Annotated in this window: 122 protein-coding genes, 2 tRNA genes, 1 rRNA gene and 8 pseudogenes (2 of these 133 cut by a window edge); 60 read left to right on the plus strand and 73 right to left on the minus strand. The window is 34.8% G+C overall.

Features of this window, described 5'->3' with window-relative positions:
- The 14 genes from OPR48_RS06125 to OPR48_RS06190 all read right to left on the minus strand — a co-directional run.
- Positions 1 to 499 carry the start of a DEAD/DEAH box helicase gene (locus tag OPR48_RS06125; protein ID WP_265025864.1) on the minus strand. 728 nt of this gene lie to the left of the window's left edge, so the window shows 499 of its 1,227 coding nt (coding positions 1–499); the start codon lies at positions 497 to 499; the stop codon falls past the left edge of the window.
- A 35-nt stretch (positions 500 to 534) separates the two neighbouring features.
- Complete coding sequence (locus tag OPR48_RS06130; protein ID WP_064124857.1) at positions 535 to 786, minus strand: cold-shock protein; 252 nt, start codon at positions 784 to 786, stop codon at positions 535 to 537.
- A gap of 174 nt (positions 787 to 960) precedes the next feature.
- Positions 961 to 2,295 (minus strand): TldD/PmbA family protein, encoded by a 1,335-nt coding sequence (locus OPR48_RS06135; protein WP_265025865.1) that lies wholly within the window; start codon positions 2,293 to 2,295, stop codon positions 961 to 963.
- An 18-nt stretch (positions 2,296 to 2,313) separates the two neighbouring features.
- The gene (gene atpG, locus OPR48_RS06140) at positions 2,314 to 3,177 is read right to left on the minus strand and encodes an ATP synthase F1 subunit gamma (RefSeq protein WP_265025866.1); all 864 of its coding nucleotides are present in this window, start codon (positions 3,175 to 3,177) and stop codon (positions 2,314 to 2,316) included.
- Between the two features lie 206 nt (positions 3,178 to 3,383).
- Entirely contained in the window at positions 3,384 to 4,604 is a 1,221-nt protein-coding gene (locus tag OPR48_RS06145) for a heme biosynthesis protein HemY (RefSeq protein WP_265025867.1), read from the minus strand.
- Entirely contained in the window at positions 4,601 to 5,332 is a 732-nt protein-coding gene (locus OPR48_RS06150; RefSeq protein ID WP_265025868.1) for a hypothetical protein, read from the minus strand. The genes OPR48_RS06145 and OPR48_RS06150 overlap by 4 nt, the downstream gene beginning before the upstream one ends.
- Positions 5,325 to 6,554 carry a lipoprotein-releasing ABC transporter permease subunit gene (locus OPR48_RS06155; protein WP_265025869.1) on the minus strand — a complete coding sequence of 410 codons (1,230 nt, stop codon included), beginning with the start codon at positions 6,552 to 6,554 and terminating at the stop codon, positions 5,325 to 5,327. Before OPR48_RS06155 ends, OPR48_RS06150 begins: the two co-directional genes overlap by 8 nt.
- 24 nt (positions 6,555 to 6,578) lie before the next feature.
- Positions 6,579 to 6,701: a hypothetical protein gene (locus OPR48_RS06160; RefSeq protein ID WP_265025870.1), complete on the minus strand. Its 123-nt coding sequence runs from the start codon at positions 6,699 to 6,701 to the stop codon at positions 6,579 to 6,581.
- 133 nt (positions 6,702 to 6,834) lie between these two features.
- Positions 6,835 to 8,043, minus strand: a complete 1,209-nt coding sequence (locus OPR48_RS06165; RefSeq protein WP_265025871.1) for a hypothetical protein — start codon at positions 8,041 to 8,043, stop codon at positions 6,835 to 6,837.
- Between the two features lie 128 nt (positions 8,044 to 8,171).
- Positions 8,172 to 9,485 (minus strand): sugar phosphate nucleotidyltransferase, encoded by a 1,314-nt coding sequence (locus OPR48_RS06170; protein ID WP_265025872.1) that lies wholly within the window; start codon positions 9,483 to 9,485, stop codon positions 8,172 to 8,174.
- Positions 9,486 to 9,600: 115 nt separating this feature from the next.
- Positions 9,601 to 10,869 (minus strand): hypothetical protein, encoded by a 1,269-nt coding sequence (locus OPR48_RS06175; protein WP_265025873.1) that lies wholly within the window; start codon positions 10,867 to 10,869, stop codon positions 9,601 to 9,603.
- Between the two features lie 76 nt (positions 10,870 to 10,945).
- On the minus strand, positions 10,946 to 11,302 hold the full coding sequence (sdhD, locus tag OPR48_RS06180; protein WP_265025874.1) for a succinate dehydrogenase, hydrophobic membrane anchor protein: 357 nt from the start codon (positions 11,300 to 11,302) through the stop codon (positions 10,946 to 10,948).
- Positions 11,299 to 11,676: a succinate dehydrogenase, cytochrome b556 subunit gene (gene sdhC, locus OPR48_RS06185; RefSeq protein WP_010963112.1), complete on the minus strand. Its 378-nt coding sequence runs from the start codon at positions 11,674 to 11,676 to the stop codon at positions 11,299 to 11,301. The genes sdhD and sdhC overlap by 4 nt, the downstream gene beginning before the upstream one ends.
- Positions 11,677 to 11,776: 100 nt before the next feature.
- A 16S ribosomal RNA gene (locus OPR48_RS06190) occupies positions 11,777 to 13,280 on the minus strand.
- A 153-nt stretch (positions 13,281 to 13,433) separates the two neighbouring features.
- On the opposite strand from OPR48_RS06190, the gene OPR48_RS06195 reads away from it, so the two are divergent.
- The 4 genes from OPR48_RS06195 to OPR48_RS06210 all read left to right on the plus strand — a co-directional run bounded on the left by OPR48_RS06195 (position 13,434) and on the right by OPR48_RS06210 (position 16,427).
- Positions 13,434 to 14,048 carry a hypothetical protein gene (locus OPR48_RS06195; protein ID WP_265025875.1) on the plus strand — a complete coding sequence of 205 codons (615 nt, stop codon included), beginning with the start codon at positions 13,434 to 13,436 and terminating at the stop codon, positions 14,046 to 14,048.
- A gap of 1,087 nt (positions 14,049 to 15,135) precedes the next feature.
- Complete coding sequence (locus OPR48_RS06200; protein WP_265025876.1) at positions 15,136 to 15,276, plus strand: hypothetical protein; 141 nt, start codon at positions 15,136 to 15,138, stop codon at positions 15,274 to 15,276.
- Positions 15,277 to 15,319: 43 nt separating this feature from the next.
- A complete protein-coding gene (locus OPR48_RS06205; RefSeq protein ID WP_265025877.1) occupies positions 15,320 to 15,469 on the plus strand; it encodes a hypothetical protein in 150 nt (49 codons plus the stop codon).
- Between the two features lie 103 nt (positions 15,470 to 15,572).
- On the plus strand, positions 15,573 to 16,427 hold the full coding sequence (locus tag OPR48_RS06210) for a reverse transcriptase/maturase family protein (protein WP_265026652.1): 855 nt from the start codon (positions 15,573 to 15,575) through the stop codon (positions 16,425 to 16,427).
- Between the two features lie 485 nt (positions 16,428 to 16,912).
- Here OPR48_RS06210 and OPR48_RS06215 read toward each other — a convergent pair whose 3' ends face one another.
- From OPR48_RS06215 to OPR48_RS06225, 3 genes are all read right to left on the minus strand, one after another.
- Positions 16,913 to 17,527, minus strand: coding sequence for an RlmE family RNA methyltransferase (locus tag OPR48_RS06215; protein ID WP_265025878.1), 615 nt, complete (start codon positions 17,525 to 17,527; stop codon positions 16,913 to 16,915).
- 76 nt (positions 17,528 to 17,603) lie between these two features.
- Positions 17,604 to 18,179: a PopZ family protein gene (locus OPR48_RS06220; protein WP_265025879.1), complete on the minus strand. Its 576-nt coding sequence runs from the start codon at positions 18,177 to 18,179 to the stop codon at positions 17,604 to 17,606.
- A 19-nt stretch (positions 18,180 to 18,198) separates the two neighbouring features.
- The gene (locus tag OPR48_RS06225) at positions 18,199 to 19,434 is read right to left on the minus strand and encodes a TolC family protein (protein ID WP_265025880.1); all 1,236 of its coding nucleotides are present in this window, start codon (positions 19,432 to 19,434) and stop codon (positions 18,199 to 18,201) included.
- A gap of 132 nt (positions 19,435 to 19,566) precedes the next feature.
- Between OPR48_RS06225 and rplM the strand changes: the two genes are divergently transcribed.
- The 3 genes from rplM (at position 19,567) to OPR48_RS06240 (ending at position 20,949) form a co-directional block, all read left to right on the plus strand.
- Complete coding sequence (gene rplM, locus OPR48_RS06230; protein ID WP_265025881.1) at positions 19,567 to 20,025, plus strand: 50S ribosomal protein L13; 459 nt, start codon at positions 19,567 to 19,569, stop codon at positions 20,023 to 20,025.
- A gap of 10 nt (positions 20,026 to 20,035) precedes the next feature.
- Complete coding sequence (rpsI, locus tag OPR48_RS06235; RefSeq protein ID WP_265025882.1) at positions 20,036 to 20,491, plus strand: 30S ribosomal protein S9; 456 nt, start codon at positions 20,036 to 20,038, stop codon at positions 20,489 to 20,491.
- Positions 20,492 to 20,637: 146 nt separating this feature from the next.
- The gene (locus OPR48_RS06240) at positions 20,638 to 20,949 is read left to right on the plus strand and encodes an HU family DNA-binding protein (RefSeq protein ID WP_265025883.1); all 312 of its coding nucleotides are present in this window, start codon (positions 20,638 to 20,640) and stop codon (positions 20,947 to 20,949) included.
- Here OPR48_RS06240 and OPR48_RS06245 read toward each other — a convergent pair.
- Positions 20,942 to 21,649 (minus strand): pyridoxine 5'-phosphate synthase, encoded by a 708-nt coding sequence (locus OPR48_RS06245; RefSeq protein WP_265025884.1) that lies wholly within the window; start codon positions 21,647 to 21,649, stop codon positions 20,942 to 20,944. The genes OPR48_RS06240 and OPR48_RS06245 overlap by 8 nt on opposite strands.
- Positions 21,650 to 21,911: 262 nt before the next feature.
- Here OPR48_RS06245 and odhB point away from each other — a divergent pair, with 262 nt between their 5' ends.
- A complete protein-coding gene (gene odhB, locus OPR48_RS06250; RefSeq protein ID WP_265025885.1) occupies positions 21,912 to 23,093 on the plus strand; it encodes a 2-oxoglutarate dehydrogenase complex dihydrolipoyllysine-residue succinyltransferase in 1,182 nt (393 codons plus the stop codon).
- Positions 23,094 to 23,131: 38 nt separating this feature from the next.
- Here odhB and OPR48_RS06255 read toward each other — a convergent pair whose 3' ends face one another.
- Genes OPR48_RS06255 through OPR48_RS06265 form a run of 3 tightly spaced genes read right to left on the minus strand, consistent with a single transcriptional unit; the run spans position 23,132 to position 26,557 of the window.
- Positions 23,132 to 25,342: a tetratricopeptide repeat protein gene (locus tag OPR48_RS06255; RefSeq protein WP_265025886.1), complete on the minus strand. Its 2,211-nt coding sequence runs from the start codon at positions 25,340 to 25,342 to the stop codon at positions 23,132 to 23,134.
- Positions 25,329 to 25,799: a hypothetical protein gene (locus tag OPR48_RS06260; protein WP_265025887.1), complete on the minus strand. Its 471-nt coding sequence runs from the start codon at positions 25,797 to 25,799 to the stop codon at positions 25,329 to 25,331. The genes OPR48_RS06255 and OPR48_RS06260 overlap by 14 nt, the downstream gene beginning before the upstream one ends.
- On the minus strand, positions 25,769 to 26,557 hold the full coding sequence (locus tag OPR48_RS06265) for a hypothetical protein (protein ID WP_265025888.1): 789 nt from the start codon (positions 26,555 to 26,557) through the stop codon (positions 25,769 to 25,771). Before OPR48_RS06265 ends, OPR48_RS06260 begins: the two co-directional genes overlap by 31 nt.
- Before the next feature lie 238 nt (positions 26,558 to 26,795).
- Between OPR48_RS06265 and secA the strand changes: the two genes are divergently transcribed.
- On the plus strand, positions 26,796 to 29,456 hold the full coding sequence (gene secA / locus OPR48_RS06270) for a preprotein translocase subunit SecA (RefSeq protein ID WP_265025889.1): 2,661 nt from the start codon (positions 26,796 to 26,798) through the stop codon (positions 29,454 to 29,456).
- On the opposite strand, the gene OPR48_RS06275 is transcribed toward secA, so the two are convergent.
- Complete coding sequence (locus tag OPR48_RS06275; RefSeq protein ID WP_265025890.1) at positions 29,440 to 29,988, minus strand: hypothetical protein; 549 nt, start codon at positions 29,986 to 29,988, stop codon at positions 29,440 to 29,442. The genes secA and OPR48_RS06275 overlap by 17 nt on opposite strands.
- Positions 29,989 to 30,205: 217 nt before the next feature.
- On the minus strand, positions 30,206 to 30,916 hold the full coding sequence (locus OPR48_RS06280; RefSeq protein WP_265025891.1) for a class II aldolase/adducin family protein: 711 nt from the start codon (positions 30,914 to 30,916) through the stop codon (positions 30,206 to 30,208).
- A 282-nt stretch (positions 30,917 to 31,198) separates the two neighbouring features.
- Between OPR48_RS06280 and OPR48_RS06285 the strand changes: the two genes are divergently transcribed.
- A complete protein-coding gene (locus OPR48_RS06285) occupies positions 31,199 to 31,801 on the plus strand; it encodes an AAA family ATPase (RefSeq protein WP_265025892.1) in 603 nt (200 codons plus the stop codon).
- A 1-nt stretch (position 31,802) separates the two neighbouring features.
- On the opposite strand, the gene tsaB is transcribed toward OPR48_RS06285, so the two are convergent.
- From tsaB to OPR48_RS06305, 4 genes are all read right to left on the minus strand, one after another.
- Positions 31,803 to 32,405, minus strand: coding sequence for a tRNA (adenosine(37)-N6)-threonylcarbamoyltransferase complex dimerization subunit type 1 TsaB (tsaB, locus tag OPR48_RS06290; RefSeq protein WP_265025893.1), 603 nt, complete (start codon positions 32,403 to 32,405; stop codon positions 31,803 to 31,805).
- Positions 32,405 to 33,535 (minus strand): dicarboxylate/amino acid:cation symporter, encoded by a 1,131-nt coding sequence (locus tag OPR48_RS06295; protein WP_265026653.1) that lies wholly within the window; start codon positions 33,533 to 33,535, stop codon positions 32,405 to 32,407. The genes tsaB and OPR48_RS06295 overlap by 1 nt, the downstream gene beginning before the upstream one ends.
- A gap of 85 nt (positions 33,536 to 33,620) precedes the next feature.
- Entirely contained in the window at positions 33,621 to 33,749 is a 129-nt protein-coding gene (locus tag OPR48_RS06300) for a hypothetical protein (RefSeq protein WP_265025894.1), read from the minus strand.
- Positions 33,750 to 34,739, minus strand: coding sequence for a ribonucleotide-diphosphate reductase subunit beta (locus OPR48_RS06305; RefSeq protein WP_265025895.1), 990 nt, complete (start codon positions 34,737 to 34,739; stop codon positions 33,750 to 33,752).
- A gap of 130 nt (positions 34,740 to 34,869) precedes the next feature.
- Between OPR48_RS06305 and OPR48_RS06310 the strand changes: the two genes are divergently transcribed.
- Positions 34,870 to 35,208: an outer membrane protein assembly factor BamE gene (locus tag OPR48_RS06310; protein WP_265025896.1), complete on the plus strand. Its 339-nt coding sequence runs from the start codon at positions 34,870 to 34,872 to the stop codon at positions 35,206 to 35,208.
- 70 nt (positions 35,209 to 35,278) lie between these two features.
- On the opposite strand, the gene OPR48_RS06315 is transcribed toward OPR48_RS06310, so the two are convergent.
- The 5 genes from OPR48_RS06315 to OPR48_RS06335 all read right to left on the minus strand — a co-directional run bounded on the left by OPR48_RS06315 (position 35,279) and on the right by OPR48_RS06335 (position 37,648).
- Positions 35,279 to 35,407, minus strand: coding sequence for a hypothetical protein (locus OPR48_RS06315; protein WP_265025897.1), 129 nt, complete (start codon positions 35,405 to 35,407; stop codon positions 35,279 to 35,281).
- Positions 35,404 to 36,360, minus strand: coding sequence for an IS5 family transposase (locus OPR48_RS06320; RefSeq protein WP_265025723.1), 957 nt, complete (start codon positions 36,358 to 36,360; stop codon positions 35,404 to 35,406). The genes OPR48_RS06315 and OPR48_RS06320 overlap by 4 nt, the downstream gene beginning before the upstream one ends.
- On the minus strand, positions 36,345 to 36,482 hold the full coding sequence (locus OPR48_RS06325) for a hypothetical protein (RefSeq protein ID WP_265025519.1): 138 nt from the start codon (positions 36,480 to 36,482) through the stop codon (positions 36,345 to 36,347). Before OPR48_RS06325 ends, OPR48_RS06320 begins: the two co-directional genes overlap by 16 nt.
- 321 nt (positions 36,483 to 36,803) lie before the next feature.
- Positions 36,804 to 36,938: a hypothetical protein gene (locus tag OPR48_RS06330; protein WP_265025898.1), complete on the minus strand. Its 135-nt coding sequence runs from the start codon at positions 36,936 to 36,938 to the stop codon at positions 36,804 to 36,806.
- A 74-nt stretch (positions 36,939 to 37,012) separates the two neighbouring features.
- The gene (locus OPR48_RS06335; protein WP_265025899.1) at positions 37,013 to 37,648 is read right to left on the minus strand and encodes a hypothetical protein; all 636 of its coding nucleotides are present in this window, start codon (positions 37,646 to 37,648) and stop codon (positions 37,013 to 37,015) included.
- 172 nt (positions 37,649 to 37,820) lie between these two features.
- On the opposite strand from OPR48_RS06335, the pseudogene OPR48_RS07385 reads away from it, so the two are divergent.
- From OPR48_RS07385 to recO, 3 genes and pseudogenes are all read left to right on the plus strand, one after another.
- Positions 37,821 to 38,844 (plus strand): annotated as a pseudogene (locus tag OPR48_RS07385) (PDDEXK nuclease domain-containing protein).
- A 75-nt stretch (positions 38,845 to 38,919) separates the two neighbouring features.
- Entirely contained in the window at positions 38,920 to 39,054 is a 135-nt protein-coding gene (locus tag OPR48_RS06350; RefSeq protein ID WP_265025900.1) for a hypothetical protein, read from the plus strand.
- Positions 39,051 to 39,773 (plus strand): DNA repair protein RecO, encoded by a 723-nt coding sequence (gene recO / locus OPR48_RS06355; protein ID WP_265025901.1) that lies wholly within the window; start codon positions 39,051 to 39,053, stop codon positions 39,771 to 39,773. The genes OPR48_RS06350 and recO overlap by 4 nt, the downstream gene beginning before the upstream one ends.
- Positions 39,774 to 39,808: 35 nt before the next feature.
- Here the strand turns inward: recO and OPR48_RS06360 are convergent, their stop codons facing one another.
- From OPR48_RS06360 to OPR48_RS06415, 13 genes and pseudogenes are all read right to left on the minus strand, one after another.
- A complete protein-coding gene (locus tag OPR48_RS06360; protein ID WP_265025902.1) occupies positions 39,809 to 41,185 on the minus strand; it encodes a PleD family two-component system response regulator in 1,377 nt (458 codons plus the stop codon).
- Positions 41,157 to 41,453, minus strand: coding sequence for a Sec-independent protein translocase subunit TatB (gene tatB / locus OPR48_RS06365; protein ID WP_265025903.1), 297 nt, complete (start codon positions 41,451 to 41,453; stop codon positions 41,157 to 41,159). Before tatB ends, OPR48_RS06360 begins: the two co-directional genes overlap by 29 nt.
- Before the next feature lie 5 nt (positions 41,454 to 41,458).
- Positions 41,459 to 46,210: an NAD-glutamate dehydrogenase gene (locus OPR48_RS06370; RefSeq protein ID WP_265026655.1), complete on the minus strand. Its 4,752-nt coding sequence runs from the start codon at positions 46,208 to 46,210 to the stop codon at positions 41,459 to 41,461.
- Positions 46,211 to 46,237: 27 nt separating this feature from the next.
- Positions 46,238 to 48,798 (minus strand): annotated as a pseudogene (gene clpB / locus OPR48_RS06375) (ATP-dependent chaperone ClpB).
- 167 nt (positions 48,799 to 48,965) lie between these two features.
- Positions 48,966 to 49,751 (minus strand): hypothetical protein, encoded by a 786-nt coding sequence (locus tag OPR48_RS06380; protein WP_265025904.1) that lies wholly within the window; start codon positions 49,749 to 49,751, stop codon positions 48,966 to 48,968.
- A gap of 65 nt (positions 49,752 to 49,816) precedes the next feature.
- The gene (locus tag OPR48_RS06385; RefSeq protein WP_265025905.1) at positions 49,817 to 50,206 is read right to left on the minus strand and encodes a phage tail protein; all 390 of its coding nucleotides are present in this window, start codon (positions 50,204 to 50,206) and stop codon (positions 49,817 to 49,819) included.
- Entirely contained in the window at positions 50,181 to 50,591 is a 411-nt protein-coding gene (gene gp17, locus OPR48_RS06390; protein ID WP_265025906.1) for a tail completion protein gp17, read from the minus strand. Before gp17 ends, OPR48_RS06385 begins: the two co-directional genes overlap by 26 nt.
- A gap of 25 nt (positions 50,592 to 50,616) precedes the next feature.
- Positions 50,617 to 50,697: pseudogene (locus tag OPR48_RS07540) on the minus strand (WPE palindromic element domain-containing protein); the annotation flags it as partial.
- Between the two features lie 114 nt (positions 50,698 to 50,811).
- Complete coding sequence (locus tag OPR48_RS06395) at positions 50,812 to 51,360, minus strand: head-tail connector protein (RefSeq protein ID WP_265025907.1); 549 nt, start codon at positions 51,358 to 51,360, stop codon at positions 50,812 to 50,814.
- A 136-nt stretch (positions 51,361 to 51,496) separates the two neighbouring features.
- On the minus strand, positions 51,497 to 51,808 hold the full coding sequence (locus OPR48_RS06400) for an ECH_0659 family protein (protein ID WP_265025908.1): 312 nt from the start codon (positions 51,806 to 51,808) through the stop codon (positions 51,497 to 51,499).
- 115 nt (positions 51,809 to 51,923) lie between these two features.
- Positions 51,924 to 52,046: a hypothetical protein gene (locus OPR48_RS06405; protein ID WP_265025909.1), complete on the minus strand. Its 123-nt coding sequence runs from the start codon at positions 52,044 to 52,046 to the stop codon at positions 51,924 to 51,926.
- Positions 52,043 to 52,999, minus strand: a complete 957-nt coding sequence (locus OPR48_RS06410) for an IS5 family transposase (protein ID WP_265025723.1) — start codon at positions 52,997 to 52,999, stop codon at positions 52,043 to 52,045. Before OPR48_RS06410 ends, OPR48_RS06405 begins: the two co-directional genes overlap by 4 nt.
- Positions 52,984 to 53,115 (minus strand): hypothetical protein, encoded by a 132-nt coding sequence (locus OPR48_RS06415; protein ID WP_265025910.1) that lies wholly within the window; start codon positions 53,113 to 53,115, stop codon positions 52,984 to 52,986. Before OPR48_RS06415 ends, OPR48_RS06410 begins: the two co-directional genes overlap by 16 nt.
- On the opposite strand from OPR48_RS06415, the gene OPR48_RS06420 reads away from it, so the two are divergent.
- On the plus strand, positions 53,114 to 53,272 hold the full coding sequence (locus OPR48_RS06420; protein WP_265025911.1) for a hypothetical protein: 159 nt from the start codon (positions 53,114 to 53,116) through the stop codon (positions 53,270 to 53,272). The genes OPR48_RS06415 and OPR48_RS06420 overlap by 2 nt on opposite strands.
- Positions 53,273 to 53,352: 80 nt before the next feature.
- On the opposite strand, the gene OPR48_RS06425 is transcribed toward OPR48_RS06420, so the two are convergent.
- Together OPR48_RS06425 and OPR48_RS06430 are read right to left on the minus strand one after the other, a co-directional pair.
- Positions 53,353 to 54,558 (minus strand): hypothetical protein, encoded by a 1,206-nt coding sequence (locus OPR48_RS06425; RefSeq protein ID WP_265025912.1) that lies wholly within the window; start codon positions 54,556 to 54,558, stop codon positions 53,353 to 53,355.
- A gap of 161 nt (positions 54,559 to 54,719) precedes the next feature.
- Positions 54,720 to 54,872: a hypothetical protein gene (locus tag OPR48_RS06430; RefSeq protein ID WP_265025913.1), complete on the minus strand. Its 153-nt coding sequence runs from the start codon at positions 54,870 to 54,872 to the stop codon at positions 54,720 to 54,722.
- Between the two features lie 40 nt (positions 54,873 to 54,912).
- Here OPR48_RS06430 and OPR48_RS06435 point away from each other — a divergent pair, with 40 nt between their 5' ends.
- Positions 54,913 to 55,869 carry an IS5 family transposase gene (locus OPR48_RS06435; protein WP_265025723.1) on the plus strand — a complete coding sequence of 319 codons (957 nt, stop codon included), beginning with the start codon at positions 54,913 to 54,915 and terminating at the stop codon, positions 55,867 to 55,869.
- 3 nt (positions 55,870 to 55,872) lie between these two features.
- On the opposite strand, the gene OPR48_RS06440 is transcribed toward OPR48_RS06435, so the two are convergent.
- The gene (locus tag OPR48_RS06440; protein ID WP_265025914.1) at positions 55,873 to 56,100 is read right to left on the minus strand and encodes a hypothetical protein; all 228 of its coding nucleotides are present in this window, start codon (positions 56,098 to 56,100) and stop codon (positions 55,873 to 55,875) included.
- 594 nt (positions 56,101 to 56,694) lie between these two features.
- Between OPR48_RS06440 and dnaG the strand changes: the two genes are divergently transcribed.
- The 18 genes from dnaG to OPR48_RS06525 all read left to right on the plus strand — a co-directional run bounded on the left by dnaG (position 56,695) and on the right by OPR48_RS06525 (position 70,638).
- Positions 56,695 to 58,443, plus strand: a complete 1,749-nt coding sequence (dnaG, locus tag OPR48_RS06445) for a DNA primase (protein ID WP_265025915.1) — start codon at positions 56,695 to 56,697, stop codon at positions 58,441 to 58,443.
- Positions 58,444 to 58,635: 192 nt separating this feature from the next.
- Positions 58,636 to 59,718: an efflux RND transporter periplasmic adaptor subunit gene (locus OPR48_RS06450; RefSeq protein ID WP_265025916.1), complete on the plus strand. Its 1,083-nt coding sequence runs from the start codon at positions 58,636 to 58,638 to the stop codon at positions 59,716 to 59,718.
- 221 nt (positions 59,719 to 59,939) lie between these two features.
- Positions 59,940 to 60,212: a transposase gene (locus OPR48_RS06455; RefSeq protein ID WP_265025917.1), complete on the plus strand. Its 273-nt coding sequence runs from the start codon at positions 59,940 to 59,942 to the stop codon at positions 60,210 to 60,212.
- 319 nt (positions 60,213 to 60,531) lie between these two features.
- Positions 60,532 to 60,648: a hypothetical protein gene (locus tag OPR48_RS07390; protein WP_406831131.1), complete on the plus strand. Its 117-nt coding sequence runs from the start codon at positions 60,532 to 60,534 to the stop codon at positions 60,646 to 60,648.
- A 32-nt stretch (positions 60,649 to 60,680) separates the two neighbouring features.
- Positions 60,681 to 60,842: a transposase DNA-binding-containing protein gene (locus OPR48_RS06460; protein ID WP_182319418.1), complete on the plus strand. Its 162-nt coding sequence runs from the start codon at positions 60,681 to 60,683 to the stop codon at positions 60,840 to 60,842.
- Entirely contained in the window at positions 60,842 to 61,075 is a 234-nt protein-coding gene (locus OPR48_RS06465) for a hypothetical protein (protein WP_265025918.1), read from the plus strand. The genes OPR48_RS06460 and OPR48_RS06465 overlap by 1 nt, the downstream gene beginning before the upstream one ends.
- Positions 61,068 to 61,682, plus strand: coding sequence for a hypothetical protein (locus OPR48_RS06470; RefSeq protein WP_265025919.1), 615 nt, complete (start codon positions 61,068 to 61,070; stop codon positions 61,680 to 61,682). The genes OPR48_RS06465 and OPR48_RS06470 overlap by 8 nt, the downstream gene beginning before the upstream one ends.
- Positions 61,639 to 62,097 carry a transposase gene (locus OPR48_RS06475; protein ID WP_265025920.1) on the plus strand — a complete coding sequence of 153 codons (459 nt, stop codon included), beginning with the start codon at positions 61,639 to 61,641 and terminating at the stop codon, positions 62,095 to 62,097. The genes OPR48_RS06470 and OPR48_RS06475 overlap by 44 nt, the downstream gene beginning before the upstream one ends.
- A 379-nt stretch (positions 62,098 to 62,476) precedes the next feature.
- A complete protein-coding gene (locus OPR48_RS06480; protein WP_265025921.1) occupies positions 62,477 to 62,689 on the plus strand; it encodes a hypothetical protein in 213 nt (70 codons plus the stop codon).
- Positions 62,686 to 62,976 (plus strand): hypothetical protein, encoded by a 291-nt coding sequence (locus tag OPR48_RS06485; RefSeq protein WP_265025922.1) that lies wholly within the window; start codon positions 62,686 to 62,688, stop codon positions 62,974 to 62,976. The genes OPR48_RS06480 and OPR48_RS06485 overlap by 4 nt, the downstream gene beginning before the upstream one ends.
- 134 nt (positions 62,977 to 63,110) lie before the next feature.
- Positions 63,111 to 63,995, plus strand: a complete 885-nt coding sequence (locus tag OPR48_RS06490; protein ID WP_265025923.1) for a type 1 periplasmic-binding domain-containing protein — start codon at positions 63,111 to 63,113, stop codon at positions 63,993 to 63,995.
- A 78-nt stretch (positions 63,996 to 64,073) separates the two neighbouring features.
- Positions 64,074 to 64,349: a YggT family protein gene (locus OPR48_RS06495; protein WP_265025924.1), complete on the plus strand. Its 276-nt coding sequence runs from the start codon at positions 64,074 to 64,076 to the stop codon at positions 64,347 to 64,349.
- 4 nt (positions 64,350 to 64,353) lie between these two features.
- Positions 64,354 to 66,459 (plus strand): FtsK/SpoIIIE family DNA translocase, encoded by a 2,106-nt coding sequence (locus OPR48_RS06500; RefSeq protein WP_265025925.1) that lies wholly within the window; start codon positions 64,354 to 64,356, stop codon positions 66,457 to 66,459.
- 172 nt (positions 66,460 to 66,631) lie between these two features.
- Positions 66,632 to 67,117: a hypothetical protein gene (locus tag OPR48_RS06505; RefSeq protein WP_265025926.1), complete on the plus strand. Its 486-nt coding sequence runs from the start codon at positions 66,632 to 66,634 to the stop codon at positions 67,115 to 67,117.
- Between the two features lie 204 nt (positions 67,118 to 67,321).
- Positions 67,322 to 67,954, plus strand: coding sequence for a TRP75-related protein (locus tag OPR48_RS06510; protein WP_265025927.1), 633 nt, complete (start codon positions 67,322 to 67,324; stop codon positions 67,952 to 67,954).
- 16 nt (positions 67,955 to 67,970) lie between these two features.
- The gene (gene ispG / locus OPR48_RS06515; RefSeq protein WP_265025928.1) at positions 67,971 to 69,251 is read left to right on the plus strand and encodes a flavodoxin-dependent (E)-4-hydroxy-3-methylbut-2-enyl-diphosphate synthase; all 1,281 of its coding nucleotides are present in this window, start codon (positions 67,971 to 67,973) and stop codon (positions 69,249 to 69,251) included.
- A gap of 144 nt (positions 69,252 to 69,395) precedes the next feature.
- The gene (locus OPR48_RS06520; protein WP_265025929.1) at positions 69,396 to 69,596 is read left to right on the plus strand and encodes a hypothetical protein; all 201 of its coding nucleotides are present in this window, start codon (positions 69,396 to 69,398) and stop codon (positions 69,594 to 69,596) included.
- A gap of 160 nt (positions 69,597 to 69,756) precedes the next feature.
- Entirely contained in the window at positions 69,757 to 70,638 is an 882-nt protein-coding gene (locus OPR48_RS06525) for an Rpn family recombination-promoting nuclease/putative transposase (RefSeq protein ID WP_265025930.1), read from the plus strand.
- A 4-nt stretch (positions 70,639 to 70,642) separates the two neighbouring features.
- On the opposite strand, the gene fumC is transcribed toward OPR48_RS06525, so the two are convergent.
- The 3 genes from fumC to eno form a co-directional block, all read right to left on the minus strand.
- On the minus strand, positions 70,643 to 72,028 hold the full coding sequence (gene fumC / locus OPR48_RS06530) for a class II fumarate hydratase (RefSeq protein ID WP_265025931.1): 1,386 nt from the start codon (positions 72,026 to 72,028) through the stop codon (positions 70,643 to 70,645).
- Between the two features lie 462 nt (positions 72,029 to 72,490).
- Positions 72,491 to 73,513 (minus strand): Obg family GTPase CgtA, encoded by a 1,023-nt coding sequence (gene cgtA / locus OPR48_RS06535; RefSeq protein WP_265025933.1) that lies wholly within the window; start codon positions 73,511 to 73,513, stop codon positions 72,491 to 72,493.
- Positions 73,501 to 74,775, minus strand: coding sequence for a phosphopyruvate hydratase (gene eno, locus OPR48_RS06540; RefSeq protein ID WP_265025934.1), 1,275 nt, complete (start codon positions 74,773 to 74,775; stop codon positions 73,501 to 73,503). The genes cgtA and eno overlap by 13 nt, the downstream gene beginning before the upstream one ends.
- Before the next feature lie 173 nt (positions 74,776 to 74,948).
- Between eno and OPR48_RS06545 the strand changes: the two genes are divergently transcribed.
- Positions 74,949 to 75,905, plus strand: coding sequence for an IS5 family transposase (locus OPR48_RS06545; protein ID WP_265025723.1), 957 nt, complete (start codon positions 74,949 to 74,951; stop codon positions 75,903 to 75,905).
- 65 nt (positions 75,906 to 75,970) lie between these two features.
- Here OPR48_RS06545 and OPR48_RS06550 read toward each other — a convergent pair whose 3' ends face one another.
- Positions 75,971 to 76,312 (minus strand): GIY-YIG nuclease family protein, encoded by a 342-nt coding sequence (locus OPR48_RS06550; RefSeq protein WP_406830905.1) that lies wholly within the window; start codon positions 76,310 to 76,312, stop codon positions 75,971 to 75,973.
- A gap of 12 nt (positions 76,313 to 76,324) precedes the next feature.
- Positions 76,325 to 77,839 (minus strand): UDP-N-acetylmuramate--L-alanine ligase, encoded by a 1,515-nt coding sequence (gene murC / locus OPR48_RS06555; RefSeq protein WP_265026657.1) that lies wholly within the window; start codon positions 77,837 to 77,839, stop codon positions 76,325 to 76,327.
- 26 nt (positions 77,840 to 77,865) lie between these two features.
- Here murC and OPR48_RS06560 point away from each other — a divergent pair, with 26 nt between their 5' ends.
- Positions 77,866 to 78,540 (plus strand): septal ring lytic transglycosylase RlpA family protein, encoded by a 675-nt coding sequence (locus OPR48_RS06560; protein ID WP_320109921.1) that lies wholly within the window; start codon positions 77,866 to 77,868, stop codon positions 78,538 to 78,540.
- A gap of 176 nt (positions 78,541 to 78,716) precedes the next feature.
- On the opposite strand, the gene OPR48_RS06565 is transcribed toward OPR48_RS06560, so the two are convergent.
- Positions 78,717 to 78,842 carry a hypothetical protein gene (locus tag OPR48_RS06565; RefSeq protein WP_265025936.1) on the minus strand — a complete coding sequence of 42 codons (126 nt, stop codon included), beginning with the start codon at positions 78,840 to 78,842 and terminating at the stop codon, positions 78,717 to 78,719.
- Positions 78,839 to 79,795: an IS5 family transposase gene (locus OPR48_RS06570; protein ID WP_265025723.1), complete on the minus strand. Its 957-nt coding sequence runs from the start codon at positions 79,793 to 79,795 to the stop codon at positions 78,839 to 78,841. The genes OPR48_RS06565 and OPR48_RS06570 overlap by 4 nt, the downstream gene beginning before the upstream one ends.
- Before the next feature lie 146 nt (positions 79,796 to 79,941).
- Between OPR48_RS06570 and OPR48_RS06575 the strand changes: the two genes are divergently transcribed.
- On the plus strand, positions 79,942 to 80,070 hold the full coding sequence (locus OPR48_RS06575) for a hypothetical protein (protein WP_265025937.1): 129 nt from the start codon (positions 79,942 to 79,944) through the stop codon (positions 80,068 to 80,070).
- A 142-nt stretch (positions 80,071 to 80,212) separates the two neighbouring features.
- Here OPR48_RS06575 and OPR48_RS06580 read toward each other — a convergent pair whose 3' ends face one another.
- On the minus strand, positions 80,213 to 80,350 hold the full coding sequence (locus OPR48_RS06580) for a hypothetical protein (protein WP_265025938.1): 138 nt from the start codon (positions 80,348 to 80,350) through the stop codon (positions 80,213 to 80,215).
- Between the two features lie 496 nt (positions 80,351 to 80,846).
- Here OPR48_RS06580 and OPR48_RS06585 point away from each other — a divergent pair, with 496 nt between their 5' ends.
- The 3 genes from OPR48_RS06585 (at position 80,847) to OPR48_RS06595 (ending at position 81,952) form a co-directional block, all read left to right on the plus strand.
- Positions 80,847 to 80,996: a hypothetical protein gene (locus OPR48_RS06585; protein ID WP_265025939.1), complete on the plus strand. Its 150-nt coding sequence runs from the start codon at positions 80,847 to 80,849 to the stop codon at positions 80,994 to 80,996.
- Between the two features lie 173 nt (positions 80,997 to 81,169).
- Entirely contained in the window at positions 81,170 to 81,568 is a 399-nt protein-coding gene (locus OPR48_RS06590; protein ID WP_265025940.1) for an ATP-binding protein, read from the plus strand.
- A gap of 150 nt (positions 81,569 to 81,718) precedes the next feature.
- Complete coding sequence (locus OPR48_RS06595; protein ID WP_265025941.1) at positions 81,719 to 81,952, plus strand: hypothetical protein; 234 nt, start codon at positions 81,719 to 81,721, stop codon at positions 81,950 to 81,952.
- Positions 81,953 to 82,711: 759 nt separating this feature from the next.
- On the opposite strand, the gene OPR48_RS06600 is transcribed toward OPR48_RS06595, so the two are convergent.
- A tRNA-Met gene (locus tag OPR48_RS06600) sits at positions 82,712 to 82,788 on the minus strand.
- 98 nt (positions 82,789 to 82,886) lie between these two features.
- Between OPR48_RS06600 and OPR48_RS06605 the strand changes: the two genes are divergently transcribed.
- From OPR48_RS06605 to OPR48_RS06620, 4 genes and pseudogenes are all read left to right on the plus strand, one after another.
- Positions 82,887 to 84,998: a ComEC/Rec2 family competence protein gene (locus tag OPR48_RS06605; RefSeq protein ID WP_265026658.1), complete on the plus strand. Its 2,112-nt coding sequence runs from the start codon at positions 82,887 to 82,889 to the stop codon at positions 84,996 to 84,998.
- A gap of 61 nt (positions 84,999 to 85,059) precedes the next feature.
- A complete protein-coding gene (locus OPR48_RS06610) occupies positions 85,060 to 85,338 on the plus strand; it encodes a hypothetical protein (RefSeq protein ID WP_265025942.1) in 279 nt (92 codons plus the stop codon).
- An 8-nt stretch (positions 85,339 to 85,346) separates the two neighbouring features.
- On the plus strand, positions 85,347 to 85,508 hold the full coding sequence (locus tag OPR48_RS06615) for a hypothetical protein (RefSeq protein ID WP_265025943.1): 162 nt from the start codon (positions 85,347 to 85,349) through the stop codon (positions 85,506 to 85,508).
- 26 nt (positions 85,509 to 85,534) lie between these two features.
- Positions 85,535 to 85,762 (plus strand): annotated as a pseudogene (locus tag OPR48_RS06620) (transposase); the annotation flags it as partial.
- On the opposite strand, the pseudogene OPR48_RS06625 reads toward OPR48_RS06620, so the two are convergent.
- Both OPR48_RS06625 and OPR48_RS06630 read right to left on the minus strand, forming a co-directional pair.
- A pseudogene (locus OPR48_RS06625) lies at positions 85,750 to 86,280 on the minus strand (complex I NDUFA9 subunit family protein); the annotation flags it as partial. The pseudogenes OPR48_RS06620 and OPR48_RS06625 overlap by 13 nt on opposite strands.
- A 50-nt stretch (positions 86,281 to 86,330) precedes the next feature.
- Positions 86,331 to 87,698, minus strand: a complete 1,368-nt coding sequence (locus tag OPR48_RS06630; RefSeq protein ID WP_265025945.1) for a UDP-N-acetylmuramoyl-tripeptide--D-alanyl-D-alanine ligase — start codon at positions 87,696 to 87,698, stop codon at positions 86,331 to 86,333.
- 192 nt (positions 87,699 to 87,890) lie between these two features.
- On the opposite strand from OPR48_RS06630, the gene OPR48_RS06635 reads away from it, so the two are divergent.
- Genes OPR48_RS06635 through mdh form a run of 7 tightly spaced genes read left to right on the plus strand, consistent with a single transcriptional unit; the run spans position 87,891 to position 91,795 of the window.
- Positions 87,891 to 88,733, plus strand: a complete 843-nt coding sequence (locus OPR48_RS06635; protein WP_265025946.1) for a hypothetical protein — start codon at positions 87,891 to 87,893, stop codon at positions 88,731 to 88,733.
- A gap of 25 nt (positions 88,734 to 88,758) precedes the next feature.
- Positions 88,759 to 89,013, plus strand: coding sequence for a hypothetical protein (locus tag OPR48_RS06640; RefSeq protein ID WP_265025947.1), 255 nt, complete (start codon positions 88,759 to 88,761; stop codon positions 89,011 to 89,013).
- Positions 89,014 to 89,016: 3 nt separating this feature from the next.
- Positions 89,017 to 89,385: an HIT domain-containing protein gene (locus OPR48_RS06645; RefSeq protein ID WP_265025948.1), complete on the plus strand. Its 369-nt coding sequence runs from the start codon at positions 89,017 to 89,019 to the stop codon at positions 89,383 to 89,385.
- An 18-nt stretch (positions 89,386 to 89,403) separates the two neighbouring features.
- A complete protein-coding gene (locus OPR48_RS06650; protein ID WP_006279576.1) occupies positions 89,404 to 89,757 on the plus strand; it encodes an NADH-quinone oxidoreductase subunit A in 354 nt (117 codons plus the stop codon).
- A gap of 3 nt (positions 89,758 to 89,760) precedes the next feature.
- A complete protein-coding gene (locus OPR48_RS06655) occupies positions 89,761 to 90,276 on the plus strand; it encodes a NuoB/complex I 20 kDa subunit family protein (protein WP_164224545.1) in 516 nt (171 codons plus the stop codon).
- Entirely contained in the window at positions 90,269 to 90,841 is a 573-nt protein-coding gene (locus OPR48_RS06660; RefSeq protein WP_265025949.1) for an NADH-quinone oxidoreductase subunit C, read from the plus strand. Before OPR48_RS06655 ends, OPR48_RS06660 begins: the two co-directional genes overlap by 8 nt.
- A 3-nt stretch (positions 90,842 to 90,844) precedes the next feature.
- Positions 90,845 to 91,795 (plus strand): malate dehydrogenase, encoded by a 951-nt coding sequence (gene mdh / locus OPR48_RS06665; protein WP_265025950.1) that lies wholly within the window; start codon positions 90,845 to 90,847, stop codon positions 91,793 to 91,795.
- Positions 91,796 to 91,809: 14 nt separating this feature from the next.
- Here mdh and OPR48_RS06670 read toward each other — a convergent pair whose 3' ends face one another.
- The 4 genes and pseudogenes from OPR48_RS06670 to OPR48_RS06685 form a co-directional block, all read right to left on the minus strand.
- Positions 91,810 to 92,598: a TatD family hydrolase gene (locus OPR48_RS06670; RefSeq protein ID WP_265025951.1), complete on the minus strand. Its 789-nt coding sequence runs from the start codon at positions 92,596 to 92,598 to the stop codon at positions 91,810 to 91,812.
- Positions 92,595 to 93,041 (minus strand): RNA pyrophosphohydrolase, encoded by a 447-nt coding sequence (locus OPR48_RS06675; protein WP_406831134.1) that lies wholly within the window; start codon positions 93,039 to 93,041, stop codon positions 92,595 to 92,597. The genes OPR48_RS06670 and OPR48_RS06675 overlap by 4 nt, the downstream gene beginning before the upstream one ends.
- Positions 93,042 to 93,075: 34 nt before the next feature.
- A complete protein-coding gene (locus tag OPR48_RS06680) occupies positions 93,076 to 93,693 on the minus strand; it encodes an ATP-binding protein (RefSeq protein WP_265025953.1) in 618 nt (205 codons plus the stop codon).
- A gap of 433 nt (positions 93,694 to 94,126) precedes the next feature.
- Positions 94,127 to 94,910 (minus strand): annotated as a pseudogene (locus OPR48_RS06685) (IS110 family transposase); the annotation flags it as partial.
- 217 nt (positions 94,911 to 95,127) lie between these two features.
- Here OPR48_RS06685 and OPR48_RS06690 point away from each other — a divergent pair.
- The 5 genes and pseudogenes from OPR48_RS06690 to prmC all read left to right on the plus strand — a co-directional run.
- A pseudogene (locus OPR48_RS06690) lies at positions 95,128 to 95,752 on the plus strand (toprim domain-containing protein); the annotation flags it as partial.
- A 146-nt stretch (positions 95,753 to 95,898) separates the two neighbouring features.
- Entirely contained in the window at positions 95,899 to 96,075 is a 177-nt protein-coding gene (locus OPR48_RS06695) for a hypothetical protein (protein WP_265025955.1), read from the plus strand.
- Positions 96,069 to 97,145, plus strand: coding sequence for a recombinase family protein (locus OPR48_RS06700; RefSeq protein WP_265025956.1), 1,077 nt, complete (start codon positions 96,069 to 96,071; stop codon positions 97,143 to 97,145). Before OPR48_RS06695 ends, OPR48_RS06700 begins: the two co-directional genes overlap by 7 nt.
- A 149-nt stretch (positions 97,146 to 97,294) precedes the next feature.
- On the plus strand, positions 97,295 to 97,900 hold the full coding sequence (locus OPR48_RS06705; RefSeq protein WP_265025957.1) for a hypothetical protein: 606 nt from the start codon (positions 97,295 to 97,297) through the stop codon (positions 97,898 to 97,900).
- Positions 97,901 to 98,087: 187 nt separating this feature from the next.
- The gene (prmC, locus tag OPR48_RS06710) at positions 98,088 to 98,927 is read left to right on the plus strand and encodes a peptide chain release factor N(5)-glutamine methyltransferase (protein ID WP_265025958.1); all 840 of its coding nucleotides are present in this window, start codon (positions 98,088 to 98,090) and stop codon (positions 98,925 to 98,927) included.
- A gap of 178 nt (positions 98,928 to 99,105) precedes the next feature.
- On the opposite strand, the gene OPR48_RS06715 is transcribed toward prmC, so the two are convergent.
- From OPR48_RS06715 to OPR48_RS06750, 8 genes are all read right to left on the minus strand, one after another.
- Positions 99,106 to 99,948, minus strand: a complete 843-nt coding sequence (locus OPR48_RS06715; protein ID WP_265025959.1) for a P44/Msp2 family outer membrane protein — start codon at positions 99,946 to 99,948, stop codon at positions 99,106 to 99,108.
- A gap of 116 nt (positions 99,949 to 100,064) precedes the next feature.
- On the minus strand, positions 100,065 to 102,092 hold the full coding sequence (locus tag OPR48_RS06720; protein ID WP_265025960.1) for a type IV secretory system conjugative DNA transfer family protein: 2,028 nt from the start codon (positions 102,090 to 102,092) through the stop codon (positions 100,065 to 100,067).
- Between the two features lie 30 nt (positions 102,093 to 102,122).
- A complete protein-coding gene (gene virB11 / locus OPR48_RS06725) occupies positions 102,123 to 103,115 on the minus strand; it encodes a P-type DNA transfer ATPase VirB11 (protein WP_265025961.1) in 993 nt (330 codons plus the stop codon).
- A gap of 1 nt (position 103,116) precedes the next feature.
- Positions 103,117 to 104,553, minus strand: a complete 1,437-nt coding sequence (locus tag OPR48_RS06730; protein WP_265025962.1) for a TrbI/VirB10 family protein — start codon at positions 104,551 to 104,553, stop codon at positions 103,117 to 103,119.
- Between the two features lie 16 nt (positions 104,554 to 104,569).
- On the minus strand, positions 104,570 to 105,370 hold the full coding sequence (virB9, locus tag OPR48_RS06735; protein ID WP_265026659.1) for a P-type conjugative transfer protein VirB9: 801 nt from the start codon (positions 105,368 to 105,370) through the stop codon (positions 104,570 to 104,572).
- Positions 105,357 to 106,037, minus strand: coding sequence for a VirB8 family type IV secretion system protein (locus tag OPR48_RS06740; RefSeq protein ID WP_265025963.1), 681 nt, complete (start codon positions 106,035 to 106,037; stop codon positions 105,357 to 105,359). Before OPR48_RS06740 ends, virB9 begins: the two co-directional genes overlap by 14 nt.
- Positions 106,038 to 106,109: 72 nt before the next feature.
- The gene (locus OPR48_RS06745) at positions 106,110 to 107,192 is read right to left on the minus strand and encodes a GTP cyclohydrolase II (protein ID WP_265025964.1); all 1,083 of its coding nucleotides are present in this window, start codon (positions 107,190 to 107,192) and stop codon (positions 106,110 to 106,112) included.
- Between the two features lie 29 nt (positions 107,193 to 107,221).
- Positions 107,222 to 107,309 (minus strand) — tRNA-Leu (locus tag OPR48_RS06750).
- Between the two features lie 190 nt (positions 107,310 to 107,499).
- Here OPR48_RS06750 and OPR48_RS06755 point away from each other — a divergent pair.
- Positions 107,500 to 108,765, plus strand: coding sequence for a metallophosphoesterase family protein (locus OPR48_RS06755; protein ID WP_265025965.1), 1,266 nt, complete (start codon positions 107,500 to 107,502; stop codon positions 108,763 to 108,765).
- Positions 108,766 to 108,792: 27 nt separating this feature from the next.
- Here OPR48_RS06755 and dnaA read toward each other — a convergent pair whose 3' ends face one another.
- A complete protein-coding gene (gene dnaA / locus OPR48_RS06760; protein ID WP_265025966.1) occupies positions 108,793 to 110,175 on the minus strand; it encodes a chromosomal replication initiator protein DnaA in 1,383 nt (460 codons plus the stop codon).
- Positions 110,176 to 110,500: 325 nt separating this feature from the next.
- Here dnaA and OPR48_RS06765 point away from each other — a divergent pair, with 325 nt between their 5' ends.
- Positions 110,501 to 111,238, plus strand: coding sequence for a type I glutamate--ammonia ligase (locus OPR48_RS06765; protein WP_265025967.1), 738 nt, complete (start codon positions 110,501 to 110,503; stop codon positions 111,236 to 111,238).
- 3 nt (positions 111,239 to 111,241) lie between these two features.
- On the opposite strand, the gene OPR48_RS06770 is transcribed toward OPR48_RS06765, so the two are convergent.
- Positions 111,242 to 111,826, minus strand: a complete 585-nt coding sequence (locus OPR48_RS06770) for a hypothetical protein (RefSeq protein WP_265025968.1) — start codon at positions 111,824 to 111,826, stop codon at positions 111,242 to 111,244.
- 175 nt (positions 111,827 to 112,001) lie between these two features.
- On the opposite strand from OPR48_RS06770, the pseudogene OPR48_RS06775 reads away from it, so the two are divergent.
- Together OPR48_RS06775 and nusA are read left to right on the plus strand one after the other, a co-directional pair.
- A pseudogene (locus OPR48_RS06775) lies at positions 112,002 to 115,075 on the plus strand (efflux RND transporter permease subunit).
- 88 nt (positions 115,076 to 115,163) lie between these two features.
- Positions 115,164 to 115,343: the 5' portion of a transcription termination factor NusA gene (gene nusA, locus OPR48_RS06780; protein WP_265025969.1), read on the plus strand. Its footprint extends 1,383 nt past the window's final position; the window shows 180 of its 1,563 coding nt (coding positions 1–180); the start codon lies at positions 115,164 to 115,166; its stop codon lies off the right edge, out of view.

Consider the following 115,343-nt stretch of genomic DNA (forward strand, 5'->3'; position numbering starts at 1 on the left):
CAATTTGAATTCCAAAGCCCATATCAAACATACGATCCGTTTCATCAAGCACAAGAACGCTAACATTGCGAGTAATCAAAGTTTTACGCTCAATATGGTCTATAATACGACCAGGAGTACCTATTACAATTTGTGGTTTTTTCTGAAGCTGATTTAGCTGCTTAAAAATAGGCTCACCACCTATCAGCAAAGCGACCCTTAGTGCAGAATTTTGAAATAAGAGTTTTTTTATCTCATTTGTTACCTGATGCGCAAGCTCCCTGGTTGGCACAATGACTAAAGCTGAACCAGCGTTAGGCTCATTCAGCAACTTAGCAACCAACGGAATAGCAAATGCCAAAGTTTTTCCAGTTCCCGTTTGAGCAGATCCGAGAATATCTTTACCTTGTAGCGCTAAGGGAATCGCTTGTATTTGAATCGGAGTTGGGACGAAAAGATTATTTTTATCTAGAGCTTGTGTAAGCGAAGCTGGTAGACCCATCTCATGAAAATTATTCACAATACGTTAATCCTGTTAAAAGATTTCATAATAGATTAATCTTCCAATCTTAAATTTATTGCAGATTTTTTATCTTCTCCGTTTCTACCGCGCTCCTCTTTAACCTCATAACTCACCCTTTCTCCTTTTATTCCCTTCTCTTTATTCTCTCCTTTAAGTGTCTCAGGCCTTATTCCTGAACGTTCCAATGTGCTAATATGTACAAAAACATCACCCCCTTTACCTTCTGGCTTGATGAAACCATAGCCTTTTTCGGCATTAAACCATTTTACATTACCAAATTCCATTTAAACAACTCCTAAATTATTAACTAACATTACTAATGTGATGAAAAACTTTGAAATTACGATTGAGAATGCTTTAAGCTTAGCTATTGAAACTAAACCTTTATACTCCATAGTCTATTCTTAACATTACATGACAATAATACACAATTGTTGTACTTGATGCAAATAAATTTTTTAATCGTTAAGCGAACCTGCAACCGTCATTTCGCTAACTTTAATTGTCGGTGAATTAAATTGCCCACAAAAAGTTAGATCATCTGCAACGACTAAATTGCTAAACATATCCTTCAAATTGCTAGCAATGGTAATCTCATGTATTGGATACGTTATTTTTCCATCTTCTATAAAAAATCCGGAAGCGCCTTGGCTGTAATCACCATTGATTAAATTGATACCAAAACCAAATAAATCAGTTACATATACTCCCTTTTTCACTTCCTGAATTAATTCTTCAAACGATACATTACCATTCTCAATATAGAAGTTACTAGCTGCAGGAATAACTGCAGCATTACTTGCACGAGTTGCACTTCCGGTTGTTTCTGAGTTTAATTTTTTAGCCGAGTATAAGTCTAAAATCCAATTTTGTAATATTCCGTTTTTTACAAATATATTTTTTTTGCTAATTATCCCTTCTCCATCAAATGGTCTCGATGCTATGCCTCTTGGCAACAATGGATCATCGATAATATTAATTCTATCGTTGAAAATCTGAGCGTTTAAACTACCCCTCAAGAAAGAACTGTTGCTTATAATACTGCTCCCATTTATAGCAGAAGCAAAACTTTTTACTAGCCCTTTTGCTGCTCTTTTTTCAAAAATAACTGGAAATTTACCAGTTTTAATTGTACGTGAATTCAATTGATCAACTGCTCTTTTTGCTGCTTCTTTTCCTATTAACTCTGGCAACTTTAAATCACTAAAATTACATGCTATATCATAATCGTAACCAACCTTCATTTCACTTTCTCTTCCAGCAACAACAGAGACCTGATTAGCAAAGGTTGATTTACTAAACGAGCCAATAAAACCAGAAACAGTCGATAATACTGTATTCACTAAAGCGTATGAAGAAGAGGCTCCTTCAGAATTAGTGATACTCTTATGTGCAAGGGCTGAATTTTCTGCAGCTTCAGCAATTTCTTTTAGGTTATCAACGGTTACAACATTATTATCTGAGATACTTAAATCTGCAGAAGAGATATAATTACTACCATTTACAGCAAAATTAATGCAAGGATCTTCTGGCGCATTCTTTGCCATTTCTACCACTTGGCTTACCGTATCACTAAGATTATTCAAATCGTTTGTAGAAATATACGCAGCTTTGTTTTTACCTGCTATAGCTCTGATTCCTACAGTGCAATTTTTAGATTGTGATATTTGCTCAATTTTTGATAGACGCTGAGAAACTGAAGTTTTATTAGTCTCATATATTGTAACTTCCGCGTCTTGATTCTGCTTTTTTATTAATTTAGTGATATCTGCTGCAATATTTAATATATTCATTTTCTATTCCTTAGATTTTTATAAAGACTCTGCACCACCTATAACTTCAATTAAATCAGTTGTAATTGCTGCTTGACGAGAACGATTATAAAGCAATGCTAGTTTGTTCAGCATCTCTTTAGTGTTTCTGTTTGCTGATTCCATAGCAACCATTCTAGCACTATTCTCACTTGTTGCACTTTCAAGCAAAGCAGAGTAAAGAGCAATTACAACGTAATCTTGAACCAAAGATTTTAAAATAAATTCAATATTTTGTGGTTCATACTCATAGCCGTAATCTATTGTTGGATCAGCCAGAGAGTTGTCAATCAAGGATGAGTCTTCACTCCATGGTTTTATTGTTTCCAACATTGGTTTTTGCGTGAAGGTATTATAGAATTTACTATAAAAAACTTTAACTTTATCGTATTTACTTAAATCTATACCATCAACCAAAGCTTCTACGTGCTTTAACGTGATTCCCTTACTATTTTCAATTTTTAAGATACTTTTAGAGTCAAATCTATTTTTACCTACATCAAAAGCTTTTTTACCAAGAAATACAATATCTACTTTTTTGCCATTTGCGATTAACTTATTTTGACTAAATTTGACAATAGAAGAGTTAAAGTTGCCGCATAAGCCACGATCAGACGCAACAATGAATACTAGATAAGAATTGTCGTTACTGACATTTAGAATTTTTGCCAGTAATTTTTGATCAACTGATAGCATTAATGAAGAAATAATGCTATGCAGCTTAGATATATATAATTTTGAATTTGATAATTTCTTTTGGCTTTGTAATAACTTTGCTGCAGAAACCATTTGCATTATTTTCGTGGTTTTCTGGACAGACCTAATATTCTTAATTCTTAAGGATAATTCCTTTAAGCTCTTCATTTTGTATACAACTCTATTTATTAAAAATATATAACTGTTAGTGTCTAAAAGCAAGTTTTTTTGACATTAAAACCAAGTCTAACTAAGAAACTTGCAGGTTTATTGTTTGAAGATAAGGATTATATTAAGAAAGTGTTCTAACTTCAGCAATATCAATGTGAAAGTAGCCTAATGGTAATTTCTATACCATCACACTTTGTGGAATCTTATAATACATAATAAATACAATTAAAACTATTACAACTTGAACACTTATAATCCCATTGCTTTAGTTCTCTGTTACAATTTTTACACTTCCAGCCTGGATCAGGCAAAGCTTCTGAGCCCATCTTGTTTAGCCAATAAATTACCTTGTCGTGTTCTTGCAATGTAACCTTGAGCTGTATTACAATAAAGTAGATTGACATGTAATTAGCTTTTTTGATAGCAGTGTCTAAATATTGACTTGCAAGATCATATTTACCTGAACTCATTGAGGACAAAGCAAGTAAACAGTAACTAAAATAATAATCAGGGCGTAAGTTGTATAGTCTTTCAGCACCTTTACTATTTAAATTGATGTACATTCTAGCTGACTGAGGAGTAGGATTTACTGCATATTCTATCTCTAGCACTGCAGAAGCTTTTCTGATTTTTCCAAGTTTAATATATAATTCTGCCTTTAAATAATTGATGGGCCGAAAAGTTGCATAATAACTTTGTGCTCTGAATAAAGACTTTATAGCCCCTTTAAAATCCCCTTTACTTTCATATTGTTTTGCCAAAGCACAATAAAAAACTGCAAACATTTCTTTATGGTCAAAGGGAAGAAAAATATTGAACTTAACTGCTTCCTTTAATCTCAAAATTGCATTAATCCAATCTTCTTTCAATATGCAATGCTCTATTTGAAAGGGAATAGATAGCATTTTATCGTTGATTGAGCTAGAGCAATATTCTATAAATTTTTGAAAGACTACCTTTTCTTGTTTGAGGTAAACAATTAGCTTATTGGCTAGAAGTAGAGCTAAGTTACGATTTTTATTTGCAATGTCTGTTAAACCATTACTGAAAAAGCTGTAATTTCCCGTCTTACCTGAGTTAAAGAGCTTTATTAAAGACAACCTATCGCTCTTCTCATTTAGACTTTTAACTACCTTTTGGGCGTTCTCTATATTGTCTAAGTCTATGCTAAAGAAAGCTTCAAAGAGAAGCAATTCTTCCCTATCCCTTCTTCTATTTCTTATGTTGGCAAATGTTGATGAAATGGAGGAAAAAAAGCATACAAGTGTAATTAATAAAAATAACAAAACTACACAAGTAAAAATAATGAAATATAGATCAATACTTATAGTGTAATTGCCTAATTCTAATTTTATTACTTCACCACTTACCTTGACCCATATGCCAAATAAAAACGAAAAAGCGAAAATTATAAAATAAATCATGAGATATATTGTAATAAGTGATGATATATTGTTGAAATATTCTTAGAAGCTACAATAAGACCATTCAATTTATTCAGCCATGGCTTGAATTCTGGGTGTGCTAAATCTCCTATTGTAGTAGCTATGCTCTGCCAATCATTATCGTTTATTGACTCCTCAATTTCCGCAAATTTTACTCTTAATGGATCATTCCGGTCGTCTACCTTTATCCAGTTTGAAATGATTTTTTTTAATAATGTACTTTTATTGTAGTTAATAACAGCAATGGTTTTTTCAAAAGATAATTTTAATTCATGTAAAGTATTTATCTCTTTCACATTTTCTAATTCATTCATTGCATTTTCTATCTCTGGATCGTCAAGCTCTGATATCAAAGGCTTTATTGAATTTATATGATTATCAAATTTTGCTTCTCGCAATAACGAATCCTTCATTTTAACCACAAGTAATAGCAATTTTGCAAGGTTCTTACATCTTGAGTTATTATCACCTTGCTCACACTGAGTATGCTGACTTCTCTTTAAGTCAAATATCCTTTTTTCCGTTCTAGATTGATTAACTTCAAGCAACATTCTAAGCTCATCCACGCCTTCCATTAAAATTTTCACATTATTTTCACTCTCTTGCTGATTTATTTTAAAAAAGATTATGTTATTTATTGCGATGTAACCGGTAAATAACAATACAATTAAGAACCAACCTATGTACTTTTGCTGAGTATCATTCATAACGTAGTATCTCCGCAGGATCTTGTGCAGCTGCCTGCAATGCAGGAGCAATTGTCGCTAAAAATGATAAGAATAACGCAAGTGCAGAAATATTTACTACGTCTTGGGGTACTAATATCACTGGCAAACTTGAAAAAAAGTATATCATAGGATCAAACAGCTTGACGTTAGTAACGTTTTCTAAAAATACTCTAATACTTTCGATATTGAGAGAAAAAACGACACCTATAATACAGCCAAGACAAGTTCCCGTAAAACCGATTAATAGACCACAAGCACAAAATATGCGCATAATGCTTCCACTTGTTGCACCAAATGTACGCATAATTGCAATCGCGGATTTCTTTTCTTGCACTATCATCATTAAATTTGAGATAATATTAAACGCTGCTACAACTATAATCAAAGTAAGAATTAAAAACATCACATTTCTTTCAGTTTCTAAAGCACTAAAATAATGGCTTTGCTGTGATTGCCAACTTTCAGCTTCCATTCCTATTTCTTTTTCTATAGCATCTGCTAGCTTATTAGCTCTAGTAACGTCGTCTACAAGTACTTCTATATTTTTTATACTATTTTCATAATTAAAAAAGGCTTGTGCTGATTTTAGAGGCATATATATCAAGGTATTATCATACTCAAACATACCCATATCAAATATTGCTATAACTTTATATTTTTTCATTCGCGGCATTTCACCAAGTAATGCATCAAATTCTTCAGATGATATAAACGTAATTTCGTCGCCATAGTCAACGTTCAAAGCTTCTGCCAATCGTGCTCCTATTATTATCCCTTCATCAAATTTTTTTACATCACCTATAATTACATTATTTGTAACGGCAGTACTATCAAGCAAATCTTTAGTTGACATACCTCGCACTACGCTACCTGCAATTTTACCATTTGCTACAATAATAACTTGATCATTGGTCATAGGAGTAGCTTTTAATATACCAGGAATTTTCTCAATAGATTTCGAAACTGTGCAGTAATCTGAATTTATGTTCCTATCAAAATAAACATTAATATGGCCATCAATGCCAAGTATTGAGTCAAGCAACTTTGCTCTGAATCCGTTCATCACAGACATCACCACTATTAGCGTTGCAACTCCAAGGGCAATGCCGATAATAGAGAACAAAGTCATTATAGAGCAAAATCTGGCATTTTTCGCTCGCAAATAGCAAGCAGCCATAGTAATTTCAAAGGCAATGGACATTACAAAATATTTTGAGGTTAAACATTATATTTTTGAAACTTCGTATAATTGTAGACTTTTCTTTATTTGAAAACTAGAGATTTTTGCTTCCTTAAATTTAGCAGACTTATAGAGTATCTTTAACATTAGAATTTCAAAATCTTCCATATACATCATCCAACCTCACTATATCATTATCAGATAAATGCTCTCCTATCTGAAATTCAACTATTTCAAGTGGAGAGCTTGTGCTTCTATAACATAAAAGAAATCAAGAATATTATTGGCTTTATTCAATAAGTTATGATACTTTCCTTCCATAATTTTCAAATTGTACAACTAGTTGCTTTACATTTACATCTGTGAGAAGAGCATTTTTGCTAACATGAGGTCTCGGATCAGATTTTGCTGATAAGGGATTCATCTGAGATATTTCATCCCTCATTGGAAATAAGCAAGATTGGAAAGCAACTTTTGGTGATGGCCTAGTTTTTTTCTCCACATCTATATTCACTTGCGCAACAGGAGTAGTCCTGCTTTCAATAGTTTGCGCATTAGGATTTTCTTTTGCTTGATTTTGTTTGAATTTTTTTCTTATCTCTTGTACTTTAATATCGATATTATAATTAATTTCTTTTTCCATAGAAGATACTACCATTCCTAGCTTTGTGCTTGATTTTTGATCAGCATGACCTAAATTTTTAAGTTTTGGTGGTAATTCAGGTTTATCTTTAGTTGATTTAGGAACAGTTTCTACTACTTTTGGTTTTTGTCTAACTTCTTGACCAGCAGCAAACATTTTTTTTGGCAATGGGGGTGCTATTGATGGTTTTGGCAATATTGGAGGTTTAGATTGTTGTTTTTGTTTAAGTTCTCTTTTTGCTTCTATATGTTTTTTAGGAACTGTTGCACAAATTGGCTCTTCTTTAGACGATTTTGAACTTTGTGAATTTTCTGTTAAAATTTTACTCTTCTTCTCTTGATAATTTGATATCTCTTTGTATCCAGGCTTTGCATCTAATGAATTTCCATGGCCTGAATCATTATAATTAACATCCACTTGTCTATCTTCTTTTAGAAAACTGCGTTCTGGCTTTTCTGGAGCTATTGCAATATTTCCTCTTTCAACTTGCTCCAAACCTGAAATTTTACGACAAGCCTCTAGATATTCAAAGATTGTCATTGAAGTAGGAGGAGGTAATTTATCAATAAAACTACTTATATTCTTAACTGGAACATTTCTTCCGAAGATTCTATTCAATATTCCCTTTAATATCTTAAGAATTGATGACCTTCCATTTATCGATTTTACATAATCAATTGAGTCACCACGTATAACAAACTTAGCTACATCTTCTGCCTTATCTGTAAAACGCTTTAATGCCTGAGATAAATCCCTTACCGTTTTATTATAATGTCTAATAGTTACTAACTCATCTCTTGCTTTTATAGCTTCTTTAAGGAAACCGAGATTTTCTCTATAATTGTCACTTTTAAATGGATCCTTCATATTAATTACAACTCATTATTTATTAAAATATGGGTATAGGTTTAAAATATTAAGATTTAGTAAATATTATTTTTTACATAAAGAAGCTATACCCATATTATAAATTGCCAACAAATGCATTTATGGCGTTACCATATTCTTCCATATACATCATCCAATCTCACTATATCATTATCAGATAAATGCTCTCCTATCTGAAATTCAACTATTTCAAGTGGAGAGCTTGTGCTTCTATTTTCAATCCTATGGGAAACTTCCCTTGGGATTTCTATCATATGGTCTTTTGCTATAGCATATTCTTTGTCTTCTAAACTAACATACCCAACTCCTGATAGCACTATATGGCATTCATCTCTATAGTGATGAAATTGCTTAGAAGTGCAGCTTAATGGATTTATAAAAAGATATTTTATAAGAAAATTTTCGCTCATTAAAATTATACTACAAAATCCCCATGGTTTAACTTCTTTCCTTATCGCCTTTACTTTCTTAACTTTATGAATAAATGAAATTAGGCTTTTGTTTAGTTGCTTACAAGCTCCACTTAATAAATTCTTTGCATTACTTTCTGCCACCCAAGTAACTGACACTGGTTCTTTTTTTCTGGTTACTTGCTGAAATGATGCCGGTTCTTTACTAAACTTCTCACTCAATTCTAAAACTGAATTCCAAGTTCCAACATCCAACCAATCGAAATTAGCTTCTATCATTGCAACGTTTTTTGCTTTTTCCATTACCAAGTAATCAATAGATATGCCTTCAATTCCTGCAAAATCTCGTTGTTTTAAATATAGAAATCTCTCTTGCGGTGTGAAATGTTTCACACTTGCAAAACATGAATTGTAAAGATTCGGGGCAGATTTTTTGATCTCATCTATGTAGCGTTTTGCTTTAAATACAAATATTCCAGAGTTCCAATAATGATCGTTACTTAACTTACGCTCGGGTTTTTCTGTAAAATCTTTCACTATATGACATTTTTCTTTCTGATCATATACTGCATTTATATAGCCGTATTCAGAATTGAATTCATGAGGCTTAACCCCAAAAGTTACTATAGAGTTAGTTTCAGAGGCTAACTTAGACGCTTTCTCAATAGAAGCATAAAAATTATTTAAATCGCCTATGAAATGATCTGAAGGCAGAATTAACATTGTCTCGTTTTCATTGCAGAGAAGTGCAGCAATTAATATCGCCGCTGCTGTTCCAATTTTCACTGGTTCGAAAATCACTTTATATTCTCGCAGCGCATGCAACTCCTTCTTCACTAACGACTCGTACTGTATATTTGTGGTAATTATGGGTGGCATATAACTACTTTTTAGCCTCAACAAAGTGTTGTGAAACATAGTGTTCTGACTAAATATTTTCTGAAATTGCTTTGGCTTAGATAAAGGCCAAAGTCTACTGCCACTACCACCACACAATATTACAGGACGCATTTAGTTAAGATATTAATTAAATAATTAATATCTTATACCGAGGATAAAATGCATGCAAGTTTTTGTTGTGGAATAGTTAAGATAGAGAGTAGATATTCAGCAGAGTAATGGCTAACTAGCGAGAAGATGCTTGAATTCTTTCATCTTGCAATGAATTTCGTTTGCTTAGTACTTTATCAGCATGGTTGCTCAATTTCTCCTGAGCAATAGCCTTTTTTCTAGACTCAGCTATGCTTTCATTATTTAAGCTTTTTCCAACACCTGGTTCTCTAGATTTATCTATACTTTCACTACTTTTATTTGACGGCTTCTCCAAGCCTTTTTCAATACCTGGTCTTCTAGCGTCAAGCTCATCCCACGTACCTATAATTGTATCGAGATTAGGGCACTTTTCTTTTTGTTCTGCTTCTCTTTCTCCACCTTTAATAACATTAAAGTCACTTTTTGCTTCTTCCCAACATCCTTTCAATTGGTGTTTCCACATAGTAAAGTAAGCATCACCATATTTTTTCTCATTTGCTACAAACAATAAAATTGGAGCCTTAAGTATTGTAGCTACCATATTTACTGAATTCTTCACTGCCATCGCAGGGGTGAACAAAAGATAGCCAAAAGACTTTGCAATTGGGTTTTGTTTGCTTATTAAATGCTCCCCTAATTTTATAGGAAGAGAAGTCAACAATTTAGTACAAACTTTAGCCAAGCTTGCAACGAAAATAATAGGAACAGATATAAGACTTTTATCTAGCTCCAAGTTATTATTCTGATCTCTAATTTCTGAAAAATGGGTGCTTAGCTTCTTGTAATCACTAGTGTATAGTAATTTTCCATTTCTTCCTTTTTCATCAACAACTTCCTGAACTTTACCTTCTTTATTTTTTACCTCTTTAGTTAGCACAGAAGAGTTAGTTAATTCAAACGGATATTGAGAATCCTTAGTTTTTTCAGCTTCAAAAATTGGAATATGTTTTTCAAGATCGATTTTTAAAAACCCAAATGGTTTATAATATTTACTATAATAACTACGATTGCTACTGCGAAACTCGCGTGCATCTTTATCTGGGTCAACTAAAAAGTTAATAGTGAAGTAGTGAAATTTTACACTTTTCTCTTTACTTCCAGTGCTTTCAACAGGAGCTAAATCAAAACTTGGTTGTCTTCCATCTTTGTCTTCCTCGCCATATAAAAGTTTATATATAGTCTCATCCTTGCTATTCTTAGCTTCTATAATTTTCCCAGATTTTGCAATTTCATCGTAATTTTTTGGGTACTGACATTTCCTTCTATCATACGTAATTACCTTTCTAAGGTCTTTTACATAAGTTGTGCTAGGCTCAGATGAAGTAAATAGGCTCCTTACTCCTAGCGTAAGACTTGCAAGCATATTGTTAAACCAGAATCACTATAACTTAATAATAAAATGAGTATGTTAATAATATGTTAACACAGAACCGGTGATTTTACAAAAAAATATGCCTGTAGAAGATAAAGATTGTAAAAGCAAGAACTATATAAGTAATGCTTGATAAGTACTTTATGCATGTAATTGTAAAAATCCTTAGAGATACGCTGTGTATATAATCTTCACACACTACCTGCATTCCAAGAACTGCGTGCCAAAAAATGCAATACAACAATACAACAAAAAATAAAAGCTCTAAAGGGTGATTAATAAATTTTTCACTAAAAGACAAAGAGCTATCAGTATAAAATGCGCAAGAAAATGAATAGATAAACCAAGGAAACAGGAATAGTAAAATTACCGCAGAAACACGCTGGACCCACCAATGATGTACTGAATTTCCAGATTGACTCATATAAACATAAATAAAAAAGCCATAGTAGAAAGAAGTAGCGTTACTGTCAGCAGTATAGCACTCCTTGAAACGCCAGTAATTTCTAAATTAAGCCCAACATCCCACAATAAATGACGAATACCATTAAGAAAATGATATACAAAACTTATAAAACATAAGACATAAGCTAATTTAGCAACAGGAGTGAATAATAATGCATTTAAGTACCTTACTATAAGTAACTCAGGAAAGTAAACATGTAATATGAAATACCAAGAAAGTATCATTAATAAAAGGAATAGCAAGATACCAGTCAATCTGTGCATAATAGAGAAAAAACTAGTAACTTGTACTTTATATATTTGTAAATGTGGAGAAAGAGGTCTATCACTCATAAAATTCCGTTATCGGGAAATTAAAATAAAGTAGAAGTAAAGACAGCAGTATAGCACATAACAACACCATCATTAAAAATGGTAAGTTATGTGCAAAGCCTAAGGAGGTAATCCAGCTGCAGATTCCCCTACTGCTACCTTGTTACGACTTCACCCCAGTCACCGATCCCACTTTAAATAACTCCCTCCTTGCGGTTAGGTCGTTAGCTTCGAGTGAAACCAATTCCCATGGCGTGACGGGCAGTGTGTACAAGACCCGAGAACGTATTCACCGTGGCGTGCTGATCCACGATTACTAGCGATTCCAACTTCATGCACTCGAGTTGCAGAGTACAATTCGAACTGAGATGGCTTTTAAGGGATTGGCTTAGCCTCGCGACTTTGCAGCCCATTGTAGCCACCATTGTAGCACGTGTGTAGCCCACTCCATAAGGGCCATGATGACTTGACATCATCCCCACCTTCCTCCAGTTTATCACTGGCAGTTTCCTTAAAGTCCCCAGCATTACCTGATGGTAACTAAGGATGAGGGTTGCGCTCGTTGCGGGACTTAACCCAACATCTCACGACACGAGCTGACGACAGCCATGCAACACCTGTGTGAAACCCGGCCGAACCGACCCTATCCCTTCGAATAGGTATAATTTCCATGTCAAGGAGTGGTAAGGTTTTTCGCGTTGCATCGAATTAAACCACATGCTCCACCGCTTGTGCGGGTCCCCGTCAATTCCTTTGAGTTTTAATCTTGCGACCGTAGTCCCCAGGCGGAATGTTTAACGCGTTAGCTGTAATACAGAAAGTAAACTTCCCATATTTAACATTCATCGTTTACAGCGTGGACTACCAGGGTATCTAATCCTGTTTGCTCCCCACGCCTTCGCGCATCAGCGTCAGATTTGAACCAGATAGACGCCTTCGCCACTGGTGTTCCTCCTAATATTTACGAATTTCACCTCTACACTAGGAATTCCTCTATCCTCTTTCAATCTCTAGACTAGCAGTTTTAAAAGCAATTCCAAGGTTGAGCCTTGGGATTTCACTTTTAACTTACTAATCCGCCTACGCGCCCTTTACGCCCAATGATTCCGAATAACGCTAGCCCTCTCCGTATTACCGCGGCTGCTGGCACGGAGTTAGCCAGGACTTCTTCTGTGAGTACCGTCATTATCTTCCTCACTAAAAGAGCTTTACAACCCAAAGGCCTTCTTCACTCATGCGGCATGGCTGGATCAGGCTTTCGCCCATTGTCCAATATTCCCCACTGCTGCCTCCCGTAGGAGTCTGGACCGTATCTCAGTTCCAGTGTGGCTGATCATCCTCTCAGATCAGCTATAGATCATTGCCTTGGTAGGCTATTACTCCACCAACTAGCTAATCTAATATAGGCTCATCTAATAGCAATAAATTTTTCCCCCGTAGGGCGTATACGGTATTAGTTGCCGTTTCCAACAATTATTCCGTACTACTAGGTAGATTCCTATACATTACTCACCCGTCTGCCACTAAGTTATATCATAGCAAGCTACAATATAACTCCGTTCGACTTGCATGTGTTAGGCCTGCCGCCAGCGTTCATTCTGAGCCAGGATCAAACTCTCAAATTTAGACTTCAACCTATAAAAGGTTGAGGGTACATCGGATAAATCCGATAAAAAACAATTTAGCTTAATACTGCTGTCTTTATTTCTACTTTAGAAATATTTTAATCTCCAACTATTCAAACAACTTTGAGAATATTATTATGTGATATAATCACTATGTCAATATGTTTTTGCAAATCAAAAGCATTAATGTATAAATATATAACTATTTGGAATACTACCATGAAAAAATACATCTTTCTGCTTGCACTCGCACCAATGTTAATTGGCATCACATTATACTTATTGCGCAACATTGATAACACAAAACAATCTATAACTGCGGGTGACAAGTTTTACGAAGTATTATTCTTTAAAAAAGATAATAAGCCGCTGCTAGAAGAAATAGATTCAAATTGGGAGTATTTAGCAAATTTTGAACGCGCATTCAATCATATCTCAGATTCAATGCCAACAGACACAGCATCTATTTATAATGATTTGGCAGATAATAAAGATGCTCCTAATGTTTTGCGTGAGTTAGCACAATACTTAGAAGTAATGAGCTTACTTCACTCCAACGGTGAGAAAATAAATAAAGATAAAATTGATAATTTAGAATCAAGCACAGTGTATCCTTATTCAAGCCAAGAAGCTATCGCTGTAGTAAAGATACATAATAACGACATTAAAGGTGCAACTGAAATATTGCGTTCCCTATTAAATGACAGAAAATGCCCTATCCTAATCAAAGCTAATGCACAAGAGCTACTCAGGATATATGGGAGTTAACTCATTAGACTTTTTGCATAGCTTTTGGCAGCGTGTTGAGAAACGAAAAACTTGCTTGACAAGCTTCGCCAGCCCCCTTATCATGAAACTGAAGTTATTTATTTATCTTCTCTGTACAGATTAAATGACAAAAAAACTCAACGTATTTGGCGTCTCATGTTTAATTTTTTGCACTATGTGCACCTTATGTCTTTATCAAATTTCTGGGTTTTTACCTACACAAGCTGAAATACGCTTATAAAGCATTTAAAACATCAAAAAACGCCAACTTAAAAAATGGATAGTGAATAACTAGCTACCCTAGGGTTTCTTTTGCCTTTTTTTCTGTTTAGTAAATTTCTTAACGTTTATAATTTAGATTAGTTGCGGTTTAAAAGCAGCTGAATCGCGGTTATTAAGCGTTTAGAATAAAAAAACGCCATACTTGAAAGTATAATGTAAGTAATTAGCCAACCACGGGGCTTCTTTTGCCTTTTTTTTCGTTTGGTAAATTTCTTAAACATTTATAGCTAAACGACAACCGTCATCCCGCTACGTGTTAGCGGGATCTCTTGTTAGCGGCTGAGATACCGCGGCGGTATGACGGTTCGCGGCGGTATAGTAACTCGTCATCCCGCTACGTATTAGCGGCTGAGATACCGCGGCGGTATGACGGTCTGCGGCAGTATGACGTAGGACTGCTGTCATTCCAGTCTGGAATCTAGTTCTTATTGTACATTTACTTGGTGTAGAGTTAAGTTTCCTGGATCTAAGTAGTCAAGGTACTGGGATGACAGTGCGCCGTAGAAACACGGGAAGTGTTGAAGCTATGCAATAGATGAAGGTAGGTCCTTCAAAGCCGGTTTGCAAGAGCAGGCTTTAAACTACCATAAGCTGCTTTGGCAAGGTGGTGAGCGTTATGGAAAAGGCGCAATTATGCGTCATGTGTGAAATAGAGAGATGAACGTAAGTGAACCACTGATGAAGTGTCGAAACCTGTTGTATGGCGTCAAAACCAGGGGTTTGTTGTAACCTGGTATCGGGAGCTTGCTTACTGGGTAGATAACGTCCGGCATAAAGGTGGCATGAATCTATTTTAGGCTATTGTGTGGAACTACGGGAACCTGTCGTTTCGATGATAAGGGAGAAGTCCAAGGAGCTGATCTCTGAGGATGAGAGTACCGATGCGGAAAACAGAGCTCGTAGTAGTGAAGAAGTTTCTGTAATGGAAATGGAGCAAAGGAGCTGAGTTATTCAGTTTTAATTATTTGTCAACTGAAAGGGAGGAGTAAATGAATAAAACAAAGTCTTTTGATATACCGAAGCAACTTATTTGGAGAGCTTATAAACAAGTATCGAAAAATAAAGGTGCTGCTGGTGTGGATGAGGTTTCGATAACAAAGTTTGAAGAAAATCTAAAAGATAATCTGTACAAGCTATGAAATCGGATGTCATCCGGAACCAGAGCCAGTAAAAGCTGTAGCAATACCGAAAGATACGGGAGGAGGACAAAGAATTTTAGGTGTTCCTTCAGTATTCGACAGGATAGGGCAAACGGCTGCTTCTATGTATCTTGAGCCGCTAGTAGAGCCAAAATTCCACGAAGATTCATATGATTATAGACTAAATAAATCAGCACTGGATGCGGTAGATACAGCACGCAAAAGATGCTGGAAGTACGATTGGACGATAGATCTTGATATATCCGGATTTTTCGACAATCTGGATCACGAATTAGTTTTGCAAGCTATCAAGAAACATACAAACTGCAAATGGGTCACACTGTACATTGAAAGGTGGATGAAAGCCCCTATTCAACAAGCAGATGGCACTAGGGAAGTGAGGGATAAGGGAGTTCCGCAAGGAGGTTCTGTAAGCCCAATCATTTCTAACATATTTATGCATCATGCATTTGATATGTGGATGAGGCAAAACTACCCCACAATACCATTTGAGAGGTATGTAGATGATGCGATAGTGCACTGCAAAACTAGGAGACAGGCAGACTTTATGAGAGTAACGATCGAAGAAAGATTGGCACAATGTAAGCTAAAACTGCATCTTGAAAAGACACAAATTGTGTACTGCAAGGATGACAATAGGAGAGATGAGTTTCCAATACAAAGTTTTGATTTCCTGGGTTACACATTTAGACCCAGGTTAGCAAGAAATAAAATAGGAAAGCATTTTGTTTCATTTCTTCCTGCGATTAGCAACAAGGCCAAGAAAAATATCACTACAACCATAAGGTCATGGAAAATACTACGCAATACACACAAAACATTAGAGGAAATATCAAAGATAGTGAATCCAATAGGGCTTTGTTGCATCGCTAGCTATGATGGATTAAAGATAAAAAAGATAGAGAATATCAGTAGCTTATTATTCTGGTATTTATAACAAGAACGGTCAGTGAATACCTAAATTTGAGTAAAAGAAATTTCACTACCACTCACTAATCCGGCTAAAATTTAAGAATTTCAATGCTTTAGCTATTTTCAATAGAATTAAATTTATTAATATAAATAATAAATTACTATTCTTAAATTTGATCAGATTGATTGCAAAAAAACAAGATTTTCAATAAGTTGCTTATAATCCTAACTATAGTTAGCCTTTCATAAGTAGCGATGCAACAAAGCCATCCAATAGTCAGAGGCTGGCTATGGCAAATTCTATAAAATTGAGATATACAAACCTCTAAAGAACATAGAGCGGCATCTAGAAAAGTGGGTCAAAAAGAAATATAAGAGACTCAAGAGTCACGGAAGACTAGCAAGAAAATTTCTAGGAAAGGTGAGAAAGAGGTCACGAATATTTTCTATCACTGGACACTAGGGTTAGGTCAAAAGGCTGAATAATGGAAGCTGTATAAATCGAGAGATTTATGTACAGTTTTGCAAGGGACTGGTGGGGAAGTTCTGCCGGTCTACTCTCCTGCCAATAAAGCCTAAACTTACCAAATACATTTCTGTAGATTCAGATCTACTTGACTTTGGTTTAAAGTATTTTACTGTTTTAAACATTTTTTTTAGCTCGTTACAAAAATCTTTATCAGATTCCCCTTGGAAAATTTTTACTACAAACGTGCCACCATGGCTCAAGAAATGCTTTGCAAAATTGAGCGCTGCTTCGCATAAAAGCATAATTCTGATATGATCCAACGATTTCAAACCACAAGATTCGGGGGCCATATCAGATAAAATTACATCAAATTTTTGATCCTTGAATTTTTCTCTTAAAATTTCAAGCTCATTGATAATATCGCATTGTATAAACTCTACTCCATTAATTGCATTCATTGGTTTTACGTCAAGAGCAACTACATTTGCACCTTTCTGAGATGTAACTTGTGACCATCCACCAGGAGAAGCACCAAGATCAATAATTTTTTGCCCTTCTTGGAATAATTTAAATTTATTATCCATTTCTACCAGCTTATATGCTGAGCGTGACCTATAACCATCCTTGCTAGTTTTTCGCACATACTGATCATTCAAATGACGATGTAGCCACCTTGTTGAAGATAATTTTCTACCCCTTGCCGTCTTTACTCTAATTTTTATTGCTAATACCCTACTTATTATTGATTATATCTTTGAGCTCTTTTTCAACTACTTCTTTTACCAGTGCATGTAGATATTTATTTAGCCATTCTGAGAGCTGAGGTTTTAAAAGAGATGTAACTAATTCTTCAACAGTAAGGTTGGCTCTTTTTTGTTGTTTATGCTGCAATTCGTTTTGCATTTTTCCAAGCAACGCTTTGATCTCTTCCATATTCTCTTTTAAAATTAGATGATCGTTATTTTGCACTTGTAAGCCGCTATTACTCGCTTTGTTATTACTCATTTGGATATCATCGTACAAATAAATATCTTTTTTTTCTTCTGAATTGTAGCTATGGCCATTAAATTGGTTATTGTTGCAAGCCATTTCCTCACTTTGGTCATCATTATCAATGTCCTCTTTTTCACTATTTTCTTTTTTGCCATCTTCTTCCATGTCTTCTGGATACTCTTCCTCAAGATATAGCACATCATCACTTTCATCCTTTATTTCTGCTTTATCGTTACTTGCGTTTTTACCCGATATAGCTTTTTTTATATCTTCTAGGATATCTTTTACAGATTGATTGCCTTGTTCATCATACATAGTGCTAATACCATTAAATTTAGAGATTTATACTATTTATCATAAAAAGCAAATGATAAATACTCGTTACATAATTGCTTTTTGCTTCAACTAAGTCTGAACGTGCTTTAAATAATGCATCTTCAGTGTCCAAAAGGTCAGATGTACTCTTTAAATTTAAGTTTACCTCTTGCTCAACCCCTTCCAATGCTAGAGCTGCTGCTTTTTCCGCTTCTTGACTTGCTTTGATAATGGCCTTTGCTGTCAGCACATTATTCCAAGCATTTACAACTGCTTGTTCTATATTTTTTACCGTTTCATAATAATCATAGGTAGATTTTTTTGCATCCATTTTAGCTTTACTGACACCAAAAGCATTAACTCCTCTTTTAAAGATTGGAACATCAAGAGTAAAAACTACATGAACATTTTCTAATAGCTTGTCTAATTTTGTACCATCCTCCCCAAAATTTTTGCTTGCGCTTAGATTTAAAGAAGGAAGCCACTTGGAGCTTTCAGCAATCACTTCCATTCCGGCTGCTCTTTTTTGATAAACTGCTGCTTTTAGAGATAAATTATTGGTTTTTGCTAACTGTAAACATTCATTTAGCTCTGGAACAGAAGGTAGTTTATCATTAGCTTCAGAAAGGTCATCAGCATCTTCGCCAATCAAATGATAATAAGCAATATTTGCCAACTTTAATTTACCTTCAGCATCAACTCTTTCGGATATAGAAGACGAAAATTTTGCTTTTGCTAACAAAACTTCAGCATTGGTTACCTCTCCAAGAGAAAAGCGTTTTTTCATAGCTGACAAATGTTCCAAAGAAACGCGTTCTTTATGTTCTCTGAGCTTTAATATTTCTGTCTTTTGTAAAACACTAACATATGCTTTCACAGCATTAAGTGCAAGCTCTTGTTTTGATTGCTGAAATCGTATTTTTTCTGCTTTGAGAAGATGACTTGATCGACTAAATGTGGCAAAGGTGCCGCCGCCATCTATTATCTTTTGGGTTAATATCAGGCGTTTTCCAGATAAATTAGGTTGATTATAAAGATTAAAATTACTATCAAAATTGTACTGCAAACTAATGTCAGGTAAAAATCCAGCTAACCCAGAGGATTTATAGTGTTTTTCTGCGCTTTTATATTGGTAAAATTGAGACTTTATTTTTGAGCTATTTTTGATGGCTTTGCTTATAACTTCTCCCACATCGGTTGCATAGCAACTTATAGTACTAAAAATGATCGCAAGTGTGATAATCAATCGAAACATTCTACTTCCTATGCATATTGGTTGCGCAGCTCAATTACTAACATAAATTACTTTAATAATCAATAACTAATATTGTTGACACTATTGAGAAATTAAGTATATCATAGCTTACTATTGTTTAGTTAAATTACAATGAAGACTTTTTTCTTAAAAGAGAAACAAATCGACAAAAAGTGGTTTGTCATAGATGCAGAAGGATTAGTAGTAGGAAGGCTTGCAGCATTTGTAGCGACACTATTACGTGGAAAGCATAAACCTGAGTATACACCTCATATGGATTGTGGCGATAATGTAATTATTATCAACGCAGAAAAGGTGCATTTTACCGGGAAGAAACTGAAAGATAAAATTTACTATAAGCATACAGGTTATTCTGGTGGTTTGAAAGAAACTACTCCAGATAACATTTTAAATGGCAAATTTCCTGAGCGTGTAATAGAAATGGCAGTGAAAAGGATGCTTGATGATGGCCCTATGGCACGTAGACGCTTTGAAAATTTGTATGTTTATTCTGGTTCAGAGCATAAGCATCAAGGGCAGCAACCTGAAAAGATAGATTTTGCCTCTTTGAATCGTAAAAATAAAAAGTAATGGAGTAAAAATGAAGAGTTCTACAATAAATAACAATGATTGGTCAGAAGAGACAATTAAATCAGCAGTTGATTCGCTTGGTCGTTTATATGCTACAGGCCGAAGAAAAGAATCTGTAGCAAGAGTATGGATAAAGCCAGGAAGTGGAAAATTTAGTGTTAATAAAAAAGGCGATCTAATTTCTTATTTTAAAAGAGAGTCGGTGTGCCAAATAGTGAAAATGCCATTTATAGCAACTTCTATGTTAGACAAATATGATGTATTTGCAACTGTAAAAGGTGGAGGGCTATCTGGTCAAGCAGGTGCTCTAGCTCATGGAATAAGCAGAGCTTTAAGTAGCGTAAGCCAAGATTTGCATTCTATATTACGTAATGGTGAGTTCTTAACTAGAGATTCACGTGTTGTTGAACGTAAGAAATATGGTCAACATAAAGCTCGGAAAAAGTGTCAATTTTCTAAGAGATAGTTATTTCATAGTGGTGTTTTTTTGTAAGTATTATACAAATATTTGCAAAAGTGTATGATATCCTCTATTTTTGTGATGAATTTAGTTGACTATCGGTGTCAACATAATATGCTATTTGTGTGATTTTTTCAATATTAAGGTAATTTATGAGTAAAGAAGATATAATAAAACAATTAAAGGAAGATTGTTCTGGTCAGAATATAGATATAACAAAATCTGATTTGAGCAAGATTCATGATGCGTTTATTAAAATAATAAAGGATGAGCTGCATGGGAAAGGTGAAATACGTTTGCATGGAATAGGAACATTTTCTACTGCTATAAGTCAGGAGAAACAATGTCGCAACCCCCAAAATGGTGAGATCATGACTGTTCCTAAAAAGACAAGGGTAAAATTTAAAGCAAGCCAAACTCTTTTAAGTATTTTAAATGAGAAGGAAAAAGCAGCAGTTAGTTAGACATTATCATTTTCATTGTTTTTACTACGCTGTGTAAGCCATAAAATACAGCTTCGCTAATTAAATAGTGGCCTATGTTAAAAGCTGAGATGTGAGGTATTCTTGTCATCTTCTTAGCGTGTTTATAAGTTATGCCATGTCCTGCGTGGCATTCTATTCCTAATTTATTGACGTACTCTGCAGCATTAGTAATTAACTGTAACTTTTTCTCTGATGGATTATCACAATAATCCCCTGTGTGAATTTCTATTATGTCAGGTTTTATCTCTAGCTTCTCAAGATATTTTAGTTGATTAATATTTGGATCGATAAACAGTGAGACTTTTATGCTAGAGCTATGCATTTTCTCTATTATATTAGAAAGTTTACTGTGCATATTCACGATATCCAGGCCACCTTCGGTTGTTAATTCTTCTCTTTTTTCTGGTACTATACTAATCGAATAGGGTTTTACCTTTTTTGCTATTTCAAGCATTTCTTCCGTGGCTGCAATTTCAAGATTTAGCTCAGTGCTAATGCTTTTTTTTAGGTTAAATACATCTTCATCTCTAATATGCCTTCTATCTTCTCGTAAGTGTACAGTAATAAAGTCTGCTCCAGCGTCAATGGCTATTTCTGCTGCTTTCAATGGATCTGGGTAGGAAGTTCCGCGTGCGTTGCGGAGGGTTGCAACGTGATCGATATTAACACCTAGTTTCACAATCTACCTCAAAAATTATTTATGGATTATACATGTTATTAGGTCTTTTGCATAGTCATTGTTTGATTAGCAATACCATAGCCGAGAGAAGGGGCTGGCGAAATTTGTCAAGATGGCCTAGCGTCACGCGCTGGAATGACATTTGGGAGTATGTTATCCGTTTGTCACTTCTAAATGATAAGAGCCTCAATGAATTTATTAGTTTATTATATGTCTCTTTTCATGTATAAATCTATAGAAAGTTTTATACGGAAGTTGTTTTATGAGCAAAATTATAGAAATCAGAGCGCCAAAAACTCTTGGTGGTGAGTCAGTTACGGAAGGTATAGTAAAAATAAAGAAAAATATTGGCGAGGCAGTAAAAGTAGATGATCTGATTTTTGAAATTGAAACTGACAAAACAGCACTCGAATTAACTGCAGAAACTTCGGGGCAAATAACTGAATTTCTTGTAAAGGAAGATGATGTGATAAGTCCTGATCAATTATTAGCGAAGCTTTCCGTGGGAGAAGTAAAAGAGGAAGCGAGAAAAGAAGATAAAAGCGAAAGTTCTGCTAAAAAAGATGCTCCATCAGCTCGTAAAATTATGGAAGAAAATGCAATTAATGCAGAAAGTGTCAAAGGAACTGGCATGGGAGACAGGATAACCAAAGCAGATGTGATAGGCCATATAAACAAAGATGTAAACGTTGCACAACCCTCAACAAGACAATACGAATTGCCAAAAAGTATAGCAAGTGGAGAGCAAAGAGAGGAACGAGTAAAAATGAGTAAAATAAGGCAAGTAATTGCCGCTCGTTTGAAAGCATCACAAAATACTGCCGCAATACTGACCACGTTCAATGAAATCGACATGAAAAATGTCATGGATCTAAGAGCAAAATATAAGGACGCCTTTGAAAAAAAATATGGAATAAAACTTGGTTTTATGTCGTTTTTTATAAAGGCAGCGGTGCAAGCACTGAAAGAAATTCCTGAAATTAATGCTGAAATCTCAGGCGATGAAATCATATATAAACATTACTATGACATAGGTGTTGCTGTTGGCACTGACAAAGGCCTTGTTGTACCAGTTATTCGGAGTGCCGATCAGATGTCATTTGCAGAAATCGAGTTGACTTTAGTTGCTCTTGGCAAAAAAGCTCGCGAGGGTAAATTACAAGTATCAGAAATGGAAGGTGCAACATTTACCATCTCAAACGGCGGAGTATACGGTTCGCTTCTTTCTACTCCCATAATAAACCCTCCGCAATCTGGAATACTGGGAATGCATTCAATACAAAACAGGCCAGTTGCTGTGGGCAACTCAATTGAAATTAGACCTATGATGTATATTGCTCTCTCTTACGACCACAGAATAGTAGATGGCAAAGGAGCAGTGACTTTCCTTGTTAAAATAAAAAATTATATAGAAGATCCAAGCAGATTAGTTTTGGAAGTGTAGCTCAAATGAGTTGCTGTTAGCCTAGTATTGCTAAAAACCTAAATATCATCTAGTTCTGCCAGTAGTTTAGCAACTTCTGGATGATCAGGGCCGTAATGTTTCGTAAAGATAGATGAAGCCCGTTCAAACAACTCCTTTTGTTTCTTATGGTTACCTAGAGCACCATAGGCGTCGCTTAGGTTTATCAGTAGTGTAGCAACTTCAGGGTGATCAGGGCCATAATGTTTCTCAACAATAGGCAAGGCCTGTTCAAACAGCTCCTTTTGTTTCTCGTGGTCACCTAAGTCCCCATGAGAGATGCCGAGGCTTATTAGTATAATAGCAATTTCTGGATGATCAGGGCCATAATGTTTCTTAAAAACAGGTAAAGCCCGTTTAAGCAACTCTTGATTTTTCTGATGGTTACTTAAAACACCATAAGTAATGCCAAGGGTTACCAGTAGTTTAGCAACTTCAGGATGGTCATAACCATAATGTTTCTCAAAAATAGATAAAGCCCGTTCGAACAACTCTTTTGCTTTTTGAGGATTATCTAAAGCATTATGAGCAATACCAAGATTTACCAGCAGTATAGCAACTTCGAAATGGTCAGACCTGTAATGTTTCCTTTTGATTGCTAAAGCCCGTTCAAGTAACCTCTTTCTTTTCTTATGATAACCTAGACCCCCATAAATGACACCTAAGTTTGACAACAGTTTAGCAAATTCAAGATGGTCAGGACCGTAATGTTTCTCAAAAATAGGTAAAGCCCGTTCAGACAGCTCCTTTGCTTTCTGAAGATCACCCAAAGCATAACAAACAAGACCGAGGTTTGCCCGTAGTTTAGCAACTTCGAAATGATCAAGTCCATAATGTTTCTCTTGAATTGCTAAAGCTTGCTCAAACAACTTTTTTGCTCTCCGGGGATTATCTAAATTCTCATAAGCGTGGCCAAGGTTTGTCAGTATGACAGCAACTTTAGGATGATCAGAGCCATAATGTTTCTCAAAAATAGGTAAAGCCCATTCAAACAACTTTTTTGCTTTCTGAGGATTACCCGAATCCTCATAAGCGTTACCAAGGTTTGTCAGTATGACAGCAACTTTAGGATGATCAGAGCCATAATGTTTCTCAAAAATAGGTAAAGCCCATTCAAACAACTCTTTTGCGTTCCGAGGATTGTCTAAAGCATTATAAGCAATACCAAGACTTACCAGCAGTGTAGCAATTTCATAATCAGGGCTAAAATGCTTCTGAAGAATAGGTAAAATCCGTTTGATCAACTCCTTTTGTCTTTTAGGGTTACCTAAATCAGAGTATCCATCATTCATCCACATTAACAAATCTAAAAGATAATCCTTTTCTATTGTTTGCTTTTCTGAAGAATTTTTTTCTAGTAAATTATCCATGTGTGATAAAAATGCTTCTAAATGTGGTAATAATTGTCGTTTTTTAGCATAATCTTCTAATTTATTACTGTCGTAAGGAAAACCCTTTTGTAGTAGTTGAAAAACAATTTTTATGTCTTCTTTAGTTTTTCCACTTTTCTCTGACTTTAGCCTTGTCACCTCCTGAACCAAGTTGTGCACTAACATGCTATGATCTTTTTTGACAGTTAACATAGAATAACTTATTAATATTCCAAACGCTTCATGGAAAGTTTCTAAGGAAGGATTATTCTCTTGATTATCAGCAAAGACTTCTAGTAGAAATTTAGGAATAGAGCTACCGCCTAAGTAAGCACAAGCAGTAAGCCAGTTAGCCGCCAATGAAGATTCTCTTTTGATTGCTTCTACTGTAATGTCCCATGTAACATACACTATTGCTGCAGTCTCTCTATTAGCACCAGGTGGAAATGTTTCGAGCAATGTTTTATCAGATAATAAAGTTCGTTTTCTATCATTATATAATTTCAAATAGTCTGAAATACTTATAACTGTTTTCTTTATATAAGTGCTTGCTTGGGCTAAAGCTAAAGGTAAATGACCTAATGTCTTTGCTAATGCATCCACTTGAGTTATATCTAGCTTTGTTCCTTCCACTTCTAGTATCTTACGAATGTAGCTCCTTGATTCTCCAGATTCAAAAATATCAACAGAAATAGTGTTCTGTGGTTGTGGCCAGCCAAATGTATAACGAGAAGTTAATAATATCTTTCCTCCTTTTATAGGAAGTAAATCTGCTATATCTTTGTAGTTAGGAGCGTTATCGCATATCAGTAGCCACCCAGCACGTTTAGGGTGTTCTAGCCAATACTTAACATTTAACATGCTTGGCGTGATCTTCTTCACGAACGTTTTCTCTGTAACCATGAATAACGTTTAGTCCACGTCCTAACTTGATGTACTCGTTAATTAAAGTATTTCTATCTCGTGTATCAAGCCAAATTATCCATCTATATTTTTGGAGCTTACTCCAAATAAATTCTAATGCTAATTGTGTTTTACCTATTCCACCTATTCCACCTAGTCCATGACAAGCAACTAGTGTTGCTGTATCATTAGCTTTCAGGCATTCTTCTATTTTATCTAGCAGCGCTTCTCTGCCGACAAAGTTATAATTTCGAAGAGGGACTTGCCAAAATTCAGGTAGATCTTCCTTAAGTTTGAGACTATAAAGATGTTCTATAGCTTTCTTAAAATAATCGTCTTTTCTTGTTAGGTAAGGAACTTTGCTACCTTTTGCCAAGCGTTTCTTTACATCTTGATATACAGAACCAAAAACCATATTAGCGCCTTTTTTTCTGATGTTTTGTATTTTTTTTCTATTTCTACTTCTATTTCTCTCTTAATAATACTCTCTAGTTTTGGTTGACTAGGTTGATTAACTACAAACCTTAATCTAAGTAAAAAATCTTCTATTTCATCGTCACTACCACAACTGAAGTATTTTTTCAGTTCAGTATGATTTTTTATTTTGTAGCACGTTCCTCTGTGACCTTCATAAATACTTAAAATGTTATCATCTGTTAACCTTGACTCTTCCAGATACTTCTCTAATGTTTCTACTTTGCCTTGCTTTTCTGTACCTTTTTTTAAGTTCACATTAACATTAGCATGAATGACAAGTGTAATATCACTGTTCTTATACTCAGGGTTTTGCTTAATCTTGAGATAAGATTCAACAAAGTATTTGTTTAATCCGAAATTCTTTTTTTGTCGCTTTTTATCGTTTCCATCAACAAACAAATCTCCAAATGTAATATTTTTTGAAAGTCTAGGCTTATTGCAATGCTTAACTTGAACCAAGATAATTCTCGATTTGTTCTTCTGATCTTTATACTCAAAAAAAATATCATCAAAGGCTCCAAAACCTTCTATATTTGATGCTAACCAAAAGTCACTTTCACCTCTTAACCCATGAAGTAGGTACAACATTGATAATGTTATTTCGTAATCATAGCCATAAATGCCTTCTGATGCACCATCTCTCTTCTTAAATGTACGATTACTAAGTACTTCAGATTGTTTGTTTTCTACATTCACGGCTCACCACCTCATCAAACACCACCAACAACTTCATTCGATAAAAGTCACCAAGTGCCTAAGATAATGCAACAGATTCTTTAATATTTCAATAACAGTGCCTGCAAGAACAGGGTTGGAAGTGTTCCTTTGTTTATTACCTTAGTATATGAATAAGGATTCCCCGAATCTAATATGTAATTGCCGCAGGCTGCATTTAGTAATATAATCTCATATTAAATAGACGTTACTTAAGTTTATGTTAGATTCTCCGCTAATTTTGACAGCCATTCTTATATTCTCCATTTTGACATTGTCGCTCTTTTTTATAAGAAAGATATTTGGTTCTACAAACAAGAGGATAATAAAATCCTTTAGGAAAATTGTTCAGCAAATAAATGCATTAGAAACAGAAATGCAGAGCTTATCTGATGAGGAGCTTGCTGGTAAAACTGAAGAATTCAAACGAGAATTGAAAAATGGGAAAACGTTAAATGATCTTCTCGTACCTGCATTTGCAGTTGTGCGTGAAGTCTCCCGAAGATTTCTTAACATGAGGCACTTTGATGTTCAGCTGATCGGTGGAATGGTGCTCCACAATGGTATGATATCAGAAATGAAAACAGGAGAGGGAAAGACACTCGTTGCAACTTTAGCAGCATATCTAAATTCCTTAGAAGGGAAAGGCGTACACGTTGTAACTGTTAATGATTATCTTGCAAAACGAGACACAGAGTGGATGAGCAAGTTATATAATTCTCTCGGAGTTTCTGTTGCATTTATTACGAATAATTTGACAGATGAAGAGAGAAAAGAGGCTTACAGTGCAGATATCGTGTATTCCACAAATAACGAGCTTGCCTTTGATTACCTGCGAGACAATATGAAATTTTCTCAAGAAGACATGGTTCAGAGAGGCTTTCACTACGGAATAGTTGATGAAGTGGACTCAATACTCATTGATGAAGCTCGCACTCCGCTCATTATTTCTGGCCCGGTTGAGGAAAACAATCAGATATATAAGCACATCAATAAAATAGTGACCAAATTAGTTGACTCTGATTATGAAGTAGATGAAAAAGGTAGAACGGTATTCTTGACTGAAGATGGTATTTCACGAGTGGAGGAACTACTCAGGTCATACAATCTCATTCCTGAAAATTCCTCGCTCTATGATACTGACAGCATGATAATGACTCATTATATAGACCAAGCATTACGTGCACATAAGCTGTTCACTGCTGATAAAGATTATATAGTGAAAGATGGAAAGGTAGTGATTATTGATGAATTTACTGGGCGTATGATGGAGGGCAGGAGATATTCCGATGGTCTTCATCAGGCACTTGAAGCGAAGGAGAATCTTGAAATTCAGCATGAAAACCAAACTTTAGCATCGGTCACATTTCAGAATTACTTTCGTATGTACAATAAACTTTCTGGAATGACTGGAACAGCAGCAACAGAGGCAGAAGAGTTTCATGATATATACAGACTAAATGTAGTAAAAATTCCAACCAATGTACCTGTAAAAAGAGTTGATATTGATGATGAAATTTACGGTACAGAAAAGGAAAAGTTTAATGCTGTGTTGAAGTTTATAGAAGAATGCCACAAACGCCTTCAACCGGTCCTTGTTGGCACGGTAAGCATCGAAAACTCTGAGAAGCTTTCTGCGCTTTTGCAAAGCCATTCTCTTAAGCATTCAGTATTGAATGCTCGTTATCATGAACAAGAGGCGTACATAATAGCACAAGCTGGAGTGCCAGGTAGTATCACTATAGCAACTAACATGGCAGGACGTGGAACTGACATTCAACTCGGTGGAAACGCTGAAATGATCGCAAAGGTAGAGCTAAAGAAGATAAAAAATGCTGATGAAAGAGAAAAAAAATACCAAGAAATAGTCGAAAGAGTAAAAAAAGATAAGGAAATTGCTATAAAAGCTGGTGGTTTATGTGTGGTTGGAACCGAAAGACATGAAAGCAGGAGAATAGATGATCAATTACGCGGCCGTTCTGGCCGTCAGGGTGATCCTGGACTTTCTAAGTTCTTTTTATCACTTGAAGATGACCTAATGAGAATATTTGGTTCTGATAGAATGAGAAGCTTTTTACAAAAAGTAGGGTTAAAGAATAACGAAGCTATTCATCATCCATGGATCAATAAGGCACTCGAGAAAGCGCAAAAGAAAGTTGAAGCTAGAAATTATGATGTGCGGAAGTCTTTGCTTAAGTTTGATGACGTAATCAATAACCAACGTAAAGTTATTTTTAAGCAGAGAAACAATATCTTAGGCAATGAAATCAATGATTTGTTTGAAGTGTATAGCGAAGTAAATGAGAGCGTAGTAGAAGGTATAATCCAAAGTGGCTATTATGAGGATTATATTGAAGATATAGCCAAAGAATTTCATACAAGGTATGGAATAACACTTGATAAAGAAGATTTAGCAAAGTTTTTAAACAAACAAGAAGCTTTGAATTATATAAATGATAAGATACAAGAATTTTTTACTGAGAAAGAAAAATATTTCAACAGTCAGCACACTACAGATTTGTGGAATACGATCGTGAAGCAAATGATGATAATGACACTTGATCATTTATGGAGGGAACACCTTTCAACTTTAGAAAGCTTAAGACAGAGCATAAGCTTACGTGCCATGGGGCAGAAAGATCCACTGAATGAATTTAAACGCGAAGCTTTCTTGATGTTTGAGTCAATGCTTGAAAAGTGGAAAGAGCTTACCATTCACCGCCTAGCACACTTTAAGTTGGCAGACAACCAAGAGATAGGCAATAGGTTACATTCTGCTAGAAATAGCAGACTTCCCAAAGTCTCAAGAAACGATAAGTGCCCTTGTAATTCTGGGAAGAAGTACAAACACTGCCACGGCGCGGTTACTGTGGTGAATTAGCTGTGGTCTTACGTACTTTATTACAGCTAATCTCTTTTAACTCGTTCGATAAATTCTGTAACTCCTCTTCTGTTAGTCGAGAAGGCTCTTTCTCTGATGACTTCATTAGTCTTTTAATTTTATCCAATGCAATAGCTATTCCAATTGCAGCTACAATTGGCAGTACTGGTGCTGTCACTCCTATCATCAGTAAAGAATTCATCGTAGTTGATAAAGACGATAAAGAATTTACTTTAACTATTGGAGCAACACTACCAAGGCCAACTCCAACTGCAACACTCCCAATAAACAAACCAGCTAGACATGCAATTTCTTTTAATGTTAAATCACTTACACGACGATCATTGTCGGATAAGGGCGCTTTTATGAAAGTTACAATTAATGGCGCTACAGAAATAGCACCAACAATTCCACCTATCATCAGAGGTGAAAGACTAGTCAAGGTACTGAGTGCAAGACCTGTTAAAATACTTACTATAGCCCCTATTACTACAGCTATTCCCAGAATTGCTAAATAAATTATCCCTAGCATTTTGCTCCTTTTTATACTTGCAGTCTTTCCAGACTTCAGAATTTTATCATGGCGTATGAAGTGGATTATGTCAATGAAGAACTAAGAAACTGGTTCTTCTTTTTTTCTATAGCTTTAGGTTTACCTACAATTTGAAAAACAACAAATTCGTCATTCCGCTACTTGTTAGCGACGCGGTGGTATCTACTTGGATGACAGATAGTAGTGCGAAAGCCTCTTATAGCTTACTTTTAATTAGTCTAACCCATGCGTGCCAATCTCTCTCACCAAGATTGCTTTCAAAAGATAGGAGATCCTTTACAGCTTTTGAGCAAATTTCTTCACTTGGAATTGATAACTCCTTATTCATTGCTAACGTTAAACATTGAGTTTTGCACGCTCGTTCTAAATGATACGTGTAAAACATTGCTTCTTGTATAGTCCGACCACACGTTATGGATCCATGATTACGCATTAACATCACAAAATTCTCTTTCAGGTCAGCCATTAACCTCTTTCCTTCTGTATCGCTAAGTGCTAGGGAATTATAATTATGGTAAGAGATTTTATTGTAAAAGTGCAGTGCCCATTGACTTATAGGAAGCAGCCCATCCTTGAGAGAAGAAACCGCTACAATAGAGGGTGTATGCAGATGAAAAATTGCTTGAATGTCTTTTCTTGCTTGATAAATAAAACCGTGGATTATATAGCCAGTTTTATTATATTGATATTCTGTACCCTCAATCACATTTCCATCAAGTGATACTCTCATCAATGAATTTTCATTCACTTTGTCAAAGCGTATACCAAATGGGTAAATATAAAACGACTTTTGATCTTCAGAACGTACCGAGAGGTGAGTGTATGTATGGTCATCCAGCTTAAGGTAGGACAAAATTTGATAGGCGTAAACCAGATCCCTTTTTACTCTGCTCTTTGTTAACAACACAATCCTCCGTTAGAATATCTTCTGAAGGTTTATACGCGAAAAGAGGCTTGTAGTAAACTAATAAGTTTATGCCACTCTGTCTTGCTTTCTGAATACCAAACACTTTTGTGTTGTAGCTTGCTTAAAAATAGTTATCATTATTATAGAGTTTATATACAGAATTTATGTTTCTAAATTACATAATATCTTAACTATAAAAATAATTTTCTATATAATATTTCATATGTTTTAAAGCTTTATTTTTATGTTATTATAAATGTAGGTTTTAAGATTGAAAATAATATGGTAAATATTAACACAAAAAAGCAGCCAGCAGGATTTTTCATATATCTCTCTGGTCTTTCAGGAAGTGGTAAACTTTCCACAGCAATAGAATTATCCTATATGATAAACGCATTAATTGTAAATAGTAAGTTCTATAACAATATTCAAGTTTGCTCTATATACAATGGTGTCTTTGAACGTGATCAAATACCTAAAGAAGTTCAAGATAGAATATATGGCATTATGCAAATTATGCTTCAGGTAATAGAAAATTATCCAATTCACTCAAAAAATTACATATTTATTGATGAGTTGATGGAAAATAATGACCAGAACATGAGGATGTATGATTCAATAGTAAGGCTTAGTAAAAAAATGAACACAGAAATCCTTCCTGTGGTACTTAGGTGTGATCTGCCGACATTACAAAAGCGTATTGCATTAAAAAGGCAAAGAAAAAATAGGAAGGCGATTAATGTAAATAGCATGATAGAGCAATGTAGAATTAACAATTTATTTATACCACCGAGTGCCATAGAGATAGAAAATTCAGATATGAGTATAAAAGAAGTAGCTCAAGAGATAGTAAACCAGATGCACAGGCTTTACGCAAAAGAATAGTCTATAGCAATTTCATATACTGAGGCTCATTTAAATATAGAGCTTCAACTTCTTTTAATTTTTGCTTGTTCTTCAGTCTATAATGAACTAATAGTCCTGCATGGCTAGCATTTAAATTGTAGTCCATATATGTAATGCAGTCACTGCTTGTAGCGTGACACTGGGATCCAGGGTCACGTGCTGCAGTTGGACCAGATAGCGGCAATAAATTGAAATCAAATAATTGCGTATAAAACCCTTGAGCATTTTTGATTATAGCTCTGATATTTTTTTTGCTATTCGTACAAAGCAAAGATATTGTGTAAGCTTGAACTTCCAGCGCATTAACTCCGTATAATGGCTTATCTGTAGCAAGATTTATACCTTGTGCAGCTGATATACCAACTCTAATTCCAGTGAAACTTCCTGGTCCAACTACTACCGCCAAATGATCTATTTTATCATAATTATAGTTGTGCTTATCAAACAAAGTATTCAGTATTTGAAAAAATGATTCTGCATGACTATTGCTGGCGGAATTGCGCTCTACAAAACAGTTACCATCATAATCAACTATTGCTATTGAACTACCAATACCTACAGTATCAATCGCCAAAATAGACATTACTTAAGCTCATCATGGAGTTTTGAAAATATTATAGCAAAGGCACCATTACCCATAACATTTGCTGAAGTGATTATTGGATCAAACACTATATACAATGCTGTGATTAACGAAAGCATTTCTGGAGAGAATTTAAGATATTTCTCAAGAATAGGTAGCATTACCATAATTCCTCCTGCCGGCACTGCAACAATAGCAAACTTAAATAACAAAAAATAGAGAAGGAAAGTCACATAGTCTGTTGTGCACAATGAATAACCGGAGGCAATTATCATCGATAATATTATGATAAAAAAGCAATCACCTACTAAATGAAAGCTAGCAGTTATTGGTACAACAGACGATGCTATGTCAGGTTGCTTTACATTTTTTTTGCTTCCTTCAAGAGTAAGCGGCATAGTTGCATTACTAGACATTGTGCTCATTGCAGTAATAAATGCCGGTATCATATTGCCTATACTAGCTATCCAGCTTGTGATCTTGAATGAATTTGCTGCTCCATATAAGAGAAAAACATAAAGGTAGGTTGCAGATGCTATAATAATGAAAATTATTGAGTAATCCTTAAATATTATAGATAAAACTTGATCATGCTGCATTTTTAAAGCAAGCCCAAGTACGAATATTGGAATAATCGGCGTCAAAAACGTCTTCAAAATAAAGAGAGTTAAATCTAACGTTTTGTTCGAAAGCTCTTTGCTTTTCTTAGGTAGCAGTATAGACACTACTATGCTGGACACAAATCCACAAGCAAGGGCATAAAAATTAGAAAGGAGTAGCGGCAGCCTAAATGACCATAAAGGAACAATTGTTTCTTCATACGTTATATCTTGTATTGAATAAGTGTTTTGTATGATAAAATGCCCAACAGAATAAGCTATTAAACTTGAAGCCAGATTCGATAAGAAGATCATTATAATAAGTAACAATATAAACTTTATAGCTGACTGCTTAAGATTGTTAACACTGCTAAAGATTAACGCAAAAACAATAAAAGGCATTATAAATAGCAAAACCTCTTTTATACTCAGGCTCGTTGAGTACAAAAAGGTTTTTACTTCCATTGGAACTAAATGACCAAAGAATGCAACTGAAGTGATGACCGTGAGTAAGATTAATAGTTGTAGCACGTTCTTATATACCAATGTCCTATGGACATATATATGGTAAGTTAGTTGTTAAGTAAAGCACAACTGTCTAAACTGCTGTGGAACACTATGAAAAACCAGCTGCTTTTGTTGCTCCCGCGCGTACTGTACGAATATTGTCTATCAGATCCCAGTGCCCTCTTCTTGTCATTCCAGTGCTTGACACTGGAATGACAAAGAAGAGTGAAATTAGCACTCACTTATTATTCGTGTCGTTTTCAGTAAAAGCCTCCTCCCATGTGCCTTGAGTTGCTGCACGGCTATACTCTGTTACTCTATTTTCAAAGAAATTCGTATGTTCCACGCCATTTAGTATTTCATCGAGCCATGGAATAGGATTATCATTGACATCATATATGGATTCAAGACCTAATTGCATTAACCGTCTGTTTGCTACGTAGCGTATGTAATTGCGCACTTCTTCTGCGGATAGTCCTTCAACATCTCCGAAATCAAAAGCAAGCTTTATAAATTCATCTTCAAGTTCAACGATAGTGCGGCATGCAGAGTATAATTCCTCTTTAAATTCTTCGTCCCAAATTTCATTATTCTCTTTAATAAATGTATTAAATAACATAATAATTGAATTGGTGTGCAAAGTTTCATCACGGGCTGACCAGGCGATTATCTGCCCCATGCCTTTCATTTTTCCAAAGCGTTGGAAATTGAGCAAAATTGCAAACGATGCGAATAACTGCAACCCCTCGGTAAATGCACCAAACACTGCTAGAGTTTTAGCTACATGTTTTTTATCGTGTTTTTTGCTTTCCTCAAATTCTAGCATGTACTCATACTTCTTTCTCATAGCATCATACTTTAAAAATGCTTGATACTCGCTTTCTTGCATGCCAATTGTGTCTAAAAGATAAGAATAAGCTGCAATATGTATAGTTTCCATATTGGAAAAGCTTGCAAGCATCATGCATATTTCTGTTGGCTTAAATATATTTGAATAATGCCTCATGTAGCAGTTATTTACTTCAATGTCCGCTTGAGTAAAGAATCTAAAAATCTGAGTTAGTAGATTTTTCTCTACGTTTGAAAGTTTAGTTTTCCAATCTTTCACGTCATCAGCAAGCGGAACTTCTTCAGGTATCCAATGGATTCTTTGTTGCTGCAGCCACGCATCATACGCCCAAGGGTAATTAAAAGGTTTGTATATTGGATCTGCTTCTAACAATGACATAAGACACCTATTATTTTCTAAAGTAAATATTATATTAAGTGATATTGAGAACTAGTCAATTTAACTTTTTGAAATTTGACGTCAGGTAGTTTATTAGTGTATTATAGCTTCAAGTAATTTATCAACAGAAATGCGAGTATTAATATCTTTTATTTTATTATTTACAGTGAGCTGCACTCACACTATTCACAATCACGGAGCTCCTGGCATTAGTGTTGAATTGTGGAGCAAGATAAAAGTAGGTGACGATAAAGAAAAAGTGGTTCACACTTTAGGATCACCAACATTAGTATCAAAGTTCGATGGTAACGTTTGGTACTATGTCTCATATAAAATTAAACAAGCTAACTTCTTAGGAAAAAGGAAGTATAGCAGTAAGTCTCTGCAAATTTCATTCGATCAGAACAGTAAAGTTGCAGATACAAAAGAAACTGACATCTTAGAGAGATCTTTGGCTGTTCCTGATTGAAAATCTGCTCAGATCTTCCTACGTCATACCGCGGTTCATTCCATAACTGTACGAACATTGCGATTTGGGCCTACCAGAAGGGTGTCATGAAAGTAGCTGACACTGGTTCCTTTATGACGGTGTCATCCCAGTGCCCAGACACTGGGATGGCTTTGTTGCATCGCACCTTATACTGGTAGTAATTTACGATAAATATCATGTAGCCATTTCAAATTTAGCCATACCAATTTCAGTAAATTGATTAAGCAAATAGCACTTAATCAGCAATTCTTTTTCGCGATTTACTTCGGATTTATTCCTAAAGCTGAATCCAAATATTTGCTTTAATCTTGAGAAAAACCCTTCAATATAAGATCTTTTCCCATAATTTACTTCTTTTTTCCATTCTTTCACGCCATCTTCACCGTATAATTTTATTAACCTAATAGCAGCATTTCTGTCAGACATATAATCTATTTCTGGATGTTCTGCCGCATTGTTTATTGGTGGAATTTTTGCCTTTATATCATATTCGTGACACAATTTGTAAAACTTGTGCCTATCATATGCCCTATCTGCATATAGTGCTTTTATGACATGCTGAAAATTAACTTCTTTAAGCAAATCGCAAGCTCCATAGTGATCAGAGTAGACACCGTTACTGTATTTTACAGCTATGGCTTTTTTGCTGTTTATATTCAACATTACATGCAATTTTCTTGTCTGTTCATAGCCACGATATTTTCTGTTAGCGCTATTTTCCTTGCTGTGACCAGGGGTATTGTTGTAAATGCTGATACCTGTACTATCTATAGCAATTTCGATGTCTTCCATATTATTTTTATCAATTCTGCAATCATTGATCTTAATATTAAGTTTCTTAAACCTTCTTGATGCTTGTGAATAGCTGATAACTGCTAAATCTCTTCCTATTTGTTGCATATATCCTTTTATAAACCCCACCGTTTGTCTTAAACCAATTCTAAAAAGATTGACAATTATATGCACCAAAATCACAACTTTATCACTGTAAATATAGTTGCCGCCTTGCATTTTTGGACTATTTTCATACCAATTTTCTATGGCTTCATTGATATAATGAAAAATATTTCCTCTTTCCTGGAGAAATTTGTTATATTCATTTTGGTTACTGACTTTCATTTTCTGTGGCATATTTTTTCTTCAACAGTTAAATGGTTATTTATAATGAATTTTGTCAGTAGCCACCAGATTTTTTCGGTTGCTATGCAACAAAGCCCACTGGGATCCAGGAAACTTAATTGCAAGTAATGCATTGGGTTTGGTGAGTATGGGTTTTGCGTTATAGAATGAAGCACTTTTGGTGAATTTGTAAAGAAAACTGGATTCCAGTGGGCTTTGTTGCATCGCTACTTATGAAAGGCTAACTATAGCTAGGATTATAAGCAACCTATTGAAAATCTTGTTTTTTTGCAATCAATCTGATCAAATTTAAGAATAGTAATTTATTATTTATATTAATAAACTTAATTCTATTGAAAATAGCTAAAGCATTGAAATTCTTGAATTTTAGCCGGATTAGTGAGTGGTAGTGAAATTTCTTTTACTCAAATTTAGGTATTCACTGACCGTTCTTGTCATAAATACCAGAATAATAAGCTACTGATATTCTCCATCTTTTTTATCTTTAATCCATCATAGCTAGCGATGCAACAAAGCCATTCCAGTGTCAAGCACTGGAATGACACCTTCCTAGTGGAAATTGCTCTCAAATCACAATGTTCGTACAGTTGTGGTCTGGACATTAGGATGACAGGAGGTAATATAAGAGGTCTATTGTAAGATTTTACCCATTTAGAATAAAGTCTAGTGTTACTTCACGCCAAATGTGGTGGTGCTGAGTAGGCAAGCCAGTCAATGGGCTACATTTATATACTGCACGCATTGCGTTATCTGCTATCGACCTGAAAAGTGGATTATTTCGATAGGAATCACTGTCTGCTACATCGGCCATAATTATCTCGCCTTGACTGGACAATAATAAGTTAATTTTTATATTAAAATTTTCTTTGTAAGCTATGCTTTCAGGAATGCTCCAGCATTTTGTAAGTTTGTCTCTTATAGAGTTAATAATTTCTGTTACAACTAATTCATCCTTTTTACTCTCAACGCTTTTTTCATTTCCTATTTCATTTTTTGCCTCTCTAACATCCCTTCTTAGTTTTTTCTCTACACTTTTTTTTCTTTTTGGAATTGGAATGAACTCTTTACCCTCGTTAATAATGACTTCTTCTTGCATTTCGATAATTTGCCTCGGTTGTGCTGTTTTTTTCACAACAGTGTGCTCAACTATTTCTTTTTTCCTTTGTGGTATAGGAACAGCTGACGTATCATTCGTTTGGGCTTTTGTTGAAGATAACGAAAAAAGCAAAAAACAACATAAAGACAAAAAAAGAATATAATTAGAATAGAAAAAACGCATATGTTAAGCAGCTTGTTTTACTGGTTTAAAGCTAATATTGCACGTAAAGTCAATATATTTTAGTTGATGGACGAGTTTGAAGTAAATAAGGAATCCCTTCAAAGCTGAAGGCAAGCGAAAGATTGCCTTCTCGACAGACAAAGGAATTGTATAATGGATTAAAAGGAACCGTATGACAAAAATTATAGCAAAAGAATATACAGAACTTTTAGAGCAGTTGAAGGATCGTATTGCAACAAGCCGTTATAAGGCAGCAAGAACAGTAAATAAAGAACTGCTACTGCTTTATCATTATATTGGAACGCGGATTCTAGAAAAACAAAAGAGTCAGGGTTGGGGATCTAAAGTAATTGAGCAGTTAAGTAGAGACTTAAAGGCTGGATTCCCTGAAATGAAAGGTTTTAGCACGAGAATATATGCGCCAATTTGCAGTGGAGTATCAAGATATTGAATTTGTGCAACAACTTGTTGCCCAATTGCCGTGGGGACATAATGTATTTCTAATGGACTTAGTTCAGGACAAAGAAGCGAGGCTATTCTACATAAAAGAAGCTATTGAACATGGCTGGTCACGTAACATTATGGTGATGCAGATAGAGCTTGGTCTACATAAACGTCAAGGGAAAGCTATTACTAACTTTGAAGAAAAATTACCATCTCCACAATCCGATCTAGCACATTACACATTAAAAGATCCATATATTTTTGATTTTTTAAGTATAGGTAAGGATGCTCACGAAAGAGAAGTAGAAAAGGGACTTGTAGGGCATATGGAAAAATTTCTGTTAGAACTCGGTGAGGGATTTGCATTTGTTGGTAGACAATTTCATTTAGATGTTGGTAATAAAGACTTTTATATTGATTTATTATTCTATCATTTAAAGTTACGTTGCTTCATAGTAATTGAACTAAAAGATAAAGATTTTAAACCAGAGTATGCAGGTAAAATGAATTTTTATCTTTCCGCAGTTGACGATTTACTGAAGCACTCGACAGATCAACCTTCTATAGGGTTAATCTTATGTAAATCTAAAGACGATGTACTTGCTAAATATACACTCAAAGACATAAATAAACCAATAGGATTAGCGGAATATCGAATAACTGAAAATCTACCAGAAGAGGTAAAAACAGCTCTGCCAACAATAGAAGAATTAGAAGCTGAATTATCCAAAATTTCAGATAAGAAAAAGTAATGTTACTAAAATCATTCAAACAATTATTTAGCAGACCAAAAACCAAAAGCTCAGCATGGAGGCTCAGGAAGAAGAGTGGCAGCCAATAACTTACTCTCTCATAGCCTTGAAACTTTGGAAGCAGACAGTGACGGAGTAAGTAATTTTTATGGATTACAAGCTCTAGGTGCACTATCCTATAATATCATACGGTCAATATACTCTAAATGAGATGGAAAGATGAAGGCATCATTATAGCTGCTAAAAAATACGGCGATAAAAACTTAATTCTTTCTCTGTTTACAAAAAATCATGGAAAGCGCAGGGGATTAACTAAGCTAACAAACAATAGCAATTATAAGTTTCAGATAAGTAATCTATTACATGCAGAATGGAGTGCTAAATTACCTGAAAATCTAGGTTTTTTTAAGTGCGAATTAATCGAATCTCCATTCCATCATTTCTTTCAAGATAGGTTAAAAAGCATTACTATTGTTTCTTTCTCCTCTATTTTAGAAAAAGTGCTTCCAGAGAGTGAACCTTGTGTTGTACTGTATGATAACTTTCGATATTTCATCGACATAATTAAGCACAATAATGAACTTTGGCAAGGCCATTACCTCAACTTAGAGCTTCTGCTTCTTACGCAATTGGGATTCAAGTTAGACTTATCCAAATGCGCTGTAACAGGTGTTAAGGAAAATCTACAATTTATTTCTCCAAAAACTGGCAGAGCAGTGTCAAAAAAAGCAGGAGATTATTATGCAGATAAACTCCTACCTTTTCCACCAATGTTGCATGATGTATACAATAATAACCTACAAAACAGCTACTCATTCCAAGAATTTCAGTTAGGACTGAAAGTCACAGGATATTTCTTAAATAAGTATCTATTTTTGCAACTAAATATGGAATTTCCAGAGCTAAGAAATCTCATGCTTTCGCTTTAATCTTAGTTATCATTTTTTTGAAAGAATTTTAGAATTCAGCCAGTAATCACTCTATTTCTACCACTGTTTTTTGCCTTATATAAATATTTGTCAGCACGTACTATAAATTTTTTAATATCGTCAAGGTCAGATTCTTGCATTTCTGCAATTCCAATGCTCACAGTTACATTGTGGGTTGTATTTTTATCCGCAAGTATAAAAGGTTTTTTAGCAATAATTTTGCGTATTCTTTCCGCAATAGTATACGCATCTGATGTATCGGTATCTGGCATTACAACAACAAATTCCTCACCACCAAATCTAGCTAACAAATCTGTCACTCTAATATTTTCAGAAATTCTTCTCTGTATTTGCTTTAAAAGTTCATCTCCAGCACTATGTCCAAAATTGTCATTCACCATCTTAAAATAGTCTATATCAAGTATCATAAGAGACAACCTTCTATCTTTTTCTACAGAGTCCTTAACAATGTTTCTTAAGTGTGCATCAAAATATCTTCTATTATAACAGTTAGTTAATGGGTCCTTTATAGACATTTCCGCATTATTAAATAAATTCATTCTCAAGGCATCTTGATATCTTTTGCGTTTCACTTGCGAATTAACCCTTGCTATTAACTCACCCTCATCCAAAGGTACTGTTAAATAATCATTAGCACCTACATCAAGTGCTTTTACTAAATTGTTTTTATCATAATCCTCAGAAAGAATTAGAATTGGTGTATAACGTGTTTCCGCCTTACTACGAAACCCAGAACACAAACGCAAGCCGTCAGTTTTTGAAAACTGCATATCAGAAATGATCAGGTCGTAATTATCCTTAATACCAACCTTTAATGCCTCTACTGGATCACTCAGTATTTTAATTGACCTAAAGCGGTGCTTTAGTACATTATATATCTGCTCTGCTTGAAAGACATCTTCATCTACAACAAGTATGTTAGCATCAAAAATCTGATTAGAATAATCCATAATACTGTTTCCTGCTACTCCGCCAATCTCAACGTTGGTTTCTCCTCTTAAACGCAATTCATCTATAATCATTTTTAAGCGCGTGAGAGACTTGATCCTTGCAGATAAAGCAGTTTCGTCTATTGGTTTAGTCAGAAAATCATCTGCACCAGCATTAATGCCCTGTACTCTATCATGAGCGTCATGCAGCGCAGTTACCATAATTATTGGAATATGAGTCGTTAAGGGATCACTCTTTAGCTTCTTACAGACTTCAAAGCCATTCATTTTTGGCATCATGATATCGAGCAATATAATATCAGGCTGCTGCTTTGCTACTAAATCCATAGCTTCCTCACCATCATAGGCTACGATAACCGTATAGTACTCTGCTTTTAGTCGAGCTTCTAAAAGCTTGACATTAGATAGTACATCATCTACTACCAGAATCTTCGCTGTCATTATCTTTAGATGTATTATCTATATCGTAAGTAGGATAAAGCTTACCATTTTTACCAACTATGTAATTTACTTTCTCAGTATTACACTCTTTATATAAGTCTTCAATTCCGGCATCCTTCAATAACCTTTTGGCTTTTGACTTTGCAATTATAAAATACCTATATATAGTCTTAATAAAATCAATAAATACAGGTACCTTATTTTTATCAAGAACAATTATGCTCACTAAAGCTACAACTAAAATTTCTGAAAAACCTATATTAAACATTTTCCCTATGAAGCAAGTACTTTAGTTCTCCTGATTATAAATATTAATTTGCTTAAATCAAGTTTAGAAGCAACCATCTCATCTAAAAAACTATTATAACGTTCTATGTAGTCCTTATCATTACAAGCCCAGGTTTGAACCTTATCTTCGGGGTTATCAGTAGCTTTTATGACTTTAACAGCTAGCTTGTGATGGTAATTGCTTAAATCGTCCAATAAATCATTAACTAAGCTGCGATCCCAATAAGAGGAGCGGCTTTTCATCTTGATGGCAATTGTTCTAATCAGATCGAATCTTAACAGCGACTTTAACTCAAAGTATATTTTACCAGCATCAAGAATGGACAAAGATGTCTGTTCAGCAACAGATATAATGTCCAGTGCATAAGCAAGAACGCATAGATCAGCAACTTTTTTTGCTAGATCTTTATTTATATTAAGTTCTACTAAAGAAGTTGATCCATGGCTATAGACCTTTAATAGGTGTTCATCTAAAACATCAGTTAAGTTCTGGCCTAAAGTTTCAATTGCATCTTTAAATTTTGTAACATCATCCAATTCTACAAAGCTAAGCTTGCCAAGATTTTTCACTAACCAAAATGATACCCTACCAATAAATTTCTGCACGTTCCTCACTATTTGTAAGTATGAGTTAACATCAATTTTTCCATCCAATTCATCAATTTTCTGCCACATACTATTTAAATCATATAGGTGGTTAACAACAATATATATGTTAACCGCTTCTTGTATCTTAATTCCAGTGTTCTCAGCCAAATTATTGATGAATATACAGCCCATTCTATTCACTACATCATTTGCAATGCAAGTAGAGATAATTTCTCTACGAAGTTGGTGTTTTAATATGAAATCCTTAAATTTTGTTACCATCTTTTTAGGAAAATAACCTAGCAAGTAGTCATTAGATATAAGATCTTTTTCAGGCAGATCGGAATGTATAATTTCATTTTTTATTGCCGTTCTAGCATAAGACATTAGAACAGAGAGCTGAGGAGAACTGAAACCTTCTGCACCAGTTAACATCCTTGCTATCTCTTCTTCAGTTGGAAGAAATTCTACGCTTCGGTTTAACAGTCCAGATTTTTCTAAACTGAGCAGTAACCTGTGGTGCTGCTCCAATCTCTCTTTAGCTTGCAAACACTCAAGAAGTAATGCTTTTGTTTCAATTTTGTTGTGGTTCTCAAGCACTTTGGATGCAACTTCATCCACCATACTTGCCAGTATTTCATTCCTTTTTTCTAAAGAAATACCCCCTGCTTTCATAGCTGAAACAAATGCAATCTTGATGTTGACTTCAAGGTCCGAACATATCACTCCGGCTGAATTATCAACAAAATCTGCATTGATATATCCACCTCTTTCAGCATATTCTATTCTTCCAAGCTGTGTGCATCCCAAATTTCCGCCTTCTATAAACATAGAAGCTCTAATATCTTTACCATTTATTCTTAACTCATCGTTTGCTTTGTCACCGACCATGCTATGATTTTCACTCTTTGCCTTAACAAACGTGCCGATTCCTCCATTCCATATGAAGTCCACTTTTGCTTTCAACAGATATCTAATCAAATCACTTGGAGGTAGCATATCTTCTGTTATATCAAAGCATTTTTTTATTTCTTGAGAAATGTTTACTTGCTTGCTGCTACGCTCAAATACTCCTCCACCCTTAGAAATCAAATCTTTGTTATAATCCATCCAAGTTGAAAATGGTAACTCAAAGAGGCGTTTACGCTCTGTGAAACTCTTTTCTGCATCAGGGTTTGGGTCAACAAAAATATGCATATGGTTAAATGCGCCGATTAAATGTATATTTTTTGAAAGCAGCATACCATTTCCAAATAAGTCGCCAGCCATATCCCCAATTCCAATAACAGTTGCATCCTGGTAAATATCCTTATTCATTTTCCAAAAATGCCTCTGCGCTGCAATCCATGCACCTCTGGCTGTAATACCCATCTTTTTGTGGTCATAACCTACTGATCCACCAGATGCAAATGCATCACCAAGCCAAAAATTGTATTCAGAGGCTATTTGGTTGGCATAATCAGAAAATGAAGCAGTGCCTTTATCAGCAGCAACCACGAGATATGGATCATCTTCATCATACCTAATCACATTCTCTGGTGGAATTATTTTGCCATTAACTACATTATCAGTAATGTCAAGCATTCCCCTGATAAAACTCTTATAGCATTCAACACCTTTCTCTCTTAAAGTATCTTTGTCTTTATAAACTTGCTTAATTACAAACCCACCCTTTGCGCCAACAGGTACAATAACCGCATTTTTTGTCATCTGAGCTTTTATGAGCCCCAAAACTTCAGTGCGAAAATCTTCCGTCCTATCCGACCACCTTAAGCCACCACGGGCTAATTTCCCTCCTCTTAGATGTATTCCCTCAAAAAGGTTTGAATAAATATATAATTCACGATACGGGCAAGGATCAGGCAAACCATTTATTTTACTTGAGTCAAATTTTGTAGATAAATATGGTTTATCGTCTTGATAATAACTGGTCCTTAAAATAGCCATTATCAAGTAAAATATCGAGCGCAAAACGTAATCATGTGAAACATTGCTGATCTCTTTTAGAAGTTCCTCAATTTTTTCTATGAAAATGTCCGTGGTTTCTGCTCTATCAATGTCTATGTTAGGATCAAATCTTGCATGAAATAGTTGTATCAAATACTTTACTATTTTTGGATACTCTGAGACTACCTTTTGGATATATTCTGGGTTGTAGTTAAATGACGTCTGCTTTAGGTAAGCACTTAACGCTCTAACCAGAAGCACTTCTTTCCACTCCAGCCCAGCAATAATGACCAAACTATTGAAATAATCATTTTTAATTTCCTTTCTAAACACTTTCGCAAGTGTTATTTCAAATTGCTCTTTTAGAGTAATGTTGTCTATTAATTCATCGACTCTTGACAACACAAAATGGTGTATCCATATTCCGCCGTTGATTTTTATGTAATAACCATTATGAGATAGGATCTTCGCTCCCAAATTCTTAGTAATTCTTAATATCTTCGATAATTCAAGACCTCCATTGCTCGAAGTGTAAACCTTTAATTGATAATTAAGATTGTCACGAGTAAGTCTTAAATCGACCTCGCTAACTCCTTTTTTCCTCACTATCTCCAATTTTTTCATATCGTAATATGCGTCATGAGGTTCGAAACTCTCTTGATAGCTTATTGGAAATGCCTTGCAATAACGGATGAATATATCCTCAACAGTGCTAAAAGTATTATATAAATTGTCTATAAAACGATCTTCCCATTTTTCCGTAATGTTCCTTAATTTGTTTTCGATACGCAAAACTTCATCATCAGGAACACTAGCGTTTTTAGCCTTTAGCACCACGTGCAATTTCATTAAGTCATATTCGTTTATAATGTGGTGGTTATAAATATCTGAACTTTCTGCATTTATCTCATCCTTCAATATATTGCTTATCTTGAGCATTAGCCTGGAGCTAGCATAACGCATCGGTATCAGCACTATACAACTAGTAAACACTCCCTTACTTCTTAAGCATAACTTGACTCTTGGTCTTATTGCAAGGGACATAATAGAAGTACAAATTTGAAATAATTCTTCCTCATTAGACTGGAACAATTCATCACATGAGAATGCTTGTAAAATATAAATTAGAGCTTTGTTATTGTGGCCCCCGGTTACAAACTCTGCATTTTTTTCTATAACTTTAACTTTATCTCTTATTATTGGAATAGTTCGAATATCTTGGACCTCCGCTATAGAAGTAAATAATCCAAAAAAACGCCGTTCCTTTACCACATTACCCTGGTCATCAAATTCTTTTACTCCTATACAATTCATGTATGTATGCCGATGGACTATTGAGATTAGATCTGATCTCAATATGTATAGGGAATCAAGGTTTACAGAAGGAATCAACGTACTTTGACCTACTCTCATCAGGCCAAGGTCCTTTTTGCTATCACAGATGAGTTTTTCATCTTTACCAGCAATATATTCTTGATAACCTAGAAATACGAAGTTATTATTCTTTAACCAAACTAGAAAATCTTTTTGCTCTTGATTTCGGTCTGGTGTCACTCCAGTGCGTGACACTGGAATCCACGTGTCCTTTTCCTGGATCCCAGTATCAAGTACTGGGATGACAGAAAGACTTGCCTCATCAAGTTTCTTGAGCATTAAGTGCCAATCTTTCACAACGCAATTAACCGCTTTCAGCGTTTTCTGTAGAGATTCTTTTAATGTATCAACAAAACTGTCACTTATACCTTTGATAATTACATATATAACTGACTCTTTGATTCCATTGCTTTCTTCCAAAGGGTAAATCTCGTCTATTAGGCCATCTTTTCTTTTAATGTTAATTATGCTGTTGCTGTAATAGCATATGGTTAAATCGTGCGACTTAATAGTTGCAATAACGGAGTCAACCAAAAATGGCATATCATCGTTTGTTATCTTAATCGTGGTAAAATCGCCTTTTATTTCTGGTATATCATCTATATTGCTTACTACTAACTTACTTTCATCTTTCTCTTTTTGAGAAACAAAATTGTAAGCATCGTTTACAATATATAGCAAGAACTTATCGTTGGCTTTTAGGTCGCTTTTATAAACAAAACTATAAAAATACTTAATAAATTTTTTAATTTTTTCTTTATCTTGCTGATTTTCTTGATCAGCTAACTTAAATAAAGACTCAGTGTCAACATTATGATCTATACACATTTTTTTTAACAAAAATACACAGTGAACTTAAACCTTTTTAACTAAGATTTCATTATCAAGAGCGTACACTATTAGTTCATCATTTTCTACTACTTCCCCTGATAAAACTAATTTAGCTAAATTATTTTGAATACACTCTTGTATAACCCTTTTTAGGGGCCTTGCTCCATATTCAGGGTCATAGCCAGTTTGTGCTATTAGTTCTTTAGCTTCCTGTGACAAACTTATACTTAGTTTACACTTAGCAAGTGTTTTTTGTAAATAAGAAAATTGAACATCTATAATTTTATAGATGTCATCTCTGGTTAAACTGTGAAATATAATAATTTCATCCAGTCTGTTTAAAAATTCTGGACGAAATGTTGATTTAATTATTTGCATTACCTCATCTTTTACAGACTCAGCAATCTCCTTTAGCATTATCTCAGCGCCAAGGTTAGAAGTTAAAATCAGTATGGTGTTGCGAAAATCAATTAATTTGCCATGACTATCAGTGAGTCTCCCCTCATCCAAGATTTGCAACAATAGATTAAATATATCTGGATTTGCCTTCTCTATTTCATCAAACAGAATAACCTGATATGGCCTTCTTCTTACTGCTTCGGTTAATCTGCCACCTTGCTCGTAGCCAACATACCCTGGAGGCGAGCCAATTAGCTTTGAAACAGAATGTTTTCCATATATTCTGACATATCAAAACGCAGAAGCGCTGATTGATCGTCAAACAGAAATTCAGCTAAGGCTTTCGCAAGTTCGGTTTTACCAACTCCAGTTGGACCTAAAAATAAAAATGAACCAAAAGGCCTGTTGGTATCTTGCACCCCAGAGCGGGAGCGCCTAACTGCATTACTTATCGCTTCTATTGCATCTTTCTGCCCTATTACTCTTCTTCCTATTTCATTCTCCATGTTAAGGAGTTTTTCCTTTTCACTGTGCATCATATTATCAACTGGAATTCCCGTCCACTTTGAAACAATGTTTGCAATGTCATCTCCAGTCACTTCTTTCTTTAAGAAACTATCAGTAACCTTTTCCTGATTTTTTAATTCATTCTCAAACTGAGGAATCACACCATACATCAATTCCCCTGCCCTTCCTAAATTTCCACTCCGCTGAGTTAATTCCAACTCTTTTCTAGCATTATCTAATTTTTCGGCTGTTTCTTGTATTCTAGCTATTTTATTCTTTTCCATCTGCCATTTGCTGTTCAAGTCAGCAAATTTACTGTTTAGGTTTTCAATCTCTTCATTTATCTTTCTTAAACGCTGTTTAGAATTTTCATCACTTTCTTTTTTTAGAGCCTCTGCTTCAATCTTTAGCTGTATAACCTTTCTCTCAAGTTCATCAATAACTTCAGGCTTGCTATCCATTTCAATTCTCACCCTGCTTGCTGCTTCATCAATCAAATCAATTGCTTTATCAGGTAAAAACCTATCTGTTATATATCTATTGGACAACGTTGCAGCAGCAATTATTGCACCGTCTGTAATTCTTATACCATGATGCACCTCATATCTTTCCTTCAAATCCCTGAGTATTGAAATGGTATCAGTTTCAGTTGGTTGAGAGATAAACACAGGCTGAAAACGCCTTGCAAGTGCAGGATCTTTTTCTATATGCTGACGATATTCATCTAAAGTTGTGGCTCCTATACAGCGAATTTCTCCACGCGCAAGAGCAGGCTTTAGCAAATTTGAAGCATCCATTGCACCACTTGTTGCTCCTGCTCCAACTAAAGTATGAAGCTCATCTATAAACAAGATAACTTTTCCCTCCGCTTTCGAAAGCTCATTAATAACTGCTTTTAACCTTTCTTCAAATTCTCCTCTAAATTTTGTTCCAGCAATTAATGCGCCAAGATCGAGGGCTAAAACTTTTGCATCACGCAAACCAAGTGGCACGTCATTTGCAACGATTCTATTTGCAAGCCCCTCAACTATTGCAGTTTTTCCAACACCAGGTTCACCGATCAGCACTGGATTATTTTTTGTCCGCCTCAGTGACACCTGCATAGTTCTTCTGATCTCTTCATCACGACCAATTACAGGATCAAGCTTTCCTTGCATAGCAAGCTCTGTAACATCTTTTGTATATTTCTTTGCCGCGTTTAATTTTTCCTCACTGTTTGGCGAGTTCGCACTGCTGCCTTTTCTCATTTCTGCAATAACTGAGTTCAGTTTTTGTGGAGTAACACCATTCTCCGCCAGAATTTTGCCTACAGTATCATCTTTTTGTGCAGTGAGGCCCTGCAGTCAACGCTCAACGGCAACAAACGAATCTTTATTCCTCCGAGCAATACCAATTGAATCTTCAAAAACTTTTGCTATTTCTCTTGAAAGTTGAAGGCTCCCACTTCCTGGACCTTCAATTACTGGCAACTTTTTTATTGCGCTATCCACAGCATCGGAAATACTTTGCACATTTCCACCACAAGCGTTTATCAAATCCTGAACTAAACCTAATTCATCCTCAAGCATTACTTTTAGTAAATGCTCAGGCATAAAAATCTGATGCCCAGCTCCCAACGCTTTCATCTGAGCACTTTGAATTAGACTTTTTGCTTTTTCGGTAAATTTATTTAAGTCCATAACACCAGTTAAATCCGTATTTGCTGATGTATATAACAACTGATTTCATAAATTTAAACCTAAAGTTGTTTATTGTTAGGTATGAAATTTAAAACTTTTTTTTAAAAGAAACTATTATAGTAATTATAGCCCTACCCTTTACTTCATTAGACCATCTTATGGATAGTCTATACAGATCGACCCTTTTGTGAATCTGCGTTTCTGCTTTCTTCAACTTGTTTTGCAAAAGATGTTTCCTGTTTCTGAAGTGGTTTAGCAATTTCGCGTACAACGGCAGTAACTGCTGTTAAAAACGTTTTTAACAATGCACCTAAAACTCCACCAACTGCTTCCCTGCCATGTATATGAGCTTGCTTTTCGTTGTCGTCAGCAGTTTCCCCTGCCCTCCTTCTTGGATCCATCCTATGAGCAATCACCGAAAACAACACTCCCCTGATTGAAGACTTCACTTTTTCCTTTGCTTCGTGGACATCCCCATCTTTTGCTGTTTCATGTCCATGGCTTAAGTGTTTAGCGTTCATTAGCTCCTTTTGTTGCTGGGCAAACATGCCACTTAATACTTCTTCTATCACTTGCTTTCTTCTCTTCTCTCTAACTCTTTTCATAGATTCTGATTTATCGCGAGTGTGTTTGGTAGTTTCAAATTCTGCATCAATATCTTCAGACGCAGCCTGACTATATAAAGTCTCTATGAGCCTGTCTATACTTCGCTTTATTTGCATAGTCCTTTCGTAACTATCCGAATTATCGATTCCTTCGTCGATCTGATTTAGAATATCCTCAAAAACTTTTAAATAGTCTTGAGTATATTGTATTATATATTGTTTATCTTCCTCTTTGTGTTGTTCTTCTTGATTCAACTGATTTTCATTTTCCAAATTTCTCTCTCTTTTATCATCGTTATTTTCTTCAATATTATCACCGTCTTCCTCGAAAAGGTTTTCGTCGTTCATGATTTTTTTTAATTTAGTTAAAATTCTCACCAGTTATTATTGTATATGAAAAAATTAAATTAACATTAATGAAAAGCGTTTACAACTTCAGCACTAGTTAAAACTACAGTAAAGCTGTCAAAAGTAACAGGATCATAATATCTCTCATACAATTCAACTGAACACCTAAGCCTTATCTTTTCCTTAGCATTAAAACTAATTTCATAATCATTATTAGAGTTTAGCATAGCAGAATTACGTAATAATTCATCAGCTAATACAGAGTCTAAAATTCCATTAATTTTTATCGTAATGTGTCTGCTTCCAGCACAATCGAGCACTTTCCTCCAGCCAAAAGAAGAAATATCTTTCACCTCTTCTCTGTTATTACGCAAAGTAAACCTTAGGTTTCTTATATTATTTAACACAATAAAATTATTGTCATGACCTTTAATTTTTAGCTGTAATTTGCTCATTATCACCTCCTTTTATTAAAATATCAAAATTAATTGTTGAATGTAAAATTTCATCGTGCTGATCCATAGCACAATTACTTTCTAAAATGACCTCACTACTAAAACCTTCAATGCTCTTAAGTATCAAGTTAATATGCCTTATAATGGCAAACATACTGTCTATATGATAAGTATATATGTCGCATGAAAATCTTGCCTTTGTAGCAAAATTGGACAGCATATGCAGGTTATTATAATTCACTACACGCAATCTCAGGTAAGGAATGGTGACCTGTTTAGGTAAGTAGTCATAAATGTTAGTAACATATTTCCTTAAATCAGAGTTTGCTTTTAGTGCTGCATAAATACTATTGTACAACTCGTTTATAGCTTGAATTTTTTCCATGATTAATCCTCAGATTTACTCAGACGCGGCTGTACGGACATTGCAATTTGCAGGCAATTTGCGTGGCAAATGGTGTCATTCCAGTGCTTGACACTGGAATCCAGCTTTTATGTTGTATAGTGCACAATCAATTTTTCTGGATCCAAGTAGTCAAGGCACTGGGATGACACCCTTCTGGTGGACAATGTTTATACAGAGCTACTTGGATGACAAGAAAGAGCTACAAAACAACCTTTGGTTCGCGAAATGGAGAATAAACCTTCTTCACTTCAGATAAATGGCTACTTACCCCCGATTCACGATCTTTGTAAATAGCAGAAACATGCCGCATAATACCGAGTTTTATCTGCTCAGGAACATTGTCATAGCCAGCCTCGTATACAACATCAACTCTTATTGCATTCAAATAATTGAAAAACTCAACGTAGCCCCCTACATCGCTAAAATAATACTTAAGTGTTCTCTTCTCTTGATTTTTAGACATCATTGCAGTAGCCAATACTATCTTACTCACAGGGCCATAGCTTAAATAGATCCTACGAGGTACATAATCTTCATATGAAACTTGCCATGTTTGCTTTACTAGTGACTTTTCCATATGCCATTCAGCGTAATCAGTTGCCATAAAAATTAAACTTGAAATCAATTTATCATCCTGGTCGTTCTCAATGCGTAAAAAAGATTTAACCTCTTCTAAAGTAACTGGAAAAGATTCAGGCTTAGATTTACGTTGCACAGATATTCTTGGTGAAGTAGATCTTATTGACATAATAACCCTCCTTTTTGATATAGCTAGAATAAGTAAGGTTTACCTCGTGACAGCGTGGGGCAAATCTTACTTACTTTAGCTATGCAGCTTGCATGCAACATTAAGTTAAATTGGCGCAGCAACAACTCTGAGTGCTTTATCGTATGAATATATTAAGAAGAGAACGTATTAAAGCTGTTTCTCCTTTTTTGTTGATAAAATTTGAACTTATAGCATATTCAACTAGGCTAGATTTTAGTAGATTAACATTTTGAGAATGAATATTATTGAAGACGGAGTTTAACTCTTTAGCAAGCAGACTGCGAAATTTTTGTACACTGTCATATGCGATATTTTCAAGTTCATGTGCAAATTTATCTTGAGCTATAGTTGTTATATTTTCAATTTCCTTATTAAACTCCTCTAGCTTTTTTTCGTTATTTTTAAAATTTTTCGTAAAAGTTTTCATATCAATTAAACTCAACTACTATTATGATTATAACTGTAATAAAAAAACTACCGAAGTAAAAAATTCACACTACTGTGTAACTTGCAAATACTTTTACGCGCTAGGGCTATAGGTGTCATCCAAGTACCCCCTTCCCGTCATCTGAGTAGCCTCCTTTTCCTGTCATCCCAGTGCTTGACACTGGGATGGCTTTGTTGCATCGCACCTTATACTGGTAGTAATTTACGATAAATATCATGTAGCCATTTCAAATTTAGCCATACCAATTTCAGTAAATTGATTAAGCAAATAGCACTTAATCAGCAATTCTTTTTCGCGATTTACTTCGGATTTATTCCTAAAGCTGAATCCAAATATTTGCTTTAATCTTGAGAAAAACCCTTCAATATAAGATCTTTTCCCATAATTTACTTCTTTTTTCCATTCTTTCACGCCATCTTCACCGTATAATTTTATTAACCTAATAGCAGCATTTCTGTCAGACATATAATCTATTTCTGGATGTTCTGCCGCATTGTTTATTGGTGGAATTTTTGCCTTTATATCATATTCGTGACACAATTTGTAAAACTTGTGCCTATCATATGCCCTATCTGCATATAGTGCTTTTATGACATGCTGAAAATTAACTTCTTTAAGCAAATCGCAAGCTCCATAGTGATCAGAGTAGACACCGTTACTGTATTTTACAGCTATGGCTTTTTTGCTGTTTATATTCAACATTACATGCAATTTTCTTGTCTGTTCATAGCCACGATATTTTCTGTTAGCGCTATTTTCCTTGCTGTGACCAGGGGTATTGTTGTAAATGCTGATACCTGTACTATCTATAGCAATTTCGATGTCTTCCATATTATTTTTATCAATTCTGCAATCATTGATCTTAATATTAAGTTTCTTAAACCTTCTTGATGCTTGTGAATAGCTGATAACTGCTAAATCTCTTCCTATTTGTTGCATATATCCTTTTATAAACCCCACCGTTTGTCTTAAACCAATTCTAAAAAGATTGACAATTATATGCACCAAAATCACAACTTTATCACTGTAAATATAGTTGCCGCCTTGCATTTTTGGACTATTTTCATACCAATTTTCTATGGCTTCATTGATATAATGAAAAATATTTCCTCTTTCCTGGAGAAATTTGTTATATTCATTTTGGTTACTGACTTTCATTTTCTGTGGCATATTTTTTCTTCAACAGTTAAATGGTTATTTATAATGAATTTTGTCAGTAGCCACCAGATTTTTTCGGTTGCTATGCAACAAAGCCCACTGGGATCCAGGAAAAAGAATGGTGTCATGAAAGTAGCTGACACTGATTTCCATCCAAAAGGGTGTCATCCCAGTGCCCAGAAACTTGGATCCAGAAAACTTAACTCTACACTAAGTAAATGTACAATAAGAACTAGATCCCAGTGTCTGGGCACTGGGATGACAAAAAAAGGAGCACTGGGATGACATCATCCTTTTTTTGGGATTCCAGTGCAGCTACTTGCATCTGCCACCTGCAAACTGCAATGTTCGTACAGATGTAGGTGCTAAGTTTTACAAACACCATGTTGTGCTAAACCTTGAATATCCACTTCTTTCAATTCAGTGGTAGGCTTTGTTGATATTGCGTATGTAACGCCACTAGCTATCAAAGCAGCAGATGTTACAAAAACTACAATTATTGGTAGAACAGACAAGTCGAAAGCAATACTGAGAGTAGCACCTACTGTTAACATAGTTACAAGATTCACAGAAGCAACTTTTAAGAAACTCATTTGTCTTTTTCCTGCTTTTTCTAGCAACACTTCATTTGTTTTAGTTTTTGTTTTGCCTAGTTCACCCTTAAGTGTTGTGTTTTCATTTTTCAGATTTGCTATTTCTTGTCTTAGTGATTCATTCTCTTTATTGAATTCTTTCAACTTAGTCTCATGTCTAGCTATACAACTTTTTGATTCTTCTAGTTCCTTTTGCGTTTTTTCTAACAACGCTTCTGCTTTAGAATACTGACTTTCTGTTTTGTCTAATTTATCCTTAAGCTTTGTGTTTTCATTTCCTGGCTCTTGTATTTCTTGTTCTAGTGCTTCCAGCCTAGCTTCTTGCCCAGCTATGTCATTCTTTAGTTCCTTTTGCTTTTTTTTTAGTAATACCTCTTTAGTTTTTGTTTTGTCTAATTTATCCTTAAGCGTTGCTTTTTCACTTTCTAGATCTTGTATTTTTCGTTTTAGTGATTGATTCTCTTCCTTTAGTTGAGCACGTAATTCTTTTGACTTAACTTTACTTTTTTTAACCTTTTCTGCTTCTTCTGGAGTTTCCGTTGCGTTGGAAGAGGTGCTAGGTACGGCCTCTTTTGCAGCAGCATGGTGCAAAGGAGTCAATCCATTTTCATCTTGTGCATCAATGCCTTTTCCATCCTCTAATATAGATTGGCCTAAAGCTTTAGATTCATCTGCATATATTCCACTGTCGTTTGGTGTAGTTCTACTATTCTCTTTCTGATGTTTTGCACCCCATGCTTGCGCTCTTTGTTTTACTGATATGAACTTTTCTTCTTCAGTTTCACTACTATGCTGCAACAGAATGCCAACATTAGCTTTTATTTTAACACTTTCATTTTCAAGCCCATTTGTAGTACTCGGTACAGCATCTTTTGAATCTTTTACATAACCATATTTATTAGATGACTCAAGTTTTTTTGCTCTATCCTTAACACTAACAGGTGTATATTCCTCTATTGCAATAACCTTTCCTCTCAATTTATTTATTATTGCTGAACCATCTCACAAAAAAGTTAAGTTTGTCGAAATTCCATGTTTGATCTAAAAATTAGTCATAAACATTTTCTATGCAAGTAGCTAACACTGGTTCACTCTATAATGGTGTCACAGCAGTCCTACGTCATACCGCCGCGGTATCTCTAGATCCCGCTAACACGTAGCGGAATGACGATTGTCAGGCTAGCTGTCATCCCAGTTTGGAATCCAGGAAAAAGAATGGTGTCATCCCAGTGCCCAGACACTGGGATGGCTTTGTTGCATAGCAACCGAAAAAATCTGGTGGCTACTGACAAAATTCATTATAAATAACCATTTAACTGTTGAAGAAAAAATATGCCACAGAAAATGAAAGTCAGTAACCAAAATGAATATAACAAATTTCTCCAGGAAAGAGGAAATATTTTTCATTATATCAATGAAGCCATAGAAAATTGGTATGAAAATAGTCCAAAAATGCAAGGCGGCAACTATATTTACAGTGATAAAGTTGTGATTTTGGTGCATATAATTGTCAATCTTTTTAGAATTGGTTTAAGACAAACGGTGGGGTTTATAAAAGGATATATGCAACAAATAGGAAGAGATTTAGCAGTTATCAGCTATTCACAAGCATCAAGAAGGTTTAAGAAACTTAATATTAAGATCAATGATTGCAGAATTGATAAAAATAATATGGAAGACATCGAAATTGCTATAGATAGTACAGGTATCAGCATTTACAACAATACCCCTGGTCACAGCAAGGAAAATAGCGCTAACAGAAAATATCGTGGCTATGAACAGACAAGAAAATTGCATGTAATGTTGAATATAAACAGCAAAAAAGCCATAGCTGTAAAATACAGTAACGGTGTCTACTCTGATCACTATGGAGCTTGCGATTTGCTTAAAGAAGTTAATTTTCAGCATGTCATAAAAGCACTATATGCAGATAGGGCATATGATAGGCACAAGTTTTACAAATTGTGTCACGAATATGATATAAAGGCAAAAATTCCACCAATAAACAATGCGGCAGAACATCCAGAAATAGATTATATGTCTGACAGAAATGCTGCTATTAGGTTAATAAAATTATACGGTGAAGATGGCGTGAAAGAATGGAAAAAAGAAGTAAATTATGGGAAAAGATCTTATATTGAAGGGTTTTTCTCAAGATTAAAGCAAATATTTGGATTCAGCTTTAGGAATAAATCCGAAGTAAATCGCGAAAAAGAATTGCTGATTAAGTGCTATTTGCTTAATCAATTTACTGAAATTGGTATGGCTAAATTTGAAATGGCTACATGATATTTATCGTAAATTACTACCAGTATAAGGTGCGATGCAACAAAGCCCACTGGGATCCAGGAAAGTTTGCTTGTTTACAAGCAAACTAGCATAGAAAGTGGTTACAACGTTTTCGATGAGATTATATGGAAAATTGGATTCCAGTGTCAAGCACTGGAATGACATCACAGGGGCACTGGAATGACACCTCTCTTGGGCTCTTTTAGCTATAAACATTAAGAAATTTACCAAATGAAAAAAAAGGCAAAAGAAGCCCTGGGGTTATTATCCGCTTTAAAATATTGGCGTTTTTTATGTTTTAAACGCTTGACAAGCGAAATTCAGCTGCTTTTAATTGCAACTAACTTACGCTGCAAATGTTTAAGAAATTTACCAAGCAGAAAAAAAGACAAAGAATCCCCGAGTTAGCTAGTCTTTTACTATCTCTGTCGAGTATTGGCATTTTTTGATGTCTTGTAACGCTTTATAAGCGCGTTCAGCTTATTTAGATAAAAATCTAGATGTAGATGAAGTTTTGTAAAGACATACAGTATCTATATACTGCAAAAAATTGAACATAAGACGCCGATACATTAAGTAATCCTTACCTTTTAATCTACAGATTGGCAAAAGCAAATACAATAGCTTCAGTTTCATGATAAGGGGGCTGGTGAAGGGTGTCAAGTAAGTTTTTTGTTTCTGTGGGCTACCTGGATGACAGGATTGCTCTTGAATTTGTATAGCTACATTGTCGGTAAATCTAAATTGCTTTAGTTATAGAAATAAATTTCGAGTCAGATGTGTATAAATTCTATATAATTTTTATCCTACTACTAATTTAATAAGATGGATCACATAGATATTATAAAATCAAAATTATTATTATCTGAAATAGTAGGTAAAAAAGTCAGGCTAATAAAAAGAGGAGATAGTTTTGTTGGGCTCTGTCCATTTCATAACGAAAAAACCCCATCTTTTTCGGTAAGTAATACTAAAGGATTGTATTACTGTTTTGGTTGCTTAGCTAGTGGTGACGCATTTGAATTTATTTCACAAACTGAAGGATTAAGCTTTAAAGAAGCATTGGAAAGATTAGCACAAGTTACAGGTGTTGAGTTACCTAAAAACCTTAATGTTACCAAAGAAGACAATAAACTATTTTCAACACTAAGCTTAGCTGCAAATTGGTTTGCACAAAAAAATCAGGGCGTTGTAGATTATTTAAAGCAGCGCAAGATTTTACCTGAAATCATAGATAAATTTAAGATAGGTTATGCACCAAGCTCTGGTTTGAAAGAGTATTTAAACTCTTCAGGTATTGAAGACAAAATTTTAATTGATATTGGATTAGTAAACAAAAATTTTCATGATTATTTTTATGACCGGCTGATATTTCCTATATACAACATTGCAGGAAGAGTTATTGGTTTTGGCGGACGTGCGCTGAGTTCTGAGCAACAGCCGAAATATTTAAATAGCCCAGAGAGTCAGCTCTTCAAGAAGAGGGAGAATTTATACGGATTAAACTTTGCTTTAAGCGAAATACGTAAAAAACAGCACATATTTGTTGTTGAAGGATATATGGACACTATAGCGCTACATCAAGCGGGAATTAGTAATGCAGTTGCTCCACTTGGTACCGCAATTTCTGCAGAACAGATAAAAAATCTATGGAGATTTGCTAAAGAAATCTCCATCTGTATGGATGGCGATAGTGCTGGACGTCATGCTGCTACCCGAGTTGCAGAACTTGCTCTGCCAATATTAGAGCCTGGATACACGTTAAAGTTTGTGATTTTGCCGAGTAATAAAGATCCATACGATATATGTAACGAACTGGAATACAAGAAAGAAGACGTATTGACTGCTCTTGACCATTCAACAAAACTGCATTCTGAATATTTATGGCATCACATAATCGATAGCAATTTGCAAAATTATGAAAAACTTGCTCCGGAAAAATATTCAATTCTTGAGCACAAGTTCATGGAATATGTAAATACTATTAGCAACAGCAGTATTAGAAGGTATTACAGAGATTATTTTTACAATAAGGCTAGTGAACTAAGAAGTAGCTTCAAAAAACAGATTTTTAATAGTAAAGCTAGAGCAACAAAAGGTGAGTATCTTCATAGCAAATCTCCAGAGCTAATTGAAGCAGAGCAAAATCAGGCCGTAATTTTACGTATAGCCGTAGAATTTCCTGAAATCTTGAACCGTCCTATATTTTTTGAGCAATTTTCTCATTTTGAATTTACTAATGAGATGAAAAGATTACAACAGCGTATAATTGATGTAATAAGTAACAAAAGCAAACTTGGTAAAGAGGCTTTGTTACAAGAATTGAAACAGTTTAACGTTATAAAGTATGTATTTGAAAAAACTAGCATACTAAGTAGCCAACTGAACGAGAGAAAATCTGCAGAAATTGTGTGGAATAATATAGTGTTACTAAAAGAATTAAATGCATTACGAAAAGAAAGAACCGAAGCGAGGCTGAGCGGTAATCTTGACTTAGAAGAAAGGTTGATAGAACAAATAAAGCAAATAGAAAGTAGTATACAAGAAATGCAAATGAAGTTTATTGAAAAGTAGACTGCTACAGTTAATTATTTTTAGATTGTTTGTCATTCTGCTGCTTTTTAACGGAATTTATACTGCCTCTTAGCAATAAAAAACTTACTTATAGTAGGAAAATGACATATTCTTGTGTTTGTTCTCACATAAAACTATTTATGGAGTGACAATGGTGCATGTATTATACTTACGTTTCTGATTCGAAAATTTATGCAGTTGTTTCTAACAAGATTGGTCAACAAATTCTATTATTTAAAGGTGAGAAACAAAGCAATCATCCTTTCTAGTATTGCTTTTATTCTACTGTTTTTTATCAGCAGTGCATTTTTAAAAAAAGATCAGGCGGTTCATAGTGATAATGCAACTAGTAGCTTTTCAGTAAAAACTCAAGAATGTGCGCCGCAAAACCGCACTATATATTTAAATTTTTCTGGTACAGTAAATCCCTTACATAGAGCTAGCCTTGTCTCAAAAATAAGTGGTAAGATTATTGCTATTTATTTACCTGATGGTGAAAAGGTAAAAAGAGATGATGTAGTGTTAAAGATAGAAAATTATGACAGGATTGAGCAAGCTCAGAAAGCTAAAGCTTTATTAAAGCAGCGTGAAATTGAGTATGATTCCTCTCACAAACTGAATAAAAAAGGCTATGGAGCACAAATAAAAGTAGAAGCAGCTTTTACTGCGTTACAAAGTGCAAAAGCTGACCTAAAAAGGCTAGAATTGGATTTAGAAAACACTGCAGTCAAATCTCCTATAGATGGTTATATTGATAAAATCAATGCAAATGAAGGGGATTTTGTTAATGTTGGGCAAAAAATAGCTGACGTGGTTGATTTCGATCAAATTCTTGTAGTGTTATATGTTTCGGAAAATGAAGTAAGTAAAATAGAGCTAGGCAGCACAGCTCAAATTAATTTACTGGACGGAAAAGAATTGGCAGGTGAAGTAAGTTTTATTAGTAAAATTGCTGAGCCTAAAACTGGGTCTTATAGGGTAGAGGTAAAGGTAACTGATAATAAAATGATATCCTTGCAGGGACTAACTGCCAACGTAAGACTACCTTCAGGCGAAAGATTTGCATATAAAGTTCCTTCTTCAGCCCTGAGCTTAAGTGACGAGGGTGCTCTTGGAATAAAGATTATTGATGACAATAATTATGTAATATTTGCACCAATAGAAATTGTTGATCATGAGAGCGATGGGGTTTGGATAGTAGCAAATAACGAAGATAAACCCATAAAGTTAATAGTATTGGGCCACCTATTTGTTAAGTCTGGTGATAAGGTTTAAGACATAAGATACCGTCTTTATTGTCAACAAATTATTTAGCTACAAAGAATAAAAAATAATAAAAAGTTTTAATTTAGACTGATATCTTCTATAAATTAGTAACTCTGGATAAGTACTTTCAGTTTGTGTGGGCGTACTTATCCAGAGTTACACTAACTATAGTATTTCCCAAAACAAATGATAAAGGTATAATATGGAATTAATGAAATATGAGGTAAGTAATGGCATACAGTGTGGACTTAAGGGAGAAAGCTATCTCTTTGGTGGAAAGAGGGAAGTCAAAATCTGAAGTAGCAGATCTTCTAGAAATAGGAATTGCAACCTTGTACAGATGGCTGAAAAAGAAAGGAAATGGTGAAAGCCTGGAGGCAGGAAAGAATGGAAGTTTTATTCGAAAAATAGATCCAGAAGTACTCAAAGGATATGTCAAAAAACACCCAGCTAGCAGAAATGAAACAAAATCTAGGATTTGGAATAAATTCAATTTGGTATAGGTTAAAACAGCTAAAAATAACCTTAAAAAAAAGTCACAGAACGTAGTCAAGAAGATAGGCAGCGCTTTACCGATAAAATCTCAAAAATAGACCACTCTAGCATTTTATATATAGATGAAGCAGGAGTTGATAATAGATTATACCGAGAATATGGACGAGCTCCAAAAGGAGAAAAAATATATGCTCTGGAAAAAAGCGAGAGAGAGTAAGTATAATAGGCGGATGAGAAGTTCATTGCACCAATAACTTTCACGGGAGAAAGAAGTATTTAATGCGTGAGATATTACTGCCACAGTTAAAGCGTGGTACAACTATAGTTATGGATAATGCTATATTTCATAAGACTCCTAAAACAAAGTCATTAATAGAGTCTTTTGGCTGTCATTTGTTGTACCTTCCAGCATATTTACCAGCTCACTTTTACCCACAAATATAAAAAGTGAGTAAGCTAAATAATTTAGGATCAAAATGATAGAAACAAGTACAAGCGTGCAATATACAGATGGCTTAGGGGATAAATGGCTGGAAAGAGAGTTAAAACACATTAATTTGGGAGATATAAGGCTTAATAAAAGACTTATAAAAACAAGTTATTGCATAGAGGGTAAGGCATCTGAATCAAAGCTGTAGTGGGTGGAAAGAAGCTAAGGGTGCATATAAGCAATGAAAAGCTTGAAGATAAGGAAATTTATTCTTCCCATTATAAAGAAACTAAGGAAAGGATAAAAGGAAACCAGTTGGTATTTTCAGTTCAAGATACAAGTTATTTGGATTTTGACTCTCATATAAAGACCAAGAGACTAGGCAGTATTTCTAAAGCTTATACAAAGCATAAAATGGGTTTACTGTTGCATAGTGCCTAGCAAAGACGGATTACCTTTAGGTCTATCTTCCCAACAATGTTGGGCGCGTTCTATTAGGGAAGAAGAAACGGCACAAGAAAAAGCAAACAGAAAATACCGTACCTCCATAGAAGAAAAAGAAAGTTATAAGTGGATAACAGCTCTCAAAGAAACTATAAACAACCTTCCTCCAAATGTACAACTTGTTACCCTTGGTGATAGGGAAGCAGACATCTTCAAATTTTTATGGGTGGCTGAGACGTTAGGTAGTTTTTATGTAATCCGCAATCGAGCTAATAGAAGATTTATCTGTACTGAAGTCGGAAAAACAGATTTGCAAACACGCATCACTCAACTGCCAGTAAAAAAGAAAATTTCTCTAGAAGTTACTAAAGGTGGAAACCAGAGATCAAGGAAAGCTAATATTGAAGTTAAGTATATGAAAGGCTATATACCTATCAGATCTTCTTCCATTTATGGGTCAAAAGATACAATACATAAAATAAGTGATAAAATCCCTGTATATGTGGTAAGTGCAAAAGCTCCTGATGGATTGGAAGCTGTCGACTGGACTCTACTAACTAATGTACCATACTTTAGATGCCATAGAAAAGATAAATTGGTATAAGCTAAGATGGAAAATTGAAGAGTATTTTAGGATTTTAAAATCAGGATGTAAGATAGAAAGCTCTCGCTTAGCTACAAAAGAAAGATTACAGAAGTTAATTGCTATAAAAAGTATAATCGCGTTTAAAATTTTATATTTGACAAAAGTGGCTTTATCAAATCCCATGGAAACTTGTACTAAAATTTTAAGCAACGAAGAGTGGAAGGTCCTTTACATGCGTGAGTATCGGGTAGCAACATTACCCGAAGAACCTCCAAACATAAAACAAGCTATTATTTGGTTAGGAAAATTGGATGGATTTATGAATAGAAAAAGTGATAATTTACCAGGGTCTATGACTCTATGGCGGGGCTATGAAAACCTTAAGGAGAGCATTGTTATGCTTCACATCATAACCTCTCAAAATTGTGGGTAAAAGTAAGATTTGAATCCTATAGAACACTATTGGCATATCATCAAAAGTCGCCTCAGACCTCTAATGCACCACTATACAGACTTGCAGCTTTTAGTTGGTAGTACCATAATGGAATTTTATCATTCATTTTAGAAACTACTATAGTTAGCGGAATCTATGCCAAGATACCGCGGCGGTATGACATGGGGAAACCTTGCTTGGGTCAGCTATAGTAAAAAGATTACTAAACATTTCTCCTTAATTAATTTTATTAAATATTAGCATAATAAATTAAGTTTAATACTTTTTTATTAAAATACTAAATTAAAATATTGATTACTTAAACAGTATGAATTATGATATTATTAATTTATATAGTTGAAATTTTAGGAATATGTTTATGCCAAAATATGTTAAGGAGTATATTAAGGAATATGTTAGTAATATTGCTGAGTCTAATATATTAAAGGTTTATACTTTCAAAAATGAATCTCAAATTCAGGTATTTTTCAAAATTGAAAATGAAGAAATTGATAGAATTTTTTCAGGACAAGAAATAGTAACATTTTTAAATTACACTACCAAAAAGAACTTAAACCTGAAAAAAATATGATAGATCGTAAAAATAACTTTACCATTAGTAAAAACGTAAAACAAGGCATTATTAAAGATGTAGAAGGTATACGTAGAAAAAATGGTAAATATTCATATAAAGTACCAGTTTTATCACCTGAAGAACAATACGAGGAATTGTTTGAAAGCAAGCAAGCTATCCGATTTGATTTGAATCATTTTATGTCAAGCAACATATCAAAAAGCATGAACTTGAAGAATAGATTTGAAGAAACTTTGGGTTTTGATCCCATAAGTGTTGAAAGTGCAATCACACAAGGTGATTAATGGTATGTAAATCTCCTCTTGATATCAACCTTCGTTGTTGGGAAAGCAGATAAACCACGTCGAAAATTCGCTTAAACCTTCTAACCACAGGCAAAAAGGCGCTTTTTTAATTTATTTTATTACCATTGAAATTTATGCCGTTAACCACCTTATATAATGCCACTTATAGCACTTTCAACACTTATGGTTTTGACCCCGAAGAAGGGCTATGTCATCCGTTAAATTATTTTATTACTGCTATAGGACTAAAGAATAAAGAAGATTTTGCTAAGCTTCTCAAGCATGAATATGTTGTATCTGAGCAAGATTTTATAGCTTATGTTGATACAGGACAAGGACAAACGACTAAGTTATTAGCAATACAGGTTTTAGCGCAATGCTTACCTGTTCTTGATGTTCAGAGCATTGACAGGCGTGAAGGAGAATCATTTTATGATGAAATGATATACGATCAACTATGTAAAGATTCATTCTTGATGAGAAGACAAGTTAACATTGATCAAGAACAAGTCAAACGTGCTTTAAAGGATGTAGGAACAGAACGCTACTTAGAATTTATCTTTGCTTGTGGTACTTACTGTAAAAAGAATGGTACTGATAATTCCTATTACACCTCCAATAGTGATAGCGATTACCCCATAGATAATAATGATTATAACGTAAGCTCTGCACATTCCATGTTGGTGTATAAAGCAGAAAATAGTAAATATATATTTTTTGATCCTAATGAAGGGGCAGTTGGCTTTTGCCCCGATACAGGAGTTGCTAATTTAACCTCTGAAGAAATTTGTAAGACACTAGAGTTGGCTGTAAACCTTTATTCATACGATCAATATATTGAAGATTTTTTGATTGTTCCAGACAGTTTTTACACTTATGTTATGCTTGCAGATGCAACATTAATGTTAAAAAAAGCTGAACAATTTTACGAAACAGCAAAAGATCCAAGCTCAAAAATTGTAGATATATCTGTTAATAAAAATACTGGTAATTTATCATTTATACCTGTAATACCATAAAAGTGTATAATTGCTACAAGACTTGATTTTTAACCTTTCATGTAATACAAGTGCAATATAGTCAATTAAAGCAAAGCTATGCATCCAATCATATATCTACTCAACACGTTACTTGATTTTTATAGCTTCATTCTAATATGTTGGATTATCCTAGATTTGCTGATTAGGCTTAATATAGTGAACGTGTATAATGATACTGTCAATCGCATAATGCGCACCTTGAATCAGTTGACTTATCCACTACTAAAAATTATCAGAAGATACATACCACCGTTCAACGGATTAGATTTATCTATAATGATATTGCTAATAGCAATTCGCTTTGTACAATATACAATGAATTACTACTTTTAAGTAGATGCTAAAAAGATATCTAAAAGCAGCAGTATATCTATCACTCTTAATATATATATATATATCAGTTTTTAGCTACAACTATAAAGATCCTTCCTTAAACACAGCTACAAATGAGGAAGTGACAAATTTAGGTGGAATAGTAAGTTCATATTTAGCTGATATATTGGTTCAATTTCTTGGATTAACTAGTGTTACAATAGCTACAACCATAGTTTACTTGTTGATCTTCAGGCCATCAAAAAGGCTGCTAAAAATTCTCTATTTAATATTAATCAATTTAGGGATATGTGCTATACTACCACAACTTTCGCTAGGCATCACTGCAAGGTACAGACACAGTGGAATAATAGGGAATGCACTAATTAATAACTGCCCGTTTTATGTATTTGTGATAGTAACATCAATAGGTCTTATAGGATCGGTTGGTTGGAAGAGAACAATTTACTCTCTATTCTTCTTATGTAAAAAAATAGCTTGCTTATTTGTAAATGTTCCATTCTTCAGATCACATAAAACTGCTGAATATTCAGTTGCACCATTAGTAGTAGAAGAAAAACATAGAATTACTAAACAACAACCAAGAAAAAGACAGACCGAAGAAATTTTTAAACCTTCCAGTGAGTTCGAGTTTCCAAGCATTCATTTACTTTCTAAAGCAGAGGAGTCTTTGCAGAGAAAGCAGCTGAATAAAATGGAGAGCAATAAAAATTTATCTCTGCTGGAACAAGTCCTGAGTGATTTTGGCGTGCAAGGAAAAATTATCAGTGTATGCTATGGGCCGGTTGTGACTTTATACAAACTTGAACCACAAGCTGGCACGAAATCTGCAAGAGTGATTGGCCTTGCAGATGATATTGCACGTTCAATGAGTGCACTCTCTGCACGTATTTCAATAATTCGTGGGCAAAATGCTATGGGAATAGAGTTGCCGAACAAGGAACGAGAAATTGTAATGCTGCGTGATTTGCTTGAATCCCCAGAATACCAGAATGCAAACTTAAATCTTCCAATTGCGCTTGGCAAGGAAATAAGCGGAAAACCAGTTATTGCAGATCTGACTAAAATGCCCCACTTGCTTGTTGCTGGAACCACAGGGTCGGGTAAATCAGTTGCGATTAACACTATGATTCTTTCACTCGTTTATCGATTAAGTCCTGATGAATGTAAGATGATAATGATCGACCCCAAAATGCTTGAGCTTTCGATATATGATGCAATACCGCATCTAATAACGCCAGTGGTAACAGAGCCAAAAAAGGCTGTAGTCGCTCTTAAGTGGATAGTGAAAGAAATGGAAAATCGTTATCGCATGATGTCGTATTTGAATGTGCGCAACGTAATAAACTATAATCAGAAAATCACAGAAGCGATGAATAGTGGAATAGAATTGGAGCGCGTTGTGCAGATTGGCTTTAATTCAACAACAGGCAAACCTTTGTTTGAAAAAATACCAATCAAGATGGAGACATTTCCATATATTGTAGTGATCGTGGATGAAATGGCAGATCTAATGCTTGTTGCCGGTAAAGAAATAGAGTGCTCTATTCAACGTTTAGCTCAGATGGCTCGTGCTGCAGGAATACACATCATAATGGCAACACAACGTCCATCCGTGGATGTGATAACAGGTGTGATAAAGGCAAACTTTCCAACAAGAATCAGTTTTGCTGTTACTTCTAAGATAGATAGCCGCACAATACTTGGCGAACAAGGGGCTGAACAATTGCTCGGCATGGGTGATATGCTCTATATGGCCTCTGGTGGTAAGATCATTCGAGTTCACGGCCCATTTATAAGTGATAATGAGGTGCAAGATATAGTTGATCATCTGAAAATGCAAGGTGAGCCGAATTACATGGAGGAAATCACCAAAGAAGATGAAAATTCTTCTGTGGAATCAGAAGGTGAAACAGAGGATGAAGAAAACGACCTTTACAACCAAGCAGTGGCCATCATTCAAAGAGATCAAAAAGTTTCAACCAGTTACATTCAACGACAACTTAGAGTAGGCTATAACAGAGCTGCAAACATCGTTGAAAGAATGGAAAAGGAAGGTATTATCAGCGCTCCAAATTACTCAGGGAAAAGAGAGATATTGGTTGAATAACAGGGCTTCTTTTTTTGCAACCTTGTAAATACCTTAATTTAAGTTTCCGCACTTTCAAAAAGCAAGTCAAACAAAATTATTAAAAGGTCAATACATAATGACAGTTAATTTAATAATAATTTAAACATTGGGAATGTAAAATTATAATATATTAATTAACTAGGGGGTAAAAATGAGTGTAACTAAATGGGTACTTGGCTTTGATAAGTCAGATATAACAGCATTGCAGGGAAGTCAACAGATTGATGCTGAGCAGTTTCAAAAGGTATTTAGTGCATTAAAAGAATGGCAAGAAGCTCAAAAGATTGATGCTAAACAGTTTGAAGAGGTATTTAGTGCATTAAAAGAAAAGATTGGTACTGAGCTGTTTCAAGGTATGCAAGAGCACTTAAACGGCCTGCAAGAAAAAGTGGAAACACTTACAGAAGCAGTAGGAGAACAAGAAAAAACACTACTAATTTGTACCATAGCCACTGCTGTTGCTGTAACAGCGATAACTTGTTTTGTTGCATTCTGCATCTATCAGGGAGTTAAGCTTGAGAGGGAGAAAGAAAAGAACTCGCTTGATCAAGATACACCAAAAGCAAAACTTAGTAATGTAGATACTACCGATGGTACTGAAAAACTACAGAATAACTTAAAAGTGCAAACTATATAGCTGCATAACACTCTTCTTAAGAAGGTGTTACATAGCTTGTAACACCTTACTCTTCTCTTAGCCTATGTAGGTTTTTTGATAGCAAACATATCACTTTTTAGAAAAATATTTGTGACATATTATTGTAAAGTTAGTAAAGATTCTGGTTTACTTAAAGTTTGTTAATTGCTATCTTTTAAAACACGATATTTACTATAGCACCATATGCTTAGGATTTTTTCTAAAGTTTTGTTTATATTAATGTTTTTGGTTTCTAGCTTTTTTACTGTGCATAGTGCTGAAGCTAAGTCTAAGGTAAAGCTCAGTAAGAAATACATACCTCCTGGTAACCCTGGTGGTGCAAACTTTCATACAGATGAGGATTTTGCTGAGTCATATAAACTGTATGAGAAGCGTAGGGAATTGCTCAAGAAAAAAAAGTCACAAGATCGAGCTATAAATAAAGAAGATCTAATCAAAAAATTAAAAGAGAAAAAAATTGCTAGTCTTGATAATGAGCCAAATGACATGGAAGCTTGCATAGTCGACGATGAAGAGAGCGCTATGATAAATCAGCATGGTATTAATATCGCGCGTTTAAGGGGTGCTGTATTTATAGATCAAGAGCCAGTTTCCCAGTATGAAAATAAGCAGTATGAAAGTGAGCAGCATGAACAAGAAGGAAAAAAAATTACTTCAACACGAGAAAAAAAAGTTTCTCCTATGAATATCACTATAAAAAAAACTCCATCAAAAAGAACATGTTCACATGATTCTATTGCTAATTTGGATAACGTAGATGCTTATAGTTTGAATGGTTCGAGTTCATTTGGCAGTGTAGCTGACACAGTAAAATAGTATCACAATTAATAATATGTTAGATAAAGACCTAATATTGAATGATGATGCATATGAATTATCGCCGATTTCCAGGCACAAAACTCATGTTGTAGAAGTTGGAAAAGTAAAGATAGGTGGAAATAATCCTGTAGTTGTACAATCTATGGCGCTTGGCGTGCATATAGATTCTGATAATATAAAAAGTAGCGCAAAACATTATGCAAAAGAGATAACAGAACTAGCGCGTACAGGTTCAGAATTGGTGCGAATTGCCTTGAACTCAGAGGAGGTAGCAAGAGCAATACCTTATATAGTAGAAGAGATAAATAAAGAAGGTTTTGACGGTAAAATATTGGTAGGCTGCGGTCAATATGAGCTAGATAAATTAGTTCAAGATTATCCAGACAACATCAAAATGCTGGGTAAAATTAGAATCAATCCAGGCAATATAGGCTTTGGCCACAAACGTGATGAGAAGTTTGAAAGGGTTATAGAGTATGCAATAATGCATAATCTTCCGGTTAGAATTGGAGTAAATTGGGGTAGTCTTGATAAATACCTTTTACAAAAACTGATGGATGAAAACTCTTCGCTTAGTAATTCAAGGCCTTCTGATGTTATACTGCGCAAAGCACTTGTAATGTCTGCTCTTGATAGTGCAAAAAAAGCTGAAGAAATTGGTCTAAGTTCAAACAAAATAATCATTTCATGTAAAGTTAGCAAAGTACAAGATTTAATTTTAGTTTATACGGCACTTGCAAAATCTTCCAATTATGCACTGCATTTGGGTTTAACTGAGGCTGGTATGGGCAATAAAGGTGTGGTAAATACCGCAGCAGGGCTTACTTATTTATTGCAAAATGGCATTGGAGATACCATACGGGCTTCTTTGACTCAACGTCCTGGTGAATCGCGTACTAATGAAGTGGTGGTGTGTCAGGAAATATTGCAGTCTATAGGCTTGCGACACTTTAACCCTCAGGTTAATTCATGTCCTGGTTGTGGGCGCACGAGTAGCGATCGTTTTCGTATATTAACTGAAGAGGTGAATGGCTATATAAAAACTCATATGCCGATGTGGAAGAAAAAAAATCCAGGTGTAGAGCATATGAGCATTGCTGTTATGGGATGCATAGTAAATGGTCCTGGAGAAAGCAAACACGCAAATTTGGGAATCAGCTTGCCTGGATATGGAGAAAAACCTGTTTCAGCAGTCTACAAAAACGGCAAATATTTCAAAACTTTACAAGGTGATAATGTCTCTGAAGAATTTAAGGCAATTATTGATAATTATGTGAAGGAGCATTACACGTAACCTTTCACGGTTAATTAATAGATAAATCGCAAATAAAAAAGAAAATTAAACCTTGTTTTTCTTTTTTCGCTATTAATATATTTATAACACAATTGAGTTTAAATAATTGATATGAAAAGCTTTTTACTTATTTTACTATTAGTTTTGTCTCCATTTTTAGCATCATCTATAAGCATTGAGAACATCGAAGAAAATTGCAATTACGAATATTACCCTAAATTAGATTCTTCTTCTGCTGATGAGTTATACGTTATAAAGCGAAATTATTATAGATATGGTGAGAAATTAAAAATATTAGCAGATGAGAGGATAAAGGAGATCACTTTAGGCACTAGTGATAAATAATTGTAACCAGACTGCATTCTGTGATTTTTAGCAAAACACGATCTTTCATTTGAGCTTTCTTCAATTTAAAGTAAATACAGAAACTAGCTATTTTCAAAAATATGGTTGAATAATTGTTAATAACAGTGTATAATTATTAATAATTTCAAGCATTTTTGCCATGGCTCTTTCAAAATTTCTCGATCCTCGCAATGATTTGTGTTTCAAAAAAATCTTTGGAACGGAAAAAAATAAGAATATTCTTATCCACTTTTTGAACGATATTTTAGGGTTTACTGAGATAAATGCAATACAAGAAGTTGAGTTTCTTAGCACTATTATGGATCCCGAAGTTGCCTCTGATAAACAAAGTATTGTTGATGTTCTCTGCAAGGATTCTCACGGAAATAGATATATAGCAGAAATGCAGCTTGCTAGAGACAAGGGCTTTGAGAAACGTGCCCAACTGTATGCTGCTAAGGCTTATTCAAGACAATTAGATAAATCTGGCAACTACATTGATTTAAAGAAAGTCTTCTTTATTGCTATATCAAATTGTAACTTACTTCCTGAAGAAGTTGGTTATATCTCTACTCATAATATACGTGATATAAAAACCAACGGCCACTACTTAAAAGATTTTCAATTTATCTTTATAGAATTGCCCAAATTTTCAAAAAGTAAAGTAGAGCAGTTAGAAAGTATAGTAGAAAGGTGGTGTTTCTTTTTTAAATACGCAGAAGAAACAACAGAAGAGGACTTAAAAGAGATAGCAGAAAAAGCACCAATAATAAAGCTAGCATATGATGAGTTAGATAAGTTTCGTTGGAACGAAAAAGATTTAGTAGCTTACGAAGAAAGGATAATGGATCTACGCAAAGAAGAAGCTATTCTTGAATACAGACTTGATCTTGCTACTGAAAAAGGCAAAAAAATTGGTAAAGAGGAAGGGAAAATTGAAGTCGCAAAAGCAATGCTGGCTAATAATGTTGATGTCAACACTATTGTCAAGTTTACTGGCCTTTCTATTAGTGAGATTGAAGAATTAAGTGGAAATTTGTGAGCGGTTACAAATAATTTACCATTTCTTCTGGTTTCACTATCCTTTCAAACTCCTCCTCAGTGAGCAGTTGAAGTTTTGCTGCTGCTTCTTTTAGAGTGATATTTTCTTTATAAGCAAGCTTCGCTATTTTTGCTGCATTGTCGTACCCTATATGCGTATTTAATATAGTGACCAACATCAACGACTGATTCAGTAAATCTTTTATCCTCTCTTCATTTGCTTTAATACCAACTACACATTTTTCTGTAAAATTTAAACTTGCATCAGCTAAAAGTCTTATAGACTGCAAAACATTGTAAATTATCACTGGCTTAAACACGTTCAGTTCAAAATGACCACTTGAGCCACCAATTGTTACAGCAACATGATTTCCCATAACTTGAGTGCATACCATAGTCACCGCTTCACACTGAGTTGGATTCACTTTACCTGGCATAATTGAAGAACCAGGCTCATTTTCCGGTAACATTATTTCCCCAATTCCGCATCTTGGACCAGAACCAAGCAACCTTATATCATTTGCAATTTTCATTAAACTGACTGCTACTGTATTGAGTGTTCCACTGAGCTCAACTAAAGCATCATTTGCTGCTAGCGCTTCAAATTTATTGCCTGCTGAAGTAAATGGAAGGTTAGTAATTTCTGCAACTTGGCTTGAAAAATCTTCAGCAAAACCCTTTTTAGTATTGAGTCCCGTGCCAACTGCAGTGCCACCTTGTGCAAGCTCATATATATCACTTAAAGTTGATTTTACTCTCTCTATCCCCTTTTTAATCTGGGCTGCATAGCCAGAGAACTCCTGTCCCAGTGTTAGGGGCGTTGCATCTTGCAGATGAGTACGTCCTACTTTTATTATATCTTTAAATTCCTGAACCTTATTATCCAGCACCTTATGCAATTTTTCAAGATTTGGAATAAGCAAGCAGTTTATTTGCTCTGCTGCTGCTATATGCATTGCTGTTGGAAAGGTGTCATTTGACGACTGACCATAATTCACATGATCGTTTGGATGTATTGGAGATTTACTACCCAAATTACCACCTAAAATCTCTATTGCGCGATTGCTGATCACTTCATTCATATTCATATTAGTCTGCGTTCCGGATCCGGTTTGCCAAACAACAAGCGGAAATTCATTATTAAATTTGCCATCTATTACTTCCCTTGTGGCTGCGCAGATTGCGTCCCCTACCTTATTATCTATGCTACCCTGCTTCATGTTAACACGTGCTGCTGCAAGTTTTACTATTGCTAATGCTTTAATCAGAGGCTCTGGCATTTTTTCTGTGCCAATCTTAAAATTTTCTAAAGAACGCTGAGTCTGCGCTCCCCAGTAATGTTCACTTGGTACTTTTACTTCCCCTAAGCTGTCTGATTCTATTCTTACCATACTTTCTCCTTTGCATTAGAATTCTGTTACTCTACTACTTATAGCTGACCTAAGCAACATGTCATACCGCGAATGAATCGCGGTACCTCGGCATAGATTCCGCTAACTAGTAGCGGAATGACGAATTTGTCATTTTCCAAATTGTCGGTAAATCTAAGTCAGTTTAGCTATACTACATTTCTTGGTTAATTAAATCATATTGGATTTTAGTGTCAAGTGTACAAACATTGCAATATGGTACAATGTTACAACGATGTCATGCAAGTAGCCAACACTGGCATCCCAGTACCTTCATCCTGTCACTCCAGTGACCATGTAAGGAGGGCGTTATTCCAGTGCCAGCTACTCGTATGACAAGAAAGTAGCACTGGGATCTGGTAGACTCAAATCACAATATTTGCACAATTGTACGCTTAGTTCTGGTCGCACGCTACCATTCTTGTACAGCCACAGATAGAAAATTTACGCTTTAAAAGGATCATATACATCGATTTCCTTAGAATTACTCTTTTTCAATTTTTTACTTAATAATCTCAAAATAGGCTGTAAATCACCATTAATTGATAAGCACAGCACTTCTTTATTAAGATAATTGGCTAGGTGATTCTTCTTTTCCAGAATTTCTGCTTCCCTCAATAAGTCGCATTTGTTCAGTACTACAATTTCTTCTTTTTTAACAAGATCGCTATCGTAAAGCTCCAGCTCATTATGTGTACAATTATAAGCTGAAATAACATCATCGTGAGTTGCATCAATTAAATGAAGTAAAATTTGACACCTTTCTATGTGCTTTAAAAATTTATGTCCGAGCCCAACTCCAAGGTGAGCATCAGTAATTATTCCAGGAATATCTGCTATTACAACTTCGCTATCATCCACTTTTGCCACACCTAAGTGGGGTCTTACGGTGGTAAATGGATAATCGCCTACTTTTGTATCGGAATTTGAGCAGCGAGTCAAAAATTTTGATTTACCTGCGTTTGGCATGCCAATAATTCCAACATCTGATAAAACTTTTAGTTTTAACAATACATGTTTTTCTTCGCCAGGCTGACCGTAAGTAAAATGTCTTGGTGCCTTATTAGTAGAAGATTTAAAATTAGTATTTCCAAGTCCACCTTTTCCACCCTGTGCTATTAAAAATTCCATATCAGGCTTGTCAAGATCGACTATTATCTCTTCACTTTCTTCATCAATTATTTGTGCACCGACTGGAACTCGAAGTATAACGTCTTTCCCTGCTGTGCCAGATCTATCCCTGCCTGCACCATTTTTCCCACTATCTGCTTTAATGTGTCTTCTATAACGAAAATGAAGCAAAGTGTTGAGATTAGCGTCGCTGATGAAAACTATGTTTCCACCCTTTCCTCCATTACCACCATTTGGACCACCAAATTCAACGAACTTTTCTCGACGAAAACTTGCACAGCCGTCACCACCGTCACCGGCTTTTAAACACAATTTTACTTCGTCTATAAAACCCATGCTAACCCACGATAATATTTAGCATCCTTTCCTAATGCGCTTTCTATTCTCATTAGCTCGTTATACTTCGCGAGTCTATCAGAACGCGATAGCGACCCGGTTTTTATCTGCCCGCAATTTGATGCAACTGCTATATGAGATATTGTTGTGTCTTCTGTTTCACCTGAGCGATGAGAAATAACAGCTTTATAGCCATTTGATTTTGCCATTTCAATAGCAGCAAAAGTTTCTGTTAACGTCCCTATTTGATTTGGCTTGATCAGTACAGCATTTGCCATTTTTTCCTCTATTCCTTTGCATATCAGTTCACAATTTGTAACAAACAAATCATCCCCTACTAATTGAACTTTACTCCCCAATTTTGCAGTAAGTAATTTCCAACCTTCGTAATCGTCTTCACTCATTGCATCTTCTATAGAAATTATTGGATATTTTTCCACAAGGTCACAATAGTATTCAGCCAATTTCTCTGAAGTAAGATCTCTGTTTTCAAATTTGTAAATTCCATCTTCATAAAAAGTAGATGAAGCAACATCAAGGCCTAGTGCAAAGTGATTTTGTGCTGAATAACCTGCTGATTCTATAGCGTATATGATCAAATCAAGTGCTTCTTCAGTACTTTCAATATTTGGTGCAAAACCACCTTCATCTCCTACGTTTGTGCTATAACCTTTTTTCTTAAGAATGCTACGTAAGTTGTGGAACACCTCCGCAGATATTCTGATTGCTTCACTGAAAGTCTCAGCACCGACTGGAAGAATCATGAATTCTTGGAAATTGAGCTTATTGTCTGCATGTACTCCACCATTAATTATGTTAATGAATGGAACCGGCATAACACTCATCTGCTCTCCTCCCAAATATCTATACAACGGTATTTTGAAACTGTTTGCTGCTGCTTTTGCAACCGCAAGAGACACACCCAAAGTTGCATTTGCTCCAAGTTTAGATTTATTTTTTGTTCCATCTAGTTCAATTAATGCTTTATCAATTGCATTTTGATCTGTTGCATCCATGCCGATAATTTTATTCGCTATCACTCCATTTACAGCTTGAACAGCTTTCAGCACTCCTTTACCACAATACCTTTTCTCATCTTGGTCCCTGAGTTCCAAGGCTTCTAATTTACCGGTTGAAGCTCCAGAAGGTACAGATGCTCTGCCTATTGCTCCATCACAGAGCTCAATCTCTACCTCAACAGTGGGGTAACCCCTGCTATCTAAAATTTCTCTTGCAAATACGTTATTGATTATCTTATTCATTGCATTAAATCCCTACTGTAAACTTTCTGTACAAACGTGTGATCTGAAGATAATTCTAGTTGTCATCCCAGTGCTCCGACACTGGGATGGCTTTGTTGCATAGCAACCGAAAAAATCTGGTGGCTACTGACAAAATTCATTATAAATAACCATTTAACTGTTGAAGAAAAAATATGCCACAGAAAATGAAAGTCAGTAACCAAAATGAATATAACAAATTTCTCCAGGAAAGAGGAAATATTTTTCATTATATCAATGAAGCCATAGAAAATTGGTATGAAAATAGTCCAAAAATGCAAGGCGGCAACTATATTTACAGTGATAAAGTTGTGATTTTGGTGCATATAATTGTCAATCTTTTTAGAATTGGTTTAAGACAAACGGTGGGGTTTATAAAAGGATATATGCAACAAATAGGAAGAGATTTAGCAGTTATCAGCTATTCACAAGCATCAAGAAGGTTTAAGAAACTTAATATTAAGATCAATGATTGCAGAATTGATAAAAATAATATGGAAGACATCGAAATTGCTATAGATAGTACAGGTATCAGCATTTACAACAATACCCCTGGTCACAGCAAGGAAAATAGCGCTAACAGAAAATATCGTGGCTATGAACAGACAAGAAAATTGCATGTAATGTTGAATATAAACAGCAAAAAAGCCATAGCTGTAAAATACAGTAACGGTGTCTACTCTGATCACTATGGAGCTTGCGATTTGCTTAAAGAAGTTAATTTTCAGCATGTCATAAAAGCACTATATGCAGATAGGGCATATGATAGGCACAAGTTTTACAAATTGTGTCACGAATATGATATAAAGGCAAAAATTCCACCAATAAACAATGCGGCAGAACATCCAGAAATAGATTATATGTCTGACAGAAATGCTGCTATTAGGTTAATAAAATTATACGGTGAAGATGGCGTGAAAGAATGGAAAAAAGAAGTAAATTATGGGAAAAGATCTTATATTGAAGGGTTTTTCTCAAGATTAAAGCAAATATTTGGATTCAGCTTTAGGAATAAATCCGAAGTAAATCGCGAAAAAGAATTGCTGATTAAGTGCTATTTGCTTAATCAATTTACTGAAATTGGTATGGCTAAATTTGAAATGGCTACATGATATTTATCGTAAATTACTACCAGTATAAGGTGCGATGCAACAAAGCCCACTGGGATCCAGTTTTACTACACAATTTTATCATATAAATCCTCCCAGTCTGGATTCTCTTTCTCGATTAAATTCATTTTCCATTTTCTTTGCCAACTTTTTAAAAGCTTTTCTCTAGTAATAGCTAAATTTATGTCTTGGAACTCTTCGAAATAAACCAATCTATAAACACCGTATTTTGACGTAAAACTAGAAACAGTTTCACTTTTATGTTCATAAATTCGTTTTATCAAATTTGATGTCACACCTACGTATAAAGTTCCGTTGCGTTCACTTGCAAGTATATAAACATAATAACTCTTCATATATAGTTGACTGGATTCCAGTGTCAAGCACTGGAATGACACCGGTACTTGCATTTATTCTATCGTTTAACTAGATGTTTGTATAGTTTCTGCTATGAGCTTCGCAGCTTCCTTTGCCAATTTAGCTATATTACTACCAGCACCAATAAATAATACTATATCACCTGGACTTGTCGAATCACTAATAAAATGTGAAATGAGTAGAGAATCATTCATGATTTTTACGCTATCAAATCCATTACTGATTAAAGCTTCTTGTATATCATTAATCCCACAACCAGGAATAGGCTTGTCTTCTGGGGGATGAACAGGGGTGAGGATGACATAATCAAATATCATGAAAATTCGTATGAATTCATCAAAAAAATTACGAATGCGAGCAAAACGAAGTGGTTCGATAATTCCTATTACTTTTCCTTTAGTAATCGAACGTGCAGCCGTTAAAGTTGCATATATTTCATTTGGATGATGGGCATAATCCTCAATTAACTTAACACCTTTAATATCGGCAATCAAAGAGAATCTTCTTGCTACTTCTTGAAATTCCAAAAGGCCTTTTTTAATCTCTGCATCGCTAATCCCGAGTTTTATTGCAACCGATATTGCAGCTAAGGCGTTGCTGACTTTGTGAATTCCAATTGCGTTTGACAGCACTACATTTTTTATATTTCTGGATCCCAGTGTCACGCACTGGGATGACAGATGGTGATGGGATGACACCTGTTCTTCTGTCATTCCAGTACTTGATACTGGAATCCAGTTGTTCAATACATCAAATTCTATGCTGTTAGCATGCTGCTTAATATTAACAGCTTTAATATTGGCACCCTCAAATCCAAACATCATAGAGTTACTTGCATCATAATTAATGCCTACAGAATCAGGCAAAACTGCAAAATCTGCTTTGCTTATAAACTGAGAGAATGCATTTTTAATATCGTCGAATGTACCATAATGATCCATATGATCGTCGTTAATACTCGTTATGACAGCAATATTTGCAGGAATCTTCAGCATAGTTCCATCTGATTCATCAGCTTCGATTAAAAAAATGTCACTCCTTCCAAGTCTTGAATTACTTTGATATGAATTCAGTATTCCTCCCACAATTACAGTTGCATCGACATTAGAATGATCAAAAATGGAAGCAATCATTGCCGTTGTCGTTGTCTTACCACTTGAACCTGAAACCGCTATCACATATTTATCTCTTAAAAGTTCAGCAAGTATGTCTGATCTATGCAAAATGGTTTTATTGTTATTTTTTGCCGCAATTAACTCCACATTATCAGATTCTATCGCAGAAGAATGTACAACTATTTGAGCTTGGCTTATATTATCAGCATTGTGACCAATGTAAACTTCTATACCCAGCTTTTGTAACCTATCTACATTGTCGTTTGACTGCGCATCACTGCCTTGAACTTTGTAATTGGAATTATGGAGAATTTCAGCAATGGCACTCATTCCGATTCCACCTATACCAATAATATGTATTATTCCTTTTTGAGTTTTGTTAATATTTAGCAGTAGATGTTTACTCATTACTAAATTTATTATAGTATAATTTAAAATCCTCATAGTATCGAACCCTCTTACCGAATACAATGATAAAAAACCTAACCTTTCTATGTCTAACATTTGTTTTGATAAGTAGCTGCAGTTTTAGCAACAGGTTTAATTGCACTGCAGGTCATTATAAAATTGGCAGCAGCTACACAATAAATGGTATAACTTATCACCCAAAAAACTGTAAACATCACGAAGAAATAGGAATAGCATCGTGGTATGGAATAGAAGATCATGGCACGCTTACAGCAAATGGTGAAGTGTTTAACCGCCACTTGATCTCTGCAGCGCATAAGACTTTGCCTTTACCCTGCTTTGTTCTTGTCACTAATTTAGAAAATGGAAGAAAGCTTGTTACAAGAGTTAACGATAGAGGACCATTTATTAAAGGCAGAATAATAGACTTATCAGAAAAAGCAGCTCAAGTCTTAGGATTTCATAAAGTAGGGCTTGCAAAGGTAAAAGTCCAATACCTAAGAAAGATGTCAGAACAATTGATACAAAATACTCCTCATTATAGAAAGCAATATGAAAAAGAAATGCAGAAACATCACCCGAAACAAGACAGTGCAGAAAGTAAGGGATATGTTGCATTTTTTAAAAGTGCTCAGGCTGCTAAATCAGCTGCATCGAAGCTTCGTAATCAAGGAATGAAAAATGTTAGATTGCTTTTTAAGAACAATCAATATTGTGTGAAAGTGAGTTATAGGTAGCGGTGAGTGCAGAATTTGAAAGATTTGGTTAATGTAAGAAACGCTGGCTAACTATTGTAAGTTAAAAATGTGATATAAAAAAGATATCAACAATTTATAGCTATACCGCCGCGGCGCTAACTAGTAGCAAGATGACGAGGTTATCGTCATGCCGCCGCAAACCGTCATACCGTGATTCATTCCACAACTGTACGAACATTACAATTTGAGCCTACCAGAAGGATGTCATCCCAGTGCCCAGACACTGGGATGGCTTTGTTGCATCGCACCTTATACTGGTAGTAATTTACGATAAATATCATGTAGCCATTTCAAATTTAGCCATACCAATTTCAGTAAATTGATTAAGCAAATAGCACTTAATCAGCAATTCTTTTTCGCGATTTACTTCGGATTTATTCCTAAAGCTGAATCCAAATATTTGCTTTAATCTTGAGAAAAACCCTTCAATATAAGATCTTTTCCCATAATTTACTTCTTTTTTCCATTCTTTCACGCCATCTTCACCGTATAATTTTATTAACCTAATAGCAGCATTTCTGTCAGACATATAATCTATTTCTGGATGTTCTGCCGCATTGTTTATTGGTGGAATTTTTGCCTTTATATCATATTCGTGACACAATTTGTAAAACTTGTGCCTATCATATGCCCTATCTGCATATAGTGCTTTTATGACATGCTGAAAATTAACTTCTTTAAGCAAATCGCAAGCTCCATAGTGATCAGAGTAGACACCGTTACTGTATTTTACAGCTATGGCTTTTTTGCTGTTTATATTCAACATTACATGCAATTTTCTTGTCTGTTCATAGCCACGATATTTTCTGTTAGCGCTATTTTCCTTGCTGTGACCAGGGGTATTGTTGTAAATGCTGATACCTGTACTATCTATAGCAATTTCGATGTCTTCCATATTATTTTTATCAATTCTGCAATCATTGATCTTAATATTAAGTTTCTTAAACCTTCTTGATGCTTGTGAATAGCTGATAACTGCTAAATCTCTTCCTATTTGTTGCATATATCCTTTTATAAACCCCACCGTTTGTCTTAAACCAATTCTAAAAAGATTGACAATTATATGCACCAAAATCACAACTTTATCACTGTAAATATAGTTGCCGCCTTGCATTTTTGGACTATTTTCATACCAATTTTCTATGGCTTCATTGATATAATGAAAAATATTTCCTCTTTCCTGGAGAAATTTGTTATATTCATTTTGGTTACTGACTTTCATTTTCTGTGGCATATTTTTTCTTCAACAGTTAAATGGTTATTTATAATGAATTTTGTCAGTAGCCACCAGATTTTTTCGGTTGCTATGCAACAAAGCCCACTGGGATCCAGGAATTTTGATTGGGCACTAAGTTGATAAGCATAAAAGTGGCTGATCTTATGTTAAAACACAACGTTCTTGATGAGATTACGGCAAGGCTGGATTGGCTTTGTTGCATCGCTAGCTATGATGGATTAAAGATAAAAAAGATGGAGAATATCAGTAGCTTATTATTCTGGTATTTATAACAAGAACGGTCAGTGAATACCTAAATTTGAGTAAAAGAAATTTCACTACCACTCACTAATCCGGCTAAAATTCAAGAATTTCAATGCTTTAGCTATTTTCAATAGAATTAAGTTTATTAATATAAATAATAAATTACTATTCTTAAATTTGATCAGATTGATTGCAAAAAAACAAGATTTTCAATAGGTTGCTTATAATCCTAGCTATAGTTAGCCTTTCATAAGTAGCGATGCAACAAAGCCGGCTGGATTCCAGTGTCAAGCACTGGAATGACACCATTTGCTGTGCAGTTTACCTTCAAAAATGAATGTTCGTACAGCTATGGATTCATTCGCGGTATCTCATCCGCTAACACGTAGCAACTGTTCTCCCTTGTCATACCGTCACGGTATCTCTAGATCCCGCTAACACGTAGCGGGATGACGGTTTTTCAAATTGTCGTAAGTCAGTTTAGCTATAGCATTATAGAGACAAAGATCAAAATTTACTTATTTACGTCTCCAATTTCATTGTGTATAATGGAGACAAAGATTTATATTTTATGTCTCCATTATTTATTGGTAGGCAAAAAGCAACTACTGGAACTTACAGAAAAAAATACTGCTTCTTTTGTAGTAGTCAAAGGAAGACGTCGTATAGGAAAAAGTCGTTTAATTCAAGAGTTTGGTAAGCATTTCGAGCAGTATTACTCATTTATAGGTTTGCCACCAGAAAAGCATACTACAACATCCCACCAACTTAATGAATTTTCTAGACAAGTTGCTAGACAATTTTTTTGCTAGATATGATGACTGGAGTATGGGCAGTTGGTGAACGTCTACTATCAGGGAAAATATTATTGCTATTTGATGAAATTTCTTGGATGGGCTCAAAAGATCCAACTTTTTTAGGAAAAATAAAGAATTTTTGGGATACACAGCTATAACAAGCTAGTTTTTGTTGTTTGTTTCATCCTGAAAACATACTTAGTAGTACTGGTTTTGTAGGAAGAATATCGTTGACTTTAACACTCGGGACTTTCTGATTGCAACAGATTTTGGCCAAAAAATATTTCAGCATACGAAAAGTTTAAGGTGCTTGCAGTAACCGGCAAAATATTTGGAAGAGGTAAATTTTAAACATGGTGCTGAAGAAAATATTAAAAAGCTTTGTTTTACAAAAGGTGGGTTTTTAGTTGAGGAGTTTGACCAAATATTTTCAGATCTATTCATGCGAAAAACAGCTTTTTATAAGCAAATAGTGAGAGCTCTTTCTGCTGGAGCTAAAGAACAGGAAGAAATTTGTACTGCTTTAGATATTGCAAGACATGGACGCATTTCTGAGTATCTACATGAGCTGGAGCTTGCTGGTTTTATTGCAAGGGATCACACTTGGAATATAAAAACTGGTACTGATTCACGACTCAGAAGGTACAGACTTCAAGATAATTATTTAAGGTTTTATCTAAAATATATTGAAAAAAATCTAGGAAAATTAATCGTGACACCTATTCTATAGGGTTATTCACGTCCCTGCCAGAGTGGATTGGACTTCAGTTTGAAAATTTGGTGCTGAACAATAGAAAGAACATACATAATATCTTAGGAATTGACGAGCGAGAATCCATTTTTTCAGAGGAAGACAGGTGCTGGTTGTCAAATTGATTACATGATTCAAACAAGGTTTAACACCCTCTACATTTGCGAAATCAAATTTTCAAAAAATAAAATCGGTCATTCAATAATACAAGAAGTACAAAAGAAAATAGATACACTAAAGCGTCCAAAAGGCTTTTCATGTCGTCCAGTTCTTATTCACGTTAATGGTGTGAGTGATGACGTTATAGATAGTGATTACTTTTCAAACATAATTGATTTTGGAGAATTATTGAATTGTAAGTAATTCTTGCTCTACTTTTTCAACTTTGTGTCATTTAACATTGGAACAAGATTCCAGATGACATCTTTCTTGAACTCTTACTATAACAATGTTCGTACAGATATGTGCCACGCGCTGGAATGACATGGTGAGGCGTCATCCTGCTGCTCCTTTCTTGTCATGCCGCCGCGAACCGTCATACCGTCACGGTATCTCTTAGCCGCTAACACGTAGCGGAATGACGAATTACTTGACTTTTACAGGGATGACGGTTGTTGTTTAGCCGTAAATATTTAAGAAATTTACCAAATAAAAAAAAAGGCAAAAGAAGCCCTGGGGTTATTATCCGCTTTAAAATATTGGCGTTTTTTATGTTTTAAACGCTTGATAAGCGAGATTCAGCCGCTTTTAATTGCAACTAACTTACGCTGCAAATGTTTAAGAAATTTACTAAGCAGAAAAAAAGACAAAGAATCCCCGAGTTAGCTAGTCTTTTACTATCTCTGTCGAGTATTGGCATTTTTTGATGTCTTGTAACGCTTTATAAGCGCGTTCAGCTTATTTAGATAAAAATCTAGATGTAGATGAAGTTTTGTAAAGACATACAGTATCTATATACTGCAAAAAATTAAACATAAGACGCCGATACATTAAGTAATCCTTACCTTTTAATCTGCAGATTGGCGAAAGCAAATACAATAGCTTCATTTCCATGATAAGGGGGCTAGCGAGGCTTGTCAAGTAGTTTCTACCTGAAACCACAATATTCGCACAGTTGGAAAATGGTTGCGGGAGTAGGATTTGAACCTACGACCTTCAGGTTATGAGCCTGACGAGCTACCGAGCTGCTCCATCCCGCGTCGTTGCTTATTTAGTTATTATATATACAATAATAGAAAATAAAAGAATAAAATTACATTATGGTGTATATTTTGTGTATTTATTAACTTTTCTTGACATAATAGTTAGTTATATACGTCATAACCTACACAATGAAAAATATAACTTGATACTATGGTTTCCTGTGTGTCAGTGTGTAGGGATTTTAACCTATTTTTCCCTAAGTTTTGAACCAAGCTGCACTTTTACCATATCTATTTTTCTTTTGCTTTTACCCACACTAATTCTGATTGCAATATTGTATAAAAGGTACGCGATATTATGTATCGCTTTAATTGCAGTGCTCATAGGGTTTACAGCTAGTAAATTAAGAACAGCTTTAGTTGATACTCAAATTCTTGATAAAGAGAGATATGTAAAAGATATCGTTGCCACAGTGAAGGATATTAATGACAGGGGCTCATATAAACAATTTCTGCTCCATGTTGTAAAGCCCTCTGTCATCCCAGTGTCAGCTACTTGCATGACATCTTTGATTGATGATATATATCCAATTTATCACTCAACTGGACGTTCATGTAGTTATGCGTCACGCGCTGGCCACATTGCTCTAGATAACATCAGAATATCAGTTAGAACCAAAGTGGAAAAAGGCATTAAAATAGGCGATCAAGTAAAATTATCAGCAAAACTCTTCCCTCTAAAGATTGCGCCCTCGGAGTATGCATATGATTTTGCAAGAATAGCATATTACCAGAAAATAAGTGCAACAGGTTTTGCAACAAGCAAAATAGCCCTGCACAAAAAGGCTGAAGCAAGGAAATTTCTAGAGTATATAGAATCTTTCCGTCAATATATTTATGAAAACCTGCAGCAAAATATCAAAAAACCACATGCGGATATAATCTCTGCATTACTAATTGGTAAAAAAGATGGCATAGATCAAAAAATTATGGATGCAATACGAGATTCAGGTATAGCACATTTGTTTGCCATATCTGGTTTGCATTTATCATTCGTTGCTGGTCTGTTTTTTGTAGTGTTTCGTAATTTATTCGCAATATCTGAAACTTTGACTCTTAAGTATAACACCAAGAAAATATCTGCATTCCTTACTATCTTGCCAACCACGTTTTATTTGTTGATTACCGGTATGCAAATTTCTGCTCAGCGTGCCTACATCATGGTGATTTTAGTACTTGTTGCAATAATGATAGAGAGAAAATATCGAGGGTTAATAGCAATTGCGTTTGCTGCTTCAGTGATACTCTCAGTAGAACCAGAAGCAATTTTAAAGCCAGGCTTTCAGATGTCATTTTCTGCGGTTTTGGCACTGGTTGCCAGTTATCAAATTAATGCTAATAAATTGTTCAAAATAAAAATAATGAAATATTTTGTATCGATAATGATCAGCTCAGTAATAGCAAGTTTAGCAACTGTTCCGTACACGATATACAATTTTAATTATTTTTCAATTAGTGGCATTATCACAAATTTAGTTGCTATACCAATAGTTACATTAATTATTATTCCACTTGGAATAATTTATGTTTTGTTGATTCCTTTAGGTATTGAATGGATTATAGCGCCATTTATAGAGCGCCCAATTGACAGTATTTTGTATATAACAAACGCTATCGCTAGTCTTCAGTATTTGGTTATTCCCATTCACACTTTTCCTGCCTCATCAATTATTATAATAACATTTGGGTTATTATGGCTGTGCTTGTGGGAAAGAAATTGGCGCTTCTTCGGAATTTTCTTTATTGTGCTGGGTATTTTCTCTAGTGCTATGTATAGAACTCCTGATATCTTGATAAGTGCTGATAATGTTGCTGCAAAGGAGAGTGACAACTTACTATATTCTCTCACCAGAAAAAATAGGAACTTTGTTGTCAAAACATGGGCAAAGCAAAATGGGCAGAACCAAATTTTGAATCATAAAAAATACAATAACTCAGATAAAAGGCTAAAATGTAACGATTATGGCTGCATATATAACAAAGGAAATAATAAGTCAGTGTTGCTAGCTTATAAAAAAGAAGATATTCTAGAAAATTGTGATAAAGTTGACTTAATAATTCAATTAAGTGAATTCGACTATTCAGTTTGTAATACTAAAACTATCAAATATGCCGATTTAGAAACACATGCAATTTGGTTAACAAATCGTTACATAAAGATTAATAAAGTGCGCTCCAATAGGCCTTGGCACATGTTGAAAAATTAAGAAACTTGATTTTAAGGTTTGGTTAATGTATACCTAAATAAATTTAAACTAGAAAAATGTTATGGTTACAGACACTAAAGATCCTTTCAAAGACTATTTTGATTTTTTAGGATTTAGAAAACTTTCTGACCAGCCCAGTAGAATTTTGAGCTCTATAAGAAAGTATTCTGGTACTATATCGATAGCAAGTACCATTGCTACTCTTATAGCATTTACTGCCTTTTCTATTCAGCCTGTTATAGTGGCCCTACCCAGATGGTATGAATTAGGTATTGCTTGGTTGGAAGCAAGAGAAGATAATCACTTCTCAGAGTGGATAGGGTCAATCCAAAATATTTAAGGTTAACCATGCAAGTATCGATGATGAGAAAACAAGGGAACTGGGATCAAGCAAAACAACTGCGTCAATTAGTGCAGGGTATGCCATCTAAGGATTCTTGCGATCCAAATTATCGACGTCTTTGGTATGTTAGAACCTGTTTAAAATCTCAAAGAGATGAGCTAAAGTAGGAACAGGTAAATAATGAGGTATATAAATGAGTCAAAGGTATCCAAGCGACATAAGTCGTGAGCAATTTGAAAAAATCAAACCAATTTTAGAAAGTAGGAAAAAGAAAACAAGACCAAGATTAATTGATATATACAAAGTATTTTGTGGAGTGTTATACGTGCTAAAAAGTGGTTGTCAGTGGAGAATGTTGCCAAAAGAGTTTCCAAGGTGGGAAAACATATATTACTATTTTCAAATGTGGAGTAAAAAGAAAGGAAGAATAGTTGCTAATCTTGCAAATTTATTAAAGAAGTTATCTTCCTTACCAAATACAAGGCTTGGCCTAATTATTATTGCTTCTTGAAATGCTGAAGTTACAGCTTTTTCACCTTCCAATTTACTTTGAGCATATTTTGACAACTTGCTATTTTCTATTCCCATAGCAGAAAAATGTATCATCATAGGTACATTTTTCATTTTTGCAGCTTTTGCTATCCTTTCAGCTATTTTAACGTGAACAGCGTAAAAATCGTGCTTTTTTGCTTCATATAATATTCCCACTAAGTTTATGGCTACATCACATTCTTCCATACCCTCCAGAACTGATTTTTCATCAAAAAAATCGCCTTTAAATATTGATATTTGTCCCAAATTGCCACACAATTTTAAACAAGCAGCTTTTTCCTGATTACGAGTGAATATCTTTATTAAATATCCTTCTGCTGCCAAGCGTCTTACGATGTGTTTCCCTATAAACCCCGTTCCACCAAAAATAATTACACGTTTTGTCACAATTAAAGTTCCTAATAATTTGTTACTGTAAATTAATACAATGATTTTGCTTAATATTCTATTATGAATTCCCGTACAATAAGATCCATTTTCATTCCTTGTGAACCTTTAACTAGAATTGCGTCATTATTCTGAATAATGTTAGCTAAATCACTTTTCAATTGATTAGAATCATTAAAATGTGCGCCTCTTATATTATCTGGCAAAAGCTCATGTAATTCTAACATAGATTTACCAACTGTATAAACTTTATCTATATTATTTTCTGTGATAATCTTAACCAAATCTGTATGGAATTCTATGCTCTTATCACCAAGTTCCAACATATCACCAAGCAAAGCTACTTTTCTCTGATTAGAATATGTACTCAAAGTTTTTATTGCAGTTTTCATCGAAGTAGGGCTGGCGTTATAGGAGTCATCAATTAAATGTATATATTTTTTATTGTATTTGACCTTATGAATATTGCCTCTACCTTTCGTTACACTAAAATTCTTAAGTGCAAGTGGTAATTTTGATAAATCAAGTCCGAGGCTCTGCACAACTGCTGCTGCAACAAGTAGCGAATAAGCAAAATGCTCGCCTTGCACACGTAAATTACAGTTTATAGTTTGATTATCACTCAGCCTGATTTTTAAATTTAGCCCGTCATCATTTCTTATTAGGTCCAACAAACAAACTTCAGCATTTTTATCTTTACCGAAGCTTATTACATTTCTATTGGCATGTGATGAGAGATAATCATAATATTTATTATCTCTGTTCAAAATCAAAGTACCGTTATTTTTCATACCATACAGAATCTCTAACTTCGCTTGTGCAACGTCAAATAGTGATGAAAAATTTTCAGTATGTGCAGGTTCGATGTTGGTAATAACTGCAATATTCGGATTACTAATCTTTGATAATTCTTTTATTTCACCAGCTTTATTCATTCCCATTTCAAGGATTAAGTACTGGCAGTTTTTTGGAGCTTTTAGAATTGTCAAAGGCAATCCTATATTATTATTTAAGTTACCTTCGTTTGCATGGGACACTCCATATTGCGATAAAACAGTGTGCAGCATATCCTTTGTAGTAGTTTTCCCGACACTGCCTGTAATTGCAATAACTTTAGCGTCAACAAGAACATTTCTAATATAGTATGATGCCATATCGTGCAAAGCTTTCAGGGTATCTTGTACAATAACGAGAGGGAAACTTTTATATTTACCCTCACTCACTATTGCAGCGGCAGCCCCTTTTAAAAACGCTTCATGCAAAAAATTATGGCCATCAAAATTCTTTCCCTTGAGGGCAATAAATAAATCACCTTTTTTTATGCTTCTTGTGTCTGTTGAAATATTTGAGCTGTAACAACCTCCCTCTCCTCTTCCACCAGTTGCATCAATGATATTATTTGTGTTCCATTTAAACATAATTTAGAGAGTATTCTTTATAATAAATTGAACAATAAAAGTAGCGAAAATACTACATGTTTTAGATAATGTACAAATAATGGTTGCTATCTCTATAATTTCATCTTATAATAGATATAGAAGTTTAAATTTTTTCGTCTATAATTAGGTATGTTGTAGCACCTGGTTGTAGAAAGTACCTTGGAGGTATGTATGGCAGAATCTATTTGGGCTAAGATAGGCGGAGTAGTTAAAACAGGTGTAAAAGCTACAGGTTGGGTGCTTGCTCTTGTGCCTAAAGCACTTATTTACCCTATAGAGAAGCCGTTTGCTTCAACGGGTGAAATGAAACATGATGCCACAGTTTCGTTAAAGGAAGCTGTTGGTATAGATGTACCTAAAGAAAAAAGGGAATATGATCCACTTATAGAAACCACACAAGCTAGTGAGAATCTTGGTGTAGAAATAACAGAGCAAAAGAAAGGGACAGAAAAGGTAGCTTTTTTAGCGTCAAGGACTTTGACGGGAGATATACCTTATTTGAACGATGAACAATTGGGTAAAATAAAAGTAGATTTACCGAATGTAACTATTTTTAGAGAAGAAAACAAAATTGTAATTGAAGTTGATGTTAAAAAAATAATTGAAGACATTAAAACTGACTCTAAAAATAAAGGAAAGAGTCCAGAAGAGATAAAAGAGCTTGTTCTTAAAGGAATTGCTAATAAAGTTGACGAAGATCTTAAGAAACTGGCAGGAATTACTGGTGGAGAATTTAAAATTCATACAGACTTAAAATTGCTAAATGGTATTGCAGAAAAATTGTATAAGGAATATGATAATCAAAAGCAGCCATCAAACGAAGTTGTGAAGTCTGATGTTGGTCAGCCTTCAGAAACTCTGGCTTTATCTGCTGGTCAGGAGGGCGAGACATTAAAAAATGCTGGGGTATCTGTAGGGAGTGATAAAGGAAAGTCATCAGAGAAAATTGCAAATAATTGGCAAAATAGAGTTGAATCACAGGTTTCTGAAAATATAAAAGGAGTTAAGGGGTAAAGTTATGAATTATAAGGGGAGTATTATGAATGAAGTTAAAATAGAGGAAAGACATCATAGTCTAACTGTTCCTGGGGATATGTATCACTTACAACCAGGAGTTATTACTGGAAAAAGGGTGAGTGGAATAGAAACCTCTTTGAAAGAACAGCAGGACATGGTAAAAGTAAGGGAACTTGTAAGCTCTTTAAATCTTGAAGATGCTTCTGGTGAAACGATAAAACCACTATCTACACCTAGTGTAGAGAAAAACGAAGGAAGAGGGAAAGGTCGCTCTTAAAATATGAGCAATGAAGTTTATGATAGCGATAACATCTTTGCTCAAATATTAAGAGGTGAGTTACCTTGTGAGAAGGTACATGAAAATGAAAATGTACTGGCTTTTTGTGATAAGTACCCTGACGCACCAGTTCACATTTTAGTTATATCAAAAAATCAATATGTTTCATATGATGACTTCATTATAAAAGCTCCTGAAGAGGAGATAATAAGTTTTTTCAAAACTGTTAGAGAAATAGCACACAAATATAATCTAGAAAAAACAGGATATAGATTAGTCACTAACTACGGTGAAAATGGAGAGCAGGTTGTACCACACTTTCACGTGCATATTTTAGGTGGTAAAAAATTAGGAAAGCATGTAAATTCATAGTGTTATATGTTTTGTTAAATGAGCGAATACTTAACCATAGTAATTTTTATCTGCGTATCAATTGTAGTATCTTTTGCTTTAGGTATATTGCCTATGTTTCTTGCAGTGAGTAAGCCAGATGGTGAAAAGCTTTCCACATATGAGTGTGGCTTCAATCCACTATCCAGTGCAAGAAAAAATTTTGACATTAAATTTTACCTAGTTTCAATATTATTTATAATATTTGACTTAGAAATTGCTTTTCTTTTTCCTTGGGCTGTTTCTTTATCTAAGATAAGCTATGGTGGATTTTGGTCTATGATGGTATTTCTTGCAATACTCACTATAGGTTTTATCTATGAATGGTGTAAAGGTGCATTAGAGTGGGAGTAGTTTATGACAAATCAAATTCTATCTAATGATGACTGGGGTCGTTATAAAAAAGAAGGGTTTCTTGTTACTAAATTTGGTGATTTAATAGATTATGTAATGAATTGGGCAAGGTCTGGTTCATTGTGGCCAATGACATTTGGTCTTGCATGTTGCGCAGTTGAGATGATGCATACTGCATCCAGCCGTTATGATCTTGATAGATATGGCATAATGTTCCGTGCAAGCCCACGTCAATCAGATGTGATGATTGTTGCTGGCACACTAACTAATAAAATGGCAGCAGCATTGCGCAAGGTTTATGATCAAATGGCAGACCCGAAGTATGTTATTTCTATGGGAAGTTGTGCAAATGGTGGTGGTTATTACCATTACTCTTATTCAGTAGTCCGAGGCTGTGATAGAATTGTGCCAGTTGACGTGTATGTCCCTGGATGTCCACCAACTGCTGAGGCGTTGCTATATGGAATGCTATGCCTACAAAACAAAATAAAACGAACTCAGAATATAAAGCATGGATAAAACTGCAAGGCATATACAAAAAAAGACCAAGTGTGAGTGCATTCAAAAAGATGATGGCATTATTGTAATATATTCAAATTTAGATGAAATTGAAAAGCACTTACTCTTTCTACGTGATGATGAAAAGTGTAGGTTTGAACTATTAGTTGATATTTTTGGAGTTGACTATCCAAATAGAGAGAAGCGTTTCGAGCTAATATACAATCTGCTCAGCATTGTGCATAATATTAGAGTACACATAAAGCTTCAGTTATGTGAAAGCGACATACTTCCAAGTGTAGCGAAGATATTTAGCACAGCTTCGTGGTTTGAGCGTGAAGTGTTTGATATGTATGGAATAGAATTCTCTGATCACCCTGATTTGCGTAGGATTCTAACAGATTATGGATTCAAAGGTCATCCAATGTTAAAAGATTTCCCTCTCACTGGTTATGAGGAAGTAAGATATGATATAGAGGCAAAAAAGGTTGTATATAATCCTATAGATTTACCGCAAGATTTTCGTATGTTTGATAGCCTATCACCTTGGGAAAGTAAAACCATAAAAGTAAATACAAAGGAGTAGAAAATGACAGTACAAAGAAAAAAAATATCTTTAATCGGTGCAGGAAATATCGGTGGAACTCTCGCCCATATGATTGCACTAAGGGAACTCGGTGATGTTGTTTTACTTGATATTAGTGATGGAATACCACAAGGTAAAGCACTCGACATAGCAGAATCATCCCCTATTGATGGATTTAATGTCAATATTACTGGGACAAATAGGTATGAAGATATAAAAAACTCCGATGCAATTATAATAACCGCTGGCATTGCCAGAAAACCAGGAATGAGCAGGGATGACCTCCTGCAAACCAATGCTAAAGTAATGAAGGAGGTTGGCGAAAATATTAAAAAACATTCTCCAAACGTGTTTGTAATAGTGGTTACCAACCCTCTGGATGCCATGGTTTCAGTGGTGCATAAATTTTCAAACCTTCCAGCTAATATGGTTGTTGGAATGGCAGGAGTGCTTGATTCTTCCCGTTTTCGTTATTTTCTTGCAAGTGAATTAAATATCTCAGTTGAAGATATATCTGCTTTTGTGCTTGGAGGACATGGTGACACTATGGTACCACTCATTAATTGCACTTCTATCGCTGGCATTCCACTTACCCAAGTTATCGATATGGGTCTCATTACGCAGAAAAAAGTTGATGAAATAGTTGAACGCACTCGCAATGGCGGAAAAGAAATAGTTGATCTGCTTAAGTCTGGATCTGCATACTACGCTCCTGCATCTTCAGCTATATGCATGTTAGAGTCATATTTAAAAGATAAAAGGCGTATATTACCATGTGCTGCTTACCTTAATGGTGAATATGGCGTGAAAGATTTGTTTATTGGTGTTCCTGTAATTATTGGAAAAAATGGAGTTGAAAAGATCCTAGAAGTTAAAATGAATGATAGTGAACAAAAAATGTTTAATAAATCTGTAAACTCGGTGAGAGAGCTGGTAAAATCTTTAGGTTCATAAGCAAATTAATGGTTTTATAGAGTTTCTTTGAGCTTAAGTTTCGTAAACAGCCTAAAAAAGTTGCTTGTGGTTACCTCCGCTACTTGTTCTGGTGACTCATTCCATAATTCTGCCAAACAATCAACAACGTATTTCACCATTGCCGGTTCGTTCTTTTTTCCTCTATAAGGCTCAGGTGATAGATATGGTGCATCAGTTTCGACTAAAACACGTTCGCGTGGTACATTTTGTGCAATTCCTCTGAGTAAGCTCGCATTTTTAAAAGTAATAATTCCAGAAAATGAAATATATAATCCTAAATCTATAGATTGATAAGCAAGCTCCTTAGAGGAAGCAAAGCAGTGCATCACTCCATTAAAAGCACTTGCTTTCATTTCTGACTTTAACATATCAATCATTTCATTATCAGCATTTCTAGTGTGAATAACCAAGGGTAACCCAGTCATTCTTGCTGCTTCTATGTGTGATGCAAAACTTTTTTTTTGATTATCTTTGTTGCCAGATTTATAAAAATCTAACCCGGTTTCGCCGATACTAATTACCTTTTGATTTTTGGTAAATTCAACTAACTCATCAACATGAATACACTCACCGTTTTCTATGGCAGCATCAAGTGGATGCACACCAACAGAGGAGTAAACTTGATCATAGGATGAAGAAATTTTTAGTAATTTAGGAATATCATTAACGCTTATGCATATGTTATGCAAAATCTTTACACCATTTTGCTCTGCCCTTGAAATTACTTTTGGTATTTCATCATCGGAAAAATAAATCAAGTGGCAATGAGAATCTACTATCATGAGCTTATTGTTGAGGCTTTTATTGTAGAAGAAAACTCTTCTATCACTGTTTTATAAACTTCTTTTTTAAATGATATAGCACTGGCTACTAAACTATCTACATTTTGCCAACGCCACTCTTTGAACTCTGGATGATCAGTATAATTAATATCAATATTCTTATCTTCTCCACAAAACTTCATTAAGAACCACCTTTGCTTTTGACCAGAATATTTTCCATTCCAGCATATTGGTATAACTTCTTCAGGCAAGTCGTAGTATATCCAATCTTTGTTTTTAGCTATAATTTCTGCTTTATCTGTACCAACTTCCTCTAGCAACTCACGTAACGCTGCTTGTTCCAGTTCCTCACCATCATCAACCCCTCCCTGTGGCATCTGCCAGTAAGAGTCGCTATCAAAGCGTTTTCCAATAAAGACATGTCCTTGTTTGTTAAATAGCATTATGCCAACACAAGGACGATATTCACTTTTCTGCTTAATCACAAGCATCCCCTGTTGTTAAATTATTTGTTATGGAAGTTTTAATTAATTTTTCATTTTTTTCTTCCTTCATCTCTTCAATAATTTTCTTTGCAGCTTCTTTTGCACTTAAATTTGAGTTACCAATTTCAAGTGTACCTTCCGGTATAAATAGCCTTTTCCCTTCAATTCTTTTCATAGCAAAATCCGAATCAGTAATTTTATTTTCCTGGTACCTTTCTTCTGATTGAACACGCTTTACCAGTTCCTCATTATTACAATGTAATACTACAGGAAAAATTTTTACGCCCATTTTCTTACTTAAATTTATCACGGAGTTGTATATCTTCTGATCATAGGGATCACCCTCTATCAATTCATTTGTAAATATATAATGTTTTGATTTTACGTAATATTTTTCCAGTATTGCTAATATATTTTCTCTAACTGCAAAAATTTTTTCCCATAGGTCATCTGGAACTTCAGCATTCTGTAATTTAACAATATCAAATATAATATTATTGAATAGATTATTGCTTACTATCACCGCATCAATGATTTTACACAGTTCCTTTGCAGTAGTAGACTTACCACTGCCTGGAAAGCCGATTAAGTAGATGAGAGTCTTGCCCATAATGAATACTAGTAAAAAACTATTCTCAATTATATAAAAAGTATGTACATTGTACATGCTAAAAACATGATGATAAAATAGATGCAGGTAATACCTTTAACGAACAGTCGCGTTGAAAATAGATACTGTCTTTACTGTCAACAAATTATTTGACTAAAAAGATAAAAAATAACAAAACAATTTAAGATTACATCTTCTATAAATTAGTGTAACTGTGCTTTTAGTTTGTATAGGCGCACAGTTACACTAGCTTATCATCGTGTCTTCTTATACAATAAGGCTTATTTTGTAAGATAACCGAGTATCTCTATCAAAATGAAATGGTAGGGTACAACCTATATAGCACTAGAACTCTAAGCACGGTCTTTTATGTTAAATAGTATATATTTCAAAACCGTTGAGCATAAGCTCATGTTACTCCTTATTGTTAAAATTATTTCACTAAATCACTATTGAATGGTTGATTGTTTTTAAGAATACCAAAAAATACATGCATTAGTTTTCTCATCAACGCAACAATTATAACCATTGGGCATTTTCCTTTACTTGCTAAACGCTGGCAAAACTTTTGAAAATGAAAATTACGATTTTTGACTACTATAGCCGGCATATAAAGAGCTTTGCGAATATGCTCAGATCCTATTTTACATATTCGACTTTTTTCATTTACTGATGATCCTGATTGGTAGTGCTGTGGATTTAGACCAGCAAAGGCTGTGAATTGCCTAGCATGATCAAAATTATCAACTAATGGCATTTCCGCAACAACAGCAATAGCAGTAATATGTCCTACACCTTTCACAGTCTTAAGGTTTTCTATCATATTTTTTAGGTGTGGGTAATTATTGATATGCTCATTAATTTTTTTCTCTAGGTCAGAAATTTGTTTGTCTATTGTAGCAATGACCTCAAGTATGGCTTGTTGACAACGGGAATCCATATTTTTATTTTCCAAGCGATTCATCTGTTGCAACTTGTCATCTTTAAGTGCTTGCAAACAACGATAAAGTTCTCTTAAACGCTTGACTTCAGGAGGAGCAGGTTTCCAAAGATTAGGTTTATTAGCAATACAAAATCTAACTATCATAGCTGCATCTGACTTGTCTGTTTTGTTTCTAAGTAACTCACTTTTGCCAAAAGCTTTCTGGGTTTACTACACTTACATTATGTCCCAGATCATACATAAAGGTAACTAAATCTTCGCTATAACAACCAGATACTGTCTCTACTGTCAACAAGTTATTTGATTAAAAAGAATAAAAAATGACAAGAAAATTTAGGCTTACATCTTCTATAAATTAGTGTAACTATGGATAAGTACTTTTAGTTTGTGTAGTCGTACTTATCCATAGTTACACTAGCTTTTTCACCAAGCAACTCTGTCAAAGTTAAAGCAAAATGATACAATGTAATCTACTATAGTACCAGCATTCATTTGATGTTAAAACGTTGAATTATGTTTCACCAGAAATAAGACCTCTATACAATATTCCAGGCATTCTGAAGTCTGATAAAGTTATTTTGGTTGAAGGAGAAAAATGTGCTGAAGCGCTCATAGAACAAGGAATTACTGCAACAACAGCTATGTCAGGAGCAAACGCACCAATTGATAAAACAGACTGGTCACCCCTTAAAGGTAAGCATATTATTATTTGGCCAGATAATGATGAAGCAGGCAAACGATATGCTGAAAATGCTGCCAAAAAGCTGTCAGATCTTGGTGTTGCATCACTTGTTACTCTTAAGATTCCAACAAAATAAACCAAAAGGTTGGGATGCTGCAGATGGTGTGTTAGAAGGAATAAATGTTGAAGAGTTTTTAGCTTCAACCCCATGTATAAATTTACCTGCTACTAATACTCCAACTACTGATATTCTAAAGACGAAGAGATTTGTTTCATTTCCTGCAAGACAATATTTGAGTGACAAATCACCAATGCCGGAGGATACAATTGCCCCAAGAATCTTAACTCCAAGAGGACTTTTAGTCTTTGCTGGTGCACCTAAGGTAGGAAAAAGTGACTTTCTTATTTCTTGGCTATTTCATATGGCATCTGGGACTCCGCCAACAATATTGCAAGAAACCTGAAACTAGAGAAAACTATTTTCCGAAAGCTTCTACAAAAAGAACGGAGAGTTGAATTTATTTATAGAGCTAGTGACCAAATAACCATATGTCTCGATGAATAATAAATGGGAGAGCTCGTGGGCAACAAGAAATTAACAGTTCGTATTAATTGTAGTTATGAAGTTAATCGATTAGCAGAGTTGTATCTATTAGATGCATATGGAAAATTGGTGTTAAGTAAACCAATAAAAGTGAGCAAAAAGGAAGAAGACTCTGAATGTAAGAAAGTAGATTTGAGGAGGGTTAAATGGTAACAGTGAGTTTATATGCAAGAGTTTCTTCAGGGAGACAAGCACAAGAAGGTACAATAGCAAGCCAAATTGCTGCTATAGAGAATCAAATTAGTATGGATGGACATAAATTATTAAATGAATATAAATTTATTGATAATGGTTATAGTGGTTCTAACATAATCCGTCCTGGTTTGGAAAAATTACGTGATAAAATAGCAGAGGGTAACCTTGATAAGGTTTATATTCATTCTCCTGATCGTTTATCTCGCAAGTATGCATATCAGATGGTATTACTTGAAGAGTTTAAGAAATTAGGAGTAGAAGTCATTTTTTCAAATTATCAAATTAGCGATAATCCGGAATCTCAACTACTATTACAAATGCAAGGTATGATAGCAGAATATGAACGTGCAAAAATCATGGAACGAAGCCGACGAGGAAAGATTTATGCAGCCAATAATGGTGATATAAGTGTAATGAGTGCTGCTCCTTATGGCTATCGTTATATAAATAAAAATACAGATACAGGACAAGCATTATTTGAAATTTATGAAGAAGAAGCTGAAGTTGTTCGTAAAGTATTTTTTTTGGTAGGACGAGAAAGAGCAAGTATAGGAGAAGTATGCCGTAGGCTAGGTGCTATGTCCATTAAGACACGAACAGGAAAAGAGTATTGGGATAGAGCTGTAGTTTTGAGTATGTTAAAAAACTCTGCTTATAGAGGAAAAGCAGCTTTTGGTAAGACAAGGTTAGGCGTAAAATTAAAACATATAAGACCCAAAAAGAACTCCTGCGAGCAACCAAAAGATAATTATTCTACTTATCCTGTTCCAAAAGAGGATTGGATTTATATTAAAGTACCTAGTATAGTAAACAAAGATTTATTTGATATAGTTCAAGAACAATTAGCTGAGAATAGAAAAATAGCAAGAACAAGACAAAGAGGAGCAAGACATTTATTGCAAGGTTTAGTAGTATATAAGCTTTGTAATTATGCATATTACGGTGCTAGTATTGCAAGGAATAAGGAGGGAAAAAAAACTAATATTCAGGTGTATTATCGTTGTATTGGCACGCCGTTTTGGCGGTAATAAAATGTGTAACAACAAATTAATTCGTACAGATACATTAGACATGGCTGTTTGGGAAGAAGTAAAGCATCTACTAGAAAATCCGAATAGAATATTAGAAGAGTATAAACGAAGACTTTCAGAACTTACCACTAGATCAAAAAAGCGCTTTGCTTGAAGCACAAGAAGATAAATTGAAACGAGGTATTGCAAGATTAATTGATAATTATGCTCAAGAGTATATTAATCAAGAAGAATTTGAGCCAAGAATTAGAGCAATGAAACAAAACTTAAAAATGGTTGAAGAACAAAAGAAAAAGATATTTGATCAGAAAAAACTCACAGAAGAGTTCACTCTAATAGTAACAAATTTAGAGGGGTTTTCCTCTAGTATTAACTCAAGTCTTGATAATGCGGACTGGCTAACTAAACGTGATATTATTAGGACATTAGTTAAGCGAATAGAGATTAATTTCGAGAATGTGAACATCGTTTTTAGAGTAAAAGAGCTTCCAGATTCTTCTCATAGGGAAAAAGACCAATACTTGCAATGTTGTTGTAGGGGTAGGTATGACGGTTCGCGGCGGCATAGTAACTCGTCATCCCGCTACTTGTTAGCGGGATCTAGAGATACTGCGAATGAATCGCGGTATGACGTAGGATTGCTGTCATCCCGCTACGTGTTAGCGGATGAGATACCGCGGCGGTATGACGGTTCACGGTGGCATGACGATAACCTCGTCATCCCGCTACGTGTTAGCGCCGCGGCGGCATGACGTAGAGCTCGCGTTAGCTATACTTTTATACTCACCAACTTAGCTGGATCCAAGTAGTCAAGCTACTTGAATCTGCAAATTGCAATGTTCGTACAGCTGCGTGCTTGACACTGGGATTTAGTGCAGCTACCCTAAACTGGAAGCTCATCTTGCTATTCTTGGCTGAAAGGAACACATTTTTAGAATAATGAAAACAATCAGCACTTTAATTCAAGAAGGATCGGAGTTATTATCGTCACATAAAGTTGAATCACCACATTTAGATTGTGAAATCATCATGCAGCACATACTTGAAGTGGAAAGATCATTCATAATTATGAACCATGCTGATCAAGTGCCGATGGAGAAAGAACTTTTATTTTGGAAATTAACAAAAAAAAGAGCGGAAAGATATCCAATATCGCAAATAATAGGTAATCGTGAATTCTGGAGTAAAAATTTTATAGTTAACCAACATGTTTTAGATCCAAGACCAGATAGTGAAACATTAATCTCAACAGTGTTAAAATATTATCCAAACAAAAAGCAGAAACTAAAAATCGCGGATTTTGGTACAGGTACAGGTTGTTTATTGATATCCGTACTTAGTGAGTATGAATATGCTGTCGGCATCGGTTTTGAAAAAAGCTTGGAAGCATACAAAGTTGCCTATCAGAACACAAAAAAACATGATCTTCTCAGCAGAGCCAAAATATTTCCAAGTTCGTGGACAGAATGCAGCGATTTATTTGATCTGATAATTAGCAATCCTCCATATATTAAAAGAAGCAAATTAAAAGACTTACAAGCCGAAGTGCAAAAAGAGCCAAGAATTGCCCTTGATGGTGGTATTGATGGTTTGAGCTGTTATTTAAGCATTTTTCCAATATTGAGAAAGTGCCTTAAAAAAAATGGGTTTGCGATATTGGAGATAGGCGAAGATCAAAATGATATTGACAAAATAATCCCCTCATACGAATTAGCTTTTCAGGAATATGTATATGACTTAGCGGGAATGAAGAGATGCATTGTTGTGAAAAGAACATAGCTAATGTTTTCTTGTATTATCTCCTTCATCCCATATTATCCTATGTCATCCCAGTACCCTCTACCTCGTCATCCCAGTGCGTGACACTGGGATCTATATTTAACTAGATCCTATGGTCAAGCCATAGGATGACAGGAACGGTTTTGGTTAGCCATGCATTTTTTAAAGGGCAACATGTTTAAGCTTTGCTGGCAAAGTGGAAAGTAAGACCAGCTTCTATGCCGTGCGTATGAAAAAAGCTGTTCTGTATGGTAGTAGATACTAAATTCTTCTCATCTTTTTGTTTAGCCATTCCACCTTTTGGCTTACCTGCGCCATTATCAGAATTGGGATCCCACTGTAAGGTTTCTAGTTTGCACTCACTGCTACCAATAGCACCAAAACCTCTATATCCAATATGCATATTTACATCTTCGTTTATGCGATAATCAAGGCCAGCTTTTAATTGACCTGCGGGTCTTATTGACGATTTTTCAAACATTGTCATTCTTGTTGCACCGATTCCAATACCAACGTAAGGAGAAAAAGAGAAACGGTCACTTTTCCAATGATGATAAACATTTGCCATTATAGATGCGTTTTCAACTTGGTCATGATTAATAATTGATCCATATTTATCGCCGTCTTTTGTGTACGATATTGTCATCTGGCCGCTTGTTAAACCAATATTATCCACTTTTACAGAAGAATACATCCCTTCCAGTTCAGCCCTATAGCTGTTGTTACCCAATTCTCCTGTGTAACCAAATGCCACATTTGCAGCAAAAGGTGGATTATAATCTCCTTTATACTTACTTAGTGACTGACCTTCTGTGTTCTGAGCACTCCTGTCATTTACAGATACATTATTGGTAGCTGTAGCAGCAGTATCTCCAATTTTTGCTTTCAACTCACCCATGCCATTAAAAAATTGACCGTAATATCCACTACCAAAGTAAAACCCCTCTGTTTCACTTGCAAAAGATTGTTGTGACAACAACAAAGCAAGTGCTGTAACCGCTAATGTTTTTCTACTAATCATTACTACTCCCCTAGTTAAAATAGCTAATCTAATACTAATTAATTAAAAATGGCTTAATATGAAAAACCTAATTATTTGCATAACTTGCACTTTTCTAAGCTAAAAAATAGGCGAAGTCAACCTTTATCTTCGGCTTTATCATCATTTTTTAATTTATCGTCAATATCCTCATCTTCAAATTCATCCTCCTCTTCTTCGTCATCGAACCCATCATCGCTCCTATCCTCATCTTCTTCGTCATCATCTTCAAACTTATCGTCAATATCTTCATCATCAATATCTTCGTCTGCAAATTCATCTGATTCATCATATACTGCATCTTCTGTTTTAGTTTCAGCAGGATAATCAACTGAATTAGGCCCCTCAAGAGCATTATTCCCCTCATTATTAACCTTATCTTTGCTCGCAGCGGCAGAAAGAACTTTGTTTGGGTCATATGGTTCTTGTGTAGGCACACGAGTTTGTTTGAGCAGCCTTCTTGTGAAGGTGGTATCACTGTAGTACAAAATTTTCTTTGATTTAATTGGGTAAGTCGACTCTATTAAAATTATCTGATCGTCACGTGGCAACATAATAACTTCTTGAGGCAATAGCAATGCTCTCTGTGTTTCAGAGATATGTAATGACCTTGAAGCAGGATTTAAATCTAAAAATTTAGGCTTATTCAACGATTCTTGTTGTACAGTTTTGTTTCCTATAAGTTGCGATATTAAATTAGCTGTTTCAATATTATTGGCTGCAAAAGTTATTCTGTAAGTCGAGTTTGACAAAAAGGAGTTCATTCCTGCTTCTTCGTATATTCCTTTGAGCTGCTCAGTATCTTGAACAATTAAGAATAATCTAACTCGATAACCACGAAAATATGCAATACCTGTTTGAAATTGCTCCATTTTTCCAAGCGTAGGAAACTCATCCATTAAAAACAATACGCCATAAGGCTCGTCATCTGATGGCAATTTTCTACATAAAAACTCAGTTGCCTGTTGGTAAAAAACCTGCATTAAAGGCCTGAGCCTAGTCAAGTTGTCAGGAGTTAAACCAACATAAACTGTAATTTTCTTCCTTTTAAAATCTAGAATATTAAAGTCACTTGACGCAGTTGCAGTATCAATCAATGGGTTTGCCCACAATTCAAGCGATGAGTTCATAGTTGATACAACACCCGACCTTTCTTTATCAGCTTTTTGTAAAAAAGCTGCAATATTCATATATGCTACAGGGTGTAGTATTTTACCCATTGTATCAAGAGCAACAGCAAGATTATAAACTACGTCATCACTACGCATCGTACGCACAACTTCACCAAAAGATTTAACTTTCTCTGGTGCAGCAAGTAAGTATAATACCACTCCAACAAATAAGCTTCTTGCTTCATTTTGCCAAAAGTCTTGTTCAGGCATGATTAAGTTAGCTATTTTCTGCACATCGTCAACCATCTGCCCAGGTTTTTCACTAATCCATTGTAATGGATTGTAACAGTGACTTATTCCATCTGGCTGCGCTGGATTCCATACGTATACTTTTTGTCCTTGTCGTTCTCGCCAACCACTTGTTATTTCATAGTTTTCTAATTTTATGTCGTGTACAATTACCGAGTCAGTCCAAAATAATAAATTAGGAATTACAAAGCCAACACCCTTACCAGAACCTGTAGGTGCAAATAACAATGCATGCTGAAACCCATCAGCAATGAAGTATCCTCTTTTATCTTTACCAAGCAATAATCCCTTTTGGCTTCTTAATCCTGCTTTTCGTATGTCTTTCTCTGATGCCCACTGCGAGTCTCCATGAAGTGATTCTTTCTTTTTAAACGGTCGCCACTCAATTATCCTTTCTCTTAAATTCCACAAAATAATCATTAAAACAACGATAGGCAGTGCAGAAGATATAATTAATTTGATTTTGAGCTCAAGGCTATATAACTTTGGATGATGCCAACAATATTGTATATGATCAAAAATCGTTGGCCAAAGAGCTTGAGGGAAAGGCGTCAAACTAGGATTAATTGCCTTAAAATCCACAGCATCTGGACCATCAGCAAACAGAACAAACAATATACCAGATAGATAGAAGCAAAAGTCAAGTACGCTAAAAGCTACTACACCTCCTACGAGAATATTACGTAGGTGATTTCCATTACTCATAAACTACTCTTCCTTAACTTATGTATAAATTTAAGCATTTTCGCTCGCAGATCTAGTAAATAATATCTCAGAAATGCTTCTTTTGCCCCCACCGGTTCTTTTTAGCTGAATAACAATATCAATCACATTTCTAATGTATGGTATGATCTGATCTGGAGTAATGCCAAGATTTGCCTGCATAACCATCAATTTTATTTGCTCAAGGGCCATTGTTGGACTATCCGCATGAAGGGTTGATACTGATCCAGGGTGACCAGTACTTATTGCCCTGAGAAAGCTAAAAGCTTCCGCCCCACGAAGTTCACCAACTATTATTCTATCTGGCCTTAAACGTAAGCACGCTTCTATCAAATCTTGAGTGGTTACTTTTGCTCTGCCCTGCCCTCCTTTAGAGGCAATTAGATGGACTTTATTGGGATGTTCGTTCAAAACGATTTCCCTTGCATCCTCAACAGTAATAATTCTTTCCTCAGCTGGAATAGCACGCAAAGTAGCATTAGTAAAAGTAGTCTTACCAGTGGAAGTTCCACCGCTAATTATAATATTTTTCTTACTTATTACAGCGTATTCTAAAAACTCTTTTATTTTCTTTTGTTTTAACAGTAAATCCAAATGACGGTCAACTAGATTATCAGTTGCTTCTGTAACAGTTTCAGAAAAAGCCCCCATTTTTTCGTAATCATCGAGTGCTAATTGCATGCTAGAAGGCTTACGAATCGACATTACTACTTTATCAGGCTCGCACGCTGGCGGAAATACTATCTGTATACGATAACCATTTGGTAATGTTGCTGAAAGTAACGGCGCTTCTTCGCTAAGCTTTTGTTCTGTAGCTTGAGCAATCAGTCTGCCAAGAGATTTCAAATGGTTAAGATCGAATACTTCTAATTTTTCACACCTTATTTCACCGCGATTTTCAATCCATACTTCCTTTGGCTTATTTATTGATATTTCATTTACGCCTTCTTCTTGAAATATGCCTTGTAATGGCTCCAAATATGTATCAAGTGCAGCATAATTCATTTCATTGATTTAATATTGCCTGTGAAGGAAACACTATATCTTGGTTAACAAATACTTTCAATGCAGTGCCTTGATCAACATAAATAGTTGGTTTTTTATCTGTAGATCTGCCTACTATATCCCGCATGTCTTTAGAAAAATCATTGATTGATTTCCCGATTGCTTCATCATAAACAGACTTGCTTTTTCTTTGAAATTGTTGTAACAGTTGATTTACATTTTCCAGGCTTATAGTCACCTTGTCTTCCTCAATTTCTAGCGCTTTTGCTATTTCCTTTTTCATTATTTTCAGCAAATCTTGCTCATTTTTAGCATTACGAATTTCTCCAATAGCTCCAAGGCCCAGTTTCCATTTATCACTAGATTTACCATTTGCTGCTTCACCAATAACATCTTTGAATGAAGAAAAATCTATTTCAGTTACAGTGATGGATCTCACCGCATCCATAGGAGTTAGCGTACCAATAAGATTAGAGGCCTTTTGTCCTACAACAGCTGAACCAATTGAAACACCAGCAAGTGCCACTGAAGAGAATAATGCACTTACTATTTTATTATCAACTATTCCTGCAATTCCTGCTCTACCAAGCTCGTCAGTACTAAGTGATGAGATAGCAATATCTATTCCATGTGGCATAATCACTCTGTTCCAATTTATATTTACACGGGCTCTTGCAATATTCGAGTCAAATGAATAACTGCCTATCAATCTTGAGCCTTTAGGTATTAAAACTGTATCACCAGTTTCTGCATAAACATCTCTACTCACCATAGCACGCAGCATTCCTTGCAGATCAGAATTTATTGCAGTTTCAAGAACAGCATCAATAATTTTACCTTGAGTAATCATTAAACCAAGCTTTCCTACTCTGGTAGCTTTGCTCGATTGTGCTGAAGTAATAGCATCAGCAGCCTTGTTCTCCCCACCATCACTTGAAATTGTTAACATTTGTGCACTACGTCTGTCTCTAGGATAACCGCCACCCCCTATTGTAGGAAACGAGGTAGGTAAATTGCCCATAACATTACTAGAAGGAAAATTTTGCTTTGGCAAAATAGGTATATTTGACACAGAGGTTTCTTTTGGTTTCTCTTCTTCTTTTTTTATTGGTTTTATTTCTGGTATGATTTGTGGTGTAGGAAGAGGAGGTAAGGGTGGTAAGGGATCAGTTATTATTCTTTCAGGAACCATTACATTATCTGGAACTTGTTCCAACTTTCCTTTCAATTCTTGAACGTTTTGCTTTGTTTCCTCTTTTTTAATAACTTCTAAACCCTCTTTAGGAGAAGGACTAAAATAGAGATAATACACTCCACCAACCAGAAGCACTAAAATAACGACCATCAATGCCCTATGACCTTGATTAGAGCCAACTGTTACTACCTTGTTCTCTATTTCTGATTCATCTTCTGAATTGTTACGCCTTTCTTTATTCATATTGCATGTACCACAGCTAAAGTGACCTATTTATAATTTCAACTTCACCATCTTCATAACGCATAAATAGCTTTTTATGTACTCCTTTTATTATAACATAATCATCAAATAACAGCCTTTTACAAGGTTTATCCTCCTCTTCTACAAAAATCTGAGGTATTTTATTATTATTTCTAAATTTTAAATAGGTTAAATAACCATCATCAAATAGCTCAATCGGAACTATATCCACATTACCACCTTCATCAATATATGTATAATTGTACTTCGTATCATTTTCCTGTATTATTTTTTCTGGCTTGTCTGTAGTATATTGCATTTGAGTAGGTAAAGAAACCTCATCTAAATCAACATCAAATTCACCTTCTTCTTGAGGATAATAAAAACGTACTACGTAAGATATATCCTTTTCAGCAGAATAATCGTGATCCACTTTCTTAGCATCAGTATCCGGGTATTTATCGTAGTTTGGCCTTGAGATTAAATCGAAAATGTAATTTCTTTTTTTAGTTGTCGTAATAATCATGTTAGTGCGACTACTAACTTCAAATGGCATGATAAGCAATTTATTGTCATAAGGATTAATTTTCCAACTTGATGCATCACCAACAGCAATATTTTTAACTTTTTCTCCTTCCGCAAATTCAATATAAGAATAGTAACCCTGACTAAAAACCACCGTAAATACTTCATTAGGGCTATACACAAAAGTCTTTATTCTACTATCTACAGAAATAGGCTCATTATAATTAATGGATGCGTTCAAATTGCCACTTATAAGTAAAGCTAAAACTAATAATATCCTATACATATTCATCATCTACTCTATATGAAATAACTTGAAATCCTAATGGGTTAATATATCTTTGCTGATCATCCATTTCAAGCGATGCATATCTATATGACATAATAACTATCTTATTTTTTCTTGTGGAACTTCCATCTTTCCGTGTAAATTCCACAAAAAACCTCACCTGAAGAGCATCGTTACCCAATTTTTGAATTGAGCGAATTTTAAATCCACTTTTGGTATCTGAGTATAAATTAAAAAGATCATCCATATTCTGCGATCCTACATAATTTCTAAATTCATTATACACATTAGGTGAGGAAAACAACCTCACCTTTGTATAATAGTTATAATTATAATGATATGGATCAAAAACCTCCCTTGCTTTTATATACTCTGAAATAAAATAATCGTTTAGCGCTTCATCTGCAGAATACTGTTTTACTGTGACAGGATCAACCAATTGCACTATTCCTGATTTCTTGTCAATTTCTATAACAAATGGCTCAATAGTGCTACTTGTGCTAATTTTAAATATGACTAATATGCTGATAGAGATCGTTGCTAATAATATTAATGCAAATAAAAGTAGAATATTCCTTTGAGCAATAACTGTGCTGTAGCGGTTTGAATTCCAATTTATATCCTTATCTAAGGATTCAGTATTTTTTTCTCGCTTAAAAAATCTTAGCATTTTAGTATTCCTAAAAATCTTAACTTATGTTAATAAACATAGCAAATTAACAAAGTAGTTACAACAAAAAAGCTAAAAAACTCTTAATCTATGGCCTAGCTTACTAAACTTTGTCTCCATATATGAATCGTTATATTTATTACGTTCCACAATAAGTGGTAGACACTTTGTAACTCCTATACCACTACTTTCCAATTCTGACAATTTCCTATCATTGTTTGTAAGTAATTGGATTTTGTTAATGTTCAATTTCTTAAGCATTTTAGCTGCAACAGCAAAACTTCTTTCATCATCTTCAAAACCCAATATTCTATTTGCATCAACAGTATCAAGATTATGTCCTCTTTGCATACTGTACGCTCTTAACTTATTAGTTAAACCAATGCCTCTTCCATCTTGCATCAAATACAATATAATACCACTTCCAGAGTCAGCTATCATTTGAATTGCTTGATGTAACTGACTTCTGCAATCGCATGATAAGCTATCTAACAAGTCACCCGTATAGCACGAAGAATGAATTCTCACTAATGGTTCATCATCTTTATCTGGATTGCCAATGATAATTGCATGATGTTCTCTTCCGCCACTTTCGGTTCTATAAGATATGATATTTACTTCTTGAGTCTGTTTTAAAAATAATGATGTTTTGCACACTTCATATACATCCTGATTTTCTTGAAAATTATTTATGAATGACGTGTCCAGTGCAATAACGTCATTTTTCTCGCACCAATTTCGCATTTCATGGTTATTCTCAAAAATCATATCAGCCACTAACGCGTATGGCAATAATTCTGAGAACTTAAGCAAGGCAATAGCACATTCATCTATTGTCTTTGAGCATTGCAACTCTTTTATGCAATCTTCCTTTGAACAGTTTATTAAATGGAGCAATTCATCAAAATTATTCACCAACAGACGTTTGCTATTATGTTCTTTATTCTGAGATATGTATTTTACCTTACTTGAAGTTAAAGTAACATATACATTACTTGATATAAGCTTGTATTGATTAAATAAATCTCTTTCTAAAGCCTCAGCAGCAGCGAACAATAGGTAATTACTTTCATCATATATTACAATTGGCCGACCGCGTCTGATTTCGCTGATAGCTCTTTCTACCTTATTGCTACTCTGATTTCCTATAAACATTTTTACCCATATTAAACAGCGATAAAAACTGGTGCGGCCGAGAAGACTTGAACTTCCAAGGCCTTATGAGCCACAGCGACCTCAACGCTGCGTGTCTACCAATTCCACCACGGCCGCACTATATTCTAGTTTTTATATAATTATTTTAAATTACTTAATCATTTTAGAATTTTTCATCTAGAGTGTCAATCTGATACTAGAATAATTTAGAAATTACCTGTATAATTTGATTATGAATTTTGTGATTATAAATTTTAATCATTTAAGATAACCTTACTACTAATTTTTAACTTAGGTTTTTATACAAATGAATATAGCTAATATCTTTATTTTTTTAGCTCTCTCTCTTATAACTAGCTTTCATTTCGTCCATGCACAAATATTATACACATGGTCTCAAGTTATCCCAGAAAATAAATTAAGCATACGTGCAATTACAGACAATGACATGTGTCCCATTGTTTATGTCGATGGCGAGGAAATAGAAATGCTGAATCGCAGCTCAATTAACAATGGTGATCATAACGAAACAGTTTGTGAACTGACAGTACAAACAAGTGCCAAAAACATTAGTATTGAGGATCTACGAGTTCCTATATTACCAGAAAAGGTTAATAAAATTGCTTTTATTGGTGACACGGGTTGTAGAATAAATATGTTATTTCAGCAGGAATGTAATTCGGTAGATAGCTGGCCTTTAAAAAAAAATTTAGATTCAATCGCCCTTCATAAACCAGATTTAATTATCCATGTTGGTGATTATCATTATAGACAAACAAAATGTAGAAATACAAAAAAGTGTGGCGATATTTATGGATATAATAAAGAAGCTTGGTACGCTGATTGGTTTGAGCCTGCAAAGGATATTTCATTACAATCCCCTTTCCTTTTTGTTCGTGGAAACCATGAGAGTTGTGATAGAGCTTATGAAGGATGGCTCAGATATCTAGATTCATACCCTTTTTCGCCTGAAAAATGTGAAAATCTTGTTTCTAGTTGGTCTTTAGATGCTGGACCGATGAAATTTTTTATCTTCGACTCTTCATCCGGTGAGGATATTTTTACAACCCAAAGCACAATTGATGCTTTTGAAAGGCAATTTGATAAATTGATACAAGATAAGCCCACGTGGTTTTTAACTCATAAACCGCTTTGGAGATCTCCAAAAAAAGAATTTTTGACATTAAAAAGCCATGGTAATCTTACACAAATTGAAGCTTTTGGAGATAAATTTCCAAGCAATGTTACTACCATAGTTTCTGGCCACATTCATATAGCCCAGATTTTATTAATGGATAATGCTCCAGACCAGATTATAGTTGGAAACGGTGGTACATTATTACACGCTCAAGATCAAGAGCCTGTTTATCAAAATGTAGAATTTGACTATTCAAATGGTAGAAACTACTTAGCACACGAGGTTAGAAACTTTTTCGGTTTTGGCTTTGCAATACTAAACTTAGATGATCACAAATTTACCTTCTATAATCAACACAATAAGGAAATGTATTCTGCGAAGCTAACAGAAGATTTTAAACTTAAACGGATTAAAACTATAGTCAATTCATTTTAGGATTTGTTATTAGCTATTTTAAAAACGCTACTTAAACATCTTTTTTAATCGATTGATTTCATCAGCAAATTTTGAGTCGGTCTTTATAAAATTTTCTACTTGTTTTACTGCATGTATAACAGTAGCATGGTCTCTGCCACCAAAGTTTCTCCCAATATCTGGTAGGCTTTTTTGCGTAAATTTTTTGGCAAAATACATAGCTATTTGTCTTGGCCTTGCAAGACTGCGAAGCCTTCTATTGGATTGCATATCTGCAACCTTTATATTGAAAAATTCAGCTACTTTCTTTTGTATTTCTTCTATTGTGACTGACCTATGATTTGACCTCAGAAGATCGATTAGGGTTTCACTAGCTGATTCTACCGTCATACTTCTTCCAATTAATGAGGTATGGGTAATCTTATTTAATGCTCCTTCTAATTCTCTTATATTAGATTTGATGTTCCTTGCTAAAAACTCTAGGACATCTTTCGGAACATACATATTCATCTGCTCCACTTTTGCCTGCAATATACCAAGCCTTAATTCAAAAGTTGTTTCATTAATATCTGCCACCAACCCCCAACCGAGTCGTGATCTTATTCTTTCTTCCACTCCATCAAGATCACTAGGAGACCTATCAGCTGATATAACCAATTGTTTATTTTGGTCTATCAATGCATTGAAAGTGTGAAAAAATTCTTCTTGTGTACTATCTTTACCACTGATAAATTGCACATCATCTACCATCAATACATCTACTGATCTAAATTGCTCTTTAAACAACATAATATCTTTGCTTCGCAGCGCTGTAATATATTGGTACATGAATTTCTCTGCTGATAAATATACTACTTTTCTTTTTTCTGATGGGGAATTGACTATGTGCCAAGCTATAGCATGCATTAGATGTGTTTTACCAAGTCCCACTCCACCATATAGAAACAAAGGATTGCTGCCTAATATTGGATCTATAGATTCTGCCACACGCTTTGCCGCCGTAAATGCTAATTCATTTGACTTTCCTACCACAAAATTATCAAAAGTGAATCTGGGATCCAGTGGTGAACCAAGATTATGATTACTTTCCTCTCTGTTTTTTAGTATAACATTAGAATTTGAATTCCTTTCCTCAATTACTTGAATATCAATAGAACATATACTTTTATCTTCGCTTTGCCATAATGATAGTATTTTTTTCATGTAATGAACTGTAATCCACTCTTTTATAAACCTTGTTGACACGGATAAAAGAACTTCCTCATTTCTGCTACTGATAAATTTTAGCGAACTCAGCCAGCTGTTATATGTTGCTTCTCCATAAAGATTATAAAGACAATTTTGGATTTTTTCCCAAGTAACATTGTGATCCGTTACTGTAATAATCTGATCAAAAAACATAGTAAAAACCTTAGGGCTAGTTAAGTTCATATACCACACCAAGAAAAAAGCAATAATTAGAAAAATATAAGACAATCAATAGCTTACTGCAAAATGAAAAGCTAATACTACTTAATACATACTAAAAATTATGGTGATTTTTGATGGGTTGTAAAGGGTATAAAAACACTAAAATTGATCATTTTTATTTCAAAGAAATGAAAAATTTGTAAATGTCGCTTGTATCGAGGATTAGAAGCATGCTATTAAAAATAGTAATACATTATGTATAAATAAGATGTTAAATTTACTGGCAAATAAGTAAAGTATTCATATAAATATAGCTAACCTAATATAGATTTACTGAAGCAAATTTATGATTATATTAAGTAATTTGAGTTGTTATGCTGTATTCGGTATTGAACTAGAGTTTTACATTGAAGGAATAGAAAAAGAATATTTATTTCTGAATAGCATCAAAAATAAAATAGCATTTCTTGAATTTTCTTGCGAGAAGGAGAATTCTACACATCAATATGAGATAAAAAGTGGTTGTTATACGAACTCCGACAATTTAATTAAGCATTTTGAGTTAGCAAAACAATCACTTACTGAAGTAGCACAAAAACTAGGCGGGAATGTTTCTTTTAAAGCAAAGCCCTATTTGGATAGAGCAGGCAGTGCATTAAATGTGCATGTTAATCTCGTGAATTCAAATAACGATAACCTATTTTATATCAATGAGCAAAAGTACAGTGACTATCTGATTCACAGTATTGGTGGATTATGCACAATGATGAAAAAACATATGTTGTTTTTTGCTCCAAATGATGATTCATATTTAAGATTTCAGTACCCGGATATTCACACTCCAACTACGATTAGTTGGGGAGTAAATAACAGAACTGCTGCGATAAGAATTCCCTATTTTGGCAACGATTCCAAAAGATGCCGCCTAGAGCACCGTGTTCCTGGAGCAGACTGTAACCTTGAAAAAGTACTCACAGCAATAATTGAAGGTATAGTTTTTGGTATAGAGAACAAAATTGCTCCGCCAAATAGAGTGTATGGCATTGCATCTGATCCTCAATATGAGATGGAGAGTTTAATATAAACTCTAATCACGTTGGTTAACAACACCTTCCATAGTTAGCTGCTCTGGCATTCTCATTAAGTTATCACTGAAAAAAGTCCTCGGAGCCTTGGTAGGTTCTTTGACTTCTTGGTAACATCCATTCATATGCATAGGAGGGGATCGCATTAAATTCATATAGTTCGTTGCGTATTTAGTCTGACTTGTATCATCAGCCCCAGCAAGTGAGTTACCGTCAAGGTCCATATGTTTAGGTAATCCATTTTTCATTTCTTCTTCTGCTCTTTTCCTCATTATTTCTTCTAGCTCAGTTTCAGTTCTTTTTGGTTCTTTTTCGGATATTTCCATATCTTTTTCTTCACCTTCATCAACACTGCTATACCCTTCATCTTCTGAAACACCAGTAATTTCAGCAGGCCGTTCTTTTTTAGTTCTTATTTTATGAATCAGCGAAAGTAATAAGTAAGTAACCACAGCAGCAGAAATGATAATGGCTATCTTTGCGGCAATGTGGATTGCTGTTAAAAATATTAAAGCTGATAAAGCTCCAGCTAATCCAGACACAATAACTTTTCTCTTGCCTTTTGTTACATTTAAAATTGCCACCATAATAACCTCTCAAATGCTGTTCTAGAATTATTATACAGAAATTTTCTTATACTTGCAATTTTGCGAAAATTTTAATTATTTGCGTAAAGTTTTAAAGCTATACAAGGATTAATTAATATGCAATGTATCTCGACTATAATATTGTACAAACGCACATATTCAGTTAACATTCAACATGCAGAGCTTACTCATAGAGCGAAACAGGGCGGTGGTATTATTACTTATAGTAATTTTTATCTTCGGTTCATACGTTTATGTAAAAATGCCAAGGGAAAGTAATCCTGATATACAGATTCCTATAATCAGCGTGTTTGTTGGACTTCCTGGGATTTCTGCTCAAGATAGTGAAAAGCTATTAGTGCTTCCTATAGAAAACGAACTAAGATCCATCGAAGGTGTAAGAGAACTAAAGGCATTCGCGACTAATGATGGTGCTCACATGATACTCGAATTTGGAACAGAGTATGATAATAAAGAAGTGCTCGATAATGTCCGTTCAAAGCTTTCAAACATAAAATCGAAGTTACCTGTTGAAGCAGAATCTGCGATAATCAATGAAATAAACTTGAGCTTATTTCCGATACTCAATGTCGGCTTAATTGGTAATTTGCCAGAAAGAGCCTTAACTGAAATAGCACGCAAGCTAAAGAAAGAAATAGAGTCTCTGCCAAATGTTCTCAAAGTTGAAGTAGCGGGTATGCGTAAAGAAACAGTAGAAGTGATAGTTGAGCCCACAGTTCTAACAAAATATAACATTCAATCAAACGAAATATTCCAAGCTATATCAAGCAATAATAGACTAGTGGGAGCTGGGTCACTGGAAAATGATACCGGTAAATATTCGATTAAAATATCAGGGTTATTAAAAGATATAGAAGATATTATGAATATTCCTATTAGATCTCAAGGCGATGCAGTTTTGAGAATCAAAGATATAGCAAAAGTATACCCTAGGTTCGAGGATCACCAAGGATTTGCTCGCATTAATGGATTACCTAGTGTCGTGCTAGAAATTTCAAAACGTAACGGAAAAAACATAATGACACAGTAAATCAAGTAAAATACTTAATGGATAAGGCAAAAGATCAATTACCTGAAAATTTAAAAGTGGTGTACTTAAATGACCAGTCAAAAAACGTCCGCGATGTGCTTGATGACTTGGAAAACGGCATAATATTTGCTGTGTTGTTAATATTGATCATAATGATGCTTTCTATGGGAACAAGGATTGCTATTCTTGTGGCACTCTCGATAACCGGTTCCTTTCTCATTGGGATAATAGCTCTTTACTTTATGGGCATAACCTTAAATATCGTTGTGCTCTTCAGTTTAATCATGGCTGTTGGCATGCTGGTTGATGATGCAATTGTGATCAGCGAATATGCCGATAGAAAGATGATCTGCGGAATGGACAAAGTAGAAGCCTTTCACACTTCAGTTCGCGATATGTTTTATCCGGTTCTATCATCGACGTTAACTAAATTAGCAGTGTTTTTTCCTCTATTATTCTGGCCTGATACTGTTGGTAAATTCATGCAGTACATACCAATTACAATAATTCTAACTTTGACTGGATCGCTCATTATGGCTTTGGTTTTTATACCAACACTTGGTGCAATATTTGGTAAGCCTTCAATAACTTCAAAAAAAGAAATAAAAAAAATGAGTGCTATAGAAAGTGGTGAGATAAAAAATGCTGGGCCTATAATAAGAGCTTACATACGCATGCTAGAGAAGGTTTTAGATCATCCTAAAAAATTCATATGTGCTACTGTATTCGTCCTGTTTTCATTTAGTGTGCTGTACTTTACCTTTGGTCCTGGAGTGAAGTTTTTTCCGAAAGTGGATTCAGATAATATTTTAATCAGTGTTAAAGCAAAAGAAAGCTTATCAGCCAAAGAACGAGATTTGATACTAAAAGAAGTGGAAGAACGCATTTTGAGCGTTGAAAAAGAAATTCATGTTTCTTATGCCAGATCAGGAGCATTTTCAGACAACGTTATCGCCAGAATTCAACTAGAACTTATGGATTGGCGCTTCAGGCGCAAAGCTAAGCACATATTAAACGATATAAGAAGCAGTGTGCAAGACATGAAAGGAATAATAATTAATGTTCAAGAGGAAAAGTCAGGACCGTCGGCTGACAAGCCAATACAAATTAACCTCAGCGGAAGTGCATCCAATCTGAATTTAGCAGCAGAGAAAATTCTAAAAATTATGGACCAACCTTCATCCGGGTTTATAAATATTCAAGATAGCAGATCAGCACCTGAAATAGAGTGGAATATGAGTGTTGATAAGAGTAAAGCTACAAGTTCTGGAGTAAGTGTTGCAACCATTGGCGATTTTATAAAGATGGTTACAAATGGAGTGTTGATTGGAAAATATAGACCAAATAACACGGATGAAGAAATCGATATTGTACTCCGTTTCCCCAGAAGGGACCGCAACATGAAGACTATAGATAATCTTTTTATCAATACAGTTAATGGCCCGTATCCTATGAGCAACATAGTAAAATATGCTCCCGAAAAAAAGGTAAACAAACTAAATAGGATTGATGGATTACGTACAGTGACAATTTCCGCTGATGTGGATACTGGCTATCTTGTTGATGAAAGAGTAAAGTTCATTCAGAATTCTATTGCCCAGGATTGGGACAAGGGAGTAAAAATTGATTTTAAAGGCGACAAAGAAGATCAACAAAAATCAGGAGCATTTTTGTTAAAGGCTTTTATATTAGCGATTACACTAATGATATTGGTATTAGTGACACAGTTTAATAATGTATACCATACATTTATCGTAATGACAGCAGTGTTTTTATCCACCACATGTGTGTTTTTTGTTTTCTTTCTTATCCAACAAGTTTTCGTAGTTGTTATGTGTGGAGTGGGGATAATTGCTTTGGCAGGAATTATAGTGAATAATAACATACTATTGCTTGATGCCTTTCGTCACCAAATTAAGGTACACAAAAATGACATCAAGCGATGTGTAATAAACGCTGCAATTTCTCGCGTTAGGCCAATATTGCTTACCGTTGCAACCACAGTTCTTGGTTTAATACCGATGATTACCAGGTTAAATATCAATTTTTTTACGCTACAAATCACATATGATGCTCCATCAAGCCAGTGGTGGGTTGACATTTCAACAACCATAGCAAGTGGAATATTGGCTGCAACGGTTTTAACTTTATTCTTTACTCCTGCGTTGCTTGTCATACAAAGACATGAAAAAACTTGACTTAAATTAGCAATCATTTAACATTTAAGATAGCGTTCTTTGCCCGTTGAAGCTATAATTATAACTAATTACATTGGATTTATTTATTATGATTGCTAATCGTAAAAGCAGTGTTAAGCAGAAAAGTAACAAGAATAACATAGTTGGAAGCCTTGATGTAATAAAAACAGCAGGAGAGCTTTCACTTCAAAAAGGTTTGGCTTTTGATGTTGTAATAAAGGCACTAGAAAGTGCTATAGAAGCAGTGGCTTATCAAAAATATGGTAGC

Origin of the sequence: Wolbachia endosymbiont (group A) of Bibio marci, from assembly GCF_947251645.1 — a bacterium.
Classification (GTDB): Bacteria; Pseudomonadota; Alphaproteobacteria; order Rickettsiales; family Anaplasmataceae; genus Wolbachia.

What these genes read in the sequence shown, in the direction of transcription:
- OPR48_RS06570 (WP_265025723.1), bottom strand. Translation starts at nt 79,795, where the DNA reads ATGCCACAGAAAATGAAAGTCAGTAACCAAAATGAATATAACAAATTT.
- OPR48_RS06415 (WP_265025910.1), bottom strand. Translation starts at nt 53,115, where the DNA reads ATGACACCATTCTTTTTCCTGGATCCCAGTGGGCTTTGTTGCATAGCA.
- OPR48_RS06645 (WP_265025948.1), top strand. Translation starts at nt 89,017, where the DNA reads ATGAGCAATGAAGTTTATGATAGCGATAACATCTTTGCTCAAATATTA.
- OPR48_RS06770 (WP_265025968.1), bottom strand. Translation starts at nt 111,826, where the DNA reads ATGGTGGCAATTTTAAATGTAACAAAAGGCAAGAGAAAAGTTATTGTG.
- atpG (WP_265025866.1), bottom strand. Translation starts at nt 3,177, where the DNA reads ATGAAGAGCTTAAAGGAATTATCCTTAAGAATTAAGAATATTAGGTCT.
- OPR48_RS06755 (WP_265025965.1), top strand. Translation starts at nt 107,500, where the DNA reads ATGAATATAGCTAATATCTTTATTTTTTTAGCTCTCTCTCTTATAACT.
- sdhC (WP_010963112.1), bottom strand. Translation starts at nt 11,676, where the DNA reads ATGAGTGATAGACCTCTTTCTCCACATTTACAAATATATAAAGTACAA.
- OPR48_RS06490 (WP_265025923.1), top strand. Translation starts at nt 63,111, where the DNA reads ATGCCGTTAACCACCTTATATAATGCCACTTATAGCACTTTCAACACT.
- OPR48_RS06580 (WP_265025938.1), bottom strand. Translation starts at nt 80,350, where the DNA reads ATGGTGTCATTCCAGTGCTTGACACTGGAATCCAGCCGGCTTTGTTGC.
- secA (WP_265025889.1), top strand. Translation starts at nt 26,796, where the DNA reads ATGTTAGATTCTCCGCTAATTTTGACAGCCATTCTTATATTCTCCATT.
- gp17 (WP_265025906.1), bottom strand. Translation starts at nt 50,591, where the DNA reads ATGGAAAAAATTCAAGCTATAAACGAGTTGTACAATAGTATTTATGCA.
- OPR48_RS06655 (WP_164224545.1), top strand. Translation starts at nt 89,761, where the DNA reads ATGACAAATCAAATTCTATCTAATGATGACTGGGGTCGTTATAAAAAA.
- OPR48_RS06420 (WP_265025911.1), top strand. Translation starts at nt 53,114, where the DNA reads ATGAAAGTAGCTGACACTGATTTCCATCCAAAAGGGTGTCATCCCAGT.
- OPR48_RS06630 (WP_265025945.1), bottom strand. Translation starts at nt 87,698, where the DNA reads ATGTTTAAATGGAACACAAATAATATCATTGATGCAACTGGTGGAAGA.
- OPR48_RS06360 (WP_265025902.1), bottom strand. Translation starts at nt 41,185, where the DNA reads ATGACAGCGAAGATTCTGGTAGTAGATGATGTACTATCTAATGTCAAG.
- OPR48_RS06335 (WP_265025899.1), bottom strand. Translation starts at nt 37,648, where the DNA reads ATGCGTTTTTTCTATTCTAATTATATTCTTTTTTTGTCTTTATGTTGT.
- virB9 (WP_265026659.1), bottom strand. Translation starts at nt 105,370, where the DNA reads ATGAATATGTATAGGATATTATTAGTTTTAGCTTTACTTATAAGTGGC.
- OPR48_RS06315 (WP_265025897.1), bottom strand. Translation starts at nt 35,407, where the DNA reads ATGATATTTATCGTAAATTACTACCAGTATAAGGTGCGATGCAACAAA.
- fumC (WP_265025931.1), bottom strand. Translation starts at nt 72,028, where the DNA reads ATGGTAAGAATAGAATCAGACAGCTTAGGGGAAGTAAAAGTACCAAGT.
- OPR48_RS06275 (WP_265025890.1), bottom strand. Translation starts at nt 29,988, where the DNA reads ATGCTAGGGATAATTTATTTAGCAATTCTGGGAATAGCTGTAGTAATA.
- OPR48_RS06505 (WP_265025926.1), top strand. Translation starts at nt 66,632, where the DNA reads ATGAGTGTAACTAAATGGGTACTTGGCTTTGATAAGTCAGATATAACA.
- OPR48_RS06670 (WP_265025951.1), bottom strand. Translation starts at nt 92,598, where the DNA reads ATGATAGTAGATTCTCATTGCCACTTGATTTATTTTTCCGATGATGAA.
- dnaG (WP_265025915.1), top strand. Translation starts at nt 56,695, where the DNA reads ATGGATCACATAGATATTATAAAATCAAAATTATTATTATCTGAAATA.
- OPR48_RS06260 (WP_265025887.1), bottom strand. Translation starts at nt 25,799, where the DNA reads ATGGTTTTTGGTTCTGTATATCAAGATGTAAAGAAACGCTTGGCAAAA.
- OPR48_RS06765 (WP_265025967.1), top strand. Translation starts at nt 110,501, where the DNA reads ATGATTATATTAAGTAATTTGAGTTGTTATGCTGTATTCGGTATTGAA.
- OPR48_RS06610 (WP_265025942.1), top strand. Translation starts at nt 85,060, where the DNA reads ATGGTTACAGACACTAAAGATCCTTTCAAAGACTATTTTGATTTTTTA.
- OPR48_RS06380 (WP_265025904.1), bottom strand. Translation starts at nt 49,751, where the DNA reads ATGAACGACGAAAACCTTTTCGAGGAAGACGGTGATAATATTGAAGAA.
- OPR48_RS06135 (WP_265025865.1), bottom strand. Translation starts at nt 2,295, where the DNA reads ATGAATATATTAAATATTGCAGCAGATATCACTAAATTAATAAAAAAG.
- OPR48_RS06545 (WP_265025723.1), top strand. Translation starts at nt 74,949, where the DNA reads ATGCCACAGAAAATGAAAGTCAGTAACCAAAATGAATATAACAAATTT.
- eno (WP_265025934.1), bottom strand. Translation starts at nt 74,775, where the DNA reads ATGAATAAGATAATCAATAACGTATTTGCAAGAGAAATTTTAGATAGC.
- OPR48_RS06635 (WP_265025946.1), top strand. Translation starts at nt 87,891, where the DNA reads ATGGCAGAATCTATTTGGGCTAAGATAGGCGGAGTAGTTAAAACAGGT.
- murC (WP_265026657.1), bottom strand. Translation starts at nt 77,839, where the DNA reads ATGAGGATTTTAAATTATACTATAATAAATTTAGTAATGAGTAAACAT.
- OPR48_RS06240 (WP_265025883.1), top strand. Translation starts at nt 20,638, where the DNA reads ATGAGTAAAGAAGATATAATAAAACAATTAAAGGAAGATTGTTCTGGT.
- OPR48_RS06175 (WP_265025873.1), bottom strand. Translation starts at nt 10,869, where the DNA reads ATGCTTGCAAGTCTTACGCTAGGAGTAAGGAGCCTATTTACTTCATCT.
- OPR48_RS06700 (WP_265025956.1), top strand. Translation starts at nt 96,069, where the DNA reads ATGGTAACAGTGAGTTTATATGCAAGAGTTTCTTCAGGGAGACAAGCA.
- OPR48_RS06680 (WP_265025953.1), bottom strand. Translation starts at nt 93,693, where the DNA reads ATGGGCAAGACTCTCATCTACTTAATCGGCTTTCCAGGCAGTGGTAAG.
- OPR48_RS06405 (WP_265025909.1), bottom strand. Translation starts at nt 52,046, where the DNA reads ATGATATTTATCGTAAATTACTACCAGTATAAGGTGCGATGCAACAAA.
- OPR48_RS06480 (WP_265025921.1), top strand. Translation starts at nt 62,477, where the DNA reads ATGCCAAAATATGTTAAGGAGTATATTAAGGAATATGTTAGTAATATT.
- recO (WP_265025901.1), top strand. Translation starts at nt 39,051, where the DNA reads ATGAGATGGAAAGATGAAGGCATCATTATAGCTGCTAAAAAATACGGC.
- OPR48_RS06370 (WP_265026655.1), bottom strand. Translation starts at nt 46,210, where the DNA reads ATGTGTATAGATCATAATGTTGACACTGAGTCTTTATTTAAGTTAGCT.
- OPR48_RS06475 (WP_265025920.1), top strand. Translation starts at nt 61,639, where the DNA reads ATGTACCATACTTTAGATGCCATAGAAAAGATAAATTGGTATAAGCTA.
- OPR48_RS06195 (WP_265025875.1), top strand. Translation starts at nt 13,434, where the DNA reads ATGTCAATATGTTTTTGCAAATCAAAAGCATTAATGTATAAATATATA.
- OPR48_RS06320 (WP_265025723.1), bottom strand. Translation starts at nt 36,360, where the DNA reads ATGCCACAGAAAATGAAAGTCAGTAACCAAAATGAATATAACAAATTT.
- OPR48_RS06310 (WP_265025896.1), top strand. Translation starts at nt 34,870, where the DNA reads ATGCGAGTATTAATATCTTTTATTTTATTATTTACAGTGAGCTGCACT.
- OPR48_RS06305 (WP_265025895.1), bottom strand. Translation starts at nt 34,739, where the DNA reads ATGTCATTGTTAGAAGCAGATCCAATATACAAACCTTTTAATTACCCT.
- OPR48_RS06400 (WP_265025908.1), bottom strand. Translation starts at nt 51,808, where the DNA reads ATGAAAACTTTTACGAAAAATTTTAAAAATAACGAAAAAAAGCTAGAG.
- OPR48_RS06550 (WP_406830905.1), bottom strand. Translation starts at nt 76,312, where the DNA reads ATGCAAGTACCGGTGTCATTCCAGTGCTTGACACTGGAATCCAGTCAA.
- OPR48_RS07390 (WP_406831131.1), top strand. Translation starts at nt 60,532, where the DNA reads ATGGATAATGCTATATTTCATAAGACTCCTAAAACAAAGTCATTAATA.
- OPR48_RS06740 (WP_265025963.1), bottom strand. Translation starts at nt 106,037, where the DNA reads ATGCTAAGATTTTTTAAGCGAGAAAAAAATACTGAATCCTTAGATAAG.
- OPR48_RS06715 (WP_265025959.1), bottom strand. Translation starts at nt 99,948, where the DNA reads ATGATTAGTAGAAAAACATTAGCGGTTACAGCACTTGCTTTGTTGTTG.
- mdh (WP_265025950.1), top strand. Translation starts at nt 90,845, where the DNA reads ATGACAGTACAAAGAAAAAAAATATCTTTAATCGGTGCAGGAAATATC.
- rpsI (WP_265025882.1), top strand. Translation starts at nt 20,036, where the DNA reads ATGAAGAGTTCTACAATAAATAACAATGATTGGTCAGAAGAGACAATT.
- OPR48_RS06650 (WP_006279576.1), top strand. Translation starts at nt 89,404, where the DNA reads ATGAGCGAATACTTAACCATAGTAATTTTTATCTGCGTATCAATTGTA.
- odhB (WP_265025885.1), top strand. Translation starts at nt 21,912, where the DNA reads ATGAGCAAAATTATAGAAATCAGAGCGCCAAAAACTCTTGGTGGTGAG.
- OPR48_RS06455 (WP_265025917.1), top strand. Translation starts at nt 59,940, where the DNA reads ATGGCATACAGTGTGGACTTAAGGGAGAAAGCTATCTCTTTGGTGGAA.
- OPR48_RS06410 (WP_265025723.1), bottom strand. Translation starts at nt 52,999, where the DNA reads ATGCCACAGAAAATGAAAGTCAGTAACCAAAATGAATATAACAAATTT.
- OPR48_RS06220 (WP_265025879.1), bottom strand. Translation starts at nt 18,179, where the DNA reads ATGTATGATGAACAAGGCAATCAATCTGTAAAAGATATCCTAGAAGAT.
- OPR48_RS06640 (WP_265025947.1), top strand. Translation starts at nt 88,759, where the DNA reads ATGAATGAAGTTAAAATAGAGGAAAGACATCATAGTCTAACTGTTCCT.
- sdhD (WP_265025874.1), bottom strand. Translation starts at nt 11,302, where the DNA reads ATGAGTCAATCTGGAAATTCAGTACATCATTGGTGGGTCCAGCGTGTT.
- OPR48_RS06165 (WP_265025871.1), bottom strand. Translation starts at nt 8,043, where the DNA reads ATGAAGGATCCATTTAAAAGTGACAATTATAGAGAAAATCTCGGTTTC.
- OPR48_RS06170 (WP_265025872.1), bottom strand. Translation starts at nt 9,485, where the DNA reads ATGCGTCCTGTAATATTGTGTGGTGGTAGTGGCAGTAGACTTTGGCCT.
- OPR48_RS06560 (WP_320109921.1), top strand. Translation starts at nt 77,866, where the DNA reads ATGATAAAAAACCTAACCTTTCTATGTCTAACATTTGTTTTGATAAGT.
- OPR48_RS06450 (WP_265025916.1), top strand. Translation starts at nt 58,636, where the DNA reads ATGCAGTTGTTTCTAACAAGATTGGTCAACAAATTCTATTATTTAAAG.
- OPR48_RS06145 (WP_265025867.1), bottom strand. Translation starts at nt 4,604, where the DNA reads ATGATTTATTTTATAATTTTCGCTTTTTCGTTTTTATTTGGCATATGG.
- OPR48_RS06660 (WP_265025949.1), top strand. Translation starts at nt 90,269, where the DNA reads ATGGATAAAACTGCAAGGCATATACAAAAAAAGACCAAGTGTGAGTGC.
- OPR48_RS06150 (WP_265025868.1), bottom strand. Translation starts at nt 5,332, where the DNA reads ATGAATGATACTCAGCAAAAGTACATAGGTTGGTTCTTAATTGTATTG.
- OPR48_RS06460 (WP_182319418.1), top strand. Translation starts at nt 60,681, where the DNA reads ATGATAGAAACAAGTACAAGCGTGCAATATACAGATGGCTTAGGGGAT.
- OPR48_RS06565 (WP_265025936.1), bottom strand. Translation starts at nt 78,842, where the DNA reads ATGATATTTATCGTAAATTACTACCAGTATAAGGTGCGATGCAACAAA.
- OPR48_RS06675 (WP_406831134.1), bottom strand. Translation starts at nt 93,041, where the DNA reads ATGCTATTTAACAAACAAGGACATGTCTTTATTGGAAAACGCTTTGAT.
- OPR48_RS06285 (WP_265025892.1), top strand. Translation starts at nt 31,199, where the DNA reads ATGGTAAATATTAACACAAAAAAGCAGCCAGCAGGATTTTTCATATAT.
- virB11 (WP_265025961.1), bottom strand. Translation starts at nt 103,115, where the DNA reads ATGAATTATGCTGCACTTGATACATATTTGGAGCCATTACAAGGCATA.
- OPR48_RS06255 (WP_265025886.1), bottom strand. Translation starts at nt 25,342, where the DNA reads ATGTTAAATGTTAAGTATTGGCTAGAACACCCTAAACGTGCTGGGTGG.
- OPR48_RS06485 (WP_265025922.1), top strand. Translation starts at nt 62,686, where the DNA reads ATGATAGATCGTAAAAATAACTTTACCATTAGTAAAAACGTAAAACAA.
- tsaB (WP_265025893.1), bottom strand. Translation starts at nt 32,405, where the DNA reads ATGTCTATTTTGGCGATTGATACTGTAGGTATTGGTAGTTCAATAGCA.
- OPR48_RS06730 (WP_265025962.1), bottom strand. Translation starts at nt 104,553, where the DNA reads ATGAATAAAGAAAGGCGTAACAATTCAGAAGATGAATCAGAAATAGAG.
- ispG (WP_265025928.1), top strand. Translation starts at nt 67,971, where the DNA reads ATGTTAGATAAAGACCTAATATTGAATGATGATGCATATGAATTATCG.
- OPR48_RS06155 (WP_265025869.1), bottom strand. Translation starts at nt 6,554, where the DNA reads ATGTCCATTGCCTTTGAAATTACTATGGCTGCTTGCTATTTGCGAGCG.
- OPR48_RS06225 (WP_265025880.1), bottom strand. Translation starts at nt 19,434, where the DNA reads ATGTTTCGATTGATTATCACACTTGCGATCATTTTTAGTACTATAAGT.
- OPR48_RS06205 (WP_265025877.1), top strand. Translation starts at nt 15,320, where the DNA reads ATGAATAAAACAAAGTCTTTTGATATACCGAAGCAACTTATTTGGAGA.
- OPR48_RS06525 (WP_265025930.1), top strand. Translation starts at nt 69,757, where the DNA reads ATGGCTCTTTCAAAATTTCTCGATCCTCGCAATGATTTGTGTTTCAAA.
- OPR48_RS06510 (WP_265025927.1), top strand. Translation starts at nt 67,322, where the DNA reads ATGCTTAGGATTTTTTCTAAAGTTTTGTTTATATTAATGTTTTTGGTT.
- dnaA (WP_265025966.1), bottom strand. Translation starts at nt 110,175, where the DNA reads ATGAACTTAACTAGCCCTAAGGTTTTTACTATGTTTTTTGATCAGATT.
- OPR48_RS06130 (WP_064124857.1), bottom strand. Translation starts at nt 786, where the DNA reads ATGGAATTTGGTAATGTAAAATGGTTTAATGCCGAAAAAGGCTATGGT.
- prmC (WP_265025958.1), top strand. Translation starts at nt 98,088, where the DNA reads ATGAAAACAATCAGCACTTTAATTCAAGAAGGATCGGAGTTATTATCG.
- cgtA (WP_265025933.1), bottom strand. Translation starts at nt 73,513, where the DNA reads ATGGGTTTTATAGACGAAGTAAAATTGTGTTTAAAAGCCGGTGACGGT.
- rplM (WP_265025881.1), top strand. Translation starts at nt 19,567, where the DNA reads ATGAAGACTTTTTTCTTAAAAGAGAAACAAATCGACAAAAAGTGGTTT.
- OPR48_RS06500 (WP_265025925.1), top strand. Translation starts at nt 64,354, where the DNA reads ATGCTAAAAAGATATCTAAAAGCAGCAGTATATCTATCACTCTTAATA.
- OPR48_RS06160 (WP_265025870.1), bottom strand. Translation starts at nt 6,701, where the DNA reads ATGGAAGATTTTGAAATTCTAATGTTAAAGATACTCTATAAGTCTGCT.
- OPR48_RS06395 (WP_265025907.1), bottom strand. Translation starts at nt 51,360, where the DNA reads ATGTCAATAAGATCTACTTCACCAAGAATATCTGTGCAACGTAAATCT.
- OPR48_RS06435 (WP_265025723.1), top strand. Translation starts at nt 54,913, where the DNA reads ATGCCACAGAAAATGAAAGTCAGTAACCAAAATGAATATAACAAATTT.
- OPR48_RS06595 (WP_265025941.1), top strand. Translation starts at nt 81,719, where the DNA reads ATGATTCAAACAAGGTTTAACACCCTCTACATTTGCGAAATCAAATTT.
- OPR48_RS06615 (WP_265025943.1), top strand. Translation starts at nt 85,347, where the DNA reads ATGCAAGTATCGATGATGAGAAAACAAGGGAACTGGGATCAAGCAAAA.
- OPR48_RS06495 (WP_265025924.1), top strand. Translation starts at nt 64,074, where the DNA reads ATGCATCCAATCATATATCTACTCAACACGTTACTTGATTTTTATAGC.
- OPR48_RS06385 (WP_265025905.1), bottom strand. Translation starts at nt 50,206, where the DNA reads ATGAGCAAATTACAGCTAAAAATTAAAGGTCATGACAATAATTTTATT.
- tatB (WP_265025903.1), bottom strand. Translation starts at nt 41,453, where the DNA reads ATGTTTAATATAGGTTTTTCAGAAATTTTAGTTGTAGCTTTAGTGAGC.
- OPR48_RS06325 (WP_265025519.1), bottom strand. Translation starts at nt 36,482, where the DNA reads ATGCATTACTTGCAATTAAGTTTCCTGGATCCCAGTGGGCTTTGTTGC.
- OPR48_RS06575 (WP_265025937.1), top strand. Translation starts at nt 79,942, where the DNA reads ATGTTAAAACACAACGTTCTTGATGAGATTACGGCAAGGCTGGATTGG.
- OPR48_RS06720 (WP_265025960.1), bottom strand. Translation starts at nt 102,092, where the DNA reads ATGAGTAATGGAAATCACCTACGTAATATTCTCGTAGGAGGTGTAGTA.
- OPR48_RS06745 (WP_265025964.1), bottom strand. Translation starts at nt 107,192, where the DNA reads ATGTTTATAGGAAATCAGAGTAGCAATAAGGTAGAAAGAGCTATCAGC.